This window comes from Afipia sp. GW821-FHT04G03, from assembly GCF_059419985.1.
Map to the genome: position 1 here is coordinate 251767 of NZ_JBWKSV010000003.1, position 115343 is coordinate 367109.

General features: G+C 60.5%; 108 protein-coding genes (2 of these 108 only partly in view). 50 read left to right on the plus strand and 58 right to left on the minus strand.

The annotated features are described in order from the left end of the window. The 4 genes in view from AC07UB_RS15625 to AC07UB_RS15640 are tightly spaced (at most 23 nt apart) and all read left to right on the plus strand, a layout consistent with a single transcriptional unit that may run on beyond the window. Positions 1-1800, plus strand: partial view of an FAD-binding and (Fe-S)-binding domain-containing protein gene (locus AC07UB_RS15625; protein WP_494654544.1) — the 3' portion only. 1200 nt of this gene lie to the left of the window's left edge; the window shows 1800 of its 3000 coding nt (coding positions 1201-3000); its start codon lies off the left edge, out of view; its stop codon occupies positions 1798-1800. A gap of 2 nt (positions 1801-1802) precedes the next feature. Continuing rightward, positions 1803-2234: a GlcG/HbpS family heme-binding protein gene (locus AC07UB_RS15630; RefSeq protein ID WP_494654542.1), complete on the plus strand. Its 432-nt coding sequence runs from the start codon at positions 1803-1805 to the stop codon at positions 2232-2234. Between the two features lie 17 nt (positions 2235-2251). Further along, on the plus strand, positions 2252-3436 hold the full coding sequence (locus AC07UB_RS15635; protein ID WP_494654540.1) for a CaiB/BaiF CoA transferase family protein: 1185 nt from the start codon (positions 2252-2254) through the stop codon (positions 3434-3436). Positions 3437-3459: 23 nt separating this feature from the next. Next, the gene (locus tag AC07UB_RS15640) at positions 3460-4251 is read left to right on the plus strand and encodes an enoyl-CoA hydratase (protein ID WP_494654538.1); all 792 of its coding nucleotides are present in this window, start codon (positions 3460-3462) and stop codon (positions 4249-4251) included. Here the strand turns inward: AC07UB_RS15640 and AC07UB_RS15645 are convergent. From AC07UB_RS15645 to AC07UB_RS15670, 6 genes are read right to left on the minus strand one after another with little or no spacing between them, the layout of a single operon-like run. Then, positions 4248-5138, minus strand: a complete 891-nt coding sequence (locus AC07UB_RS15645; RefSeq protein WP_492790378.1) for a beta-keto acid cleavage family enzyme — start codon at positions 5136-5138, stop codon at positions 4248-4250. The two genes, AC07UB_RS15640 and AC07UB_RS15645, sit on opposite strands and share 4 nt — an antisense overlap. Positions 5139-5142: 4 nt before the next feature. Then, entirely contained in the window at positions 5143-5919 is a 777-nt protein-coding gene (locus AC07UB_RS15650; RefSeq protein WP_494654536.1) for an enoyl-CoA hydratase/isomerase family protein, read from the minus strand. 12 nt (positions 5920-5931) lie between these two features. After that, positions 5932-7908 carry an acetyl/propionyl/methylcrotonyl-CoA carboxylase subunit alpha gene (locus tag AC07UB_RS15655; protein WP_492790380.1) on the minus strand — a complete coding sequence of 659 codons (1977 nt, stop codon included), beginning with the start codon at positions 7906-7908 and terminating at the stop codon, positions 5932-5934. Continuing rightward, positions 7905-9524 carry an acyl-CoA carboxylase subunit beta gene (locus tag AC07UB_RS15660; protein ID WP_492790381.1) on the minus strand — a complete coding sequence of 540 codons (1620 nt, stop codon included), beginning with the start codon at positions 9522-9524 and terminating at the stop codon, positions 7905-7907. Before AC07UB_RS15660 ends, AC07UB_RS15655 begins: the two co-directional genes overlap by 4 nt. 15 nt (positions 9525-9539) lie before the next feature. Beyond that, complete coding sequence (locus AC07UB_RS15665; RefSeq protein WP_492790382.1) at positions 9540-11144, minus strand: AMP-binding protein; 1605 nt, start codon at positions 11142-11144, stop codon at positions 9540-9542. 49 nt (positions 11145-11193) lie between these two features. Then, entirely contained in the window at positions 11194-12057 is an 864-nt protein-coding gene (locus tag AC07UB_RS15670; protein WP_492792667.1) for a beta-keto acid cleavage family enzyme, read from the minus strand. A 219-nt stretch (positions 12058-12276) separates the two neighbouring features. On the opposite strand from AC07UB_RS15670, the gene AC07UB_RS15675 reads away from it, so the two are divergent. The 3 genes from AC07UB_RS15675 to AC07UB_RS15685 all read left to right on the plus strand — a co-directional run bounded on the left by AC07UB_RS15675 (position 12277) and on the right by AC07UB_RS15685 (position 15368). Then, on the plus strand, positions 12277-13443 hold the full coding sequence (locus AC07UB_RS15675; protein WP_492790383.1) for an acyl-CoA dehydrogenase family protein: 1167 nt from the start codon (positions 12277-12279) through the stop codon (positions 13441-13443). Positions 13444-13471: 28 nt separating this feature from the next. Beyond that, positions 13472-14623 (plus strand): acyl-CoA dehydrogenase family protein, encoded by a 1152-nt coding sequence (locus AC07UB_RS15680; protein ID WP_492790384.1) that lies wholly within the window; start codon positions 13472-13474, stop codon positions 14621-14623. 82 nt (positions 14624-14705) lie between these two features. Beyond that, the gene (locus AC07UB_RS15685) at positions 14706-15368 is read left to right on the plus strand and encodes a glutathione S-transferase family protein (RefSeq protein ID WP_492790385.1); all 663 of its coding nucleotides are present in this window, start codon (positions 14706-14708) and stop codon (positions 15366-15368) included. Here the strand turns inward: AC07UB_RS15685 and AC07UB_RS15690 are convergent. After that, complete coding sequence (locus tag AC07UB_RS15690) at positions 15365-16180, minus strand: helix-turn-helix domain-containing protein (protein ID WP_494654533.1); 816 nt, start codon at positions 16178-16180, stop codon at positions 15365-15367. The genes AC07UB_RS15685 and AC07UB_RS15690 overlap by 4 nt on opposite strands. A gap of 56 nt (positions 16181-16236) precedes the next feature. Then, a complete protein-coding gene (locus AC07UB_RS15695) occupies positions 16237-17532 on the minus strand; it encodes an acyl-CoA dehydrogenase family protein (RefSeq protein WP_492790387.1) in 1296 nt (431 codons plus the stop codon). Between the two features lie 221 nt (positions 17533-17753). On the opposite strand from AC07UB_RS15695, the gene AC07UB_RS15700 reads away from it, so the two are divergent. Continuing rightward, positions 17754-18533, plus strand: coding sequence for an enoyl-CoA hydratase-related protein (locus tag AC07UB_RS15700; protein WP_492790388.1), 780 nt, complete (start codon positions 17754-17756; stop codon positions 18531-18533). A 3-nt stretch (positions 18534-18536) separates the two neighbouring features. On the opposite strand, the gene AC07UB_RS15705 is transcribed toward AC07UB_RS15700, so the two are convergent. From AC07UB_RS15705 to AC07UB_RS15785, 17 genes are all read right to left on the minus strand, one after another. Beyond that, positions 18537-18911 carry a DUF6285 domain-containing protein gene (locus AC07UB_RS15705; protein ID WP_492790389.1) on the minus strand — a complete coding sequence of 125 codons (375 nt, stop codon included), beginning with the start codon at positions 18909-18911 and terminating at the stop codon, positions 18537-18539. Positions 18912-18973: 62 nt separating this feature from the next. Beyond that, positions 18974-19969: a phosphotransferase family protein gene (locus AC07UB_RS15710; RefSeq protein ID WP_492790390.1), complete on the minus strand. Its 996-nt coding sequence runs from the start codon at positions 19967-19969 to the stop codon at positions 18974-18976. A gap of 95 nt (positions 19970-20064) precedes the next feature. Continuing rightward, positions 20065-21264 (minus strand): ABC transporter substrate-binding protein, encoded by a 1200-nt coding sequence (locus tag AC07UB_RS15715; protein WP_492790391.1) that lies wholly within the window; start codon positions 21262-21264, stop codon positions 20065-20067. 116 nt (positions 21265-21380) lie between these two features. Further along, a complete protein-coding gene (locus tag AC07UB_RS15720) occupies positions 21381-23219 on the minus strand; it encodes an AMP-dependent synthetase/ligase (RefSeq protein WP_492790392.1) in 1839 nt (612 codons plus the stop codon). A gap of 74 nt (positions 23220-23293) precedes the next feature. Next, complete coding sequence (locus tag AC07UB_RS15725) at positions 23294-24073, minus strand: ABC transporter ATP-binding protein (protein ID WP_492790393.1); 780 nt, start codon at positions 24071-24073, stop codon at positions 23294-23296. Positions 24074-24083: 10 nt separating this feature from the next. Then, positions 24084-24842, minus strand: coding sequence for an ABC transporter ATP-binding protein (locus tag AC07UB_RS15730; RefSeq protein ID WP_492790394.1), 759 nt, complete (start codon positions 24840-24842; stop codon positions 24084-24086). Beyond that, positions 24839-25990: a branched-chain amino acid ABC transporter permease gene (locus AC07UB_RS15735; RefSeq protein WP_492790396.1), complete on the minus strand. Its 1152-nt coding sequence runs from the start codon at positions 25988-25990 to the stop codon at positions 24839-24841. Before AC07UB_RS15735 ends, AC07UB_RS15730 begins: the two co-directional genes overlap by 4 nt. A 9-nt stretch (positions 25991-25999) precedes the next feature. Then, positions 26000-26875 carry a branched-chain amino acid ABC transporter permease gene (locus tag AC07UB_RS15740; RefSeq protein WP_494654528.1) on the minus strand — a complete coding sequence of 292 codons (876 nt, stop codon included), beginning with the start codon at positions 26873-26875 and terminating at the stop codon, positions 26000-26002. Between the two features lie 390 nt (positions 26876-27265). Beyond that, entirely contained in the window at positions 27266-29002 is a 1737-nt protein-coding gene (locus tag AC07UB_RS15745) for an ABC transporter substrate-binding protein (protein ID WP_492792668.1), read from the minus strand. 103 nt (positions 29003-29105) lie between these two features. Next, complete coding sequence (locus tag AC07UB_RS15750) at positions 29106-29432, minus strand: DUF2160 domain-containing protein (RefSeq protein ID WP_492790398.1); 327 nt, start codon at positions 29430-29432, stop codon at positions 29106-29108. A 2-nt stretch (positions 29433-29434) separates the two neighbouring features. Further along, positions 29435-30241, minus strand: coding sequence for a carbohydrate ABC transporter permease (locus AC07UB_RS15755; protein WP_492790399.1), 807 nt, complete (start codon positions 30239-30241; stop codon positions 29435-29437). After that, positions 30241-31143, minus strand: a complete 903-nt coding sequence (locus tag AC07UB_RS15760; protein WP_492790400.1) for a carbohydrate ABC transporter permease — start codon at positions 31141-31143, stop codon at positions 30241-30243. Before AC07UB_RS15760 ends, AC07UB_RS15755 begins: the two co-directional genes overlap by 1 nt. Beyond that, entirely contained in the window at positions 31143-32228 is a 1086-nt protein-coding gene (locus AC07UB_RS15765; RefSeq protein WP_494654525.1) for an ABC transporter ATP-binding protein, read from the minus strand. Before AC07UB_RS15765 ends, AC07UB_RS15760 begins: the two co-directional genes overlap by 1 nt. Positions 32229-32346: 118 nt before the next feature. After that, the gene (locus tag AC07UB_RS15770; protein ID WP_494654524.1) at positions 32347-33426 is read right to left on the minus strand and encodes an ABC transporter ATP-binding protein; all 1080 of its coding nucleotides are present in this window, start codon (positions 33424-33426) and stop codon (positions 32347-32349) included. Then, a complete protein-coding gene (gene glpD / locus AC07UB_RS15775; protein WP_494654522.1) occupies positions 33423-34967 on the minus strand; it encodes a glycerol-3-phosphate dehydrogenase in 1545 nt (514 codons plus the stop codon). The genes AC07UB_RS15770 and glpD overlap by 4 nt, the downstream gene beginning before the upstream one ends. A gap of 202 nt (positions 34968-35169) precedes the next feature. Beyond that, positions 35170-35958 carry a DeoR/GlpR family DNA-binding transcription regulator gene (locus tag AC07UB_RS15780; RefSeq protein ID WP_492790404.1) on the minus strand — a complete coding sequence of 263 codons (789 nt, stop codon included), beginning with the start codon at positions 35956-35958 and terminating at the stop codon, positions 35170-35172. Positions 35959-36073: 115 nt separating this feature from the next. Then, on the minus strand, positions 36074-38437 hold the full coding sequence (locus AC07UB_RS15785; RefSeq protein ID WP_494654520.1) for a thiamine pyrophosphate-binding protein: 2364 nt from the start codon (positions 38435-38437) through the stop codon (positions 36074-36076). 133 nt (positions 38438-38570) lie between these two features. On the opposite strand from AC07UB_RS15785, the gene AC07UB_RS15790 reads away from it, so the two are divergent. After that, positions 38571-39032 (plus strand): Lrp/AsnC family transcriptional regulator, encoded by a 462-nt coding sequence (locus AC07UB_RS15790; RefSeq protein WP_492790405.1) that lies wholly within the window; start codon positions 38571-38573, stop codon positions 39030-39032. 4 nt (positions 39033-39036) lie between these two features. Here the strand turns inward: AC07UB_RS15790 and lipP1 are convergent, their stop codons facing one another. The 6 genes from lipP1 to AC07UB_RS15820 form a co-directional block, all read right to left on the minus strand. Next, positions 39037-39978: a LipP1 family hormone-sensitive lipase gene (gene lipP1, locus AC07UB_RS15795; protein WP_492790406.1), complete on the minus strand. Its 942-nt coding sequence runs from the start codon at positions 39976-39978 to the stop codon at positions 39037-39039. A 9-nt stretch (positions 39979-39987) separates the two neighbouring features. Continuing rightward, on the minus strand, positions 39988-40911 hold the full coding sequence (gene kce / locus AC07UB_RS15800; RefSeq protein WP_492790407.1) for a 3,5-dioxohexanoate:acetyl-CoA acetone transferase: 924 nt from the start codon (positions 40909-40911) through the stop codon (positions 39988-39990). A 53-nt stretch (positions 40912-40964) separates the two neighbouring features. Continuing rightward, complete coding sequence (locus AC07UB_RS15805; RefSeq protein WP_492790408.1) at positions 40965-41903, minus strand: 3-hydroxyacyl-CoA dehydrogenase; 939 nt, start codon at positions 41901-41903, stop codon at positions 40965-40967. A 16-nt stretch (positions 41904-41919) separates the two neighbouring features. Continuing rightward, a complete protein-coding gene (locus AC07UB_RS15810) occupies positions 41920-44439 on the minus strand; it encodes a branched-chain amino acid ABC transporter ATP-binding protein/permease (RefSeq protein ID WP_492790409.1) in 2520 nt (839 codons plus the stop codon). Positions 44440-44450: 11 nt separating this feature from the next. Continuing rightward, positions 44451-45329 carry a branched-chain amino acid ABC transporter permease gene (locus tag AC07UB_RS15815; RefSeq protein ID WP_492790410.1) on the minus strand — a complete coding sequence of 293 codons (879 nt, stop codon included), beginning with the start codon at positions 45327-45329 and terminating at the stop codon, positions 44451-44453. Positions 45330-45435: 106 nt separating this feature from the next. Then, positions 45436-46692: an ABC transporter substrate-binding protein gene (locus tag AC07UB_RS15820; protein WP_492790411.1), complete on the minus strand. Its 1257-nt coding sequence runs from the start codon at positions 46690-46692 to the stop codon at positions 45436-45438. A 178-nt stretch (positions 46693-46870) separates the two neighbouring features. Between AC07UB_RS15820 and AC07UB_RS15825 the strand changes: the two genes are divergently transcribed. From AC07UB_RS15825 to AC07UB_RS15875, 11 genes are all read left to right on the plus strand, one after another. After that, positions 46871-47572, plus strand: a complete 702-nt coding sequence (locus tag AC07UB_RS15825; RefSeq protein WP_492790412.1) for a GntR family transcriptional regulator — start codon at positions 46871-46873, stop codon at positions 47570-47572. 20 nt (positions 47573-47592) lie between these two features. Continuing rightward, positions 47593-48369 (plus strand): SDR family oxidoreductase, encoded by a 777-nt coding sequence (locus tag AC07UB_RS15830; protein WP_492790413.1) that lies wholly within the window; start codon positions 47593-47595, stop codon positions 48367-48369. Positions 48370-48606: 237 nt separating this feature from the next. Then, positions 48607-48885: a DUF1488 family protein gene (locus tag AC07UB_RS15835; protein ID WP_492790414.1), complete on the plus strand. Its 279-nt coding sequence runs from the start codon at positions 48607-48609 to the stop codon at positions 48883-48885. A 245-nt stretch (positions 48886-49130) separates the two neighbouring features. Beyond that, positions 49131-49925 carry a FadR/GntR family transcriptional regulator gene (locus tag AC07UB_RS15840; RefSeq protein ID WP_492790415.1) on the plus strand — a complete coding sequence of 265 codons (795 nt, stop codon included), beginning with the start codon at positions 49131-49133 and terminating at the stop codon, positions 49923-49925. Beyond that, entirely contained in the window at positions 49915-50412 is a 498-nt protein-coding gene (locus tag AC07UB_RS15845; RefSeq protein WP_492790416.1) for a 2,4'-dihydroxyacetophenone dioxygenase family protein, read from the plus strand. Before AC07UB_RS15840 ends, AC07UB_RS15845 begins: the two co-directional genes overlap by 11 nt. Before the next feature lie 2 nt (positions 50413-50414). Further along, positions 50415-51188: an SDR family NAD(P)-dependent oxidoreductase gene (locus AC07UB_RS15850; protein WP_492792670.1), complete on the plus strand. Its 774-nt coding sequence runs from the start codon at positions 50415-50417 to the stop codon at positions 51186-51188. Positions 51189-51367: 179 nt separating this feature from the next. Further along, a complete protein-coding gene (locus tag AC07UB_RS15855) occupies positions 51368-52147 on the plus strand; it encodes an ABC transporter permease (RefSeq protein ID WP_492790418.1) in 780 nt (259 codons plus the stop codon). Beyond that, on the plus strand, positions 52144-52950 hold the full coding sequence (locus tag AC07UB_RS15860) for an ABC transporter permease (protein ID WP_492790419.1): 807 nt from the start codon (positions 52144-52146) through the stop codon (positions 52948-52950). The genes AC07UB_RS15855 and AC07UB_RS15860 overlap by 4 nt, the downstream gene beginning before the upstream one ends. Further along, positions 52947-53705: an ABC transporter ATP-binding protein gene (locus tag AC07UB_RS15865; protein WP_492790420.1), complete on the plus strand. Its 759-nt coding sequence runs from the start codon at positions 52947-52949 to the stop codon at positions 53703-53705. Before AC07UB_RS15860 ends, AC07UB_RS15865 begins: the two co-directional genes overlap by 4 nt. Then, positions 53702-54034 (plus strand): hypothetical protein, encoded by a 333-nt coding sequence (locus tag AC07UB_RS15870; RefSeq protein WP_492790421.1) that lies wholly within the window; start codon positions 53702-53704, stop codon positions 54032-54034. Before AC07UB_RS15865 ends, AC07UB_RS15870 begins: the two co-directional genes overlap by 4 nt. Positions 54035-54036: 2 nt before the next feature. Next, on the plus strand, positions 54037-55092 hold the full coding sequence (locus AC07UB_RS15875) for an ABC transporter substrate-binding protein (RefSeq protein WP_492790422.1): 1056 nt from the start codon (positions 54037-54039) through the stop codon (positions 55090-55092). 130 nt (positions 55093-55222) lie between these two features. Here the strand turns inward: AC07UB_RS15875 and AC07UB_RS15880 are convergent, their stop codons facing one another. The 8 genes from AC07UB_RS15880 to AC07UB_RS15915 form a co-directional block, all read right to left on the minus strand. Continuing rightward, entirely contained in the window at positions 55223-55348 is a 126-nt protein-coding gene (locus AC07UB_RS15880; RefSeq protein ID WP_492790423.1) for an MFS transporter small subunit, read from the minus strand. A 166-nt stretch (positions 55349-55514) separates the two neighbouring features. Then, positions 55515-56948: an L-lactate MFS transporter gene (locus tag AC07UB_RS15885; protein ID WP_492790424.1), complete on the minus strand. Its 1434-nt coding sequence runs from the start codon at positions 56946-56948 to the stop codon at positions 55515-55517. 36 nt (positions 56949-56984) lie between these two features. Then, on the minus strand, positions 56985-57194 hold the full coding sequence (locus AC07UB_RS15890; protein WP_494654513.1) for a formate dehydrogenase subunit delta: 210 nt from the start codon (positions 57192-57194) through the stop codon (positions 56985-56987). 65 nt (positions 57195-57259) lie between these two features. After that, the gene (locus AC07UB_RS15895) at positions 57260-57508 is read right to left on the minus strand and encodes a hypothetical protein (RefSeq protein WP_492790425.1); all 249 of its coding nucleotides are present in this window, start codon (positions 57506-57508) and stop codon (positions 57260-57262) included. A 14-nt stretch (positions 57509-57522) separates the two neighbouring features. After that, entirely contained in the window at positions 57523-57846 is a 324-nt protein-coding gene (locus AC07UB_RS15900; protein ID WP_492790426.1) for a cupredoxin domain-containing protein, read from the minus strand. Positions 57847-57856: 10 nt separating this feature from the next. Beyond that, the gene (locus AC07UB_RS15905) at positions 57857-58390 is read right to left on the minus strand and encodes a DUF4142 domain-containing protein (protein ID WP_492790427.1); all 534 of its coding nucleotides are present in this window, start codon (positions 58388-58390) and stop codon (positions 57857-57859) included. 97 nt (positions 58391-58487) lie between these two features. After that, a complete protein-coding gene (locus tag AC07UB_RS15910) occupies positions 58488-59177 on the minus strand; it encodes an RNA polymerase sigma factor (RefSeq protein WP_494654510.1) in 690 nt (229 codons plus the stop codon). Between the two features lie 130 nt (positions 59178-59307). Next, a complete protein-coding gene (locus tag AC07UB_RS15915; protein ID WP_492790429.1) occupies positions 59308-60930 on the minus strand; it encodes an ABC-F family ATP-binding cassette domain-containing protein in 1623 nt (540 codons plus the stop codon). 199 nt (positions 60931-61129) lie between these two features. Between AC07UB_RS15915 and AC07UB_RS15920 the strand changes: the two genes are divergently transcribed. From AC07UB_RS15920 to AC07UB_RS15930, 3 genes are all read left to right on the plus strand, one after another. After that, positions 61130-61891: an SDR family NAD(P)-dependent oxidoreductase gene (locus tag AC07UB_RS15920; RefSeq protein WP_492790430.1), complete on the plus strand. Its 762-nt coding sequence runs from the start codon at positions 61130-61132 to the stop codon at positions 61889-61891. Positions 61892-61950: 59 nt separating this feature from the next. Then, on the plus strand, positions 61951-62802 hold the full coding sequence (locus AC07UB_RS15925; RefSeq protein ID WP_492790431.1) for an enoyl-CoA hydratase family protein: 852 nt from the start codon (positions 61951-61953) through the stop codon (positions 62800-62802). Between the two features lie 93 nt (positions 62803-62895). After that, positions 62896-64140 carry a flavin-dependent oxidoreductase gene (locus tag AC07UB_RS15930; RefSeq protein ID WP_492790432.1) on the plus strand — a complete coding sequence of 415 codons (1245 nt, stop codon included), beginning with the start codon at positions 62896-62898 and terminating at the stop codon, positions 64138-64140. A gap of 43 nt (positions 64141-64183) precedes the next feature. Here AC07UB_RS15930 and AC07UB_RS15935 read toward each other — a convergent pair whose 3' ends face one another. Genes AC07UB_RS15935 through AC07UB_RS15960 form a run of 6 tightly spaced genes read right to left on the minus strand, consistent with a single transcriptional unit; the run spans position 64184 to position 69230 of the window. Continuing rightward, positions 64184-64642 carry a cupin domain-containing protein gene (locus AC07UB_RS15935; RefSeq protein WP_492790434.1) on the minus strand — a complete coding sequence of 153 codons (459 nt, stop codon included), beginning with the start codon at positions 64640-64642 and terminating at the stop codon, positions 64184-64186. A 46-nt stretch (positions 64643-64688) separates the two neighbouring features. Then, the gene (locus AC07UB_RS15940) at positions 64689-65387 is read right to left on the minus strand and encodes an ABC transporter ATP-binding protein (RefSeq protein WP_492790435.1); all 699 of its coding nucleotides are present in this window, start codon (positions 65385-65387) and stop codon (positions 64689-64691) included. Further along, the gene (locus AC07UB_RS15945; RefSeq protein WP_492790436.1) at positions 65387-66139 is read right to left on the minus strand and encodes an ABC transporter ATP-binding protein; all 753 of its coding nucleotides are present in this window, start codon (positions 66137-66139) and stop codon (positions 65387-65389) included. The genes AC07UB_RS15940 and AC07UB_RS15945 overlap by 1 nt, the downstream gene beginning before the upstream one ends. Continuing rightward, positions 66136-67119, minus strand: coding sequence for a branched-chain amino acid ABC transporter permease (locus AC07UB_RS15950; protein WP_492790437.1), 984 nt, complete (start codon positions 67117-67119; stop codon positions 66136-66138). The genes AC07UB_RS15945 and AC07UB_RS15950 overlap by 4 nt, the downstream gene beginning before the upstream one ends. A gap of 8 nt (positions 67120-67127) precedes the next feature. Continuing rightward, positions 67128-68048 carry a branched-chain amino acid ABC transporter permease gene (locus AC07UB_RS15955; RefSeq protein WP_492790438.1) on the minus strand — a complete coding sequence of 307 codons (921 nt, stop codon included), beginning with the start codon at positions 68046-68048 and terminating at the stop codon, positions 67128-67130. A 54-nt stretch (positions 68049-68102) separates the two neighbouring features. After that, positions 68103-69230, minus strand: a complete 1128-nt coding sequence (locus AC07UB_RS15960) for an ABC transporter substrate-binding protein (RefSeq protein ID WP_494654781.1) — start codon at positions 69228-69230, stop codon at positions 68103-68105. A 478-nt stretch (positions 69231-69708) separates the two neighbouring features. Here AC07UB_RS15960 and AC07UB_RS15965 point away from each other — a divergent pair, with 478 nt between their 5' ends. The 5 genes from AC07UB_RS15965 (at position 69709) to AC07UB_RS15985 (ending at position 74657) form a co-directional block, all read left to right on the plus strand. Continuing rightward, positions 69709-70212: a MarR family winged helix-turn-helix transcriptional regulator gene (locus AC07UB_RS15965; RefSeq protein WP_492790439.1), complete on the plus strand. Its 504-nt coding sequence runs from the start codon at positions 69709-69711 to the stop codon at positions 70210-70212. A 36-nt stretch (positions 70213-70248) separates the two neighbouring features. Continuing rightward, the gene (locus tag AC07UB_RS15970) at positions 70249-71079 is read left to right on the plus strand and encodes an alpha/beta hydrolase (RefSeq protein WP_494654506.1); all 831 of its coding nucleotides are present in this window, start codon (positions 70249-70251) and stop codon (positions 71077-71079) included. Positions 71080-71226: 147 nt separating this feature from the next. Further along, positions 71227-72423 (plus strand): acyl-CoA dehydrogenase family protein, encoded by a 1197-nt coding sequence (locus tag AC07UB_RS15975; protein ID WP_494654504.1) that lies wholly within the window; start codon positions 71227-71229, stop codon positions 72421-72423. A gap of 54 nt (positions 72424-72477) precedes the next feature. Beyond that, positions 72478-74124 carry a benzoate-CoA ligase family protein gene (locus AC07UB_RS15980; protein ID WP_494654779.1) on the plus strand — a complete coding sequence of 549 codons (1647 nt, stop codon included), beginning with the start codon at positions 72478-72480 and terminating at the stop codon, positions 74122-74124. An 83-nt stretch (positions 74125-74207) separates the two neighbouring features. Further along, on the plus strand, positions 74208-74657 hold the full coding sequence (locus AC07UB_RS15985) for a RidA family protein (protein ID WP_494654502.1): 450 nt from the start codon (positions 74208-74210) through the stop codon (positions 74655-74657). Positions 74658-74690: 33 nt separating this feature from the next. Here AC07UB_RS15985 and AC07UB_RS15990 read toward each other — a convergent pair whose 3' ends face one another. From AC07UB_RS15990 to AC07UB_RS16040, 11 genes are all read right to left on the minus strand, one after another. Further along, positions 74691-76493, minus strand: a complete 1803-nt coding sequence (locus AC07UB_RS15990; protein ID WP_494654501.1) for an AMP-dependent synthetase/ligase — start codon at positions 76491-76493, stop codon at positions 74691-74693. Between the two features lie 21 nt (positions 76494-76514). Next, entirely contained in the window at positions 76515-77327 is an 813-nt protein-coding gene (locus AC07UB_RS15995) for an ABC transporter ATP-binding protein (RefSeq protein WP_492790444.1), read from the minus strand. Between the two features lie 5 nt (positions 77328-77332). Next, on the minus strand, positions 77333-78511 hold the full coding sequence (locus AC07UB_RS16000) for an ABC transporter substrate-binding protein (RefSeq protein ID WP_492790445.1): 1179 nt from the start codon (positions 78509-78511) through the stop codon (positions 77333-77335). A 19-nt stretch (positions 78512-78530) separates the two neighbouring features. Beyond that, entirely contained in the window at positions 78531-79571 is a 1041-nt protein-coding gene (locus tag AC07UB_RS16005; RefSeq protein WP_494654498.1) for a branched-chain amino acid ABC transporter permease, read from the minus strand. Further along, entirely contained in the window at positions 79571-80449 is an 879-nt protein-coding gene (locus AC07UB_RS16010; protein ID WP_492790447.1) for a branched-chain amino acid ABC transporter permease, read from the minus strand. Before AC07UB_RS16010 ends, AC07UB_RS16005 begins: the two co-directional genes overlap by 1 nt. Beyond that, positions 80449-81282, minus strand: coding sequence for an ABC transporter ATP-binding protein (locus AC07UB_RS16015; RefSeq protein ID WP_494654497.1), 834 nt, complete (start codon positions 81280-81282; stop codon positions 80449-80451). Before AC07UB_RS16015 ends, AC07UB_RS16010 begins: the two co-directional genes overlap by 1 nt. A gap of 61 nt (positions 81283-81343) precedes the next feature. Continuing rightward, a complete protein-coding gene (locus AC07UB_RS16020; protein WP_494654777.1) occupies positions 81344-82123 on the minus strand; it encodes a FadR/GntR family transcriptional regulator in 780 nt (259 codons plus the stop codon). Positions 82124-82443: 320 nt separating this feature from the next. Next, positions 82444-83769 (minus strand): UDP-glucose dehydrogenase family protein, encoded by a 1326-nt coding sequence (locus AC07UB_RS16025; RefSeq protein ID WP_494654495.1) that lies wholly within the window; start codon positions 83767-83769, stop codon positions 82444-82446. 87 nt (positions 83770-83856) lie between these two features. Next, a complete protein-coding gene (locus AC07UB_RS16030; protein ID WP_492790450.1) occupies positions 83857-84648 on the minus strand; it encodes an FkbM family methyltransferase in 792 nt (263 codons plus the stop codon). 61 nt (positions 84649-84709) lie between these two features. Next, positions 84710-86143: a mannose-1-phosphate guanylyltransferase/mannose-6-phosphate isomerase gene (locus AC07UB_RS16035; protein WP_494654492.1), complete on the minus strand. Its 1434-nt coding sequence runs from the start codon at positions 86141-86143 to the stop codon at positions 84710-84712. 69 nt (positions 86144-86212) lie between these two features. Continuing rightward, on the minus strand, positions 86213-86977 hold the full coding sequence (locus tag AC07UB_RS16040) for a sugar transferase (protein ID WP_494654491.1): 765 nt from the start codon (positions 86975-86977) through the stop codon (positions 86213-86215). A gap of 499 nt (positions 86978-87476) precedes the next feature. Between AC07UB_RS16040 and AC07UB_RS16045 the strand changes: the two genes are divergently transcribed. From AC07UB_RS16045 to AC07UB_RS16095, 11 genes are all read left to right on the plus strand, one after another. Beyond that, the gene (locus AC07UB_RS16045) at positions 87477-87695 is read left to right on the plus strand and encodes a hypothetical protein (RefSeq protein WP_492790453.1); all 219 of its coding nucleotides are present in this window, start codon (positions 87477-87479) and stop codon (positions 87693-87695) included. An 84-nt stretch (positions 87696-87779) separates the two neighbouring features. Then, positions 87780-88526, plus strand: a complete 747-nt coding sequence (locus AC07UB_RS16050; protein WP_494654489.1) for a metallophosphoesterase family protein — start codon at positions 87780-87782, stop codon at positions 88524-88526. 204 nt (positions 88527-88730) lie between these two features. Then, positions 88731-89315: a polysaccharide biosynthesis/export family protein gene (locus tag AC07UB_RS16055; RefSeq protein WP_492790455.1), complete on the plus strand. Its 585-nt coding sequence runs from the start codon at positions 88731-88733 to the stop codon at positions 89313-89315. 192 nt (positions 89316-89507) lie between these two features. Next, positions 89508-89819, plus strand: a complete 312-nt coding sequence (locus AC07UB_RS16060; protein ID WP_494655275.1) for a hypothetical protein — start codon at positions 89508-89510, stop codon at positions 89817-89819. A 106-nt stretch (positions 89820-89925) separates the two neighbouring features. Beyond that, entirely contained in the window at positions 89926-91071 is a 1146-nt protein-coding gene (locus AC07UB_RS16065) for an outer membrane beta-barrel protein (RefSeq protein WP_494655276.1), read from the plus strand. Continuing rightward, a complete protein-coding gene (locus AC07UB_RS16070; protein ID WP_492790457.1) occupies positions 91052-93364 on the plus strand; it encodes a GumC family protein in 2313 nt (770 codons plus the stop codon). Before AC07UB_RS16065 ends, AC07UB_RS16070 begins: the two co-directional genes overlap by 20 nt. A 101-nt stretch (positions 93365-93465) precedes the next feature. Further along, positions 93466-94779 carry a VpsF family polysaccharide biosynthesis protein gene (locus tag AC07UB_RS16075; protein ID WP_494655277.1) on the plus strand — a complete coding sequence of 438 codons (1314 nt, stop codon included), beginning with the start codon at positions 93466-93468 and terminating at the stop codon, positions 94777-94779. A 19-nt stretch (positions 94780-94798) separates the two neighbouring features. Beyond that, entirely contained in the window at positions 94799-95896 is a 1098-nt protein-coding gene (locus AC07UB_RS16080; protein WP_494654484.1) for a glycosyltransferase, read from the plus strand. 48 nt (positions 95897-95944) lie between these two features. Beyond that, on the plus strand, positions 95945-97060 hold the full coding sequence (locus AC07UB_RS16085; protein ID WP_494654482.1) for an acyltransferase family protein: 1116 nt from the start codon (positions 95945-95947) through the stop codon (positions 97058-97060). Then, positions 97057-98112, plus strand: coding sequence for an acyltransferase family protein (locus AC07UB_RS16090; RefSeq protein ID WP_492790461.1), 1056 nt, complete (start codon positions 97057-97059; stop codon positions 98110-98112). The genes AC07UB_RS16085 and AC07UB_RS16090 overlap by 4 nt, the downstream gene beginning before the upstream one ends. Positions 98113-98114: 2 nt before the next feature. Next, the gene (locus AC07UB_RS16095) at positions 98115-99548 is read left to right on the plus strand and encodes a lipopolysaccharide biosynthesis protein (RefSeq protein WP_492790462.1); all 1434 of its coding nucleotides are present in this window, start codon (positions 98115-98117) and stop codon (positions 99546-99548) included. A 21-nt stretch (positions 99549-99569) separates the two neighbouring features. Here the strand turns inward: AC07UB_RS16095 and AC07UB_RS16100 are convergent, their stop codons facing one another. Next, complete coding sequence (locus AC07UB_RS16100; RefSeq protein WP_492790463.1) at positions 99570-100673, minus strand: endo-1,4-beta-xylanase; 1104 nt, start codon at positions 100671-100673, stop codon at positions 99570-99572. A 90-nt stretch (positions 100674-100763) separates the two neighbouring features. On the opposite strand from AC07UB_RS16100, the gene AC07UB_RS16105 reads away from it, so the two are divergent. The 10 genes from AC07UB_RS16105 to AC07UB_RS16150 all read left to right on the plus strand — a co-directional run bounded on the left by AC07UB_RS16105 (position 100764) and on the right by AC07UB_RS16150 (position 112819). Next, the gene (locus AC07UB_RS16105; protein WP_494654479.1) at positions 100764-101672 is read left to right on the plus strand and encodes a WecB/TagA/CpsF family glycosyltransferase; all 909 of its coding nucleotides are present in this window, start codon (positions 100764-100766) and stop codon (positions 101670-101672) included. After that, a complete protein-coding gene (locus tag AC07UB_RS16110) occupies positions 101669-102946 on the plus strand; it encodes a glycosyltransferase family 4 protein (RefSeq protein ID WP_494654477.1) in 1278 nt (425 codons plus the stop codon). Before AC07UB_RS16105 ends, AC07UB_RS16110 begins: the two co-directional genes overlap by 4 nt. Positions 102947-102966: 20 nt before the next feature. Further along, entirely contained in the window at positions 102967-104211 is a 1245-nt protein-coding gene (locus AC07UB_RS16115) for a glycosyltransferase family 4 protein (RefSeq protein WP_494654475.1), read from the plus strand. Continuing rightward, the gene (locus tag AC07UB_RS16120) at positions 104208-104621 is read left to right on the plus strand and encodes a hypothetical protein (protein WP_494654473.1); all 414 of its coding nucleotides are present in this window, start codon (positions 104208-104210) and stop codon (positions 104619-104621) included. The genes AC07UB_RS16115 and AC07UB_RS16120 overlap by 4 nt, the downstream gene beginning before the upstream one ends. Positions 104622-104894: 273 nt before the next feature. Next, a complete protein-coding gene (kdpF, locus tag AC07UB_RS16125) occupies positions 104895-104981 on the plus strand; it encodes a K(+)-transporting ATPase subunit F (RefSeq protein ID WP_494654775.1) in 87 nt (28 codons plus the stop codon). Between the two features lie 27 nt (positions 104982-105008). Next, positions 105009-106718 (plus strand): potassium-transporting ATPase subunit KdpA, encoded by a 1710-nt coding sequence (kdpA, locus tag AC07UB_RS16130; RefSeq protein ID WP_494654471.1) that lies wholly within the window; start codon positions 105009-105011, stop codon positions 106716-106718. Positions 106719-106756: 38 nt separating this feature from the next. Continuing rightward, positions 106757-108811 carry a potassium-transporting ATPase subunit KdpB gene (gene kdpB, locus AC07UB_RS16135; RefSeq protein WP_494654469.1) on the plus strand — a complete coding sequence of 685 codons (2055 nt, stop codon included), beginning with the start codon at positions 106757-106759 and terminating at the stop codon, positions 108809-108811. 11 nt (positions 108812-108822) lie between these two features. Further along, complete coding sequence (kdpC, locus tag AC07UB_RS16140) at positions 108823-109425, plus strand: potassium-transporting ATPase subunit KdpC (protein WP_492790471.1); 603 nt, start codon at positions 108823-108825, stop codon at positions 109423-109425. A 23-nt stretch (positions 109426-109448) separates the two neighbouring features. After that, the gene (locus tag AC07UB_RS16145; RefSeq protein ID WP_492790472.1) at positions 109449-112133 is read left to right on the plus strand and encodes a DUF4118 domain-containing protein; all 2685 of its coding nucleotides are present in this window, start codon (positions 109449-109451) and stop codon (positions 112131-112133) included. Beyond that, positions 112130-112819, plus strand: a complete 690-nt coding sequence (locus AC07UB_RS16150) for a response regulator (RefSeq protein ID WP_492790473.1) — start codon at positions 112130-112132, stop codon at positions 112817-112819. Before AC07UB_RS16145 ends, AC07UB_RS16150 begins: the two co-directional genes overlap by 4 nt. A 64-nt stretch (positions 112820-112883) precedes the next feature. On the opposite strand, the gene AC07UB_RS16155 is transcribed toward AC07UB_RS16150, so the two are convergent. Further along, on the minus strand, positions 112884-113855 hold the full coding sequence (locus AC07UB_RS16155) for an ATP-dependent 6-phosphofructokinase (protein WP_492790474.1): 972 nt from the start codon (positions 113853-113855) through the stop codon (positions 112884-112886). A 118-nt stretch (positions 113856-113973) separates the two neighbouring features. Here AC07UB_RS16155 and AC07UB_RS16160 point away from each other — a divergent pair, with 118 nt between their 5' ends. Then, on the plus strand, positions 113974-115343 hold the 5' portion of the coding sequence (locus AC07UB_RS16160; protein ID WP_492790475.1) for an ABC transporter substrate-binding protein. Its footprint extends 25 nt past the window's final position; the window shows 1370 of its 1395 coding nt (coding positions 1-1370); the start codon lies at positions 113974-113976; its stop codon lies beyond the right edge, outside the window.

A 115343-nucleotide genomic window follows, 5' to 3' on the forward strand; every position in this document is an offset into this window, starting at 1 on the left:
ATGATGTCGATGAAGCAGGAAGGAAAACCTGTGTCCTTCGTCGAGGATTGCGCGGTGCCGCTGCCGCACCTCGCAGACTACACCGAGCGCCTGAACAAGATATTCGAGAAGCACGGCACGCGCGGCACCATGTATGCCCATGCGTCCGAAGGCTGCCTGCATGTGCGCCCGGTGCTGAACCTGAAGCTCGACACCGACGTCAGGGCGATGCGCGCCATCGCCGAAGAAACCTTCGCCATGGTGCGCGAGTATAAGGGCTCGCATTCCGGCGAACACGGCGACGGCCTCGTGCGCTCGGAATTTCACGCGCAGATGTTCGGCCCGAAAATCGTTCATGCCTTCGAGGAGGTGAAGGAGCGGTTCGATCCTGACAACACGCTCAACCCCGGCAAGATCGTGCATCCGCCGAAGATGGATGATCGCTCGCTGTTCCGTTATGCGCCCGGCTACAAGATCGAGAACATCACAACGGTGATGGATTGGTCGGCCTATCCCGGCGCCGCCGGCGGTTTCCAGGGCGCGGTCGAGATGTGCAACAACAACGGCGCGTGCCGCAAGCTCGAGGGCGGCGTGATGTGTCCGTCCTATCGCGCCACCCGCAACGAGAAGGACGTCACGCGCGGCCGCGCCAATACGCTGCGGCTGGCGATCTCCGGCCAGCTCGGCCCCGATGCATTGTCATCGGACGCCATGATGGAGACGATGAAGCTCTGCGTCTCCTGCAAGGCCTGCCGCCACGAATGCCCGACCGGTGTCGACATGGCCAAGATGAAAATCGAGGTGCTGGCGGCGCGCGTCGCAAAGCATGGCCTCACGCTGCGCGACCGGCTGGTGGGTTATCTGCCGCATTACGCAGGCTTGGCCTCCCGTTTTGCCTGGCTCGCGAACCTGCGCAACAAGAGCCAGATCCTGCGTTGGCTGTTCGAGGAAGTGGTCGGCATCAGCGCGGCGCGCGCGCTGCCGGAATTCCGGCGCGACGTGTTCGCGCCCACGGGCGAAGCGTTTGGCCCGGAAGGTGGCCGCGAGGTCGTGCTGTTCGCCGACACCTTTAACCGCGCCTATGAGCGTGAAAACCTCGACGCTGCGCTGCGCGTGCTGGTCGATGGCGGCTACCGCGTGCACCTGCCCCGCGCGAACGATGGCGGCAGGCCGCTGTGCTGCGGCCGCACCTTCCTCTCGGCTGGACTGGTCGAGAACGCGAAGGCCGAACTCGCGCGCGTAGTCGAAACGCTGATGCCCTTTGCCCAACGTGGCGTGCCCATCGTAGGGCTGGAGCCGAGCTGCCTGCTGACGCTGCGCGACGAACTGCTGTCGCTGCGCGCGGACGACGCCGCGAAGACCATCGGCGCCCACGCGCTGCTGTTCGAGGAATTTCTGGTTCGCGAGGCCGAAGCCGGCCGCCTGCAACTGCCGCTGGGAGCCATCGACAAGAGCGCGCTGGTTCACGGCCATTGCCATCAGAAGTCGTTCGGAGCCTTCGCGCCGGTGGAGAAAATCCTGCGGCTCGTCCCCGGACTCAAGGTCGAAAAGATCGAATCGAGCTGCTGCGGCATGGCCGGCGCGTTCGGCTACGGCGCGGACACTTATGATGTCTCCATGGAGATGGCTGAAGCATCCCTGCTGCCCGCTATACGCAAGGCTGACGATGACGCGCTGATCGTGGCCGATGGCACCTCCTGCCGCCATCAAATCAAGGACGGTTCAGACCGCGGCGCATTGCACGTCGCCCGCGTCCTTGCCATAAGTCTGGACAACGGCGCGGCGAAAGCCCCTGCACACCAATCTCTCACAAGGACATGATAATGACTGACCTGACCCTCGACGTTGCCCGCAAGATTTCCGATGCCGCGCTGGCCAAGTGCCGCGAGATGAAGCTGAAGCCGATGGCAATTGTCATTCTCGATGCGCGCGGCGCACTCAAGACCGTGGTGGCGGAAGACGGCACCAGCCTGATGCGCAGCGAAATCGCCCACGGCAAGGCCTACGGCGCGCTCGCGCTCGGCATGGGCTCGCGCGCGATCTTCAAGCGCGCCAACGAGCAGCCGTATTTCATCGACGCGATCAGCACCATGACGCGCGGAGCGATGATCCCGGTGCCCGGCGGCGTTCTCATCAATGACAAGAACGGCGCGCTGGTCGGCGCTATCGGCATCAGCGGCGACACCTCCGACAACGACGAGACCGCCGCGCTGGCCGGCATCGCCGCCGCCGGTCTTGTCGGCAACGCCGGATAATCCGCGCGGAGAATGACATGACGTTTCCGCGCGCCTCGGCCGCCCTGTCGCGATTTACGGTGCTGGACCTGACCCGGGTTCGCTCCGGGCCAACCGCCGTGCGGCAGCTTGCGGACTGGGGCGCGAACGTCATCAAGATCGATGCGCCGTCGGATGTCGCCGACAGCGAGCAGCCCGGCGGTCCCCGCGAAGGCCCGGACTTTCAGAACCTTCACCGCAACAAGCGCGCGATGACGCTGAACCTGAAAGACCCGAAGGGTCTCGATGTGTTCAAGCGCCTCGCCGCGAAGGCCGACGTTATCGTCGAGAACTTCCGGCCCGACGTGAAGACCAAGCTGGGCATCGATTACGCTGCCATCCGCGCGATCAATCCGGGCATCGTCTATGCCAGCATTTCCGGCTTCGGTCAGGACGGTCCTTATGCCAAGCGCCCCGGCTTCGACCAGATCGCGCAGGGCATGGGCGGGCTGATGTCGATCACCGGCCAGCCGGGACAAGGCCCGATGCGCGCCGGCATTCCGATCGCCGATCTCACCGCGGGACTCTTTTGCGCGCTCGGCGTTCTCACCGCGCTGCTGGAACGCGACGTCTCCGGCGAAGGCCAATGGGTGCAGACGTCGCTGTTGCAGGCGCAGATTTTCATGCTCGACTTTCAGGCCGCGCGCTGGCTGGTCGACGGCGACGTGCCGAAACAGGCCGGCAACAATCACCCGAACAGCATTCCCACCGGCGTGTTCAAGACCAGCGACAGCCATATCAACATTGCCACCGCGGGCGGGCGCATCTGGGAGCGGTTCGCGCAGGCCATCGACGCACCCGAGTTGGTGACACATCCCGATTACGCAACCATTTCGCTGCGCTCGAAGAACCGCAACGCGCTGAACGCCGAAATTGAAACACACATGATGAAGCGCCCGACCGACGAATGGGTGACCATCCTGAACGAGGCCGGCGTGCCTTGCGGCCCGATCTACGCCATCAACGAGGTGTTCAGCGACGAGCAGGTGAAGCACCTCGGCATCGCGCAGCAGTTGCCCGGCAACGGCAAACATCTTGTCGGCCAGCCGTTCACGCTGTCGCGCACGCCGAGCCGCTTTGCCGCCCGCCCGCCTCTCACGGGTGAACAGACCCGCGACGTGCTTGCCGAATTCGGCTTCAGTGAACAGGAGATCGCCTCGCTCCAGCAGAGCAAGGTCGTCTGAATTTTAAATCAAGGAATGTGCGTATGGCTTCGACCGACAAGGTGATCTCCCGCAAGGACGGCAACGTCGGCTATGTGATCTTCAACAATCCCGAGCGCCGCAACGCGATGTCGCTGGAGATGTGGGAAGCCTGCACCCGGCTGATGAACGAGTACGCGAAGGACGACAGCATCCGCGTGGTCGTGCTGGCCGGCGCGGGCGACAAGGCGTTCGTCGCGGGCGCGGACATTTCGAAGTTCGGTGACGAGCGGTCCTCCGAGGAAGGCGTGAAGAAGTATAATGAGGCCGTCGAGGCCGCCTATGCCAGCGTCCACGAATTTCCGAAGCCGACGATTGCGATGATCCGCGGCTTCTGCGTCGGCGGCGGCATGGGACTGGCGAGCTGCTGCGACCTGCGCATCTGCTCGGAGGACGCCAAGTTCGCGGTGCCCGCCGCCAAGCTCGGCCTCGGCTACGGCTATCCCGGCGTGAAGCGGCTGATGGATGTGGTCGGGCCGTCCTTCACCAAGGAAATCTTTTTCACGGCAAGAATTTTCGAGGCCATGGAAGCCGTCGAGATGGGCCTTGTGAACCGCATCGTCGAAAACGAGGAACTCGAGTTCTATGTGAAGAACTATGCCGCCACGATCGCGGGCAACGCGCCGCTCACCGTGGATTCGATCAAGTTCATTGTCGGCGAGGCCTGCAAGGACGAAAGCCAGCGCGACATGAAGCGCTGCGACGATGTGGTTCAGGCCTGCTTCAAGAGCGCGGACTACGAGGAAGGCCGCACAGCGTTCATGGAAAAACGCAAGCCGGTGTTCAAGGGGCGCTAAGCTTCTTTAGACGAACGCCCGCGCACTGCGTCCATCGATCGCAAGGCACTTCTGACCTCAGCAGTTGTTGCGGGCTCACCGCCCGCGTTGCGGACGCGGCGCGCGGCATCCTTCACCAGCGCTTCGTTGGTCTGCGTAGATCCCCAGTTGATGTCTTCGAGACCGACGCGGACATGGCCGCCACGCGCCACCGTGTGCGGGATCAGCGGCGTGATATCGACGCCGAGGCCGGCAATCATCCACGGCGCGCCGGGCGCCGCCTCCGCCAGCAAGTCCAGATGCGCATCGAGATACTTGTCGCGCGGCGGAAAACCCCAGGCGAACTCCTCGGAAAACATGAAGCGATAGATCGGCGTTGGCGACGGCGGCGCGATGGCCGCGAGTGCCGCGCCAAGGCGCGTGAATCCGGGCTCGTAGATCGCGTAGCTCGGATGGACGTTGTGGGCTCGCGAGATCCGCATTCCTTCCAGAATATCCGCATGCGGATTCTGATAGACGCCGCCCTGCCCCAGATCATCGAAGCGCGCGAAATGAACCGAACCGGGATCGATCACGGCCCACTCGATCAGACCGCGCCTTGCAAGCTCGGCAGTGTGACCGAAACGGTCGGTCGTCTGGCTTTGCCCCAACGCAGGACTCGGAATGGTCGGATAGACGATGACGTCCACCTTCGCGCGAATGCCTTCGATAATGCGCGCGTAGATTTCCCAGTCGTCCTTCTGATGCCCGGTCGTCACATCATAGGCATGGGCATGAATGATGGCCGCGCCGGCTTCGGCGCAGGCGATACCATCCGCGACAATCTCCTCGACGGCGACGGGAATGCCGCGCTGCTTCGCGCGGGTCCAGGGACCGTTCAGCGCGGCTTCGATCCAGACCTTGCCCATCGCGCTATTTGCCGGTCCAGACCGGTTTTCGCTTCTCCGCGAAGGCCGCCATGCCCTCTTTCGCGTCCTGCGTCATCGACAATATCGCGATCTGCGATTCGGTGTAGGCGATGCCCTGATCGAACGACATCGACGCAAGAGCGCGCATGGCGTACTTGCCGCGCCGGATCGCGGTCGGCGACTTGTCGATGATCCGTGACACCAGCCATTCGACCTTGGCGTCCAGTTCGGCGGCGGGCACGACGTGATTGAGCAAGCCCGCGTCCTTCGCTTCCGCCGCACTGAACGGCTCGCCGGTGATGCACCATTCGCGCACCAGCCGCTGCGGCGCGATCGACTGCAGCAGGCTCAGCACCTGCATCGGGAAAACGCCGACCTTCACCTCGGGCAATCCGAAAATCACGTCGTCGGACGCAATCGCCATGTCGGTCATGCACAGCAGCCCGATGCCGCCGGCCATGCAGACGCCGTTGATCCGGGCGATGGTCGGCTTGGTCGCATTCTGCGCCGTGCGCAGCATGTCGGCATAATCCAGATTGGGCTTCGCCAGATCGAACGCGAAACCTGCACCCGGCTGAAGATCCGCACCGGCACAGAACGCCTTGGTGCCGGTGCCGGTCAGCACGATCACCCGCACATCGTTGTCCTCATGGGCGCGGCGATAGCCGTCCACAATGCCCGCGAGCACCGACGCGTTCAGCGCGTTGCGCTTGTCGGGGCGATTGATGGTAATCCAGAAGGCGTGCCCACGCTTTTCGTGCAGCACCGTTGCGTCAGACATTCTATGTTCTCCTCAAGCGGCGTCCTGCGCCGCCTCGATCTCGGCAATCACGAACCCGGTCGTGACCTGATCGCCTTCCATGGCGTTCAGGCTCACCAGTCTACCCGATACCGGGGCTGCGTGAACATGCTGCATCTTCATGGCTTCCAGCACGATAATCGGCGCGCCGGCCGCGACGGCATCCCCAGCCCTGGCCAGCACCGAGACCACGCGCCCGTTCATGGAGGCGCGTAGCTTGCCGTCCGATCCCGCATCGCCGGCTTTCAGCACGGCGGCATGGGACAGGTCGCGCACATGCGAGGTAACTCCGGCAAATTTGAAAAACACGCTCGCTCCGTCGCGAACGACGTCCGCCGAGGCGAGAATGCCGTCGCAGGCGAAATGGATCGCGCCGCCATCGACCGATCTCAGCGTCAGGGCGTGTTCGCGCTCCGCGAGACCAATCCGGAACACATCGCCGCGCTCGCGCCGCACGGCCGGCTCGATGATATGGCCGTCGAGGTCGAGCCGCAGCGGAATCGGGTAGCCATGCGCCAGACCCAGACGCTGCTGCGTGTGAACCGGCCCGATGGCCGACACATGAACCAGCAGCGCCGCCACCGCCGCGTGCAGTCCGTCATCCTCCTTTGCCGCGAGCAGGTCGGCCGAATGCTCGGCGATGAATGCCGTGGTGGCCTGCCCCGCCGCGAAGGCCGGATGGTCGAGACACCGCGCGAGGAACGCCTGATTGGTGGTGACGCCGAGCGCCGTCATCTGCGCCAGACCTGCCGCCAGCTTGCGCCGCGCTTCGTCGCGTGTCGCGCCATGGCTGATGATTTTTGCAATCATCGAATCGTAGAACGGCGGAATCTCGCTGCCGGACTCCAGCGCATCCTCAACGCGCAATTCCCGCGGCGCGAGCCAGCGCAACGTGCGGCCCGACTGCGGCATGAAACCATGCGCGGCATCCTCCGCGCACAGCCGCACCTCGATGGCGTGGCCGGAGAACGTCACCTGATCCTGCGTCAGCGGCAGCGGCTCGCCACCCGCCACGCGCAACTGAAGTTCGACCAGATCGAGGCCGGTGATGGCTTCCGTCACCGGATGCTCCACCTGCAACCGCGTATTCATTTCCATGAAATAGTAGTTGCCCGCAGCATCGAGCAGGAATTCCAGCGTGCCTGCGCCTTCATACCCAATCGCCTTCACAGCTGCGACGGCGGTCGCGCCCATCCGCGCGCGCAACTCAGACGAGACCGCAGGCGATGGCGCTTCCTCGATCAGCTTCTGATGCCGCCGCTGCACCGAGCAATCGCGCTCGCCGAGATGGATCGCGTTGCCGTGACGATCACCGAACACCTGAATCTCGATATGACGTGGCTGCACGATGGCGCGTTCGAGAATGACGTTCGGATCGCCGAACGCATTTTGCGCCTCCGAGCGCGCGGCGCGCAAAAACTCGAGAAACGCCTTGTCGTCCGGCACGAGACGCATCCCGCGTCCGCCGCCGCCGGCGACCGCCTTGATCATCACCGGAAAGCCGATCCGCTTGGCGGCGGTCAGCATCGTGCCGTCGCTCTGATCCTCGCCCTGATAGCCGGGCACGCAAGGCACGCCGGCTTTTTCCATGATGTCCTTGGCGCCGGCCTTGTTGCCCATGGCGTGGATCGCCTCGGGCGACGGCCCGATGAAGATGAGGCCAACCTCACGGCAGGCTTTGGCGAACTCCGCGTTCTCCGCGAGAAAGCCGTAACCCGGATGCACCGCGTCCGCGCCGCTCGCCTTTGCCGCCTCCACGATGGCATCGATCCGCAGATATGACTGCGACGGCTGCGATTCGCCGATCCACACCGCCTGATCGGCCTCGCGCACATGGCGGGCGTTGGCGTCAGCGGTGGAATAGACCGCAACGGTCTCATAGCCGAGACGCTTTGCGGTGCGCATCACCCGCAACGCGATCTCGCCGCGATTGGCGACGAGGATTTTGCGGAACGGCGTTAGCTTGCTCATGGCCGCGCCACCGAGAACTGCACCTTTTGCGGATTGCGCTGCTCCGCCTCGCGGCAGATCGCCAGCACATTGGCCAGCACCGCGCGGGTGTCGCGCGGATCGATCACGCCGTCGTCGAGCAGCCGGCCGCTGGTGGCGAACACGTCCATCTGTTTCTCGAACACATCGATGATCTGTGACTTCATCGCCTCCAGTTTCTCGGGCTCGATCGGCTTGCCGCGCCGGGCGGCAGCGGCCTCCGCGACAATCGCCATGGTGCCGGCCGCCTGCTCGCCGCCCATCACAGCCGTCTTCGCGTTGGGCCACGAAAAGCAGAAGCGCGGATGAAAGCCGCGCCCGCACATGCCGTAATTGCCCGCGCCGAACGACGCGCCGCAGTAAATCGTAATCTGCGGCACGGTGGCGTTGGTCACCGCCTGAATCATCTTGGAGCCGTGCTTGATCATGCCGGCTTCCTCGTAAGCCTTGCCGACCATGTAGCCCGTGGTGTTGTTCAGATACAGGATCGGCGTGCGCGACTGGCAGCAGGCCTGAATAAAATGCGTCGCCTTGTTGGCGCCGTTCGGGTCCAGCGGGCCGTTGTTGGTGATGATGCCGATGGCGTGGCCGTCGATGCGGCCGTGGCCGCAGACCGTGGCGGGGCCATAGTTCGCGCCGATCTCGAGAAAATCCGAGCCGTCCAGAATCCGCGCGATCACCTGCTTCATATCGACGGGCCGCTTGTGATCCATCGGCATGATGCCGAGCAGTTCCTCGGCATCGTATAACGGCTCGCGCACCGGATCAGCGCTCTCCGGCTGCGCGCGGTCCCAGTTGAGGTCCGCCATGATCTGCCGCGCGATGCCGAGTGCCTCGCGGTCGTCTTCCGCGAGATAATCGCCGAGCCCGGAAATGCTGGTGTGCATCTCCGCGCCGCCGAGTTCTTCTTCCGTCGCGATTTCGCCGGTCGCCGCCTTGAGCAGCGGCGGCCCGGCCAGAAACGCGCGCGTTCGTCCCCGCACCATCACGATGTAGTCGGAGAGCCCTGTCTGGTATGCGCCTCCCGCCGTGGACGAGCCGTGGGTAACGGTGACCACCGGCAGTCCGGCCGCAGACAGCAGCGCGAGATTGCGGAAGGTCGTGCCGCCGCGGATGAAATCTTCGACGCGATAGCGCATGAGATTGGCGCCCGCGCTTTCCACCAGTTGCACGGACGGCAGCTTGTTCTCCAGCGCGATCTCCTGCGAGCGCAGCCGCTTGTCGAGACCCATCGGCTGCAACGATCCGGCTTCGATGCCGGAATCGCTGGCGGTCACCATGCAGCGAACACCCGAGACGAATCCGATCCCTGCAATCGTCCCACCGCCCGGAATGCTTTTCTCCGGGTCCGGCGTATCGAGGCAATAGCCCGCGAGCGCAGACAGTTCGAGAAACGGCGCACCCGCATCGAGCAGCAGCGCGATGCGCTCGCGCGGCAGCAACTGGCCGCGCTCATGAAACCTTTTCTTTGACAGTTCCGACGCCGCGCTGGTGCGCCCCACCACCGCATTGACCCGCGCGATCTGCGCCAGCATTCCGGCGCGGTTGGCCTGATAGGTCTCGCCGGTGCGGGAAATCGAATTCTCAATGACGGTCATGGATGGGTTTTGCTCTCACGCAGCCGATGTCGCATTGAAGTGCTCGACGAACTTCTGGCGCAGTTCGACCTTGCGCAGCTTGCCGGTGGCGGTCATCGGCATCTCGTCAAGAATCCGCACCAGCTTCGGGATCTGGAATCCGCCGAGCGACTTGCGGCAGTGCTCGATGATGTCGGCTTCGCCGGTCTGCGCGCCGGGCCGCAGCTTGATAAAGGCGGCCACCGCTTCGCCCCATTGCGGGTGAGGTAACCCGACAACAGCGGCATTTAGCACCGCCGGATGCGCCAGCAGCGTTTCCTCGATCTTCACCGAGGCGACGTTCTCGCCGCCGGACTTGATCATGTCCTTCTTGCGGTCGATGAACAGCACCTCGCCATGCTCGTCGATCAGCGCGAGGTCGCCGGTGTGATGCCAGCCGAATTTCCGCGCGGCGGCGGTGGCTTCAGGGTCCTTGTAATACCCCATCATCACGTTCGGCCCACGATGCACGATCTCGCCGACCTGCCCCACCGGCAGCAGGTTGCCGTCGTCGTCCATGATCGCGGTTTCGTTGACGATCATCGATTCGCCCCAGTAGTTGCCGAAGCGCGCCAACTGCCGATCCGGCTGCGACATCGTCGTCGCCGGATACATTTCGGTCTGGCCGCTCGGCTGCATGAATGTCGGGCACAGTTCTGCAACGCACCGCTCCAGCAGCGGGCGCGGCATCGGCGCCATGGTGTAGAGACAGGCCCGCAGGCTCGACAGATCGAATTCCTTGCGGCGCGGATGATCGAGGATCGCCTGATACATCGCCGGCAATCCAATAAACACCGTCAGCCGGTCGCGCTGGACCGCCTCCATGCAGGCTACCGGATCGAAGCCGCGCATGATCGCGAGCTTGCCGCCGACCGAGAGATAGGTCAGCAGCAGGACATGAGCGGCGCAGTGAAACAGCGGGAACTGCCCGGTGATGCCGTCATTGCGGCCGAGGTTCATTTCAATGGCGTTGCTCATCGCCGCCATGACCACCGCGAGATGACAGTGCATCGCGCCTTTCGGGCGCGACGTCGTGCCCGACGTGTAGATGATCATCGCCAGATCGCGGTCGTTGAATTCAACTTCCGGCTCGATATCCGATTGTCCTGCGATCAGGTCGTTGAAGCTCTCCAGCCCCTGCTCTTTGGCCTTTCCGGCAAGATCGACGGCGATCAGATCGACACCGCGTTTTTCCAGCGCCGCGCGCCGCTCCGGCTGCGCGTGCAGCATGTCGTCGATCAGCGCAAAGCGCACGCCCGCGTGGTCGAGAATGTAATCCATGTCCGAGGGGCCGAGCATGGTGTTGATCGGCACCCAGACGAGGCCCGCGCGGTGAATGCCGAACAGCGCTTTGACGAACTCCACCGAATTGTTGCAAATCGTTGAAATCTTCTCGCCGGGCTTGAGCCCCCGCGCCACGAGATAGTTGGCGAAGCGATTGGCGTCGCGCTCGATCTCGGTGAACGTCACCTGCCGCGCGCCGTCAGTCAGCGCGATGCGGTCGGGGAAGCGTTTGGCGGCGCGGCGCAGGATATCGCCGACGGCCACGCGCCCGATGCGTCCGGGGCCGGGTACGCCGCCCGTTGCTGTCAGATCGCTCATGAAGACCTCCCTGTCTTAACCCACGGCTCTTTGTCCGTTTCGGTTGTCGTTAGTTCAGCTTGAGAATTTTCCGCGCCTCGGCCGGCGACGCGATCTCGCGTCCCGCCTTGCGCGCGCAGGCCACGATGCCCTCGATCAACTGACCGTTCGAGGTCACCTTGGTGCCGTCGCCGAGATAGAACGTATCCTCGAGCCCGGTGCGCAGATGTCCGCCGAGTTCGGCGCAGCGCAGATGCAGCGGCCATATCTCCTCGCGGCCAATCGCCGTGACGCTCCAGTTGGCGTCCGGCAGTTTCAGCTTGAGCAGGATCGGCAGCAGATCGGGATCGGCGGGCATTCCCGACGCGACGCCCATGACGAAATTGTATTCGAGCGGCCCGGAGTACATTCCGTTCTGCTTGTACATCGCCACGCTACGCACGATGCCGACGTCGAAGCACTCGAATTCCGGGAGCGACTTCGCTACCTTCATGACGTCGAGATATTTCTGGATCTTGTCCGGCGCGTTGTCGAACACATGTGGCGGCCAGGCCCATGAGCCGTCGGCCTTGACCTTCAGATAGTTCAGCGAACCGGCGTTGCAGGCGGCCATTTCAGGCCTCGTCTCGCGCACGCAATCGAGCGCGCCCTGATAGTTCGGCCCACTGACGCCGGTGGTGTGATTGATGATGACGCCGGGGCAGGCCTCGCGGATCGCCTGCTGGACTTCCTTCGACAGGTTCACGTCCCATGACGGCATATGCCCCTTGTCGGGTTCCTGCTGGCGCAGGTGCATGTGCATCACCGAGGCACCGGCATTGAACGCGGCCTTCGCCTCCCGCGCCATCTCCTCCGGGGTTACCGGCACATGATGCTGCTTGGGATTGGTCAGCACGCCGTTGAGCGCGCAGGTGACGACGGCTTTATCCATGATGGCCCTCGGGTGGTCGCGAATTTGCCCGGAGGGTAAGAGGCCGGGCCCGGTAACGTCTTGTGAAAACTAGCTGGCCTTGCGACAATTCGGACGCATAATTTCAGAAGACACAATTTCAGAAGACACAATTTCAGAAGACATAATTTCAGAAGACATGGCGGCTTAACGCAAGTCTGCGCCGCGGGAACGGGCCATAAATCTCCTACATGGAGGATGAAGATGGATGCCCCCGAGCGGTTCGCCGAGACCCCGGCCAGCCCCTTTCTGACGCCCGAACACGTTGCGTTCCGCGATATGTTGCGGCGCTTCGTGGCGACCGAGATCGAGCCTTTTGCAGCGCAATGGGACGAAGCGGGAGAATTTCCCCGCGAACTCTATCTGAAAGCGGCCTCCATCGGCCTGCTTCAGCTTGGATTCCCAGAGGAATACGGCGGCGTCCCCTGCGACCGCTTCATGTCCATGATCGCCGCACAGGAACTGGCCCGTGCAGGCGCCGGCGGCGTCAGCGCCAGCCTCAAGAGCCACACCATCGGCGCACCGCCGATCGTCTATGGCGGATCAGACGAACTGAAAGCGCGCGTGCTGCCCGACATTCTGGCGGGCCGGAAAATCTCCGCGCTCGCGATCACCGAGCCCGGTGGCGGCTCCGACGTGGCCAACCTGCGCACCACTGCGCGGCGCGACGGCGGCCACTATGTGGTCAAGGGCGAGAAGACCTTCATAACCTCGGGCATGCGCGCGGATTATACCACCGTCGCGGTGCGCACCGGCGGCGAAGGCGCCGGCGGTGTCAGCCTGCTTCTTATCGAACGCGACACGCCGGGTTTCTCACGCACGCCGCTCAAGAAAATGGGCTGGTGGGCATCCGATACCGCAACACTTTACTTCGACGATTGTCGTGTACCTGCGGAAAACCTGATCGGCACCGAAAATTCCGGCTTCAAGCTGATCATGAAGAACTTCAACAGCGAACGGCTTGGCCTTGCGGCTGGTTGCACCGGCTTTGCGCGGGTCTGCGTCGAGGAAGCCATCGCCTATGCACGCGAGCGTAAAACCTTCGGCAAGCGGCTCGCCGATCATCAGGTCATCCGGCACAAGATCGTCGACATGGCGCAGCGCGTGGCCGCAACGCAGGCGATGCTGGAACTGCTGATCTGGCGGCTGGAGCAAGGCGATAATCCCGTGGCTGAAGTCTGCATGTGCAAAAACCAGGCGACGCAGACGCTGGCGTACTGCGCCTCCGAAGCGGTGCAGATTTTCGGCGGCGCTGGCTACATGCGCGGCCCCAAGGTCGAACGCATCTATCGCGAGGTGAAGGTCAACGCCATCGGCGGCGGCACCGAGGAAATCATGAAGGATCTGGCGAGCCGCCAGATGGGACTCTAGGCAATCACAAGAAGAACCGGGAAACGCAATGCAGTTCACGCAGGAGCACGACGCCATCCGCCGCACCATGCAGCAGTTCATCAAGAACGAGATCAATCCGTTCGTCGACGAATGGGAGCGCGACGCAATCTATCCGGCGCATCAGGTGTTCAAGAAGATGGGTGACCTCGGCCTGCTCGGATTGTGCAAGCCCGTGGAATATGGCGGCGCGGGTCTCGATTACAGCTACGGCATGGTGATGGCGGAAGAACTCGGCGCGATCAACGCGGGCGGCGTCGGCATGTCGATCGGCGTGCAGACCGATATGGCGACACCGGCGCTGGCGCGCTTCGGCTCCGACGAGATGAAGCGCGAATTTCTCGCGCCCTCCATCGCGGGTGACTTTGTAGCGTGTATCGGCGTGTCGGAGCCCGGCGCGGGCTCGGATGTGGCGTCGATCAAGACCACCGCGCGCTCCGACGGAGACGACTACATTATCAACGGCGGCAAGATGTGGATCACCAACGGCACACAGGCCGACTGGATGTGCCTTCTCGCCAACACCGGCGATGGTCCGGTCCACCGCAACAAGTCGCTGATCTGCCTGCCGATGAAGACCAAAGGCGTGGAGGTTCTGCGCAAGCTCGACAAGCTCGGGATGCATTGTTCGGACACGGCGGAAATCAAATTCACCGACGTGCGCGTGCCGAAGCGCAACCGCATCGGCGAGGAAGGCAAGGGCTTCACCTATCAGATGCTGCAATTCCAGGAGGAACGGCTGTGGGCGGTGGCGGCGTGCCTGAAGTCTCACGAGAAGACCATCGACGAGACTATCGATTATACCCGCGCCCGCAAGGCGTTCGGCAAGCCTCTGCTCGACAATCAGGTGATCCACTTCCGGCTCGCCGAACTGAAAACCGAGATAGAGTTGTTGCGCTCCCTGCTCTATCGCGCCTGCGAGGAATACATCAGCGGCAACGACGTGACCCCGCTGGCGACCATGGGTAAACTGAAGGCTGGCCGTCTGGGCCGGGAGATTCCCGACGCCTGCCTGCAATACTGGGGCGGCATGGGCTTCATGAATGAAACCCGCGTCAGCCGCGCTTACCGCGACCGGCGGCTGACCTCCATCGGCGGCGGCGCTGACGAGGTGATGCTGAGCGTGCTGTGCAAGTACATGGGCACGCTGCCGGAGCAGTAAGAGCTTTGGCCGGAGCAGCAAGCGGCTTGCGCCATGTCATGAGACGCGCTGTATAGTGCCGAGAAGCAAGGAACCATTCGACATGCTGACCCTTTACCACTGCGCCAGCGCGCGTTCGTTCCGGCCGCTCTGGACGCTGGAAGAACTCGGCATCCCCTATGACCTGAAGATGCTGCCCTTCCCGCCGCGATTCCTGAAGCGCGAATATCTTGAGCTCAATCCGCTGGGCACCATTCCGCTGCTAATCGACGGCGACACGCGCATGACGGAGTCGTCCGCAATCTGCCATTACCTTGTGACGAAGTACGGCCCGACCCCTCTGAACGTCACGGTCGATGAACCCGCCTACGGCGCTTATCTGAACTGGCTGTTCTTCGGCGAAGCGACACTGACATTTCCGCAGACGATCTACTTCCGCTATGCGCAGCTCGAGCCGGAAGAACGCAGAAATCCGCAGGCTGCAAGCGATTACGCGCGCTGGTTTCTGGCCCGGCTGCGGTCGCTCGAAACGGCGGTCACCGGGTCGGAGATGGTTTGCGCCGGACGCTTCACCGCGGCCGACATCTCGGTTGGATACGCATTGATGTTCGCGGTTTCCAACGGTCTGTCCGAGCAATTCACCCCGGCTGTCACCGCGTATTGGGAGCGACTCAAACAGCGCGACGGATTCCGCAAGGCGATTGCGGCGCAGGACCGCGCTGGCGCCGAGCAAGGCGTCGCGCCGCGCGTTCCGGCGGCGACCTAAGCCCGCAGTCCCGTTGCGTCGCTCGCAACATCGCGTCCGTTGATGATCTGCAAGCGGCGCGAGCCGGAAAACAACGCGCTCGGCTGCAATCCATAAATGCGGCGCAGCGAATGGCTGAAATGTGTCGAATCCGGATAGCCCGCATCGAGCGCGAAGTGCGCGAGATTCCGTTCGACGTTGACGTGATGCAGGATATTCCGCGCGCGCTTCCAGGCACGGAAAGTCTTGAAGTTCATGTTGGTCTCGTCCTTGAACAGATGCAGGAAGCGCGACAGCGACAGTCTGACGCCGCTGGCGCAATCGTCACCCGAAATGCTGCTGGACGGCTTCGCCTGAAACCGCGACACAACGGTCGATATGCGCGTATCCAGATCCCGCTGCTTCAGGCGGCGCTGGAGAAATATCTGGTCGAAATCCGCGGAGGTGAAACCGCTGGTGCCGCTCAGCGCCATCGTCGCATAGATCTCGCGAAACCGCGCAGCGAGCCGGCTCGCCGCAACCGGATCGTCGCACTGGCGGATGATCTCCGCGAGATCTTCGTCGCAGACCGATTCCGGCTCGATCAGAAGTCCAAGAATTTCGCGGGATTCCGAGGTGATCTTGTGCGGCAGATAGGCAGGAACGGCGAGGATTTCGCCGACGCGCGGCGGCTGCCCCTCGATTTCAAGACGCGCCGTGCCGTGCAGCGGCACGCAGACCGCCAGCGCGCCGAGAGCCCGCACCGACGGCGTGCCGTGCAGCCCCGCATAGAACACGCGCTCCGAACTGATCAACATGAACCGGTCGGACCGGACGGACTTGCACACGCGCATGATGTTCTCCCCGAGACTTCGATCTTGAGCGATGGTTCGCTTCTTTGTGAAGGGTCTTATCGATCTTTCCCAGCCTGCTCAGTCCGCCCCGCACCCATGTAGCCGAACAGAAACCCGGCGACCTTGCGCTTCTGGATTTCCTCGCTGCCCTCGGTGATGCGGTAGCGCCGGTGATGACGGTAGATATGCTCGAACGGCTTGTGTCGCGAATAGCCCATGCCGCCATGCACCTGCATCGCGCGGTCGGCGGCCTCGCAGCACAGCCGGTTCGCCCAGAAATTACACATCGAGACCTTGTCGGAGAGACGCTGCTCGACCTCCGCCTGCGTCATGCGGTCCATTTCCCACGCGGTCTTGCGGATCAGCAGCCGCAGCATCTCGGCTTGCGTCGCAAGCTCGACAAGCGGCCACTGGATCGCCTGGTTCTCGGCCAGCGCCTGTCCGAACGGCTTGCGCTCGCGCGCGTAGCGCACGCTTTCCTCGATGCAGTAGACGGCCGCACCCAGCGAACTCGCGGCCTGTCGAATCCGGTTTTCATGCACGAAGCATTGCGCCAGCGACAGGCCGCGGCCGGTTTCGCCGAACAGCGCGTCGTCAGGCACGAACACGTCTGTGAAACTGACGCGCGGATGATCGGTCGGCATGTTGAAGGTCCACAGATATTCCTCGACCTTCACGCCCTCGGCATCGGCCGGGACCAGAAAGCAGGTAATGCCCCTCGCGTCGCCGCTCTTGCCGGATGTGCGCGCGAACGTCGCGCAATGGGTGGCGACGTGCATTCCGGTCGTCCACATCTTCTCGCCATTGATGACCCAGCCGCTGACGCCGTCGCGCGTGGCCGGAACCGCCATGGTTTCCATGTGGGTGGCGTCCGATCCGTGATCGGGCTCGGTCAGGCCAAAGGTGATGCGGTATTTGCCGGTGATCGCGCCTTCGATCATCGCTTTCTGGTCGTCGCGGCCATAGCGGTCCAGCATGGTGACGAGCGGAAAATTCCCGACGATGGAGTGTTCGTTCTGAAGATCGTTATGCAGCCCGAGACCCTTGGCGGCGAAATGCTCGCGGATCACGGCCATCCACAGGTTGGAGCCGTCCTTGCCGCCGTAGCGTGACGGAATCGCAAAGCGCAGATGCCCCGCTTCATCGGCGAGGTTTTTCGCCTGACGCAGCAGGTCTTCCCATTCACGACGCGGCAGACCGTCGCGGTCGAAATCCGTTCGCGCCCATTCGCGCCGGTGATCGAAGAAGCGTTTGTTGTCGTCACGCGCCTCAAGCGGCTTGATCTGGCGATCGATGAAGCGATCAAGCTCCGCGAGGTAAGCAACCAGATCGTCAGGCAGTGAGAAATCCAACGCAGCGCTCCTGGCGGTCCATCCCGGGCTTCGTTTTTTCTCGACGTTCTTTGACGCCTTCCTGACGTCGCGGCACTCGGAGGAGCCCGCGACGGGAGGCCGAATTAAGATAAGGCCCGGGTCGTTAGTCAAGCGCTTAATTAATTTGTGAAGCGCGTTGTTTGCTGGCTAACTGGGCGCACAAAAACACGCATGTGTTGCAACGCAGCGTAAGGGAACGCATGGCTTACGAATTCGCAAAGGTCGACCGCAAAGGTCCGCTCACCATCGTCACGCTCAACCGCCCGGAGGTGATGAACGCGGTGCATTCGCCGATGCACTTCGAGATGCATCGTATCTTCGACGAATTCAGCAAAGATCCGGATCAATGGATCGCCATTGTCACCGGCGCTGGCGACAGGGCGTTTTCCGCGGGCAACGACCTGAAATGGCAGGCCCAGGGCGGCCAGCGCGGCTGGGACAAGAGCGGCTTTGCCGGGCTGACCCATCGTTTCGATTGCGACAAGCCGATCATCGCCGCCGTCAACGGCGTGGCGATGGGCGGCGGATTCGAGATCGCGCTGGCCTGCGACCTGATCATCGCGTCAGAGAACGCAACCTTCGCCCTGCCCGAACCGCGTGTCGGCCTCGCCGCGCTCGCCGGAGGGTTGCACCGCCTGCCCCGCCTGATCGGCCTGAAGCGCGCCATGGGCATGATCCTGACCGGACGCCACGTCCCCGCGCGCGAAGGACTTGAACTCGGCTTCGTCAATGAAGTCGTTCCCAAGGGCGAAGCGCTGGCCGGCGCGGAGCGCTGGGCCAATCTCATTTTGCAGAACGGCCCTATGTCGATCCGCGCCTCGAAGCAGACCATGCATCGCGGCCTCGGCGTGTCGCTGGAACAGGCCCTCGGCGAGCAGTTCGACTATCCCGCCGTCAAGGCGCTGGCCGCGTCGGAGGATTATGTCGAAGGCCCCAAGGCGTTCGCGGAGAAGCGCCCACCGCAATGGAAGGGCAAGTAGCCCTTACTGCTCGTCGCGCTCGCGCCGGTAAGACGCATAGTTCGGCTGGTCGACGGCAAGCTTGTCCATGGTGGTCTGCCAGACATGCTCGGCAAGGCCCGGCGTTTCAAGATCAAGTTCGCCGCTCTGGATACGCGATGACAGCAACCGGTTGAGGTCTTCGAGCCCCCCTTCCCGGCCGAGCAGCTTCGACAGACGCTCCGCCTCACCGGCGTCGCTATAGGCCGCGCGCGTCATCTGCCGCGCCACGAGATCCAGCGCATTCAGCGCGACCCGCAGCTTGAACGCGCCATGCCCGGACATTTGCGGCGCGACGTCGGCACGGAGAAATTCCGCCACCGCGTTGATGAGCTCGACCGGCGTGGGATGATCCTGCATGTGACCCTCAACTTATCCTTGGCGCATGACGTTGTCCGAAACCGCTGCACGCTTTTCTTGCGTCATGCGCCGCGACGCGGCGCCAGCAGCCGCAACAGATCGATCTCGGTTTCGGATGCACGGCGGCCGATCATCGCGCGCTCCATGGAATGATCCGGGCCCGCGCGAAACCGCTGCATCATGCCGCAACACATCACGCCCCAGCGCAGGGTGCCGAGAACTTCCCAGAACATCACGCGCGGCACATCCACGACCCGGCCCGACGCCGCTTCGTAGGCTGCGAAAAATTCCTCGCGGCTGCCGAGGCCGCCGACAGGCTTGTCGATTTCGCCGAAGCGCCATGAATTGACGCAGATCCAGCCGAGATCTTCCATCGGATCGCCGACATGCGCCAGTTCCCAGTCGAGCACCGCGCGCAGCCCGTCCGGGCCAACAATGAGATTGCCATGGCGGAAATCACCGTGGACCAGCGTCACCACCGGCGACTGCACAGGCGCGTTGTCGCGCAGCCAGCGCAACGCCAGATCGAACACCGGCCGCGGCCAATCAAATGATTTGTATTCAGCGGCAAGGTCGCCGATTTCGCCGGCGACCGTCATCAGCCGCAGTTGAGGCAGACGCGCCTTATCCAGCGCGTGAATGCCCGCGACCGCCTTGCCGAGTTGTGACGTCAGCACCGCGCGCGCCTGCGTAAATTGCGCGTCGCGCAGGATCTTGCGCGGGATCGTCTCGCCTTCGACCCGGTCCATGATGAAGCCACTGCCAAGACCGTCCTGCGGGCTCAACACATGACGCACACGCGGCGACGGAATTCCGGCCTCATAGGCCTGCTGCATCAGAACGGCTTCGGCCTTGAGCCCGGCAGCACGCGTGGGAGCGGCGCCATATCCCGCAGGCGCGCGGCGAAGAATGACCGCGATGTTTCCTGACGGATGCAAGACATCAAATGCCCAGGTCTCCTGGCTCGCGCCGCCGGAAAGCTGAGTCAGACCGCCGACCCCCGTGGCTCCGGGGAACCAGTTTGCGATGCCGGCTTTGACCGGGCTTTCAATTGTCATTGTGAGGCAAGGTATCGTTTCGGAGTTTGGACCGCAAAGAAAAACGCGGGCGCAGGACCAGTCATTGACCGGCCCGCGCCCGCGTTCCGTAAGCGCTAGAACATCAGGCCGTCCTTGACCAGAACCCAGCGGCCGTTCTTGACCTGCTGAACCTGCGTCACCGTGCTGGCGAGATGGTTTGTCTTCGAGAACTTGGTCGGCGGCGAATTGAAGATATCCTGGAATACGTCGCCGGATTCCATCGCATCGAGCACCTTCTGGCCGGTCAGATCCTTGCCCGCCTTGTTCACATAGTGGGCGAAGGTCATCATGGCGTTGTAGCCGATGATGGCCTGCGTGTTGGCGTCAGCGCCAAACGCCTTCTTGTAGTTGTCCAGCCAGTCCTTGGCCTTCCCCTTCGCCGTGTCCGGATAGGGAATCTCGAAACCGGCGGCGGCATACAGACCCTCGACAGCCTCTTTGCCGAGCGCCGGAACTTCGAGGACGTTGGTCGGTGTTGCGCCGAGGAACGTCACATCCCAGCCGAGCTTCTTGGCTTCACCCATCGCGCCGATGGTTTCGCGGATCACCGTGCCAAGGACGACGAGATCGCAACCGTCCGATTTCATCTTCGCAACCTGCGCGCTGAAATCGGACGCGCCACGCTTGTAGCTGGTGATCGAAGCCGGTGTCAGCTTCATCGCGGTGACTTGCTGGTTGAAGCCATCAAGAACGCTTTTTCCGAATTCGTCATCCTGATGCATGATGCAGGGCTTGGCGAATTTCTTCCATTCGATCATGTGCTTGAGCGCGGCACGTGTACTTTCAACATAAGGAAGAATGTTGTTGAACTTCAATCTTTCCTGCGGCTTTGCCGGATCGAACTTGAAGGTGAACTCCGCGGCCGTCAGCGGGAAGAGTTGCAGCACGCCGGCATCGAACAGGATGTCCTGGGCCGCGAGCACGGTGGGCGAACCCATCGGTCCGACCATGGCAAAGATCTTGTCCTTCTCGATCAGCTTCTGCGAGGCCAGTACCGCGCGCTTCGGATCGTAGCCGGAGTCTTCCACGATCAGCTTGATCTTGCGGCCGTTGATGCCGCCGGCGGCATTGATCTCGTCAGCCGCCATTTTCAGGCCGTTGGCCACCGGCACGCCCCAGCCCTTGATCGGGCCGGACAAATCCTGGTGCGACCCGACGACAATTTCGGTCGGCGAAATGCCTTCGTTGGTCACCTTGGTCTGTGCGAAGGCCGGCGACTGGGTCAGCGCGAGCGCCCCCACCGCAAGGCCCAGCGCCTTGAACGATTTCGACATAACGGTCTCCTTCCTGTTGGCCCATATTCAGCGAAGGCCGGGCCTTGCTACCTTCGCCGCTGAGCGGCCCTTTCAGGCCGCGGAATGCGCTTCTTGTGACGCAATATGTCGCGAGCTTACGCCACGGCGCTCGCCCGGTACATTGCATCGATCTCGGCTGCGTAGGACTTGTTCACGAAACTGCGCTTCAGCTTCATGGTCGGGGTCAGTTCCTCATCCTCCGGCGTCAGTTGCCGTTCGATCAGGTGGAACTTCTTGATGGTTTCCACGCGGGCTAAATTCGCGTTCACGGTCTCGATCTCGCGCTGGATCAGGTCCTGAACTTCCGGCGCGCGGCAGAGGCTCGCGTAGTTCGTGAACGGAATGTCGTAATCCTGCGCGAATTTCTCGACGTTCTCGTGATCGATCATCACCAGACACGTCAGAAACGGCCGCTTGTCGCCGATCACCACCGCATCCGAAATATAGGGCGAGAACTTGAGCTGGTTCTCGATTTCGGAAGGCGTGATGTTCTTGCCGCCCGACGTGATGATGATGTCCTTCATCCGGTCGGTGATCTTGACGAAACCTTCGTTGTCGATGGTGCCGACGTCGCCGGTATGCAGCCAGCCCTTCGCGTCGATGGTCTCGGCGGTTTTCTCGGGCTGGTTCAGATAGCCCATGAACAGGAAGTCGCCCTTGATGAGGATCTCGCCCTGCGGACAGATCATCACCTCGCCCCAGGGCGCGGCCTTTCCGACCGAGCCGAGCTTGATGCGCTCGTTGGGCATCAGCGTCGCCACGCCGCAATTCTCGGTCTGGCCGTAGACCTCGCGCATATCGAGACCGAGCGCGAGATACCAGCGGATCAGGTCGGGCGAGATTGGTGCTGCGCCGGTGAACGCGATGCGCACGCGGTCCAGCCCCAGCATCCGCCGGATGTTGCGGAACACCAGCCAGTAGGCGGCCTTGCCCGCGAGCCGCAGCGATAACGGCGCTATCTCTCCCTCCAGCCTGTAGTCCGTGAGCCGCTGCCCGACGCCGATGGCGCGGCGATACATCCATTGCTGGAGCGGCGTTGCATCCTTCAAGGCCAGCGTAATGGCTGAATAGAATTTCTCCCAGATTCGCGGCACCGCCAGGAATGCGGTCGGCTGCACCTCGCGCAGATTGTCCGGCACGGTTTCCGGGCTTTCGGCGAAGTTCATCACCGAGCCGACGGCGATCGAGAGATAGTAGCCGCCGATCCGCTCCGCGACGTGGCACAGCGGCAGGAACACCAACCGCTCTTCATGATCGGTCGGCACCAGCAGATAGTCCGCGTAGCGCATCTGGTGGGTGACGCTGCGGTTGGAATGCATCGCGCCCTTCGGTGGTCCCGTCGTGCCCGACGTGTAGACCAGAATGGCGAGATCGTTTGCGCCCCGGCTTTCGATCATCTCGTTCCACAGAGCGTCCCGCCCCTGCATGTGATTGCGGCCGAGCGCCATGAATTCATCGAGCGACATCACCATCGGATCGCTGAAGCCGCTCAGGCCCTCCATGTCGAACACGACGATCTTCTCGACGGTCGGGCATTTCGCGCGGCAGGACAGAACCTTGTCGAGCTGCTCGTCATCCTCGGCGAAGATCACCTTGGTCCGGGAGTCGTTGACCAGATATTCAACCTGGCTCGGGGAGTCGGTCGGATAGATACCCGACGACACGCCGCCCGCGCACAGCACGCCCATATCGGCGTAGACCCATTCCGGCGTCGCATTCGAGACGATCGAGGCGACGTCGCCGGGCTTGAACCCGATTGCGTCGAGCGCGTAGGCGATTTCCTTCGCCTTCTGCAACCACTCGCGCCAGCTGGTCGATTGCCAGACGCCGAGATATTTTTCACGGATCGCGGGCTTGTCGCCGCGGGTTTCGACCGCCAGCAGAAAGCTCTTCGCGATCGTATCCGCGACGGTGATCACTGCGGGTCTCGCCATGGCTTGATCCTTGTGCTCTCGTTACCTCGTGCGTGTTGCGCTTTCGCCGGCTTACCGCCGGTCTTGCCGCAATCTTATCTCCAGGTTTTCTTCTTCTTCCAGCGCCGCTCGCCTCGTGCGCCGTCTTCCTTGGCGCCAAGGTAGAATTCCTGAATGTCCTGTGACATCATCAGCCGCTCGCAGGTGTCGTTCATCACCACGCGCCCGATCTCCAGCACGTAGCCATAATGCGCGGTTTCCAGCGCCACCTTGGCGTTCTGCTCCACCAGCAGGATCGACATGCCCTGCTCCGCGTTGACGCGCTTGATGATCGTGAAAATCTCCTTCACCAGGATCGGCGACAGCCCTAGCGAGGGCTCGTCGAGCAGCAGCAGAACGGGCCGGTTCATCAGCGCGCGGCCGATGGCCAGCATCTGCTGCTCGCCGCCGGACAGTTGACCGGCGGGCTGATCGACGCGCTCGCGCAGCCTCGGGAAATACCCGTACACCCGCTCCAGATCGGCAGCGACCCCGTCGCGATCCTTGCGCGGATACGCGCCCATCATCAGGTTCTCGCGCACGCTGAGAAACGGAAACACCTCGCGGCCCTCGGGCACGTGGCTGAGGCCGAGGCGCACGATCTTGTCCGCCTCCATGCGCTGGATCGCCTGCCCCTTGAATTCGATGGAGCCTTTTTGCGGATCGAGAATGCCGGAGATGGTCTTGAGCACCGTGGTCTTGCCGGCGCCGTTGGCGCCGAGCAATGTGACGATCTTGCCGCGCGGCACCTCCAGGCTGATGCCACGAATGGCCATGATCGGCCCATAGTAGCTTTCGATGTTGCTGAGCTTGAGAATGATGTCGGGATTGCTCATGACATCGTCCTCATGCGCCGAGATAGGCTGCAACGACGTCGGGATGCGCCTGAACCTCGGCCGGCGCGCCCATCGCCAGCACACGGCCGTAGTTCAGCGCGATCACACGGTCCGACACCCGGTTGACCAGCGTCATGTCGTGCTCGACCATCAGCACGGTGATGCCAAGCTCGGTCTTCATGTCGCGGATCCAGAACGACATGTCGTCGGTCTCCTCCACATTCAGGCCCGACGACGGCTCGTCGAGCAGGATCAGCTTCGGCTCGGTGCATAGCGCGCGGGCAAGTTCGATCACCTTGCGCACGCCATAAGGCAATCCGGAGATGAGCTTGTCCCGATGGGCGGCAAGGTCAAGGAAATCGATGACCTGCTCGACGCGGCGGCGATGCGCTTTTTCGTCGCGGCGCACATTGGGCAGGAACAGCAGCTCCTGCCACAGGCTGGTGGTGCAGTGGCGGTGCCGTCCGACCAGGAGGTTACTCAGGACCGTAGCATTCTCGAACAATTCGATGTTCTGGAACGTCCGCGCGATGCCCAGCTTCGCGATGCCGTAAGCAGGCTCATTGGTGATGTCCTGATCCTCGAAGTAAAGCCGTCCCGAGGTCGGGTCGTAAAGGCGCGAGATCAGGTTGAAGATCGAGCTTTTGCCTGCGCCGTTGGGCCCGATGATGGAAAGGATTTCGCCCTTCTCCACCGCGAAGCTGACGGAATCCACCGCCTTCAGTCCGCCGAAGTGGAGCGAGAGATTCTCGGCGCGGAGACAGCTCATCGGTTCCGCTCCGATTTGACGTAGATCTTCTGCCGCTTGAAGGTCGCGCGCTTGTAGAGCGGGAACAACTGGAAGAAGAGCTTGATCTTCAGCCAGCGGCCGTAAATGCCGTAAGGCTCGAACAGGATAAAGAGCATGATGATCAGGCCGTAGATCGCGCCTTTCAGGCCGTTCGCGGACGCAATCGCCGCGACGTTCCTCTGGATGCTGGCCGCCTGCTCCGCGCCCGCGCCGAACATCGCCGAAAGACCGGCGATCATCCCCGGGATGTCGTCCTTCAGGAAGGTCAGGAACGGATCGACCATCACAATGAAGATCGCGCCCAGCACCGCGCCATGCAGGCTGAGCACACCGCCGATAATGATCACCATTATGAATTCGATGGACAGCTGGAGCGTGAACATCTCCGGGCTGATGAAGGACATCTTGTGGGCAAAGAGACAGCCCGCGAGGCCCGTGATCGCAGCACTCAGCGCGAACGACTTCACCTTGTAGAGCGAGATGTTGATGCCCATGCTCTTCGCGGCGGTCTCGCTGTCACGGATAGCGACGAACGCGCGGCCGGTCGGCGAGCGCATCAGGTTGAGTGTCCCGACAATGACCAGGATCAAAAGGCCGAGGCACATGTAATAGAAGGTCGGACTGTCGCGCGTGATGCTGCCGCCGAACATCTGGATCGCGCGGACACGCATCCCGTCATTGCCGTGGGTCACGCTTTCCCAGCGCGCCAGAATCTCTTCCACTATCAGCGCAAACGAGATCGTGGCGATGACAAGATAGATACCCTGCAGCCGCAGCGCCGGAAATCCGACCATCGCGCCGACAATACCGGCCAGAACCCCAGCCGCCAGAAAATAGACGATGAACGGAACGCCCATCTGCTGAAGGTAGGCGGCGGTGTAGGCCCCGATGGCAAGAAACGCCGCGTGTCCCAGCGAGGCCTGTCCGGTGAATCCGGTCAGGATCATCAGACCCACGCCGACGGTGGCGTAGATGCAGACGAAGACAAGCTGGCTGACAAGATAACTGCTGAGGACGAACGGCGCCGCCAGCAGCAGCACCAGCAGCGCGCCGTAAGACCAGATGTACCCGCTGTGCGGGACGAGCCGGATGTCGTCGTCATAGTCAGTCTTGAAAAGAAACCGCATCTGCGCCCCTCAGACTTTCTTCCGGGTGTGAAGCCCGAAGATGCCTTCCGGCTTCAACAGCAGAACTGCGAGCAGCACGATGTATGGGGCGACATCCTTCCATCCCTGCGGCAGATAAAATCCCGCCATGCTTTCGATCACGCCGACCAGCACGCCGCCGACCACCGCGCCCGGGATCGACCCGAAGCCGCCAAGCACGGCGGCCGGGAACGCTTTCAGTCCCAACACCAGCCCGACGTTGGAGTGAACGAACGTAATGGGCGCGAGCAGCACGCCGGCGCAGGTCGCGACCGCGGCGCTGATCGCCCAGACAATCGACACCACGCGCTTGACGGGGATGCCCATATAGTAAGCCGCAAGCATGTTCTCGGAACTGGCGCGCATCGCGGTGCCGAGCGTCGTCTTGTTGAAAAAGAGATACAGCACGCCGCACAGGATGACCGTCGCGGCGATCACCGACAGTTTGTCATAGGCCAGCACGAGACTGCCAAGCCGCAGCACGCCTTGGCTGAACGGCGTCTCGATCTTGAGATCGTCGGTGCCCCAGACCATGCCCGCGACGGAACGCAGGAAGAAGCCGAGCCCGATGGTCGCCATGATGATGGAGAATTGCGGATAGCCGAGGATCGGCCGCACCACGAGGCGTTCGGCCAACATGCCGAACAGCGCCATCGCGCCGACGGCCGCGATGAAGCCAAGCCAGTAGTTGAAACCGAGCAGACTGATGAAGGTGAAGGCGAAGAATCCGCCCAGCATCATCAGATCGCCTTGCGCGAAATTGACGACTTCGGTGGCCTTGTAAACAAGGACGAATCCAAGAGCGATCAGGCCATAAACACAGCCGAGCGCAACGCCGCTCACCAACTGCTGAACGAAGTCCAGCATCCCCGGTATCCCTCCCCCACGTGCCGCGATTCTGTCGATCGCCTAGGTCACGTTGCGATCCTAACGATCGCTTTGGTCAGTTCTTGTGTCGATTAGCTATGCGTTTTTGCGTGCGCACTTCTGGCAATCAGAGCCAAACAGCGATGGCGTGTCAACAATCCTCGCGCTCGCCTGCCGTTCAGGGCACCGGGTGCGCCGCAACGAGATTTGCGTTTGGCAGTTCTTTTCAGGAACGGCAGTCACGATTGCTTGGGGTGCGATGTCTTGCCGCGCAAGCGCTCGCGCACGAGGCATCGCAAAGGAAAAAGGCCGGGATCGCTCCCGGCCTTCAAGTTGTGCGCAAGTCTCGTTTGCAAGGCTTAGGCGCACAGGGAGGTTCTTTGTAAGTCCTTACTTGGCTTCGGCGCGCTTCGGCGGCGAGGCCGGCCACGACTTGATCAGCGTGTCGTAGTCGATGGTCTCACCCTTCGGCTTCTCATTCGCCAGCTTGCGCTGCGGCGCGATGTTGCCGTCCTTTTCCGACTTGGCGAACCAGAACTCAGCGGTTTCTTTCTTGTTGAGCTTCGGTCCGCAGGCGCCCTGCACGCCCGACTTTTCGAGGCGTTCAAGCACCGAGTCCTGAGCCGCAGCCAGCGAGTCCATCGCAGCCTGAGCGGTCTTCGTACCGGACGACGCATCGCCGATATTCTGCCACCACAACTGGGCGAGCTTCGGATAATCCGGGATGTTGTTTCCGGTCGGAGACCACTGCACGCGCGCGGGCGAGCGGTAGAATTCGATCAGACCGCCGAGCTTCGGCGCGCGTTCGGTGAACGACTTGTCCCAGATGTCGGATTCACGGATGAAGGTGAGACCGACGTGACTCTTCTTCAGCGACACCGTCTTGGAGGTGATGAACTGGAGATAGAGCCAGGCAGCCTTGCGGCGATCCGGCGGCGTCGACTTGAGCAGCGTGCCCGAACCCACGTCCTGATAGCCGAGCTTCATGCCCTCTTTCCAGTACGAGCCGTGCGGAGACGGCGCCATACGCCACTTCGGCGTGCCGTCGGCGTTCACCACCGGACCCGGCTTCACCATGTCGGCGGTGAAGGCTGTGTACCAGAACATCTGCTGGGCGATATTGCCCTGCGCCGGCACCGGACCCGATTCAGAGAAGGTCATGCCCTGCGCTTGCGGCGGAGCATACTTCTTCATCCAGTCGAGATACTTGACGATCGAGTAGACCGCCGCCGGACCGTTGGTATCGCCGCCACGCTCGACAGACGAGCCGACCGGACGACAGCCTTCCATGCGGATGCCCCATTCATCGACGGGCAGACCGTTCGGAAGACCCTTGTCGCCGTTGCCGGCCATCGACAGCCAGGCGTCGGTGAACCGCCATCCCAGCGACGGGTCCTTCTTGCCGTAGTCCATGTGGCCATAGACCTTGACGCCGTTGATTTCCTTGATGTCGTTGGTGAAGAACTCCGCGATGTCTTCATACGCCGACCAGTTCACCGGCACGCCGAGCTCGTAGCCATACTTGGCCTTGAACTTTGCCTTGAAGTCCGGATTGGTGAACCAGTCGTACCGGAACCAGTAAAGGTTCGCGAACTGCTGATCCGGAAGCTGATAGAGCTTCTTGTCCGGCGCGGTGGTGAACGACGTTCCGATGAAGTCGTCGATGTCGAGCATCGGGTTGGTGACGTCCTTGCCCTCGCCCGTCATGTAGTCAGACAGCGCGATGGCCTGACCGTAGCGGAAATGCGTTCCGATCAGATCCGAGTCGTTGATCCAGCCGTCATAGACGTTCTTGCCGGACTGCATCTGGGTCTGGATCTTCTCGACCACGTCGCCTTCCTGAATCACGTCATGCTTGAGCTTGATGCCTGTGATCTCGCTGAAGGCCTTTGCGAGCGTGTTGGCTTCGTATTCGTGGGTCGCGATGGTTTCGGAGACGATGTTGATCTCCATGCCCTTGAAGGGTTCAGCGGCCTTTGCGAACCATTGCAGTTCTTTCATCTGATCCGCCTTCGATAACGTCGATGGCTGGAATTCGCTGTCGATCCACTTCTGATTGACCGCATCATCGGCGCGCGCCGGCATGATCGCAGCCGACGCTGCTATCAAGGCCACCGCGCTTGCCATCGACAGAAGACGGCTCTTCCCGGTTAGATGTCGCATTTGGTTTCCTCCGTTGAAACACAACTTCAGCTCCGGGTTGATCCCGGATCTGCCTCTTTTCGCTTAGCTAGACGTTGCGAAATATGACAACGGCCATGCCAACCGAAATGACGCTGGCGATCCACAAACTCGATATCTCGACGCCTTCTCCAAGGGGGAGCGTCGCAATCGGGTTCGTGCCCGCAAATGCAATCCACAAAAGATGAATGATCGCCGCCATGATCAGCGAAATGAACAGCCGGTCGCCGCGCGTGGTCGGAATGTGCAATATCCCGACGCGCTCTGCCTCCGGATAGCGCACCGCCAGCCACGTCATGGTTCCGAGCGTCGCCGCCAGCAGGCAGAAGAAGATTGCTGTCGGGGCAGTCCATGCCATCCATGCGATATTTTCCATGATCACACCCGGCCCAGCGCGAAACCGCGCGCGATGTAGTTGCGGACAAACCAGATCACCAGCGCGCCCGGAATGATGGTCAGCACGCCGGCCGCCGCCAGCAATCCCCAATCCATTCCGGACGCGGAAATCGTGCGCGTCATGGTCGCGGCAATCGGCTTGGCGTTCACCGATGTCAGCGTGCGCGCCAGCAGCAATTCGACCCACGAGAACATGAAGCAGAAGAACGCCGCGACGCCGATACCGCTCGCGATCAGCGGCATCAGGATCTTCACGAAGAAGCGCGGGAACGAGTAACCGTCGAGGAACGCGGTCTCGTCGATTTCCTTCGGCACGCTGGAGACGAAGCCTTCGAGAATCCACACCGCCAACGGCACGTTGAACAGGCAATGCGCCAGCGCCACCGCCCATGGCGTATCGAACAGGTTGATCGCCGAATAGAGATTGAAGAACGGCAGCGCGAACACCGCCGGCGGCGCCATGCGGTTCGATAGCAGCCAGAAGAACAAATGCTTGTCGCCGAGGAAGCGGTAGCGCGAGAAGGCGTAAGCCGCAGGCAGCGCGAACGAGATCGAGATGATCGTGTTGATGATGACGTATTTCAGCGAATTGATGTAACCCGAATACCAGCTCGCGTCGGTGAAGATGCGCTTGTAATGCATCAGCGTCGGATTGTTGGGCCACAGGGTCATGGTCGTGACAATCTCGGTATTGGTCTTGAAGCTCATGTTGATGAGCCAGTAGATCGGCAACAACAGGAAGATCAGGAACAGCCCGAGAATGATGCGGCGTCCGGGAATGGTATGCATCACGCGCCTCCAGCCGGTTGCGCGCGCTCGTTATCGGCGTTCGTCATCACCGTGTAGAACACCCAGCACACGATCAGAATGATGAGGTTGTAGACGATGGACAGGGCCGCCGCCTTGCCTAGGTCGAACTGCCCGAGCGCGATCTTGACCAGTTCGATGGACACGAAGGTCGTGGAGTTGCCGGGGCCGCCGCCAGTCACGACAAACGGCTCCGTGTAGATCATGAAACTGTCCATGAACCGCAGCAGCACCGCGATCAGCAGCACGCGCTTCATTTTCGGCAACTGGATCGCCGTGAACACCGCCCAGCGCGACGCGCCGTCGATTTGCGCCGCCTGATAATAGGCGTCCGGGATCGACTTCAGGCCCGCGTAGCACAGCAACGCAACGAGACTGGTCCAGTGCCAGACGTCCATCACGATGATGGTGCACCACGCATCGAAGCTGTTGGAGACGTAGTTGTAATCCAGGCCCATCTTGTTCAGGGCGTAACCCATCAGGCCGATGTCGGGACGCCCGAAGATCTGCCAGATGGTGCCGACCACATTCCACGGAATCAGCAGCGGCAGCGCGAGAATGACAAGACAGGCCGCGACGCGCCAGCCATCGCGCGGCATCGACAGCGCGACCAGAATGCCGAGCGGCACCTCGATGGCGAGAATGATCGCCGAGAACAGAAGATTGCGCCCGAGCGAGGTCAGGAAGCGGTCGCCGAGGTCGGTCGTCGGATCCAGCAACTCCTTGAACCAGCCGACACCGTTCCAGAAGAACTTGTTGTTGCCGAAGGTGTCCTGCACCGAATAGTTGACCACCGTCATCAGCGGCAGGATCGCGGAAAAGGCCACGATCAGGAACACCGGGAGGACCAGAAGCCACGCTTTGTTGTTGATCGTCTTGTCCATCAGACGCGCCCCTCGACCAGCAGGCTATCGGCATAAACGTGAACATGCGCCGGATCGAAAACAAGACCAGCTGTCTTGTCCGGTATCGAAAATCCGTTGGGAACCCTTGCCGCAAATTTCGCGTCGCCGATCCGCACGCGCGCAAACCGCACACGCCCGAGATCGTCGATCCGCTCGATCTGCGCCGACAGAAGTCCCGACGCCGGCGGCGCGACATGGACGAACTCCGGCCGCACGCCGATTTCGATCCTGGCGGCTGGCGGCTGGCTGTCGTAGGTCCGGTCAAGCCTGATGGTGTGGCCGCTGATGATCGCATCGCGGCCTCTCACCTCGGCGGGAACGATGTTCATGCCGGGCGAGCCGATGAAATAGCCGACGAAGGTATGAGCGGGTTTCGCGAACAGTTCTTCCGGCGTGCCGCTCTGCACGACGCTGCCGTCATGCATCACAACCACCGTGTCGGCGAATGTCAGCGCCTCGGTCTGGTCGTGGGTCACGTAGATCATGGTGAGGTCGAGCGCCTGATGCAGCGCCTTGAGCTTCGAGCGCAATTCCCATTTCAGATGCGGATCGATCACCGTCAGCGGCTCATCGAACAAAACTGCCGCCACATCGGAGCGCACGAGGCCGCGGCCGAGCGATATCTTCTGCTTGGCATCTGCGCTGAGCCGCACCGCCTTGCGGCCGAGATAGGGCGTAAGATCGAGCAGCTTTGCGATCTCGGTGACGCGCGTCTGGATCTCATTGCGCGGCAGCCCGCGGTTCTTCAGCGGGAACGCAAGGTTCTCGCCCACGGTCATGGTGTCGTAGATCACCGGAAACTGGAACACCTGCGCGATATTGCGTTCGCGCGTGGTCGAACTCGTGATGTCGGCACCGTCGAACAGGACCTTGCCGTGCGACGGCGTGACGATGCCCGAGATGATGTTCAGCAACGTGGTCTTGCCGCAGCCGGACGGCCCGAGCAACGCATAGGCTCCGCCCTGCCGCCAGGTCATGGTCATCGGCTTCAGCGCATAGGACGCGGGATCGGCGGCGTCCCCGCCGTAGGAATGCGCAAGATCGACAAGGTCAATGCGAGCCATGCGAGTATCCCGAATTCGACGTTCGCTTAAATTTGCAGCGTGTCCCTTCGCGAACGCCGAACTCGAAAGGACACTCGTTAATTTACGATTCCAGCGATCAAAATCGGATCACTGGCCCTCACCTAGCCGCCGGCGCGGCCACAAGCCGGCCGGATTGATCGAAAACAAAAAGATCGTTCGGGTCGAGAACGGCATCCAGTTCCTGCCCCGGCAGGAATTCGTGAATGCCAGGCAGCACGGCGACCCAATTGTAGCCCTCGCGCTTGAGATGCACGAAACTTTCGGAGCCGGTGATTTCCGTGACGCTCACGGTCGTCACGAACGCATGACGGCCGGGAGACGCACCCGCAACGTCAAGCTGGTGCGCACGGAATCCAACCTTGTACGAGCCGTCGCTCAAGCCTTCATAAAGACCGGCGACGGACGCGCGTTCGCCGCCGGAATAGAAAATCGACCCGTTTTTCTTTTCAATGCCAACAGTGTTGAGCGGCGGGTCGGAAAACACCTCGGCCACTTCCACCGTGTCAGGCCGCCGATAGACATCCGGCGTCGGGCCGGACTGAAGCGCCCGCCCCTCCCCCATGCAGATGGTGCGGCCGCCGAGCAGCAGCGCCTCGGAAGGTTCGGTTGTGGCGTAGACGAAAATTGCGCCGGATTCCTCGAAGATGCGTGGCAGTTCGGTGCGCAACTCCTCACGCAGCTTGTAGTCGAGATTGGCCAGCGGCTCGTCGAGCAGAACGAGGTCCGCTCCCTTCACCAGTGCCCGCGCGATTGCCGTGCGCTGCTGCTGGCCGCCGGACAATTGCAACGGCGTGCGGTTGAGATACGGCTCCAGCTTGAGCAGCTTCGCCGCATCCCTGACGCGGCTTTCGATCTCCGCGCGCGCCACGCCCTGCACGCGCAACGGCGAAGCGATGTTCTCAAATACCGTCAGCGTCGGATAATTGATGAACTGCTGATAGACCATCGCGACCGAGCGCTTGCGCACGTCAAAGCCCGTCACGTCCTTACCGTCGACAAGAACGCGCCCGGACGTCGGTTTATCGAGACCGGCCAACAGCCGCATGATCGAGGTCTTGCCCGACAGCGTCGGCCCGAGCAGCACGCTCAGGGTGCCGCGCTCAAGGGTGAGCGAAATATCGCGAATCCAGGATACGCCGTTCACCTCGCGCGAAACCTTGTCGAGGGTGACGCTCATGCGCGGCCTCCCGCTTCCCTCAGCGGCCGGTCGAAGCCGCTGCGATGCGTGGCGATCCAGTCATCGAGCGCTTTCACCTCATCAACTGAAAGGCGCAAGCCCAGCTTGGATCGCCGCCAGACGATGTCCTCGGCAGTGCGCGCAAACTCGTGCGTAATCAGATAGCGGACTTCGCGTTCCGTCAGCGTGTCGCCGAACAATTGCCCGAGATCGGCCGTCGATGCTGCATTGTCGAGAACCTTGCTGGCCCGCGTACCATAGGCGTGCGCAAGACGAAGCGCGAGAGAGTGCGGCAGGAACGAATTGTCGCGGACCAGTTCGTCGGCCAGCGCCGGTATCGCCGACACATCGAGATCGCCGCCGGGCAGCGGCGCGGTCGCGGTCCAGCCAGCGGGCTTTGCTTTGCCCGGCAAGTATTGATCCAGCCGTTCCAGCGCTTCTTCGGAGAGACGGCGATAGGTCGTGATCTTGCCGCCGAAGATCGACAGCAGCGGCAGTCCGTCGGGCGCATCGAACTCAAACACATAATCACGGGTCGCCGCCTTGGCTTCGCTGGCGCCATCGTCATAGAGAGGGCGCACGCCGGCGTAGGCCCACACCACGTCGTCCGGTTTGACCTGCTTCGCGAGATAGTCGTTCACCGACTCGCAGAGATAGGCAATTTCCTCGGACGAGGCTTTCACCTTCGACGGATCGCCGTCGTAATCGCGGTCGGTGGTGCCGATCAGCGTGAAATCGTTCTGGAACGGAATCACGAACACAACGCGCCCATCCGCATTCTGGAACGTGTAGGCGTGATCGTGCTCGTAAAGACGCGGCACCACGATATGCGAGCCCTGCACCAGACGCACCTTGGCCTTGGCGTTGATACCGGCGCGCCGGTTCAGAACATCCTCAACCCACGGGCCGCCCGCATTCACCAGCGCGCGCGCCTGAATGCTGCTCTGCGCGCCGGTCTCGGTGTTTTCGAGGATGACCTGCCAGAGTCCGTCCTGCCGCCGCGCCTCAACAGCACGGGTTCGCGTGCGGATCACCGCGCCGCGATCCGCCGCATCGCGCGCGTTGAGAACCACAAGGCGCGCATCATCGACGAAACAGTCGGAATACTCGAAACCTTTTGTGAAGCGGCCCGGCGCCAGCGGCTGACCGACCGGATCGCGCGCGAGATCAACCGTGCGCGTGGCAGGCAACAACCGGCGGCCTCCGAGGTAATCGTACATAAAGAGGCCGAGCCGCAGCAGCCACGCCGGGCGCAATCCCGCATGATGCGGAAGCACGAAACGCAGCGGACGGATGATGTGCGGCGCGATCTGCCAGAGCACTTCCCGCTCCAGCAGCGCCTCGCGCACCAGACGAAACTCATAATACTCGAGATAGCGCAGGCCGCCGTGGATGAGCTTGCTCGACCACGACGACGTGCCGCTGGCGAGATCGTTCATTTCACACAGGAAGACAGAATTTCCACGGCCCACGGCGTCGCGGGCAATACCGCAGCCGTTGATCCCGCCGCCAATAATAGCGAGGTCGAAAACCTGTCCCACCGCGTCTCCCCAGCGCTCGCTATTTTCAGATTTAGCGGTTTCGCTTTCGGATGTGATTAAATCACAACCAAAAACGAAAGCAAGTGGGAGATGATTTCATAGGCAGTCAACTGACGATCCGAAGAATCGTCATTGTACCAATGCGTTAGGTTGGGGCGGGGCCGAGCCCGTGACGACGAGCCGACAAGCCGGACGAAGCGGTTCAGGCGAGGTCGGCGGGCTTGTCCGGCATCGCGGCGATCACATCGATGCCGCGGCTGTTGCAAATGGCCTGAAGTCCGCCCGGCAACGGCAGATCGGTCACGAACGTATGAATCTGGCTGAGATGCGCGATCCGCACCGGCGCGTTGCGGCTGAGCTTGGTGCTGTCGGCCACCAGCATCACGCTTCGCGCATTGGCGATGATGGCCTGCGCTGCCTGCACCTCGCGATAGTCGAAGTCGAGCAGCGCGCCCTCCTCGTCGATCGCCGACGCGCCGATGATGGCGTAATCGACCTTGAACTGGGTGATCAGGTTGTTCGCCGTCGATCCGATCACCGCGCCATCGCCGCGGCGTACCGTGCCGCCGGCTACAATCACCTCGATACGCGGATGCCGGTACAGCAGCATCGCAACGTTCAGATTGTTGGTGATGACCAGCAGATCCTCATGCGATGTCAGTGCGCTCGCGACTTCTTCAGTTGTGGTCCCGATGTTGATGAACAGCGAACAGCCATTGGGGATTTGTGCGGCGGCCGCGATGCCGATGGCTTTCTTCTCATCCGCCGCGACGAACCGCCGGGCCTCGTAAGCGAGATTTTCCACGCCGGAGGCGATGATGGCGCCGCCATGAACACGCGTCATCGACCGGCGGTCGCACAGGTCGTTGAGATCCTTGCGGATGGTCTGCGCGGAGACCTCGAACCGCCGCGCCAGATCCTCCACCGTCACGCGCCCGGACGTGCGCGCAATGTTCAGAATATCGGACTGGCGGTTGGACAACTCGGTCATTCAGCACCTTAACTCGTGTGAGCCAATGGTGCTGCCGTTGCCGCGTCCGGTCAACTTAACAATCGGTCCGGCGCGCGACGACCGCTGCACTTGGTTAAACCTGCCGTGCAGAGGGTCACACCGCCATCTTGCGATGCCGGATCGGCGAACCGAACGTCAGGCTCGCCGCGGCGTCGATGATGGTGTTGGTGTCGATTCCATAGTGCGCATAGAGATCGCCGATGGTGCCGGTCTGGCCGAACTTCTCCACGCCGAGCGCCTCGACGCGATGACCCTGCACGCTGCCGAGCCATGCCAACGTCGCGGGATGTCCATCGATCACGGTGATCAATCCGCAATCGCGCGGCAGCGGCGACAGCAGCCGCTCAATGTGGCTGGGCTCGCGCGGCCCGCCGGCACGGCGGAGCTTGCGTGATGCATTCCAGCCGGAATGAAGACGATCGGCCGAGGTAATCGCAAGGAGACCGATGTCCCGCCGTGACTCGCCGAGCAATCCCGTCGCCTCGATCGCTTCCGGCGCGACCGCACCGGTATAGGCGACCACCAACTCACAATTCGGTCCCGGCTTACGCATCCAGTAGGCGCCCGCCGCAATGTCCTGCTCCAACTCCGGGGTCATCGTGCGTTGCGGCTGGTCGAGCGTGCGCGTCGAAAGCCGCAGGTAGACGGAGCCGCCCTCGCCCTCATCGCGCTGCATGTGGTCGAAGCCCCAGCGCATGATGACCGCGAGTTCGTCCACGAACGCCGGCTCGAACGAGGCAAGTCCATCCTGCGCCATGCCAATGAGCGGCGTCGCAATCGACTGATGCGCGCCGCCCTCCGGCGCAAGCGTGATGCCCGACGGCGTCGCCGCCACCATGAAGCGCGCGTCCTGATAACAGGCGTAATTCAGCGCATCGAGACCGCGCTCGATAAAGGGATCGTACAGCGTGCCCACCGGCAGCAGACGCTCACCGTTAATCGAATGCGACAGGCCGAGCGCGGAGAGCATGATGAAGAGATTCATCTCCGCAATGCCCAGCTCCATATGCTGGCCCTTTGGCGAATAATCCCAAGCAAAGGTCGATGGGATCTTCTCCTTGCGGAACAGATCGGCCTTCTCTGCCAGCGCGAACAGACCGCGCCGATTGACCCATGCGCCGAGATTGGTCGAGACCGTGACGTCGGGTGAGGTGGTGACGATGCGTTCGGCCAGTTTGGTGTCGCCCCGCGCCAGTTCATTCAGGATCAGGCCGAAGCCCTGCTGTGTCGCCATGCGCGGCGTGAGCGTCACGCCGAGTTGCGCGGGGACTTCCACCTTCGGCGCCTCAAGCCGCCGCGCGCCGTCGCGCGCGAACGGCACATTCTTCAGGAAAGCCTCGATGCGCGCGGGCTCCAGCGCCAATCCCTCCAGCCGGTCCCACTCGTGTCCGGGCCGGATGTTCTGCTCGGCGCGAAACGTTTCCATCTGCGCCACGGTCATCAGCCCAGCGTGATTGTCCTTGTGGCCCTGAAACGGCAGACCGACGCCTTTGATAGTATAGGCGATGAAGCACACCGGGCGATCGTGATCGATCGCCTCGAACGCCTCCAGCATGCTCGCCATGTCGTGGCCGCCGAGATTCGACATGAGCGCCAGCAGTTCATCGTCGCTGCGCTTCTCGATCAGTTTCGTGACCGCGCCCTGATCGCCGATGTCGTCCAGCAGATGCTTGCGGAACGCGGCCCCGCCCTGAAAGCACAGCGCCGCGTACATCTGGTTCGGGCAGCTATCGATCCACTTGCGCAGCGCCCCCCCGCCCGGCTCGGCAAACGCCGCCTGCATCAGCTTGCCGTACTTTACGATCACCACGTCCCAGCCGAAATTGCGGAACATGGTCTCGAGCTTTTCCCACAGCCCTTCGCGGATCACTGCGTCGAGGCTCTGGCGGTTGTAGTCGATCACCCACCAGGTGTTGCGCAGGCCCTGCTTCCAGCCCTCCAGCAACGCCTCGAAGATGTTGCCTTCGTCGAGTTCGGCATCGCCGACCAGCGCGATCATGCGGCCTTCCGAGCGATCCTTCATCCAGCCGTGCGACTTGACGTAATCCTGCACCAGCGACGAGAACAGCGTTTGCGCCACGCCGAGTCCGACGGAGCCGGTGGAGAAATCCACGTCGTCGATGTCCTTGGTGCGCGAGGGATAAGATTGCACGCCCTTGAAGCCGCGAAAATTCTCCAGCTTCTCGCGGGTCTGCTGTCCGAGCAGATACTGGATCGCGTGAAACACCGGGCTGGCGTGCGGCTTCACCGCGACGCGGTCCTCCGGCTTCAGCACGCCGAAATAGAGCGCCGACATGATGGTCGCTAGCGACGCACTCGAGGCCTGATGGCCACCGACCTTGAGGCCATCGGAGTCGCTGCGCAGATGGTTGGCGTGATGAATCGTCCATGACGACAGCCACAGCGCTTTCCTGTTCAGCGCGTTCAGGATTTCCAGACGGGATGGATCGATCGGCATGGCGGTCACCAGCGGTTAAGACCCCGTCATGCTATCCCTCGGGCGATCCCGAAAAATCTCAAATCCTCTCGACTGGTAAGGCAATATTGGGATATCGTTTCAATAAGAGCATCCATTTACGGATTTCATCCCAATGACCGACCTCGATGCGATCGACCGTAAAATCCTTGCGATTCTGCAGGCCGACAGCCGCGTCACCATGCAGGATCTGGCGGATCGGGTCGGCCTGTCGGTGTCGCCCTGCCATCGGCGTGTGAAACTGCTGGAAGAGCGCGGCGTCATCACGCGCTACATCGCCATGGTCGATCAGAAATCAGTCGGGCTTCCGGTCAGCGTTTTCATCTCGATCAAGCTGGAACGGCAAAAAGAAGAAGACCTCAACCGTTTCGCGAAAGCGATTTCGAAATGGGAAGAAGTGCTGGAATGCTATCTGATGACCGGCAACCGGGATTACCTGTTGCGCGTCGTCACCGCCGACCTGCCGTCCTATGAAGCCTTCATCAAGACCAAACTGACGCGGCTCGACGGCATTGCTTCCATCGAATCCAGCTTCGCGCTCAGTCAGGTGAAGTACACCAACGCGTTGCCGGTCTAGGCAGCTAGTTCAGCGCCTTCAGCCACGCGCCGATCTCGCGCATCGCGTCGCCAGCCTTCGGCAGCAGTTTTCCCATGGTGATGAAACCGTGGAACTGGCCAGGATAGCTCCGGCAGGTGACCGGCACGCCGGCCTCGCCGAGCCGCCGGGCATACTCATCGCCCTCGTCTCGCAAAGGGTCCGCGCCCGCCGTCAGCACGAAGGCCGGCGGCAGACCTGCGAGTTTGTCCATCCGCGCAGGCGAGGCTTTCCAGTGCTCGCCGTCGGATGCCCCGAGATAGTGATTGCGAAACCACCGGATCACGGAATGGGTCAGCAACGCATCGGTCTCGGGTTCGCGGTGCGAGGGATGCGTCATCGCGAAGTCGGTGGCGGGATAGATCAGGACCTGACCGGCAATTTTTGGCCCCGCTTCCTGCGCATGGATCGCGACCACCGCTGCCAGGTTGCCGCCGGCGCTGTCGCCGCCCACAAGCAGCCGCGCCGCGTCGATTCCCAACTGGCGGGCGTTCGTTGAAATCCACACCGTCGCAGCGATCGCATCGTCGACCGCCGCGGGAAACTGGTGTTCCGGCGCCAGACGGTAATCGACCGAGATCACGATGAGCTGGCCTTCGTCGGCCAGCGTCCGGCACACCACATCATGAGAATCGAGATTGCCGATCACCCAGCCGCCGCCATGAAAAAATACCAGACACGGCGACAGTCCATCGGACTGCCGGAGCGTCAACGGCCTATAGATGCGCGCGGGAATATCTCCCGCCGGTCCCGGCACCGACAGCGAGTCCACCGACGCGATCTTCGGCGGCTCGGGCTGCGACACCGCGCGGGCGGCGAGATACATCTCACGAGCCTCTGCCGGCGACAGCGTTTCATAGGGAGGACGCCCTGCCGCACGGAAGGCGGCGAGAACGGCGGCGGCATCGGGATCGAGCGTGACCGGCATGGTGGCTCCTCAAACCTGCAGGGTATCTCCACCCTTCAGGTCGAGAATTTCGCGTGCTTCGTCGGGCGATGCAACCTCCAGGCCGAGGCCTTCGATGATCTTGCGCGCGAGGCGAACCTGCTCGGCATTGGACTCCGCCATGCGGCCCGGCGCGGCCCACAGTGAATCCTCGAGGCCGACGCGGATGTTGCCGCCCATCGCCGCCGACATTGCCGCGATCGGCAACTGGTTGCGCCCGGCTCCCAGCACCGACCAGACATACTGATCGCCGAACAGTCGATCCGCCGTGCGCTTCATGTGCAACACATCCTCCGGATGCGCGCCCGTACCGCCCTGCAATCCGAATACGGTCTGAATGAACAGCGGCGCCTTCACCAGCCCCTGATCCAGAAAATACTTCAGGTTATAAAGATGCGCGGTGTCGTAGCACTCGAACTCGAAGCGCGTGCCGCTGCCCGACAGCGCATTCAGCACATACTCGATGTCCGCGAATGTATTGCGGAACACGATGTCCTTGTTCTCGACATGCTTGCGCTCCCACTCGTGCTCAAAAGTCTTGAAGCGGTTGAGCATCCCGAAGAACGCGAAATTCATCGATCCCATGTTCAGCGAGGCGACTTCCGGCTTGTAGACCGCCGCCGGGCGAACGCGCTCGTCCACCGTCATCGTTGGCGATCCGCCGGTGGTGAGATTGATGACCGCGTTGGAGCGCTGCTTGATGATCTTGAGAAACGGCGCGAACGCCTCCGGGCTTTGATCCGGCTGGCCGGTCTTCGGATTGCGCGCATGAAGATGCACGATGGCCGCACCCGCCTCCGCAGCACCAACGGCCGCGTCGGCGATCTCCTGCGGCGTCACCGGCAAGGCCTTGGACATCGACGGCGTATGGATCGCGCCAGTGACGGCGCAGGTGATGATGATTTTACGGCTCATTTTCTTGTCTTTCATTTTGTAGGTTGATCGATCACAGGATGGGCGAACAGAAATCAGTCGGCTTGTCTCGCCTTGTGCGCGGCCAGCGCCGCTAGCCGCTCGTTGCGGCGGGTGGTGAGCCTGACTATGCGATCCGGCGCCGGCTGATGCGGCCAAGCCGCGATGACGCGATCGACATTCGGGCTTTGATAAACCTCCGGGCCCGCGGCTTCCGCCGCCAGTTCTTTATAGAAGCCTGTGTAGCGCGCGCAATAATCCGGTATGCCGCCCGGCGCGTTCAGTTCGATGGTCTCGAACGGCCCGAGGAACGACCACCGCAACCCGAGGCCGTCCTTGACGGTATGGTCGAGGTCTTCGGCAGACATATAGCCCTCGCCCACCAGCCGAAACGCTTCCGCCAAAAGCGCGCCCTGCAAGCGGTTGAGCACGAAGCCGTTGATCTCCTTGTTGACCGTCACTGGCACTTGCCCGATGTCGCGATAGATCTCGCGCGCGCGGCTGATCGTGTCCGGCGAGGTCCAGGGCGCACCGCAAAGCTCGACCAGCGGCACCAGATGCGGCGGGTTGACCGGATGGCCGACGAGACAGCGCGCGCGGCCTTTGAGATTTTCCGTAAAGCGCGAGGCAACAATGGCGGAAGTGGACGACGCCAGCAGAGCATTCGCAGGCGCAAGCCGGTCGAGCTCGGCGAACAGCGCGATCTTGTCCTCGATTTTCTCGGGGCCGTTTTCCTGAACGAACGCGACGTCCTTCACCGCATCGGCGAGGCTTGCCGCCACCGAAATGCGCGACGCCGCACCGTCGGGATCATTCGCAAGCCCATGACGGTTGAGCGCGCGCAACTCATCGCGAATCAGGCCGGGCGCGGCGCTCAACGTCGGGGCATGGGGGTCGGTCAATCGCACAGTCCATCCCGCGCGGGCGAAGATCGCCGCCCAGGCCCGTCCGATCAGACCCACTCCGACAATTGCGACAGTCTTGTTGTCAGGCATGCGTTTCTTCTTTCTTTTAAAGCCAGAGCACCTTGCGGCGCAGATCGAGATCGTCGCGCAACGCTTTCGACGGACCTTCGTGAATGATGCGACCGCGCTCCAGCGCCACCGTGGCGTCGGACAATGCCAGCGCCAGATCGAGGTGATGGTCGACGATGATGATGGCGACCTCCTTGCGCAGGCGATCGAACGCCTCGAACAGTTGCTCGACCACGGCCGGCGCCAGCCCCTCGAACGGCTCATCGAGCAACAGCACCCGCACGTCGCCGGAGAGAGCGCGGGCCACCGCGACCATCTGCTGTTCGCCGCCTGAGAGATAATCCGCCGGACTGTCCAGCCGCTCGCGAATACGCGGGAAGTATTCGTAGACCCGCTCGCGGGTCCAGTGCACGCCGTTGCCGGTCTGCCGCTTCAATCCGCCGAGTTCGAGATTGTGCTCGACGCTCATCCCGGCAAAGAGACCGCGTCCCTGCGGCACATAACCGATGCCGAGACGCGCACATTCGGCGGAGGCGCGTCCGACCAGTTCGGCGTCGGCCAGCTTTATCGATCCGTTCGATGCCGGCGCGATGCCGACCAGCGTTTTCAGCAGCGTCGATTTACCGGCGCCGTTGCGGCCCAACAGCGCGATGATTTCGTTGTTGTGCAGCGTGAAGTTGACGCCGTTGAGGATATGGCTCTTGCCGTAAAACGTATCAACGCCGTCCACCGTCAGCAGCGCGCTGGCCTTGGCGGAGGTTTCGCGCGGCTTCGCCGCCACGGCTGCGGCTCCCGAGCCGATATAGATGTCCTGAACCTTCTTGCTGCTGCGCGCATCGTCCACGGTGCCGTCGAGCAGCACCCGGCCTTCGTTCATCACCGTGACATGATCGGCGAGCGCAAACACCCGGTCGATGTCATGCTCCACCAGCAGCACCGGCAGATCGGACGAAATGCGCTTGATGATCGCGCCAATGCGCTCGCGCTCAGCGGCGGCAAGGCCCGCAAGCGGTTCGTCCAGCAACAGCACGCGCGGCGCGGTGGCCAGCGCGACGCCCATATCGAGCAGCCGCTGGCCGCCATAGGACAGCGCGCCGGCTTCCGCCTTCTCGATGCCCGCGAGACCCAGATAGCGGATGACCTCGTCGGTCTCGCGGTTGATGGCGTCAATGGATAGCGCGTTGGTGAAAGGATCGAATCTTCGAGGGTGCCGCGCCTGCACCGCAAGGCGAATGTTCTCGCCAACACTCAATTGGGGAAAGAGATTGGTGATCTGGAATGAGCGGCCAATGCCGGCTTCGGCAATCTCTTCCGGCGTGTGACCGGCAATGGGCTTGCCCATCAGCGTGGCTTCGCCCTCATCCGGCGGAAACATGCCGGACAGCAGATTGAACGCCGTGGTCTTGCCCGCGCCGTTGGGGCCGATCAGCGCGTGGAGCGTTTTGTCCGCGATCGAAATATCGATGCCCTGCACCGCCTTGATACCGCCGAAACTCTTGACCATGTCGCGGGCGGCCAGCACCGGGCCCTCAACGGCGGCTTTCGGCCGCAGAAATTCCGGCAGCGGCAGCGCCTCGATTTTGCGGGCCGACATCGCCGCGTCTTCGGTGACCTTCTTGCGGAACGGCGCCAGCAATCGCTCGCCGACACCGATCAGGCCTGTCGGCGAGAATACGATGAAGCCGACGAAGACAAGACCGAACCAGAGCAGCCAGTTTTCGGTGTAGATGCCGAAAAATTCGCGGAACAGAATAAAAAACAGCGCGCCGAGCGCGGGCCCGAGAAAGCTGCGCATCCCGCCGATCACGACCATCGCGAGCAACTCGCCGGAGAACGCCACTGAAATCGGATCGGCCGAGGTCATGCGGTTCTTGTAAAGCAGCAGGATGCCGGCGAGCCCGGTCAGCGCCGCGGACAGCACGAACGCCGCGAGCTTGTAGCGATTGGTCGGATAGCCGAGAAAACGCGCGCGCTGCTCGTTTTCGCGAACCGCCACCAGCACCGTGCCGACGGTCGAATTGTGGAAGCGCCACAGCAGCACCAGCACCGCGAAGGCGATGGCTGCGACGAACCAGTAATACGTGACCGACGAATCCAGATTGAGGCCCAGGATCGACGGGCGAACGATGCCGCCAAGGCCGTTCTCGCCGCCGGTCACGTCGGTCCACCGGAACGACACTGAATAAAGCATCGCGGCGAGCGCCAGCGTCAGCAGGGAGAAATATACGCCGCGCCGCCGCAGGATCAGAAATCCGAACGGAACGGCAACCACCACAATAATCAGAGTGGCTCCGATCGCCGGGCCGAAAAACGAGTCCGGCATCAGGTTGCGCTGAAGCAACCCCGCGGCATAGGCTGCGAGCCCAAACCATGCACCGTGACCGAACGACACCAGCCCGGTGTGGCCGACGAGAATATTCAGCGCCATGCAGGCGATGCCGAACACAACGACTTCCGTCGCCGATGTCATGGTCAGGCCGAGCGCAATCAGTATCGATGGCAGGACAAGCAGACCAATGGCGGCGATCAGAAGCGGAACGGGAATACGCTTGAGCATGGCAGGTCGCCTCACTCGAAGCGGGTGATGCGCTCGCCGAACAGACCGCGCGGCCTGAACACAAGCACCAGAAGCATCAGAAGATAGATCGCGGCGGTGGACGCAGCCGAATAGCCGATGCCGACCATCACGCCCTTCACCAGCCCGACCAGCAAGGCCGCGACGACGACGCCCCAGAACGAGCCGAGGCCGCCGATCACCACCACGACGAAGGCCGGCGTGATGATTTCATTGCCCATCGCCGGATGCACCGCATAGATCGGCGCGAGCAGCACGCCCGCCAGCCCCGCGAGGCCGATGCCGAGTGCAGCGACAGCCGACATATAAGGCTGCAATGAAATTCCGAGCGCGCCCACCATATCCGGATTCTGCACGCCGGCCTGCACGACGCGGCCGAACGCCGTCAGCCGCAGCAGCATCCACAATCCGGCGACGCAGGCGGCCGCGATGCCGAGCAACACGACGCGGTAGAACGAATAGATGAAGGTGCCGACCACGACCTGCCCGCGCAGTGCGTCCGGTATCGAGTACGACAGCGGCGGCGCGCCGAAGATCATGCGCAGCGCCTGCTCCGCCACCATTGCAAGCCCGAATGTCAGCAGCAGCGAAAGAATGGGATCGGAACGGTAGAACCTGGTGAACAACAGCCTCTCGATGACGACGCCGAGTAGCGCCACCGCCACCGGCGAAAACACCAACGCACCGCCGAACCCCAGATAAGGCGAGATCACCAGCGTGAGATATGCGCCGATCGCAAAGAACGCGCCGTGCGCGAGATTGACAATGCCGCCGAGCGAGAAGATCAGCGACAACCCCAGCGCGATCAGCAGATAGTAAACGCCGTCGAGCAGTCCGTTCAGAACCTGCTGCGCGAGCAAAATGCCGGACATGGTCGTCGCCCCGCAATCGATGGGCCACGCATCGCGCGTGCCGGAAAACAAGAAGGATGAAGAGCGCGCCCTCCGGGATCACCCGGAGGGACGCATCAAGTTGGCTTCAGGACGGGAACGTACAACTGTTCTCTTCTTTGGTAGCCGCGATGATTTCGAGATCCTCGTTCGGGCCGGGCACCGGACCGCTCGACGAGAAGATGTCCCACTGGTTCTTGACCTGCGCGGCAGGCAGCGCCTTCACCGCATACATCTCATGCATCAACTGATGATCGGAGGCGCGGAAGTAACCCGGCCGCGTCTTCAGGAGATCAAACTTCGCGCCCTTCTCGAAGTGTTCGATGATCTTCGGCGATTCGGCCGACTTCAGGTCGTTGACGGCCTGCGCCACGATCTTGGTCGCGATGTAATCGCCCCACGCCTGATTTTCCGGCGGCTTGTTGTACTTCTTCACAAATGCGCCGACGAAAGCCTTGGTGCCGGGGGTGTCGATCAAGTGATGCCAGACCACCGGCCATGTGCCGACGAAATTGCCCTTGCCCGCCGCCCAGGCCAGTGCGGTATCGAAGCCGAAGCCGCCGACCGGATAGGTCAGCCCGAATTCGGCATACTGCTTGAGGAAGTTAGTGATCTGGTTTCCGGCGAGATTGATCACGACGAGGTCCGGCTTGGAATCGCGGATCTTGAGCAGATAGGCCGAGAAGTCCGTGGCGTCGGTCGGCACCAGATCGTCGCCGGCGAACTGCCCGCCATTGCCTTCCATGAACCGCTTGGCGACACGCAACAGATCGTGGCCGAAAGCATAGTCCGCCGTCAGCGAATACCACTTCTTGCCCTTGACCAGGCCTTCCTGAAGGAACGAGCGGCCGACCGTCTTCACATACATCGAGTTCTGCGACTCGACATGGAACATGTAGCGCTGGCAGTCCTTGCCGCGCAGCGCGTCGGAGTTACCGCCGGTATTGATGAACAGCGTCTTGTTGCGCGATGCCACCTGCGCGATGGTGAGGCAGGACGCCGACGAAATCTCGCCGATGATGCAGGCGACCTTGTCGCGCTCGATCATGCGTTCGGCCTTGGTGGAGGCAGTCTGCGGATTAACCGAGTCTTCCTTCAGCACTTCGACCTTGCGGCCCATCATGCCGCCCGCCGCGTTGATTTCCTCGACGGCAAGATCCACCGCCATCACGGCATATTCTCCGAGCGGGCCGAGAAAGCCCGTACGCGGGGTCAAATGACCGATTCGAATGACGTCGGCGGATTGCGCGCGCAGGATTGACGGCGCGGAGATTCCGGATACCAGCGCGAGGCCGCCAGCGGTCTTCAGCAAACTACGTCGCGTGAATTTGTCCTTGGTCAACATAAGCCATCCTCCCTGTGACGGCCGCGTTTCGCGGCGCTTATTTCCGGCAGGGCGTTGCGCGTCTTGTCGGCGCTTATATCGCTTGCCGTGATCTGTGATCACACTTAGACTGACAAAGGAGAACGATGTTGTCGAGTCCCTTGTTTCGCTTTTTGCACGTCCCGCAGGATCAACGGTCATGAACCGCCCCGCCGCGCTTGATCTGGTTGAACCGCTTGACCGTCAGACACTTGGCGGACGCGCCTATGCGCAACTTTCAGATTTGCTGATTTCCGGCCGGATGGCGCCCGGCGAAAAAATCTCGCTACGCCAGGCAGCCGAGGTGCTCGGCGTCTCTATCATGCCGGTGCGCGAAGCCGTCTCGCGGCTGGTCGCCGATGGCGCGCTCGAAGTCACGCCGAACCGCGCAGTGCGCGTGCGCGTGATGACTGCAGCGCAGTTTCGCGATCTCACGCAAGCCCGCATCGCCATCGAGGGACACGTCGCGGCGCTCGCGGCCAAGAATCGCAACGATACCGATCTGAAATCGATCGCGCGGACGGAAGCGGCGATGCGCGCCGAAAGCCGTGCGGCCAAGCCAAACCTGCCGCGCGCGGTCGAGTTGAACAAGTCATTCCACTTCGCGGTCTATGAAGCGGCGCATTCGGCAACGCTGGTGGAAATCATCCGCGCGCTTTGGCTCAAGGCGGGGCCGGTTATCAATCTCGATCTGCGCGCCAATCCGGAACGCTTGGCAAAGGGAGACGCGGTGCGCTTCCACGCCGGAGTGCTTGCTGCCATCAAGGCGGGTGACGAAGCCGGCGCACGTAAGGGAATCGCGGCGGACATCGACAACGCGGCGGAAGTGATACTGTCGCGTGGCGGCCTCGCCGAACAATAATTGCTATCGCTGGAGACGACATGAACCTCGATATCAAGGGACTTCGGGTGCTGGTGACGGCAGGCGCCAACGGAATCGGCCTCGCCATCGCGCGGGCCTTTGCCGGCGAAGGCGCCAAGGTTCACGTTTGCGACGTGGACACGACCGCCCTCACCGCGCTGAAAACGAGCGATCCTGCGCTGACGCAAACGATCTGCGACGTTGCGGACCGCGCCGCCGTGAAGGTGCTGTTCGCGGAAGCTACCACCGTCCTCGGCGGGCTCGATGTGCTGGTCAACAACGCCGGCGTCGCCGGACCGACGGCAAAGGTGGACGAGATGAATCCCGAAGATTGGGATCGCTGCCTCGAAATCTGCCTGACCGGACAATTCAACTGCACGCGGCTGGCGGTGCCGCTGCTGCGTGAGAGCAAGAACGCATCCATCGTCAACATTTCTTCTGCGGCAGGCCGTCTCGGTTTTGCCATGCGCTCGCCCTATGCCGCCGCCAAATGGGGTGTAATTGGCTTCACCAAATCCCTGTCCATCGAACTCGGCCCGGATAACATCCGCGTCAACGCAATCCTGCCGGGCCTCGTTGCGGGCGACAGGCAACGGCGCGTGCTGGAAGCCAAGGCACAGCAGCGCGGCATATCGTTTTCGGAGATGGAAAAGACCGCGTTCTCTTACACCTCCATCAAGGATTATGTGACGCCACAACAGATCGCGGACCAGATCGTCTTCATGTGCAGTCCGCGCGGCAAGACGATCTCCGGACAGGCCATCTCGGTGTGCGGCGATACGCAGATGCTGGGTTAGACCACAAAACCACGCCGTTCATGCGGCAATATCGGCGAAACAAGCCGATGGCTATTGCGCCCGGAAGGGCGCATTGTGTCCCTGCACGCAATTCGCTGCACAAGCGCCGCGCCCGAGGCGTTCGAATTCGCTGAGAGTTCGAAGAATCAAGTCCTCTTCCTCGTACACCACGCCGACCGCGAACCTTGCCAGCCAGCGGCGCGGGCGACGATCCACCGGACAATGAGGACAACAGCAATGACGATTAGCCAAGGCTCCTTCCAGTCCTACGATTACAACCGGATGGTCGTGCTCTTCACCGTGATGGATGAGCAGACGGAAGTACCGTGTGCGATCAGCACCACAGCGATGGACGACATCGAAGGCACCAAATCGACCAAGCCGGAGCAACGCGAAGCCCAGTACATGCGACTGCGCGCCAAAATCGACGCGCGCGCCGAAGCGAAGGTCCTCGCCACCGAGTTTGAAGGCCATCCGCCGAGCATCGTTCTGCGCAGCATCGACTTCCGCACATAACGCGGCGGCTGCCTGAAATACCTCGCGAAAAACCCGAAGATTAAGTCGTCGGCATCCTCATGCGTTTCGTTATGCGAGCGCGGAAAGCGTCCACGCATCTAACTCTGCGACAATTTGCCAGGCGCTTTGCGTTGCAGCAAATTGCCTAATCATCCGATGTTTAACATCGGATGATTGCAATCCCCGTTTCCTGCGTGCTAGCGTTTTGGCGCGCCGCTCCAAGACGGCGATTGGGAGACTGAGCGTTGGCCAAGGCGACCACCCGGTTCATCGTCAAACGCGCCAAACCCGGCCGCATTCATGAAGTGCTGTCCACGCTTGGCACCGAGATTGCGCGCGATCTCATTGCCGTTGGCGCGGCGCTACCGCCCGAACCGGATCTCGAAGCCCGGTTTGGCGTCGGCCGCGGCGTCATCCGCGAGGCGATCAAAACCCTCGCTGCAAAAGGACTTGTCAGTGTGGGTCCCCGTCATGGCACGCGCGTGCTGCCCCGCCATGACTGGAGCCTGCTCGACCGCGACGTCCTGAGCTGGCTTGTCGGCAAAGGCGACCCGGATCGCGAACTGCTTCTGGAAATTCAGGAAGTGCGCTCGATCATCGAGCCGGCCGCAGCCGCGCTGGCTGCCGAACGTGCGACAAGGACCGACCGCCAACGCATCAACGCCGCGCTGGTCGCCATGGAAACATCGCACGATCAGGACAGCGCCATCGCCGCTGACAAGGCGTTCCATCTTGCGATTCTGGATGCCACGCACAATCGCGTATTTCAGGGCTTCCGCAGTGCGATCGACACGATCCTGAGCACAGTCTTTCTTGTGGCCGTCGGCAGCGTCGGCTGGTTCGACGACAACCTTCCCAATCACGCCGCTGTGGCCCGCGCCATCGACGAAGGCAACGCCCGCAAGGCGCGGATCGCCATGGAGCAGGTGCTGGGATTCACCAAGACCAAGCTGTCGAAGAAGAAGCCCGGCACCGTTCGGGTTTTACCGAACCCGCGCGCGGCCAAGCCGAAGATCAAGAGGAAGCAAGATGTATCGTGATATGAAGGGCTCCGCCCACGTCCTCGCATCGCCGGAGATCGCAGTCGTCGCGATTCCGGAAGACGAGCGCGTCTGGGTGCCGCAAGCGCCCGACGTCTGGTTCCGTCCGCTAATGCTCAACACCCGGCAGGGCCAGTGGTGCAATCTGCTGCGCGTGCGCCGATCCGGCGTGCTGTCGCGGCATCTGCATCCGAATCCGGTCCATGGCTTCGTCCTCAAGGGCAAATGGTTCTATCGCGAGCATAAATGGGTCGCCACCGAGGGCTCGTATGTGTTCGAGCCGCCGGGTGAAATTCACACCTTGGTAGTGCCGGAAGACACCACCGAGATGATCACCTTCTTCAACATTCAGGGATCGATGGTGTATCTGGACGAACAAAATAAGCACGTCGGCTATGAGGACGTGTTCACCAAGATCGATATGTGCCGCGCGCATTACGAGGCCAGCGGCCTCGGTCGCGATTACGTCGACCAGTTCGTGCGCTGATGATGGACACGGCAACCATCCCGCGCGCGACCACGTCCGGCGCCTGGGCGTCGATCTGGTATTCCGGAAAGCGCGTGCTTGTGACCGGCGGCACATCCGGTATCGGTGCCGGCATTGCGCGCGGTTTCATCGAGGCCGGCGCAATTGTCACCGTGGCCGGCGTCGGCGACGCCGAAGTCTCGGCCGCTGCTTCCGATCCCGTGTTGAGCAAGGCGCGCGCGCACCAGCTCGACGTCCGCGACGGCGACGCCGTTAAAGCGCTTATCAGTTCGCTCGACGGCCTCGATGTGTTGGTCAACTGCGCGGGCGTCATCCGCCGCGGCGAAGAGCTCGACCCCGAGGTTTTCCAGTCGGTAGTCGACATCAATCTCAACGGAACCATGCGCATGTGCGCGGCGGCGCGGCCGCTGCTGGCGCATTCCAATGGGGCAATCGTCAATCTCGCATCGATGCTGTCGTTCTTTGGCGGCGGCCTTGTTCCGGGATATGCCGCCAGCAAGGGCGGTATCGCGCAACTGACGAAATCTCTTGCCATCGCCTACGCCGGCGACGGCATTCGCGTCAACGCCATCGCACCCGGATGGATCGAAACGCCCCTCACCTCGGCGCTGCAAAGCGACGAAAGCCGCAGCAAGCCCATTCTCGATCGCACGCCGCTGGGCCGTTGGGGCAAGCCGGCGGACCTTCTGGGCGGCGTACTTTATCTGTGTTCGCCAACTGCATCGTTCGTCACCGGAACCGTTCTCACAATCGATGGAGGATACGCCATCGCATGACAGCAACGTCAGCGTGTGGCGACGTGCCGCGTATTGGTGAGACCGATCGCGTTTAATCTAAAGGCTGCTGAACAACAAAGCCGCCTGCAAGAAAACGACAACAAGACGGGCCGAACGATCGGCCGCAGGGAGGTTACGTGCTGGTCACGCCCAGTCGAAAGGTTCAACCGAGATGGCTCGTGCGGGGGTTCAACTCGATCGCGGGCACCGCGATGTTTGTCGCGCCCCTGCTTGTTCTGGTGATCCTGTGGGCCGTCGCGGTGCCGCTGTTCCAGATCAATCCGCGCGTCTTCCCGTCGCTCGGTTCGGTCGGCAGCGCCGGACTTGAGTCGATCCGTGACGGGACGCTCATCAGTCATGTCGGCGCGAGCCTGCTCCGTGTCGGGCTGGGAACGCTAATCGGCATCGTCACAGCCGTACCGCTCGGCATCGCGATGGGCGTCAGTCCCGCGGTCTCCACATTCCTGACGCCGCTGTTTCGTTTCTTCTCGGTGCTGGCCGGCATCGCATGGATCCCTATCGCGACGTTGTGGTTCGGCTACGGCTTCGGCGCGATCATCTTCGTGATTTTCAACGCGGTATTCTTCGTTGTCGCCTACAACACCCTGCTCGGCGTCTCGACTATTCCTCATGCATTGCGCAACGCCGCCGCCTCGCTCGGCGCGGGTCGCTGGGCGCTGTTGACGCAAGTCCTGCTGCCTGGCGCGCTGCCGAACATCGTTACCGGAATTCGCACTGGCCTCGGCTTCGCATGGCGCGCGCTGATCGCGGCCGAGATGATCGCGACCAATGTCGGCCTCGGCTACATGCTGTTCGTCGCCCGCGATTTCTACCGCACCGAAGTCATCGTGCTCGGCATGATCGTCATCGGCGTCATTTGGCTGCTGATCGATCGTTTGCTGCTGGTGCCGCTTGAACGCTCGACCATTGAGCGTTGGGGCATGGTGAGGCGCGCATGAACATTGTCCTCAAAAGCTGGAGCGCCTACACGCGGATGACCGCCCGCTGGCCGGGTGTTGCCGCCATCGTTCCGTTCATTCCCCTGGTGCTGCTGTGGACCGCGATCGTCGAAGCCGGCGTATTTCCCCGCGCGTTCCTGCCGGGGCCTGTCGATGTCATGAAATCGTTCGTGACTCTCACATATAAGGGCATCCTGCCGGACTACCTTCAGGACAGCCTGATCCGGCTGATCACCGGGGCGGCGGTTGGCATGGCTCTTGGCATTCCGCTGGGTATCCTGATCGGCACCAGCCGCTGGGCGCATCGCGCGTGCTGGCCGGTGCTGCTGTTCTTCCAGGCCATCGGCGATATCGCGTGGCTGCCGATCCTGCTGATCTGGTTCGGTTTCGGCCTCACCACCATGACGTTCGTGATCGTCTACACGGTCCTGTTTCCGGTAGTGCTCAACACAGTGCTCGGTGTCGAGTCCGTGCCGCGCGATCTGGCGCGCGCCGCCCGCAGCCTCGGCGCATCGCGCGCGCGCGTTCTATGGGAAGTCACCCTGCCCGGCGCGCTGCCCAACATCATCACCGGTTTGCGCAACGGGCTCGGTTATGGCTGGCGTGCGCTGATCGCCGTGGAAATTATCGTCGGCACCAGCGGCATCGGGTTCATGATGTTCGACGCGCGCCGTGCCGGCTCCACCGTCGAGATCGTTCTCGGCATGATCATTCTCGGACTGCTTTGGTACATCGTGGACGCATGGATTCTCGCGCCGATCGAGCGCGCAACCGGCAAACGCTGGGGACTGGTGACATCATGAGCATGCTTTCAATCCGCAATCTCGCGAAAACTTACTTCGATCCCTATGCCGGAGAACACGTCAACGCCGTGCATGACGTCTCGCTCGACGTCGAACAGGGGGAATTCGTTTCGGTCGTCGGGCCATCGGGCTGCGGCAAGACCACGATCCTCAACATGATCGCGGGCTTCATTCCGCACTCAGGCGGAGAAATCCTGCTCAATGGCAAGGCGATCGACGGTCCCGGCCCGGAGCGCGGCGTGGTGTTCCAGTCGTTCGCGTTGTTTCCCTGGAAGACCGTGCTCGACAATGTCGGCTTTGGCCCGAAGATGCGCGGCGTTCCGAAAGCCGAACGCGACAAGATCGCCCATGAATATCTTGCGCTCGCCGGCCTGACCCATGCTGCGAACCGCTACCCCAACGAACTGTCCGGCGGCATGCAGCAGCGCGTCGGCGTGGTCCGCGCGCTCGCCAACAATCCGGCAGTACTGCTGATGGATGAGCCATTCGCAAGCGTCGATGCACAAACTCGCATGACGCTTCAGGAGGAACTCACCCGCATCTGGCAGGAGCGCCGCCCGACAGTCATCTTCATTACGCACGACGTGCCGGAAGCGGTGTTTCTCGCCAACCGCGTCGTCGTGCTCTCCAAGGGCCGCGTTCTCGACCAGATCAAGGTCGACCTGCCCCGCCCGCGCGTCTGGGACAACCTGATCGAGGACGACACGTTCAAGCGGTTGTCCGCGCAGGTGCTGCAAATGGTGCGCTCCGCATGAGCCTTGCGTCCGAAGCCCTGCGTTCGACCAAAGCCCGCGTCGTGCTCGGCGTGATCGCTGCGTGGCTCGGCTTCCAGCTCTGGCTGACGATGGCCGCACCCGCGAAAGTGTCGCCCGAACTCGCGGGCAGCTCCGAGAAGGTCAATGTGCAGATCGAACTGCCTTTCACGCCTGAACGGTTTCACGTTCTCGCGTTCCAGCAATATGGAAGGGTCTCCGGTGCGGATGGCCATTCGATAGAACTGCGTGGTGTCAAACGAACGGATCTCAACGCGGTTGCCCGGCCTTACTGGGTGACGAGCGTCGGGCCGATAAAAGAGGGAGGATGAACATGAAACGACTACTGATGCTTGGCGCGGCATTGATTCTGGCATGCGCGCCCGCGCAAGCGCAGACCATGGTGAAACTGAAAGCCGGCATGGTCACCGGCATCGATCAGATCGGGCTTCCGATCGCACTCGAGCGCGGCTTCTTTGAAAAGAACGGCCTTGATGTCACCATCGCACGCCCCTACGCAACCGGCGTCGATGCACTCAACGCGTTGCAAGCCGGCGAAAGCGACATCGTCCAAGTCGGCGTGCCGATGATCGGCGCGGTGTTGCGCGGGATGGATCTCGTCGCACTCGGCAATTACAGCGGCAACGCGACCAAGGCGGGCTCCGACGCCACCATGGCAGTCATCGCCCGCGAAGGCGCGGGAATCGTCAAAGGCGACCTCGCGAGCCTGAAAGGCAAGAAAATCGCAGCCTCGTTCGGCACCATCAACCATCTCTATATTCTGGCGATCCTCGAAAAGGCCGGTCTGAAGCCTGAGGACGTTACGCTGGTCAACACGCCGCCGCCGGATATGACGGTCGCGCTGCTTGCCAAGGGCATCGACGCCTTTTCGGCATGGGATCCGTGGCCGATCGTCGCCGGGAAGGATATTCCGGGCTCCATCGAGGTCATTCGCGGCGGCGACGTGATTTCATATCTCGGCTTTAACGTCGCGTTGCGGCCGTGGATCGAGAAGAACGGCGAGACCATCGAGAAATTCCTAGCCGCCGTCTCCGAAGCCGACCAGTGGATGCGCAAGAATCCGAAACTGGCCGCGCAGGTCGCCACGCGCTGGATTCCCGGCCTCAAGCAGGAAATTGCCGAGGCCGCGATGCAGTTCAACATCCAGCAGGCCGACCGGCGCCTGTCGGCGAACAACTTTCGCGCTCTCTGGAGTGCGGAGGATCGGCTCAATCGGCTGGGAATCCTGAAGACCACGTTCGACGTCAACAAGCACATCGAACCAAAGCACATCCTGAAGGTGATGAAGGATAAGCCCGAACTGTTCGCCGATCTGCCGCCGATCCCGGCAAACGTGGCGATCGGAGCGGGTTACACATTCAAGCCCTGAGACTTGCAAGCCTGAGAGCTTATCCTCAAGAAAATGCGGCGGGTGGATCTGATCCACCCGCCGCATTCCTGATCGATGTGCAGGCCGCCTCGACAGGTGATTACAAAACCAGCCAGCAACCCATCTACGCCTAATGAAACAACTTCATCGCGTTGACGAGCGTCTGCGCGACGCCCGCCAGCAACGGAATGCCGGCGATGCTCCACGCCAGCGCAAGTTGCAACGTTCCGGTTTTACGAACTTCCACGTTCTGCATGATTGTTATCCTTTATGTTCCCGGCAAACTGCCGCCGACTTCAAACCAGCGGTTGGCCCGTACAGCGCATTTGCTTTTGCGTATCATGGTGTTCGATGCCCGACGGATGCTTCAATCCGGTATTCCGCAGGGATGAAGCATCCGACCGAAGCATCTGTGAGTGGTCCTATGAGCCGGCCGCCGCCTGTGCACCTGACGGTAAGGCATCGGTATCCGCCTCCTTGACCATGTGATGACGCTTGTCGACGGCCTTGACGAGGGCATTTGCGATAAAGCCGATCACGAGAAGACCCGCCATGATGTACATCGTGACGTTGTAAGCCTGCGCTTTCGGCACACCATGCGTGATATTGTACTCACGAATGTAGTTGATCAGCACCGGACCAGCGATGCCCGCGGCCGACCAGGCCGTCAACAGGATGCCGTGGATAGCGCCGACATATCGCGTTCCGAACATATCGCGCAGATAGGCCGGAACCGTCGAGAAGCCACCGCCGTACATACTGACAATGATCAGGAAGCAGATCACGAACAGGACGACGTTTCCGTTTCCGCCTGCATAAGGCACGGTCACATACAGGATGAAGCCGAGCGTCATGTAGACGAAGTACGTGTTCTTGCGCCCGATGTAATCAGACAGCGAAGCCCAGCTGAAACGTCCGCCCATGTTGAAGAGACTCATGAGGCCGACGAGTCCGGCTGCCGCGATCGCAGTAATATGACCGGGGAACATTTCCTGGCTCATCGCGGACGCCTGTCCAAGCACACCGATGCCGGCCGTCGTATTGACGAACAGAACAATCCAGATGAGCCAGAACTGCGGCGTCTTGACCGCGTCATAGACGTAGACGTCATTCTTGGTGATGAGCTTGGACGCCGTCGTGGCAGGCACGTAGCCCTCCGGCTTCCAGCCGGGCGCCGGAACGCGCACGATCAACGCACCGAACATCATGAAGCAGAAGTAGACGCAGCCGAGAACAACGAAGGAGCTGAAAACCCCGACGTCGGTCGGGCCGGAAAACTTGCTCATCAGCCAGACCGAGAGTGGCGAGGCAATCAACGCGCCGCCACCGAAGCCCATGATCGCCATGCCCGTCGCCATGCCGGGACGATCGGGAAACCATTTCATCAGCGTCGAGACCGGCGAGATGTAGCCGATGCCCAGTGCGCAGCCGCCGATCACGCCGTAGCCGAGATAGATCATCCAGAGCTGGTGATACTTCACGCCCAGCGCGGAAATCAGGAAGCCGCTGGCCCAACAGATGCCCGCCGTAAACATCGCCTTGCGCGGACCGCCTTCTTCAACCCAGCGCCCGAAGATTGCGGACGACAGGCCGAGAACCAGCATGGCAATCGAGAAAATCCAGCCGAGTTCGGTGAGTTTCCAGTCGCCCGGACCGGACGCGGAAACGCCAAGAAGCTTGGTCATCGGCAAATTGAAAACACTGAACGCGTAAGCCTGGCCAATGCACAAGTGCACGCAGAGTGCGGCGGGCGGCACCATCCAGCGGCTGTAGCCGGGCCTCGCTATCGTGCGCGACCGATCAAGAAACGGTAGCCAGGATTTCGTGTAGGTTTCAGCGTGATTGATAACAGCCATTCGTTTTATCTCCCCCTATTTTTTTGAATGTGTTGATTAGCTGCGATGATGCAGCACCTCACTCGCGGAGCCAGTGGCTCCGACGGCCTGCCGAACCAACGGATCAGAATCGCTTTCGCCGCCTGTGGGATGCGCGCAGATTTGCGCTCGCACAGTCGGCTTCGATCGTTTTCCGGGATGTTCGGCAGTCGCGGCGAAGGCCTTGCCCTCTTGCGCGGCGAAGAGCTTGTCGGTCTGATTGGCCATGTGAAAAGGTCGGTCAGACTGCATTGCTCTGTTCTTCATGTGGCAACTGGCGAAAGCACTCCGCCTCACGTGGCCTTTTCTTGGAGTACGCAAAATGCAGACATCGTGCCTTCACCAGTCGTCCCGCGCGTCACGCTACGCTTGCCAACTATTTTGACAAACGAATAATATTGCGCCTTATTATCTAACATATCGATACATTGAACTTTAGTCGAAACTCTCGAATTCTCGTTTTTCAGCGGATTTTTCTTCCATTGCGACATGCGCCGAACAAAAGAGCGCGCGGAAAATTCCGCGCGCTCTTTCTGTTTCACAACGGTAACCGACGTTACGGTTTCGGTGCCACCGAAATTCGTCCCTTCATGTTGGGATGAAAGCGGCAGTAGTACTCGACATCGCCGGCCTTTTTCAGAACGAAGCTTGCCGACTTCTTGGCCGGGATCATTACATCCCAATCTCCCTTGACCGTCGCGGTGTGCGCGAGGATGTCCTTGTTGACCCACTCTATGGTGTCGCCGACCCTTGCGGAGATATCCGCAGGCGAAAACACGAGCTTGTCGACCGTGACCTGAATGGTTTCCGCAAAAGCCGGAAAGGAAATCATCCCACACAGCGCGGTCAGAGACAGAAAGAGCCTGCGTCGCTGCCTCATGCGATCACCCTTACTTCACGGATGCGGCGGTGTGCTCGGCATGCTGCAGATGGCCCTGGAAAATCTTGAGACCGGTTTGCAGAAGGCTCTTCAGCTCCGCGTTGGACGCCGACGGAATCAGCAAGGTTTCCAGCGCACCGTTCACCGCCTTGTGGTAGGCGACTTCGTTGGCGACATAGGCTTTGTCGTAAGCAGCGCCGCTCAGTTTCGCGAGTTCGATCTGCTTGTCGGCGGCCTGCTTCGCCAGCGACTTGCTGGTGTCGTTGTCTTCGGGGGTGACGCCGAGCTTCTTGACAAGATCGAGAGCCTGTTTGTTCACAGCTTCATGGTCGCGCACCATGTCCTGCGCGAACGCGACGACGGCCTTGTTCTTTGACTTCGCGATGGCCTGCTTCGCCGCCGTGACGTCGATCACGCCGGCGGTGTATGCAATATGAGCGATCTGAGGATCGGTCGGTTTTGCGGCGCCTTGCGAGAAGGCCGCGCCATTCAGCAGAGCAACAGCAGCAACAGCGGCAATAGCCGCGCTCAATCGGACGAACATGATAGACTCCTGTGGTCGGCCGCCGGAAAGGGCGCCGATGCTTTTGGTCAATGTTGACGTTCGTTGGATGGTCTGTGATCGAAAAGGTTCCCGGCAATCAGCCGGAAACAAAAATGCGTTTCATCACCGCATCGGTCATCCGCTCGCAACGCTTGCCGGCAAACGGAAAAGCATCCATCAGGACCGGACCGATCTGCTTGTCGAGGTGCTCGCGCACGAGCCGGCGCGCACGATGCAGCCGCGTCTTGACGGTCTCCGGGAGAAGACCGAGAAGTTCCGCGGTGTCTTCCACGCTCATTCCCTCTATCACCCGTGTGATAAAGACAATCCGGTAGACCTCCGGCAATTTGTCCGTGGCCTGCTCGACGAGCTGCAAGAGTTCGCGTTGCGCCATTGTTCGTTCCGGATCCGATCTTGCCGCATGAGGAAACTGAATAATTTCAGCTTCCGGGCTCGCTGCCTCGTAGGTCGCGAAATCGACCGTCGGACGTCTTGTCCTCAATCGTCCCAGCGCTTCATTCATGACGATGCGGGACAGCCACGTCGCCAGACTGGAGTCGCCGCGAAAGCCCTTGAGGTGCGTGAAAGCACGGACATAAGCCTCCTGGACAACGTCTTCCGCCTCGCTGTCGTTGCGAAGGATGCCTCTGGCAATCCGATAAAGCCGCTGGTTGTACTTCTGCATGATGGCCCGGAATGCATCACCGTCCTGTGCCAGCGTCCGCCGGACCAGTCCGGCGTCATCGGAGGCATCCAGCGGAACCGCCGGTCGTCGAACTTTGCCCATGGCCGATCTCCTGTTGCGCTCTTGGATGGCTCAGGATCGAAAAGGTTCCCGGCAAAAAGCCGGGAATCCTCAAAACGCGCCGGGACGCGGTCAACCATACCACGACCCAGCGGGGCTGCGGCCGTGTCTTTTAGCTCCGCAGGCCCGGCGCCTCGTGGCCGGTGCGCGCCACGTATTCCGTGTAGCCGCCGCCATACTGGTGAATGCCCTCGGGCGTCAGTTCCAGCACGCGGTTAGACAATGCCGCGAGGAAATGCCGGTCATGCGAGACGAACAGCATGGTGCCCTCGTATTCCGACAGCGCGGTGATGAGCATCTCCTTGGTCGCCATGTCCAGATGGTTGGTCGGCTCGTCCAGCACCAGGAAATTCGGCGGATCGAACAGCATCTTCGCCATCACCAATCGCGCCTTCTCGCCGCCCGATAGCACGCGGCAGCGCTTCTCGACATCGTCGCCGGAGAAGCCGAAGCAACCGGCCAGCGCGCGCAACGAACCCTGCCCCGCCTGCGGGAATGAATATTCCAGCTCCTCGAAGATCGTGCGCTCGCCGTCCAGCAAATCCATGGCGTGCTGCGCGAAGTAACCCATCTTTACGCTGCCGCCGAGAGCGACCGTTCCGTTATCGGGTTCAGTCGAGCCCGCGATCAGTTTCAGCAGCGTGGATTTTCCCGCGCCGTTGATGCCCATAACGCACCAGCGCTCCCTGCGGCGCACCGAAAAATCCAGTCCCTCATAGATGCTCCGGCTTCCATAGCCTTTGTGAACATTCTTCAGGCTCACCACGTCCTCGCCCGATCGGGGCGCGGGAAGGAAATCGAACGAGACGGTCTGGCGACGTTTCGGCGGCTCGACGCGTTCGATCTTGTCCAGCTTCTTCACGCGGCTCTGCACCTGCGCCGCGTGCGAGGCGCGCGCCTTGAAACGCTCGATGAACTTGATTTCCTTGGCGAGCATCGCCTGCTGACGCTCGAACTGCGCCTGCTGCTGCTTTTCGCTGAGCGCACGCTGCTGCTCATAGAACTCGTAATTGCCCGAGTAGCTCGTCAACGAACCGCCATCGATCTCCACCACCTTGTTGATGATGCGGTTCATGAACTCGCGATCATGCGAGGTCATCAGCAATCCGCCCTCATAGCCCTTGAGGAATTGTTCCAGCCAGATGAGGCTTTCCAGATCGAGATGGTTGCTCGGCTCGTCCAGCAACATGGCGTCGGGGCGCATGAGCAGGATGCGGGCGAGCGCCACGCGCATCTTCCAGCCGCCGGACAGCGCGCCGACGTCGCCGTCCATCATCTCCTGACTGAAACTCAGGCCGCTCAGGACTTCGCGAGCCCGGCCCTCCAGCGCATAGCCGTCCAGTTCCTCGAAGCGCGCCTGCACCTCTCCATAACGCGCGATGATTTCTTCCATCTCGCCGGCGCGGTCCGGATCGCCCATGGCGGCTTCGAGTTCCTTCAATTCCGTCGCCACAGCGCTCACGGGGCCTGCGCCATCCATCACCTCGGAGACGGCGCTGCGGCCGGACATTTCGCCGACGTCCTGGCTGAAATAGCCGATGGTCATGCCGCGTTCGACGACCACCTGGCCCTCGTCAGGCAGTTCCTGTCCCGAGATCATCCGGAATAGCGTCGTTTTGCCGGACCCGTTGGGACCGACGAGGCCTACTTTTTCGCCCTTCTGGAGGGCTGCTGCGGCCTCGATGAAGACAATCTGGTGACCATTCTGCTTGGAGATATTGTCGAGACGAATCATATGCACGCGAGCCTGTCAGAAAGAGAGTTGTGGCGGCCCTTATGCCACATGCCGCGCCGATGGAAGAGCATTCAGGCCCGCTAAATTGCTCATTTCCCATGCCCCGGGCGTATGCCGGATATTGACGCAAAAGCCCGATTTCTTGCAAAAACTTGAAGCCTAAAATATATTGGCGGGCGGTCATCACGCGAGGTCGAAAATGCCGGCATTTACCCGTCAGACCCATGCGCTTGTCACAGGCGGCGGACGAGGGATTGGACGGGAAGTGGCCGCAGCCCTGACGCAGTCCGGCGCGACTGTCACGATCCTCGGACGCAATCGCGCCACGCTCGACGCGGCCATCGCGGCGGGCGCGGCAAATACGAGTCTGGTGGCCGATGTCACCGATGAAGCGGCAATGCGCCAGACCATCGCGGAAGCCGCTGCGCGACAGCCTATCGACATTCTGGTCGCCAATGCGGGCGCTGCCGAGTCCGCCCCCTTCGCGAAGTCCGATCCTGCCGTGTTTCGGCGGATGATCGACGTCAATCTGATGGGCGTGGTTTGCGCGGCTCATGCGGTGTTGCGGCCGATGATCGAGCGCCGCAGCGGCCGGATCGTCGCCATCGCCTCAACCGCAGGCCTCAAGGGATACCCCTACGTGTCCGCCTACTGCGCGGCCAAGCACGCTGTCGTCGGGTTCGTGCGCGCGCTCGCGCTGGAGGTCGCCGCCACCGGCGTGACCGTCAATGCGGTCTGTCCCGGCTTTACCGACACCGATCTGGTCGCCGGCAGTCTCGATCTCATCATGAAAAAAACCGGACGGGATCGCAACGAGGCGGTCGCGGAACTGACCAAACACAATCCGCAAGGCCGTCTGGTGAAGCCCGCGGAAGTCGCCGACACCGTAACCTGGCTGTGCGGACCGGGCGCTGCCGCGATCACGGGACAGGCCATCGCGGTCGCGGGCGGAGAAATCTAAAATCATCCGGCCGCAGCGGCGGCTACCATCGAGACAACCCAAAGCGTTCAGGAGATATCATGACCACAGGTTCAACGGCGAGTTTCGCCAACTCCGTCACGCTGCCGCTGTCGCAATACGTCCCGCAGCATTTTCTGCTGTCGGTGACCGGCGGTGTCGCGACCGTGACGCTCAACCGGCCGGAACGAAAGAACCCGCTCACGTTCGAGAGTTATCGCGAACTGGCCAATTTCTTTCACGCCTGCGCGCATGACGACGTCGTGAAAGTCATCGTCGTCACTGGCGCGGGCGGCAACTTCTCGTCCGGCGGCGACGTGTTCGAGATCATCGGTCCGCTGGTTGAGATGGACACCAAGGGCCTCACCGCCTTCACCCGCATGACCGGCGAACTCGTGAAGGCGATGCGCGCATGTCCGCAACCGATCGTCGCTGCGGTGGAAGGCATTTGCGCGGGCGCCGGCGCGATCATCGCCATGGCTTCGGATCTGCGCCTTGCGGCGACCGGGAGCAAGGTCGCATTCCTGTTCAACAAGGTGGGTCTTGCGGGCTGCGACATGGGCGCGTGCGCAATCCTGCCCCGGATCATCGGGCAATCCCGCGCATCGGAGCTGTTGTACACCGGCCGCTTCATGACCGCCGATGAGGGCGAACGATGGGGCTTTTTCAGCCGCATTGTCGCGCCATCCGAGGTGCTGGAGGCAGCGCGCGCCCTCGCCGTCTCGATTGCGGAAGGCCCGACATTCGCCAACACCATGACCAAGCGTATGCTGGCGATGGAATGGGCTATGTCGGTCGAGGAAGCCATCGAATCCGAGGCCATCGCTCAGGCGCTGTGCATGACCACCAAGGATTTCGAGCGGGCTTTTCATGCATTTGCGAACAAGCAGAAACCGGTGTTTCAGGGCAACTAAGGTTAACCCGGTCAAACCACTGGCTGTCGAATAGCCGCGCGGTTATGATCGCCGAAGACTGAATGGCAGGATTGACTGCGTGAGGTTAGGTCAATGAAAGCAATTATTGTCGGCGGCGGCGTGGGCGGACTGACCACAGCGCTAATGCTGCGGGCGCGCGGCATCGACTGCGAACTGTTCGAGCAGTCCGAGACCATTCGCGAGCTCGGCGTCGGCGTCAATACGCTGCCGCACGCGATCCGGGAACTGGCCGGACTGGGCCTGCTGGATCGGCTCGACGATGTCGCGATCCGCACCGATCAACTGTTCTATCTTACGCGGCATGGCCAGGAAGTCTGGCATGAGAAGCGCGGTCTCGGCGCCGGACACGACGTGCCGCAGTTCTCGATTCATCGCGGCCGTCTGCAAGGCGTCATTCATCAGGCCGTGGTCGAGCGTCTCGGCGCCGATGCCATTCAGACCGGCTGCCGTCTTGGTGCGTTCACGCAGGACGAAGGCGGCGTGACTGCGCATTTCTTCGATCGTTCTGGCGCGCACGTTAAAGCAGCCCGGGGCGACGTCCTGATCGGCGCTGACGGAATCCACTCCTGTGTGCGCAACGCGCTGTTTCCCAACGAAGGCCCGCCGTGCTGGAACGGCTTGATGTTGTGGCGCGGCGCGACCGACTGGCCGGCGTTCCTCACCGGCAGTTCGATGATCGTAGCCGGAGGGCTGAACGCCAAGGCTGTGGTTTATCCGATCGCGGAAGGCTCCAGCCCCACCAACCGGCTGACCAACTGGGCCGTGCTGGTCCGCATCGGCGACGGCACGACGCCCCCGCCGCGCCGCGAAGACTGGTCACGCCTCGGCAAACGTGAAGAATTGATGCCGCATGTCGCGGGCTTTTCGATTCCCCAGGTTGACCTCGCCGCGCTGATCGGCGCGACGCGCGAATTCTGGGAGTATCCGACCTGCGACCGCGATCCGTTGCCTCATTGGTCGAGTGGGCGGGTCACCCTGCTCGGCGATGCTGCACATCCGATGTATCCGGTCGGCTCGAATGGCGCATCGCAGGCGATCCTCGACGCCCGCTGTATCGCCGACGCACTGGCGCGGGCGGAGCATCCTCGACAGGGGTTGATCGCATACGAACGTCAGCGGCTGCCGATGACCGCCGACATCGTCGCGTCCAATCGCAGAGGCGGACCGGAAGGCGTGATCGACGCCGTCGAACAAATCGCGCCGCAAGGCTTTTCCAATCTCGACGCGATCCTGAGTTACGAATCCCGCGAAGCGATCGTTCGCGGCTACGCGTCCAAGGCGGGCTTCGCCGCGCGAGTGGTCACGCGGCAGGCCTGATGGCGTCGCGTCTCGGCGCGTCTCCGTCCTAGCCTGTCGCCTTTTAGGCGGGCGGCGGCGGCAGGAAGTGAATGTTGAACTCGGCCGCAAGCGCGACGACAGTCTCGGGATTCTGCTCTTTCAGGTTGTGAATTCCCCAGAACAGATCGTAGAGCCGCCGCGTCGGGGACACCCAGAACAGCACTTTCGCCGTTTGCTGGGCGTTGTTGAAGATTCCATGCGGCTTGCCCATTGGCAGGCGCACCAGATCTCCTGACGTTGCGGACTCGTTCGCGCCATCGAGCATGAAATCAAGCTTGCCCTCCAGGAGGTAGAGATACTCGTCCTGGTCGGGATGGATGTGCGGCGGAACGAAGGTGCCGGGCGGCAACGTCGCGTGCCACGAGAAGGAATGTTCAGTGCGGGTTTTCGGCACATAAGTCTGGCCGAGAATACTCCAGCTGATGCCTTGCATTCCCTCGTTGGCGCGGGTGATGCCCGCCGTCTCGATCGGTGTCGCCATGATTTCAGTCCTCCCTTGGATGCTCGTCCCCGCCGGGACGCCACCTTTATACATGCAGAAAACGGTTTTTCACGCTCGGATCGTTCACGATGTCGGCGCTTCCGCCGGTCCAGACCACGCGGCCTTTTTCGACCACCACATGCCGGTCGGCGAAGGCCGCTAGCGCATCGACATTCTTGTCGATGATGAGAATCGCGTAGCCCTCGCTCTTGAGCTGCTTCAGGCAATTCCAGATCTCGATACGGATCAGCGGAGCAAGGCCTTCGGTCGCCTCATCGAGTATCAGCAGCTTCGGATTGGTCATCAGGGCACGCCCGATGGCGAGCATCTGCTGTTCTCCGCCCGAAAGCTGGCTGCCGAGATTACGGCGCCGCTCTTTCAGGCGGGGGAAGAACGCGTGCACGGCGTCGAGCGTCCAGCGCGCGGGGCGGTCGCGCGCGGCAGCGGTCGCTGTCAGGTTTTCATCAACCGTGAGCGTTGGAAAGATCTCCCGCCCCTCCGGCACAAGTCCGATACCACATTGCGCGATCCGGTACGGCGGCAAACCCGCCAGCGCCGTGGAGCCGAATGTCACGGCGCCGCCGGTCGGTGGCAGCAGGCCCATGATGGACTTGATGGTGGTCGTCTTGCCCATGCCGTTGCGGCCGAGCAGCGTGACCACCTCACCCGCTCCCACGCCAAACGATATGTCGAACAGAACTTTCGCTTCGCCGTAGGACGCTTGCAGGTTGGAGACGGTCAGCATCAGGCGACCTCCTCCCCGAGATAGGCCGCGCGAACAGCCGGATCGTTCCGGATGCTTTCGGGCGAACCGCTGGCAATGATGCGGCCATAGACCAGCACGGAAACGCGATCAGCCAGCGCGAACACCGCGTCCATATCGTGCTCGATCAGAATGATCGGCAATTCCTGCTTCAACTCCTTCAAGGTCGCGATGACGTTGCGCGATTCCTCGTGACTTGTGCCCGCCAGCGGTTCGTCCAGCAGCAGCAGCTTCGGCTTCCCTGCAATCGCAATGGCAAGTTCGAGTTGCCGCTTTTCACCGTGCGAAAGCCGACCCGCCGACACATGGGCGCGAGCCGCCAGTCCGAAGCGCGTCAGGAGGTTCATCGCGATGTCGTTGAGTGCGCATTCGTCAGATGCCGCGCCAAAAAACTTGAAGCTCGACCCCGCATGCGCCTGTGCAGCAATGGCCACATTCTCCAACACGGAAAACCCCGGCAGGATCGAGATGATCTGGAACGAGCGCACCAGTCCACGCTTGGCACGCTCATCCATCCGCAACGCGGAGATATTCTCGCCTTCAAAGATCACGCGGCCGGAGTCGGAAGGTGCATGTCCCGAAATCTGATGCACCAGCGTCGTCTTGCCGGCCCCGTTTGGCCCGATGATCGCATGAAGCTCCCGCGGAGCGATCTCCAGCGAGACATCGTCAGTCACGCACAGTGCGCCGTAGCTTTTCCGGAGATGCTCGAGCTTAAGAACCGGCTGAATCATCGACTGCCCCGCAAAAGACCGACAAGACCGCCGCGCGCGAACAGCACCACCAGAATCAGGATTGGGCCGAAGATCATTCCCCAATACTCGGTGATCCCCGACAGATACTCTTCCAGCAGCGTGAACGCCGCCGCGCCGAGGATTGCCCCGTGCAGCGAACCGAGACCGCCCAGCACAATCATGAAAATGAGATCGCCGGAGCGCTGCCAGGCAGCATAGGCAGGACTGATGAACTCCGTCTGATTGGCGAGTAGAACGCCGGCGAGACCCGCGATCATGCCGGCGATCACATAGGCGGTCAGTTGGTAGCGATAGGGCGCGAACCCTATCGCCTCCATCCGCACCGGATTTTCCTTGATGCCGCGCAGAACCCGCCCGAAGCGTGATGCGACGATGGCGCGGCAGACGAGATAAAGCCCAACAAGAAAGCCGAACGTCACATAGTAAAGAACAACGTCGTTTTTCAGCAGTGGCTTGCCGAACACCAGACTGCGCGACGCGAGGCTCATGCCGTCGTCGCCGCCATAGGCTGCGAGCGACGTGGCAAGGAAGTACAGCATCTGCCCGAAAGCCAGCGTGATCATGATGAAGTAGACGCCACGCGTGCGCAGCGAAATCGAGCCCGTGAACAATGCGAAGATGCACGATGCCGCCAATGCGACGCCGATATGAATGAACACATCGTCGATGCCGTGGCTCGACAGGATACCGACCGAATAAGCCCCGATGCCGATATAGGCGGCATGGCCGAAACTGATCATGGCTCCGCAACCAATCAGAAGGTCGAGCGACATCGCCGCAAGAGCGAGGATCATGGTTCGCGTCAGCATCGCCAGAATGAAGCCCGATGCACCGAACTGCGCGGCAATGGGCACGATCGCAAAGAGCGCAAACAGGATGCCCGGCAACACGATCGATTGACGCCACGACCGGGATTTCGCGACCGGCGCAACAGTGTCGGTATCGGCAAGATCGTTCACGCCAGGGCCTATCGTTTCACGGGGAACAGGCCATTGGGCCGGAAGAACAGCACCGCCGCCATCAGAATGTAAATCAGCATCGGCGCGATCGCGCGGCCCGCCTGACTGGCAGTCGCGGGATCCAGAATCGCGCGCAACAAGGTCGGCGCAAAAAAGCGCCCAAGCGTATCGGTCAACCCGATCAGCAATGCCGCTATGAACGCACCGCGAATGGAGCCAATGCCGCCGATCACGATGATCACGAAGGTGAGAATCAGGATGTTATCGCCCATGCCCGGCTCGACCGAGAGGATCGGCGCCACCATTGCTCCGGCAAATCCGGCCAGCATGGCGCCGACGCCGAATACGATACTGAAAAGAAGCCCGATGTTGACGCCGAGCGCGGACACCATGGGTGCGTTGCTCGCGCCGGCCCGCACCAGCATGCCAAGCCGGGTGTGATTGACGATCACGTACAGCGCCAGTCCCACGGCGAGCCCTGCCCCGATGATCGCGAGGCGATAGACCGGATAAAGAATGCCGGGCGCGAGCGTCACGGTGCCTGACAACAATTCCGGGACGGGCACGCTAAGGGGTGCCGCTCCCCAGAGCAGTTTCACTGCCTGATTGAGAAAGATGATGACGCCGAACGTCGCCAGCACGTGAGAGAGATGATCGCGATCGTAAAGATGTCGAAAGATCAGAACCTCAAGCAGCAGCCCGAACAATAGCGCTGTCGGCAGCGCAAGAGCCACTCCCGCGGCGAAGCTTCCGGTCATCGCCGTAAACGTCGCCGCGAGATAGGCTCCGACCATATACTGCACGCCGTGAGCCAGATTGATGAAGTCCATGACGCCGAACACGATCGTCAGTCCCGCCGCAATCAGAAACAGGATCAGTCCGAACTGCAACCCGTTCAAGACCTGGACCAGGGCGAGTGTAAGCGTCATGCGAGCCATTCACCAATTCGAGACGCCCGCATCGTGACGATGCGGGCGGACAACTCAGTTTCCGGCTGGGCAATCCTTGGCGAAGTTATCGCCGAAGTTGGAAAAGACCTTCTGGGCAATCTCGGTCTGATATTTGCCATCGGGCCGCTTGGCGGCCTTGACCAGATAGAAGTCCTGGACCGGATAGCCGTTGGTGTTGAACTTGAATGCGCCGCGCAATGAGGTGAAATCCGCTTTCTTGAGTGCGGCCTTGACGGCGTCCTTGTTGCTCAGATCACCCTTGGTGGCGACAACCGCGCTGTTGATCAGCATGGCTGCATCGTAAGCTTGAAATGCGTAGGTGCCGGGAACGTGGTTGTAAGCCGCCTCATAGGCCGCCACGAACTTCTTGTTCTGCGGCAGGTCGAGGTTGGGCGCCCAGTTCGCGCCGCCGAACACGCCGACCGCGGCGTCCTGCTGCGCGGGAAGCGTGGACTCATCGACAGTAAAGGCGGAAAGCAGAGGAATGCGATCGGCAAGACCCGCCTGCTTGTACTGCTTCACAAGATTGACGCCCATGCCGCCGGGCATGAAGGTGAAGATCGCGTCGGGATTAAGAGATGCGATCTTGGAGAGTTCGGCCTGGAAATCGAGCGTGTTCAGCGGGACATAAGATTCCTCGATCACTTCGCCCTTGAAATCCAGCTTGAACCCGGCCACCGCGTCCTTGCCGGCCTGATAGTTCGGGACCAACAGATAGACGCGCTTGTAGCCGCGCTCCTGCGCGACCTTGCCGAGAATCTGATGGACCTGGTCGTTCTGATAGGAGGTCACGTAAAAGAAAGAGTTGCAGGCCTTGCCCGCCAGACTTGAGGGGCCGGCATTCGGGCTAATCAGAAAGGTCTTGGATTCGACGACCGGCTTCTGAATCGCGACCAGGATGTTCGAGAAGATCGGGCCGACGACAAAGTCGACCTTGTCACGCTCCAGCAGGCCCTTGACCTTGGTCACGGCCACGTCCGGCTTCAACTCGTCATCTGCGATCACGATTTCGACCTCGCGGCCGCCCATCTTACCGCCAATATCCTTCAAAGCGAGATTGAAGCCGTCGCGGGCTTGCTGCCCGAGCACCGCAGGCGGACCGGACAACGTCAGCACCAGACCGATCTTGATTTTCTCTTGTGCAACCGCTTGACCGGCCATCAGGCCAAACAAGGCCGCAACCGCCACACGCCCGAAAACCTGCTTCATTGTCACTCTCCGTGCCCTATAAAAACTGCCGAAATCAATCTAGCGGTCTTTGAGACACGGCTGCAAGGTGAAGCGTGTCGACAATTAGCCGCGCGTATCACATCCTGAATTGTTTTAATCCTAAAGCATCATTTTATTCCGCGCAAGCGGCGCCCCTGCCTATTCGTCAAGCGAGGCCGTGCGGCGTTTTACGTGGCATCACCGCTCGCATTGGGACATCTGCGCAGTCTGTTTGCCGGGAGCGCCCAAAATTATCGCAGCGCGATATGCATCCCCAGCACGCCCTTCTGAGCCTTCAAGTCAGCCAGTTTCGCAACTTTGACTTTCGGATTGAATTATTTCAAGGTTCAAGCTGATACGACCGGATTGTCGACAGAGTCGCCCCGCCCCCGGAGCCGATCCTGAAGACTCCAGAATATGATGCCTAGACATGCCGTTCGATTCAGAAACCAAAGCCGTCGAAACCCCGGAAGATCATGGCTCCGAACTGCGGTTGTGGCTCCGGCTGCTGACCTGCACGACGCTGATCGAAGGCGAAATCCGGAGCCGGCTTCGGGAGCGCTTCGACGTCACATTGCCGCGTTTCGATCTGATGGCGCAACTCGACCGGGCGCCAGATGGCATGACGTTGTCCGATGTATCGAAGCGGATGATGGTATCCAATGGCAACGTCACCGGTCTGGTCGAGCGTCTGGTTGAATCCGGACATATCGAACGCCGGACCTCGTCGGAAGACCGGCGCGTTCAATACATTCGCCTCACCAAAACGGGCCGCACGACATTCCGGAAGATGGCCGCCGAACACGAGACATGGGTCGCGCGTTTCTTTTCCGACCTGTCGGAGAAGGACGTTCGAGATTTGATGCGCCTGCTTGCGAAAGCGAAGGCATCGACCCAGCAAGCCGCGAAGGAACGGGCTCTGCATCTCACCTGACCGATGCAACGACGGAAATCATGGCAGGGCCGTTCATTGGTCACGATCATTGACTACGATGCTGAATACAACAACCGGGCGCGCGTTCCGGATCACCCCGCAATCATCGCGGGTTGGGCTCGGGATGCGGAGGCTTATCGCGCATCGTGCGACGGCGATTGGCGCACCATCAGCTATGGGCCGGGCGAACGGCACCGGATCGACTTTTTTCCATCCAGCGGCGGCGACAATATTGTTGTGTTTATCCATGGCGGGTACTGGCAATCGCTCGACCGCTCTTACTTCAGCCATCTCGCCCGCGGCCTGAACGCGCGCGGGATCAGCGTCGCCATCCCAGGTTACGATCTGTGTCCTCAAGTCTCGGTCGGGACCATCATCGAACAGATGCGCAGCATGTCGCGCGAACTTGCGAAACTCGGCAAGCGCCTTGTCATCAGCGGACATTCCGCTGGCGGTCATCTGGGGGCGTGTCTGCTGGCGACCGACTGGAAACAGGTTGCGGCCGATCTCCCGGCGGATCTGGTGACCGCAGCCTATAGTATTTCCGGCGTGTTCGACCTCGTGCCTCTGATCGGCACCCCACTCAACACCGCCTTGCGACTCGATGAAACGTCCGCGCGCGAAGCGAGCCCGGCCTTCTGGCGGGCACCGCGGCAAGGGAGTCTCGACGCCGTGGTGGGCGCCGCCGAGAGCGGTGAATTCCTGAGGCAGAGCAAAGTGATGGCAGAAATCTGGGGCAGCGCTGGCCTGCCGACGAGATTTGCACCGCTGCCCGAAGCCAACCATTTTACCGTGATCGCGCCGATGGCGGATCCGCAATCCGGTATGGCAGCGCGCCTTGCGGAACTGGCTGCACGTCGCGCCTGACCCTCTCTCGTTTTCCTACGGACAGCACGTCTCGCCCAAAGCGTGACTGTCGCCTGTCGATTCTCCTGTTGCGGAAAACTATTTTAGGTTTAAAATTATTGGCGAAGGATGTTCCGGAACCCAATCCTTAATCCGGCGGATAAAGCGATGGCCGATAAATCATTCCTGTCCTGGCCGTTCTTCGGAGAACCGCACCGCAAACTCGCGACAGATCTGTCACGCTGGGCAGCGGCCACACTCGGCGGACTTGTCGATAACGACGATGTCGACGGCTCCTGCCGGAAGCTGGTTCGCACTATAGGTGAAGCCGGATGGCTCCGCACCGTGGTGCCGGCAAGCTATGGCGGTCTTTCGCAGGCATTCGATGTCCGCACTCTTTGTCTTGTCCGGGAAACGCTCGGCTATGAATGTGGCCTGGCGGATTTCTCCTTCGCCATGCAGGGCCTCGGCTCCGCGCCCATCACGCTGTTCGGTTCGGACGAGTTAAAGAAAGCCTATCTGCCGCGCGTCGCGAAAGGCGAAGCCATCGCGGCCTTCGCACTGTCAGAGCCTGACGCCGGATCCGACGTTGCAGCGATGACCACGACAGCCACGCCGGATGGTGCGGATCATGTGCGGATCAACGGCCTCAAGACATGGATCTCCAACGGCGGCATAGCCGACTATTATGTGGTGTTCGCGCGGACTGGCGAAGCAGACGGCGCGCGAGGAGTCAGTGCGTTCGTGATCGATGCCGATACGCCCGGCCTGACCATCGCGGAACGTATCGATGTAATCGCGCCGCATCCGCTGGCGACGCTGCGGTTTGAAGATTGCCGCGTTCCCCTCACCCGCCGGATTGGCCTTTCGGGCGAAGGCTTCAAGGTCGCCATGGGTACTCTTGACGTGTTCAGATCCACCGTCGGGGCGGCCGCGCTCGGACTTGGACGGCGGGCGCTCGACGAAGCGATCGATCGCGCCGCAACGCGCAAGATGTTTGGCGGGAAACTCGGCGATCTTCAATTGACTCAGGCCGGGCTGGCCGACATGGCGACCGGAATGGATGCGGCCGCCCTTCTGGTCTATCGCGCCGCGTGGATGCGAGATCAGGGCGCACAGAAAATCACCCGCGAAGCTGCCATGGCGAAGATGTTCGCAACCGAAGCAGCACAGGCGACGATCGACCGCGCCGTGCAGATCTTCGGAGGCCTGGGAGTCAAGAAAGGAAGCAAGGTCGAAGAGCTCTATCGGGAAATCCGCGCGTTGCGAATCTACGAGGGGGCGACGGAAGTGCAGAAGGTGATCATTGGCCGGGAACTGATGAAGACAGCACATACAGCGAGCGCTCAACGCGCTGCGGAATAGCAGTGCAAATGAGTGGCGACAGCAAGTGTGCCGGCGCCGATGAAAGGACGCATGATGGCAAAGACGGCTCATATCGATACGTTTGCGCGTGACAATCTGCCGCCAAAAGAACTCTGGCCTGACCTGATCTTCACGCGACCCGAATTCCAGTATCCCGAACGATTGAACTGCGTGTTCAATTTTCTCGACCGCTGGGTCGATGAGGGACACGGCGACGATCCTTGCATTTTCACCGGCGAGAAGACCTACACCTACGGCGAACTTCAGGCGCTGGTGAATCGCATCGCCAACGTCCTGGTCGACCGGCTCGGACTGGTGACAGGCGGACGGGTGCTGCTGCGCTCCGCCAACAATCCCATGATGGTGGCGGCCTATCTGGCCGTCATGAAAGCGGGCGGCATTGCGGTCGCGACCATGCCGCTGCTGCGCGCCAAGGAAATCGTTCACCCGATCCAGAAGACCAAAATCTCGCTCGCGCTGTGCGACCGCAGCCTCGCTGACGAGATGGAGAAGGCGAAGGCCCTCGCCATCGAACTCAGACAAGTCGTCTACTGGGGAGCGAGCGGACCGGATTCGCTCGAAGCCCTGATTGCCGACGCCAGCCCTGACTTCAAGGCTGTCGATACCGCGGCCGATGACCTTTGCCTGATCGCCTTCACATCCGGCACGACGGGCGACCCCAAAGGCACCATGCATTTTCATCGCGACATGCTGGCCGTGTGCGACGGTTTCGCAGGAAATATCCTGCGCGCGCGCCGCGACGACCGTTTCATCGGATCCGCGCCGCTGGCCTTTACGTTCGGATTCGGCGGCGTGTTGTTTCCGATGCACATCGGCGCGTCGTTCATTCTTCTCGAAAAGCCCACTCCCGAAAACCTCGCAGTCGCCATCGAACAATTCAAGGCGACCGTCTGCTTCACCGCGCCGACCGCATATCGGGCCATGCTGACGACGCTTGGAACACACGATCTGACGTCGCTGCGCAAATGCGTTTCCGCGGGTGAGACCTTGTCCAAAGGCACGTTCGACGCATGGCTCAAGGCGACAGGCATCAAGCTGATCGACGGCATCGGCTCTACAGAGATGCTGCATATCTTTATCAGCGCCACCGAAGAAGACATCCGGCCCGGCGCGACTGGAAAACCCGTTCCAGGCTATGAAGCGAAGGTTGTCGACGAACAGGGCCATGAGTTGGCGCCCGGCGCTGCTGGTCGCCTAGCTGTTCGCGGTCCGACAGGATGCCGCTATTTTGCCGATGAGCGGCAACGCAAATACATTCTGAACGGCTGGAATCTGACCGGCGACACCTATGTAATGGATCGCGATGGCTACTTCTGGTACCAGTCGCGCTCCGACGACATGATCGTGTCGGCCGGATACAACATCGCAGGGCCGGATGTCGAGGCCGCGCTGATGACCCACGATGCGGTCCTGGAATGCGGCGTCGTTGGCGCTCCCGACGATGAGCGTGGCGCAATCGTAAAAGCCTATGTGGTACTGAAGTCTGGGGTACAGGCCGACGCGGCATTGGTCACTGCGTTGCAGGATCACGTCAAACGCGAAATCGCGCCTTTCAAGTATCCGCGTGCAATCGAGTTCGTCGCTGAATTGCCGAAAACCGCGAGCGGAAAATTAAAGCGGTTTGCATTGCGTGAGGCCGCGCAGGCGAGCGCGACACGCGCAAGGTCGGCGGCTGAGTAAGTAATTGCGTTGGCGCGAACAATCCAGAGCGCCATCAACATCGACAGGGAGACAGTGTGGTGAGTGTATCAAAGGGAACGAGCGTGGCGGCGTCGGCGCCGGTTGAATCCAACCCGGATCTTCCACAAGTGCTGCAACCCGGCGGCTGGCCGCGCCCTGCCGGATACGCCAACGGCATGGCAGCCGAAGGACGAATGGTCCTGACCGGCGGCGTCGTGGGATGGGATGTGGCAGGTGTTTTCTCCGATGATTTTGTGCACCAAGTGAAGCAGACGCTGGAAAATATCCTCGCCATCCTGACCGAGGGAGGAGCGCGTGCCGAAAACCTCGTTCGCCTGACCTGGTACGTTGTCGATATGGAGGAATACCTGTCCAACTTGAAGGCGATTGGCCGGGCATACCGCGAGGTTTTCGGCTCGCACTATCCGACCATGGCGCTGGTCCAGGTGGTCCGCCTCGTTGAAAAGTCCGCGCGCGTCGAGATTGAGGCGACCGCGATCGTTCCGCGCTCCTCACCTGCCGGCAAGATATGAGCCGGATGAGATCGGTCGACCGGCTAAATCATCTTAATGATAAAGGCTCTCGATTTCCGCCTGGTATTTCTTCTGCACGTTGGCGCGGCGCACCTTCATCGTGGCGGTGACTTCGTCATCGTCATGATCAAGCTCTTTGGTCAGCAGGTAGAAGCGCCGAATCTGCGAAACTTGCGCGAGTTGTGCGTTCGATGCGTCGATCTCGGACTGAATCAGCTCGCGCAAGCTCTCGTTTTCAACGAGATTCTTGAAATTCGTGTAGGCAATGCCTCGCTGCTCAGCCCATTTCCCGGCGAGTTCAAGATCGATCTGAATCAAGGCTGAGACATATTTCCGGGCCTCCCCGATCACAATGCATTCCTTGATGAACGGGCTCGACTTCACGGTATTCTCGATTTCGGACGGGCTGAGATTCTTGCCGCCCGCGGTAATCATGATGTCCTTGAGCCGGTCCACAATCCGAAAATGGCCATCGGTCAATTCGGCAACGTCGCCGGTATGCAACCAGCCGTCTCGGATAACTGCCTTCGTCGCCTCTTCGTTGCGGTAATAACCGGCGAACACCGTATCGCCGCGAATGAGAAGCTCATTTGAATCGCCGAGTTTCGTCTCCATGCGATCGATGCCGATCCCGACTGTGCCGACACGTTTGTCAGCCAGAACTTGCGCCAGCGCCATGCCTGAACTTTCCGTCAGGCCATAGACCTCGATCAATGGCACGCCGATGGTCCGGAAGAAGTGGACAATTGATGGCGATATCGGCGCGGCGCCGGTCATGGCGATCTTCGTTCTTCGCAGCCCGATGAAATTCTGCAACGCGCGGAACACGAGCAGATAGAAAACGCTGTAAACGGCCCGCTCGACAACGGTGCGCTGCGCAGCGCTCTTCACCGCAAACGGTTCACATGCCGCGTAGGCACGCTCGAACAGCACGCGGCGAACGCGGCCAGCCTCGAGCAACTTGACGTGAATCGATGAGTGCAGCTTTTCCCAGATGCGCGGAACTCCGAGAAACATGCTCGGCGCAACCTCGCGCAGGTCTTCCTGCACGGTGCGGATCGATTCGCCGAAATTGACCAGGGACCCGAGATAAAGCGGGACCATCACCGTCGTGAACTGTTCCGCGACATGACAGAGCGGCAAATATGACAGCAGACTGGTCGATTGATCGAGCGCGAGCCGATCGACCACCGCGATGGCCTGCGCGCGGATGTTCTTGTAGCTCAACATCGCGCCTTTTGGCTTGCCCGTCGAACCTGACGTGTAAATCAGCAAACCGATCTGCGAGAGAGTCTGGCGGTCCAGAACATCGTCGACCAGCCTAGGGTGCCTGCCCTCGTACTCTGCGCCCAGTGCCTCCAGCGCATCGAACGAAATGACCTGATCGGCCGAATAGTCCCGCAGTCCCTTCGTTTCGAGCACCACGATACGGCGCAGCCTCGTCAACTCGTCCCGGCGCTCCAGCACCTTGTCGACTTGTTCCTGATCCTCGCAGACCACAATCTCGGACTCGGAATGCGCAAGCACATACCCGACTTCGTTCGACGGACTCGTCGGATAAACGCCGACGACAACAGCGTCCACGACGTTCGCTCCAAGCTGGGCCAGCACCCACTCGATCCGGTTCTCGGACAGGATGGCGATGTGGCCGCCCGCCGTCAGGCCAAGCGCGCGAAAGCCGAGGCCGACGCGCCGGGCGCGATCGTAATAGGCCTTCCAGGTGTATGGATTCCAGATTCCGAATTTCTTCTGCCGGATCGCCACACGGTCCGGATGCTGCCGCGCGTTGTCGCGCAGAACTTGCGGCAAGGTCAATTCAGCGAATTTTTCAGTCATGCTGGCCTCACAGTCCCATCGTTAAGACAGCCAGCGCTTGCGGCGCTTGTAATGCTTGATGCCACGGAAGCCTTTGGCCTCGGCATTCGCTGCGCCAACGCCGAGATAGAATTCCCGGACGTCCTGATCGCGCAGCAATTGCTCCGTCGGCCCGTCGGTGACAATCTTTCCGGACTCCATGATGTAGCCATAGCTAGAGACCGCGAAAGCGACAGCAGCATTCTGTTCGACCAGAAGCATCGAAACGCCCTGCTCGCGATTGATGCGCGCGATGATCGTGAATATCTCCTCCACCAGCATCGGCGACAGGCCGAGCGATGGCTCATCCAGCAGCATCAGCTCCGGCTGGGCGATCAAAGCCCGTCCGATGGCCAACATCTGCTGTTCGCCGCCCGACAGATACCCTGCCCGCCCGCTGCGCCGCTCGTACAGGCGAGGAAAATAAGTATAAACCAATTCAAACGGCGTCTTGGTGCCGGAACGGCCCGACATGGCATAGGTTGCCGCGGTGAGATTTTCCTCGACCGTCAGGTCTTCGAATATCCGGCGGCCTTCCATGACGTGAAACAAGCCGTTCCGCACCAGCTTGTGCGGCGCGTGGTTTGAGACGGCATCGCCCTTAAACAGGATTTCACCCGTCGTGACCTTGCCGTCTTCAAGCTCAAGCAGATTGGAAATCGCCTTCAGCGTGGTCGACTTGCCGGCTCCATTGGAGCCCAGCAAGGCGACCACCGCACCCTTGTCGACTTTCAGCGAAAGGCCGCGGAGCACCTGGACCGTCTTGTTATAGACGACCTCGATATTGTTCACGGACAAAAGTGCTTCCACGGCCATGGCTGCTACTTCGCGATCTTGATCCAGTCGGAGACGGGAAGCATCGTCTTCTTCGCGCCGTCATACTGATAGACGCGCCCGACCGGAACGGTGTTGCCCGGAATCGAGATCGGCACGCCGATCAGACCACCCGTGTCGAAGTCCTTGATCGAGTTCAGCGAGGCCTTCATGTTGGCCGCGGTCAACTCCTTCTTTGCATCGAGCGTGCGCTTGGCGGCCTCGGTCATCAGCATCGCCGTAAGGAAGCCCTGCATGTACCCGGTTGACTGATACTCCGGCCGAATCTGCCGGATTTTCTCCAGCATCGGCGATTTGCCTTCCGTGTCGTAATAGTAGCGATACGGCATCACGCCCATGAAACCATCGGCCACCTCGGCTGACTTCGCCCAAATAGCGTTGTCCATCGACCAGAACGTGCCCATGAACTTGGTCTTGAGGCCGAGTTGCTTGGCCTGCGTCATGAACTCAGGCAGCGGCGCAAGAATATAACCGTGGAAGATCGTGTAATCCGGGTCGGCACGGCGCAACTTGAGCACTTCGGTCGACACGTCGACACTGGTCGGCGGCGTGGCGATCTTCTCCACGATCTTCAAACCCAATTCCGCCGCCCGCTTTTCAGTCGGCACGATCGGATCGCGTCCGAACTCGGTGTCCGAATTGACCAGCGCGATCTTGGCGCCAGGCTTCGTCTTCGCGATGTATTCTAGCAGAATGCCGATCATCTCCGAATAGTCTGGACCGGCGATGAACTGATTGGAAAAATTCTTCGGATCGTTCAACTCGGTCGCGAAGGACGCGCCGGCCAGCATGATGTCGCCACGGCGGTTAAGCTCGGGATTGATGGTCTTGGAGAAAGCTGTGGAGTCGCCATAATAAAGGCTGACCTTCTCCTGACTGGTGATGCGATTGAAAACCGCCACCGAGTTGTCGACCTTGTAGCCGGTGTCTTCGGCCACGTACTTGATCTTGCGGCCATTGATGCCGCCCGCGTCGTTCACGATCTTCACGTAATCCTGAAACGCGTTGTTGAGCGCGATGCCCGCGAAAGCGAACACGCCAGTCATCGGCATCGACGCGCCGATGACGATATCGTCGGCCGCACGAACCGGGCTTTGCAGCCCCAATGCGAGGCAGCCGGCGGCTGCGAAGGACAGCACCTTGCGGCGCGATGGAAGCAATTTCATTTTTTCTCTCCCTTTGATGTCACTTTTTGAACGGCCATAAATGAAAGAAGCGTCGCGTCCGACGCCATATTTCGGCAAGACCCTGCGGCTCGAACAGCAAAAAGCCGATGATGAGGGCACCGAAAACAATTGTCCGGATCGGCGACAGCTGCGCCACCGCATTCGGAATGAACGTCATGTAGCCAACAACAATCTTGAGAAACTCCGGCACCATGGTCATGAAGATCGCGCCCAGAATGGCGCCGAGGATCGTGCCCATTCCGCCGACGATGACGGCTGCGAGGAAGAAAACCGAATAGATCAGCGGAAAACTTTCCGGCGTCACGACACGAAAGAAATATGCCCACATTCCGCCAGCCACGCCGGCATAGAACGATGATAGAGCGAAGCTGAGCAGCTTGTACTTCAGCAACGGAATACCCAGCACTTCCGCCGAAATATCCCGATCCCGAATCGCGATGAAGGCCCGACCGATCCGCGTGCGGAAAAGGTTGGCTGCGGCAACCACCGACAGCACAGTCAGCGGCATGAACAACCAGTACAGTTCGAACGGCCGCGCAAGATCGTACCCGAATATCCGCGCTGGAGGCATACTCAGCCCCTGCGTGCCACCGAGGATCGAAGGCCCGTTGGCAAACAGAAAATGCAGAATGAAGGACGCTGCGATGGTCGCAATCGCAAGGTAAAGTCCCTTCACCCGCAGGCTTGGAATTCCGACAACCATTCCGGCGCCCGCAGAGACAAATCCGGCAGCGATCAGATTGATAATGAACGGCGTACCGACACGGATTTCGAGAATCGCAACGGTATAGGCCCCGACCGACATGAAGGCGGCCTGTCCCAGACTGACCAGACCGGTGTAGCCGGTGAGGATATTGAGCCCTGTGGTGCTGACAATATGGATGGCAACAAGGCAGGCAAGGTAGATCCAGTACTGATCGGCAAAGAACGGGAACAACACCAGCGCGGCAAACAGTGCGACCAGCATCACGCGCTGGAAGTTCGTATCCAGCAGCGATTCTGCCTGAGCGTAAGTTTCGTGGGTGGCGCCGATACGCATCAGAGTCGCTCGATTTCAACAGTGCCGAACAATCCGTAAGGCCGGATCATCAGGGCGACGACGAGGATGACGAACGTCACAAGCAGCTTGAATTCTCCGCCGATATAGGTGCCGACCAGCGCTTCGACGACACCGATGGCGAGACCTGCCACCAGTGCGCCGGCAATGGAATCGAGGCCGCCGACGATCACCGCGACCAGCACCGACAGCCCGAACACGCCCATGGTGGGCGAGATACCGCCAATCGAGCCGATGAGAATGCCAGCACCGGCAGCCGCCATGCCCGCAACAATCCACGAAATCGAAAACACCGCCGGGACGTTGATCCCGCACGAGAACGCAGCGCCCTGATCGGTCGCCGTGGCACGAAGCGCGACGCCGCCCCGCCAAGTCCGGAAGATCACCAGGAACACCGCGATCAAGACCGACGCGACCACGAAACCCACCGCGATCTTCGGTGAAACATAGGCATCTCCGATAAAGATCGGCTTCGTGGGCAGAAAATTCGGCAGCGTTGCGGGATCGCTGCCCCAAACGAATTCGACAAAGCCAATCAGCACGGAGCCGAGGCCGACCGTCACCATGAACACTGAAATCGAGCTTTCACCCAGCATCGGCCGGATCAACAGGCGCTCGATTACGCCACCCAGAATTCCCCCGCCGATGATCGTCAGAATGATCGCCAGCCACACCGGAAGCGCAAGCGCGGTCGTCAATCCGAAGAAGAAGTAGGCGCAGAGCATCAGCATTTCGCCGACGGCAAGATTGAGAACCCGGGTCGCCTTGTAGATCAGCACGAAGGCGATGCCGGTCAGCGCCAGCAACGCGCCAGATCCAAGGCCCGACAGCACGATCTCGAAGAGGAACAGCCAATCCATCACGCCGCCTTTTCGCCTGCGATGCGCCGCGACAGGTCTCCGACGTCACCCGACCCGAGATACGCAGCGATGACATCCGGATTGTTCTGGATTTCGGCCGGCTTGCCTGCCGCGATCACCTGACCGAAATTCAGTACAACGACATGGTCGGAAATATCCATCACGAGGCCCATGTCATGCTCGACCATGAGAATGGTGACACCCCACTCCTCCTTCACGTCGAGAATGAAGCGGGCCATATCTTCAGTTTCTTCGCGGTTCATGCCCGCGACAGGCTCGTCGAGCATGAGAATGCGCGGACGCATGGCGAGGGCACGCGCGAGTTCGACGCGCTTTCGCAAACCGTAGGACAGCGAAGCGACCGGCTGGTCGCGGATATGCTCCATCTCGAGGAAATCCAGCACCCGCCGCTCGATCTCGGAACGCAGTTCAAGCTCCTCGCGCTTCGCGCGCCCGAAATACCAGAGCGCATCGAACACATTGGTTTGCATGTGCGCGTGGCGGCCGAGCTTGATGTTGTCGAGCACGGTCATGCCGCGGAACAGCGCAATATTCTGGAACGTGCGCGCCAGTCCCATCTTCGCGCGCGCCGGGGGATGCAGCCTGCTGATGTCTTCGCCGGCAAACTCAATGGCCCCGGTGGATGGCCTGTAAAATCCGGAGATGCAATTGAACAGCGAGGTTTTGCCTGCGCCGTTGGGTCCGATCACCGCCGTGATCGACCCTGGTGCCACTGAGAACGACACATTCGTCAACGCCTTCAGGCCGCCGAATGCGAGCGACAAACCGTTGACGTTCAAGCTGGCCGAGCCAGGCTTCGTAAAATCCGACAATTGACACTCCCCCTTGACCCTCCCGGCGCTTTTCGCGCTCTTTCGGCCGTATTCTACAAACTCACGCGCCCAATCGCTTTTGCGTCACCAATGCGTGTTCCATGTACATTCGCTCGACCGGCCGATCGAGCGAGTTGCCCGCTCGTTCGAAACCGCGGCGCCAGTCCTCGACATGCCGCCGCATCCAGACCTTACCGGCTTCCTTGTCGCGCTTGCGGATCGCATCAAGCAAATGATGATGTGCGGCGATCAGACGCGGCATCCCTTCGGCGACATCGCGCACAACCATCTCGGTGGTAGGAAAGAACAGCAGGCCAGCCGGTTCGCGCGCGAGTTGCAATACCCGGTTGTGCGATGCTTTTGCGATCAGAACATGAAAATCGGCATCCAGTTCCGCGAACAAGGCGGGATTGGTAACTGCCTGCTCGGTCTTCTCGATGTTGGCGGCAATCTCGCCGATGTCGTCGTCCGTGGCGTGATCGACCGCATATTCGATGGCGGCGATTTCAAGAATAATCGCGGTTTCATACAATTCGCGAAACGTGACTTCGTGCAGGACGAGCGCCCGGCTCAAACGGCTTGCCAGTTTGTTGTAACGCGGCATGCAGGCATAGAGCCGCCGGCTTGAATCCCGCCGGATCAGGCCGCCTTCTTCCAGAACCCGAATGCCCTCGCGCACGGTCGAGCGATTGACCCCGAATTGCTGAACCAATTCGGATTCGGTGCCGATCGGATCACCAGGCTTAATGCGCCCGTTGACGATTTCGCGCTCGATCGCATCCGCCACCCTTTGATAGGCCGGCGCGAATTCGATGCGTTTGAAGCTGGGTGCGGAGGCGATCGTCACAGCAGCCTTTGTCGTTTGTCGGACAAATGCTAGGGCGGGCTTAGAGTGCCGTCAATCCAAGTAAATATAGGTTTTTGTGCTGCACCGCAGAAGATAGACCAAGATCCTTTGGCTCTGTTCATTTGTCGGACAAACTCAACCATTCAATGGACAAGGGCGTAGAAAATGAAACGCCAGCCAATCGCTCTAGCGATGGCCGACGCACCCGGATCTAGTTGGTAGTCGGTCAATCCCGACCGTTCAAATGCCGCCCATGCAGAGGTATTTGATTTCGAGGTAGTCCTCGATGCCGTACCTCGATAAGCCTGCGAATATCAGTAAGCCACGGGCTGCGGTCGCCCGACCCCGCAATACAAAAACCCGTTTCGCGAGACTTCTTCCGGCGAGTAGATATTGCGAAGATCGATGATGACGGGAGTCGCCATGATCGTCGCCATTTTCTTGAGGTCGATTGCGCGGAACTGCTCCCACTCGGTGACGATGACAAGCGCGTGGGCGCCTTTCGCGCAGGCATAGGCATCGTCGGAGAAATCCACGTTCTCCAAAACCTTCCTGGCCTGCTCCATTCCCACCGGATCGAACGCGCGCACGATCGCGCCCATGTCCTGCAAGGCCGTAATCAGCGGAATCGACGGCGCATCGCGCATGTCATCGGTATTCGGCTTGAAGGTCACACCCAGCACCGCGACGGTCTTTCCGCGCAGATTTCCGTTGCCGCCGAACGCATTCGCCACCTTCCGCGCCATCGCGCGTTTGCGCTGGTCGTTCACGGCCACGACCGTCTCTATAATGCGCAGCGGCGATTCATTGTCCTGACCGGTCTTGATGAGCGCCAGCGTATCCTTCGGAAAACACGACCCGCCATATCCCGGCCCGGCGTGCAAGAACTTCGCGCCGATGCGATTATCCAGCCCAATTCCCCGCGCAACTTCCTGCACGTTCGCCCCGATTTTTTCCGCAAGATCGGCGATCTCATTGATGAAGGCGATTTTGGTCGCGAGAAACGAATTCGCCGCGTATTTCGTCAATTCGGCCGTGCGGCGGTCGGTATACACAATCGGCGCTGTATTGAGATAAAGCGGGCGGTAGACCGCCGCCATGATGTCTCGCGCACGCTTGTCATCGGTGCCGATGACAATTCGATCAGGGTGCTTGAAATCGCGGATCGCGGCGCCTTCACGCAGGAATTCGGGATTCGAGACGACCGCGAATTCTGCATCGGGGTTCTCGTCACGAATAATGCGCTCCACCTCATCCCCTGTGCCGACCGGAACGGTTGATTTCGTCACGATAATCGTGAATCCCGAAAGCGCGGCAGCAGTTTCGCGGGCGGCTGCATACACATAGGAAAGGTCGGCATGGCCATCGCCACGGCGGGAGGGCGTTCCGACCGCGATAAACACGACCTCGGCATCGCTCACTGCTGCTTTTGTCTCGCTCGAGAATGTCAGACGGCGCTGCTTGACATTGCTCGCGACAAGTTCGGAAAGGCCGGGCTCATAGATCGGGATTTCACCACGGCCAAGCGCGGCGACTTTCTCCATATCCTTGTCGATGCAAACCACGTGGTGTCCAAAATCCGCGAAGCACGCCCCCGACACCAATCCGACATATCCAGCTCCAATCATGGCAATTCGCATCGACGATCCTGTCTAACCAAAACGGTCCTGTGGCGCTTACAGCGCATGTCATTTCAAGTTGTGAGATCAAGCGGAGCGTGGCTTTTTCTAACCGCTCAGGATTGCTTTCCCGTCCTTGTGCGGCGGAAAGAAGAAAAAGTTGTTCACGTAAGCGCATCCGGCTTTGCGCCCGCCATCGGGCAGAAGCGAATCGGCGTCCTGAAAAATCCCCGTGTCGAATTGATCGACGGAAACGATGTCGCCGTCCTCGACAAAGAATCCGCGGTAATCCTTGTCCCGGAAAAACTCGAAGACAGATTCAGTGGCAGCTGCGCGGTGCCGGTCTTCTGCCTCAACGAGGAATATCGGCTGGCTTCGCTCCAGAATCCCGACCGCGCCATTCAGGACACTCAGTTCGTGTCCTTCGACATCGATCTTCACAAATGCCACCTGCTCCTGGATAAGAGAGTCGAGACGCGCCAGCGGAACGTGATGCGCGACGCAGGATTTCTCCGAAACCGCCAATTGCGGCTCAAGAGAAGCAAGACCATGCACCGCTCCCTGCTCGCTCTGCGGAATCAGAAGATCCGCCTCGCCTTCTCGATCCGACAAGGCGATCTCATGCACCTCGACATTGGTCGCGGAAGTTTGCCGGAGGACGTCGGCCATCTGGTGCGACGGCTCAAACGCATGGACGCGCTTTGAAAGCCGCGCCAGTTCACGCGTATAGAGGCCGCAATTTGCGCCGACGTCGATGGTGACGGCATCATTTGGCACGATCTTGTCCAGAAACGATAACTCGACTTCGGCGGATTTCGGACGATGCATGAAGTGCCAGCGCAACCAGAGTGACGGGAACGCTTCTTTGAGAACGTTCTTAGCTTGTCTCACGGCGTTCATGATGGCCGCCTTTCTGTTCAGGTCTTGAAAGAGTTCTGCATCCCGGACGAGTTCGCCCGGTTCAAACCCGATGATAGATGTCTTCCACGCGGACGATATCGTCCTCGCCGAGATACGGGCCTGACTGCACTTCGATTAGGTTGAGCGGCACTTTCCCTGGATTCTCCAGCCGGTGCATGCAACCGAGCGGTACAAACACCGATTCGTTCTCGCGGAGCAAAATCTCTTCGTCGTCGCGCGTGACGATCGCCGTGCCGTTCACCACAACCCAGTGTTCAGCGCGATGGAAATGTTTCTGCAGCGATAGTTTGGCGCCAGGGTTGACGGTGATGCGCTTGACCTGAAAACGATCGCCGGCATGGATCGACTGATAGTATCCCCATGGCCGATGGACGGATTGGGTTTGCGTCGCCGAGCGGTGACCATTGGCTTTCAACCGACTCACGAGTTTGGCGACGTCCTGATCGCGATCCTTGGAGGCAACAAGAACGACATCGGGAGTTGCCGTGATTATCAGATCTTCGACGCCGAGCGCGGCAACCAGCGGTCCTTCGCCCCGGACGTAGCACCCGTTGGCGTCTTCCATGACGACATCGCCGATCGCCACATTGCCGGAATTATCCTTGTCACCCATTTTCCACAGCGCCGACCAGCTTCCGATGTCGCTCCAGTCGAAATCCGCTGGAATTACGGCGGCCCGTTCGGTTTTCTCCATCACCGCATAGTCGAGTGATATGGAGGGGCAGGATTTGAAGGCGTTCTCGTCGAGGCGGAGAAAATCGAGATCGCGGGTGGCATCGGCCAATGCCGCCCGGCACGCAGCCAGCACATCCGGCACCAACCGTGCCAACTCTTCGATGAGCAATCGGGCCGGCAGCAGGAAGATTCCGCTGTTCCAGAGATGATCGTTTGCGGCCAGAAGCCGCTCCGCGGTGACCAGATTAGGCTTTTCAACGAACCCCGCGACATCGTGGACACCTGGCGCGGCGTCGAGTTGATCACCGAATCGAATATAGCCAAAGCCGGTCGTCGGAGCAGTCGGGCGCAATCCGAAAAGCACGAACTTGCCCGCCATCGCGGCCGTCATCCCGACCTCGACAGCGGCGCTGAACGCCTTGGCGTCAGGAACCCAATGATCCACCGGCATGGCAAGAATGATCGCGTCGGGATCGGAATCGCTTGCGATGAGCGCAGCGATGGCAACGGCGGGCGCAGTATTTCGCCCGAAAGGCTCCAGAACCATCGTTGGATTGGTAACCCCGATCGCACGCAACTGTTCAGCAATGGCGAACCGATGCTCCGCGCTGGCGACCACGATCGCATCACCGAAAATGGATGAATCGGCAACGCGTTGGGCAGTTTGCTGCAGGAGCGTTTTTTCGCCAAGAAGGGAGAGAAGCTGTTTGGGATAGGTCTCGCGTGATAGCGGCCACAGCCGGGAACCGGTCCCACCCGACAGCAAAACAGGAGTAATACGGCGTTGTCGCTGTTTCATCTCGTTGCCCCAGTTATGCGTGAAATGGTCTGCGCGAAGTCAGACGCTCGGTTTGAAACGGCGGTCCCGTTAACTGCCGCTGCCTGACAGAAACTCCCTTCGAACCGTGCGCGCGATGATTGCGATATCCATCCGAAGCGACCACTTCTCGATGTAATCAAGATCGTGATCGATACGCGCAATCGCGAGGCTGGGTTCGACAGTGCTACCCCTGCAGCCGCTCACCTGCGCAAGACCGGTGATCCCTGGCCGTGCGCTATGACGCTGGAAGTAATATGGGACGAGGTCCTCGTAGAGCATGTTGGCGGCGAGCATGCCGGGCACATGAGGCCGCGGCCCAACAAGAGACATGTCGCCCTTGATGACATTGATCAACTGGGGAATCTCGTCGAGGCTGGTGCTTCGTAGAATGCGCCCGATCGGCGTGATTCTGGGATCGCCTTGCACCGTCTGCGTGATGCCTGCAGCATCGCCGAGGTCCATGTACATGGACCGGAACTTGTAGATCTTGAAGAGCCGGTTGCGGTAACCGTAGCGATTTTGCTGAAAGAAGACCGGACCGCGCGACGTCGTCTTGATCGCTATTGCAATGGCGATGAATAGCGGCCCAAAAAACAGGAGCGCCAGCGCGGCGGCTGTGGCGTCGAAAATCCGCTTCCCGAAAGCAGACGCCGGCTCACTGTGGGCGACGCGGGTCGTCCGTCGATAAGCGCTGTGCTTACGGTAAGCACTGTTGTTCGCGTATTCGACAGGACGCACGGAGATAAACCGCGGACCGCTCCACTGCGTCGATGTGTTATCCTGGATAAAACGAGCTGTGACGGTGGATGCCATTGCTCTCGCTCTCTGCTTAACGTCCGCAAACGCTGGAATGGAATTCAACGCGCTTATTAAGAAGCACAGCGCCTCGATCTCCGATCCAACGTTTCGCACTTGCGAAATTCAAATCGCATGAGGAAGGCACCAACCTTCGTTGATTAAAGTTTTCCTAAAGTTTTGTACGAAATAGGGCGGGAAAACGGAAAGTTCGCGCACGTTATGACGGTTTGATGCACGCCACATTTGTGCGACGCGAGAATTTGCTGCGGTACGAAGCGGTTAAGACGAGATGCCGAATTCTTACGCTGCGGTTCTGTTGAAGCTGCCATGCGCAACCACAATCGCGCGCAAGTTCAAAATGAGAGTCGATATTCGTATCGAACAAGCGCATTGTTGAGTTGATGCGGGAATGCGCAGTCGCGCTGATACTTTGAGCAACCACGTTCACTAAAAACTAAAAGAGACACCGTAGACTCCTCGAATAGATGTGTTTTAGCTCGCAACGAGCCGCAAAATGATTGTCAGGCTGCAGAAGATCGATACGACGGGCGGCGATGACTCGTTTGCGCCGCGCGTGTCTTCGCCGGAGTCGCCGATGATCGCCGACCGCGCGAACATTCCCTCGCTCGCACCGGCCGCAGGTTCCAATCGGCGGCTGAGGAACCGACTCATCCTGGTCAATGTCGTTGCCTGGATCGTCATCATTCTCGTAATCAGGATGATTTTCTTCTGAAAAATTTCGTCACTGGAGAGCATCACGCTATCTATCGGCGGTCAGCCGATTGACCGTGGAACTTTCCCGTGGCGAAGCTCACTCATGATACGATCTGTCTCCTCCGATAATCCGCGAACGATACCTGCCTCACTGCCGGCCAATGCGCGTATCTATGCCGTCGGCGACATTCACGGCCGGGCCGATCTGCTTGCTGAAACCATCGCTCACATCGAGGACGATCTTCAGCGACGGCCTATCGAATACGCGCTCGAAGTCTATCTCGGCGACTATATCGATCGCGGGCCCGATTCAAAGAGCGTGATCGATCAACTCGCCGTCCGGATCGCTCAGCGGCGCGCGATTTGCCTGCGCGGCAACCATGAAGCAATCCTCGAAAGATTTCTCCGTGACGATCCAGCTGTCATCCGGCACTGGGCTCAACTGGGCGCGCTGCAAACTCTTGCGTCTTATGGCGTTTCGATGGGCATCGGCGCTGCCGCGATGTCACCGTCCGAACTTCAGCAATCTTTGCGCCAGGTCTTCCCACGCACACACGATCTTTTTCTCCAGTGCCTCCACAACAGCTATATGTGCGGAGATTTTCTGTTCGTTCACGCGGGAATACGGCCGGGCATTCCCATAGCGCAACAGATCCCCGAAGACCTGTTCTGGATTCGCGATGAGTTCCTGAATTCGACGGCAGATCATGGCAAGGTGATTGTGCATGGTCACACCCCGGTGGACCATCCGGATATCCGCAGAAATCGCATCAATATCGACACCGGCGCGTGGCGGACGGGAACCTTGACTTGTGTCGCGATTGAAGGCGCAACGATCCTAGTGTTGTGAGAATTACGGCGATCTCCCTGCAAATCACTTGTGCAATTCCGTTGCGCAGAAGCGGACGATGGAACCACCGCACAGTGACTGGAACAATGTCTCACATTTTTTTGCCTTGTTTGACCGACTATCATTCATTGCAATCGTCATCAGAGCGCGGCCGGCTCTGCCGGAGCGCATGTCAGTAATTTGTATGCGTTTAGTGGGGACGGCATGACGCAATCATCGGTTCGTATCGCGACACTCTTTGTCGTTCTTGCCATCATCGCTTGCAGCATCGCGGGGTTCTCCGGCGAAGCTCGCGCTCAGCAAAAACATAAGTCATCTCCTTCGGCTTCTGGCGCCTACGTTTTGGGACCCAACGACAAGGTGAGAGTTAAGGTTTATGGCGAACCCGATGTCGCTGGCGAATATGAAGTCGATGCCAGCGGCTATGTGTCGGTTCCCTTGGCAGGACGCCTCCGCGCCAGTGGGCTAACGACGGGGCAGCTCGAACGCTCGATTACGTCGGCGCTAGCAAAAGGAATCGTGCGCGATCCGCGCGTCAATGTGGAAATCGCCCTCTATCGCCCCTTCTACATTCTCGGCGAAGTCAAAAAGAGCGGAGAATATCCTTATCGCGTTGGCATGACCGTGCTCGATGCCATTGCGAGCGCCGGCGGGTTCACTTATCGCGCCAATGAAAACAAGATTCATTTGCGACGGTCCGGCAGCACTGTGGAAGAAATTTACTCACTCGACGCGCCGGTGCTTATTTTTCCGGGCGACAACATTCGGGTATCGGAACGATACTTCTAGCGCTCATCTTTATTCCTCCACATTCGAGCAAGGCGCCCACGTTCGTATTGGCATCGGATGAATTTCATCTGGTCATAGTGTCGTCTCTTTGCGGTGCAATTTTTTCTGCAATGCAGAACAATCTCCGGAACTGCGCGTTGAGCCACAACTTCGGATGCAACGCGAGACATCATTCTCCGGGAGATTGACTGCGTGAACCGAATCCACACTGACGATTTTGTGGGCGAAGGCGCGATGACTTTCTGGGCGATGACGAACAATCGAGTATTCGGAATTCTCAGCCGACATGAGCGCTTCCCGCGAGGGCCGATGAGTGATGAGTGCTTTTGCGTTGACCGCGTTGAGAAAAATCAAAGAGCGCTCGCGAACTACGCGTTCGAGGACACGACAAAATCGCTGTGGACCGAAAATTGCACGCTTGAGAAACGTACAGTGGCCGGCGACAGCGATCGTGCTTGGCCTCGCGTCACCGTCGAATGCGCAGGTGATACCGCCAACGACTGAGCTGCTGACACCTCCATGGAACGCACAGCGAGTTTTTGAACCGTCCTCATTGCCCGACCTGACCGACCGGGATACGCGCGACGAGATTCCACCAGAGGATATGCCGGTGAAAAGAAGACAGCAGCCCGGATATGAGCCGGTCGGGATACGCGCCGGATCCTGGATGTTCAATCCGTCGCTGATGTCCGGCGCGCTCTACGACAGCAACGTTTTCTCCTCCAACACCACCAAGCGCTCGGATATCGCCGCCGTGTTCGCCCCATCGTTGCGGGCGCACACCCTGTGGGAGCGCCACGGCCTGGATCTGAAGCTGGATGCGCTGTCCACGACATATAATGAGAACTCCAGCCTCAATCAGACCAATGCCAGCCTGAAAGGCAACGGCTGGTTCGACATCGCACACGACCTCACTGTTCTCGCCAATTTTCAGATCGCTCACCTGAATGAGGGCGTCGGCACGCTGAGTTCGCCGGTCAACGCGATTTCGCCGACACCTTACGATCTGTTCTCGGGCGATCTGACCGTCCGCAAGGAATTCAACCGCTTCACGACCTCGGCCGGTATGCGCGTCGATTCCTATGACTACGGCAAAACGCGCGCGCAGGACGGTTCGATCATCAATCAGGACAGTCGCGACGGTCAGATTTATTCCCTTCACAGCCGTGTGGACTACGCATTCTCACCAGTCCTGGGATGGTTCGCGGGCGTGGAAGGCAATCAACGCAACATTCGCGGCACGCCCGGTCAGACGCTCGATTCACAGGGTTATCGCGCGCTGTCCGGCTTTACCGTCGGATTCACAAATCTCATCAGTGGTGAATTCGGCGCTGGCTATGCCCAGCAGCGATTCGACGCCTTGTCGATCGGAACCATCGAAGGCCCATCCTATCGCGCGATGCTGACATGGCGCCCCACTCGCCTGCTCGACGTCCATTTCAAAGCGGAACAGATCGTCACGGAGACATCCGATACCAGTTCTACTGGCGTACTGGCGAACGCGTTTCAACTCGGCCTCGACTACGAACTCCGCCGCAACATCATCCTTTCATTGGCAGGCGGATATGAGAGCGATCGATTCGTCGGACAGCAGCGCAAGGACAAGGTCATTACCGCGGATTCGCGGATTAAATACTTGATCAACCGATACGGCGCCATTTCTTTCTTCCACAGATACACCGAGCGCGACAGCGACATTCCCGCCTTCAGCTTCGACAAACATCAGGTAGGAATAAATGTTACAGCGCAGTTCTGAATACGATTATCAAAAGCTGGAAGAGCCGGCGGGCCCGGCCGTTGGAAAATGGTCGCCGCCGACGGTCGACTTGCGCGAGATGGCGCGCATTCTGCGACGACGCTGGAAGCTGGTTGCGGCCGCGCCGCTCGCACTGACTGTCCTTGCCCTGATCTACATCATGGCGATCAGCACGCTGTACACTGCAACATCGACGGTTCTAGTCGATCCGCGCCGCGCCAATGTCGTCGATACCAGCCAGACTGTGCTTTCCAACTTTGGTACTGACGACGCAACGATCGAAAGCCAAACGCTTCTGATCCAGTCGGTAGCGATTCTCCAGCGCGTTGTGGAAAAGCTCAAGCTCACCGCGGATCCGGAATTCATGCCGAAACCCGGCTTTCTCGATCCGCTCAAGGGATTGTTCAGCAGCAGCGGCCCCACCGCGGGCGCAAGTCCGGAGGATGCCGCAAAGGCAAGATCCGTCGAGATCCTTCAGAAGCGGATGAAGGTGACGCGACAAGGCACCACGTTTCTTGTCGACATCAGCGTTAACTCGGAAGAGCCGCGAAAGGCCGCGGCGATCGCAAACGAGATAGCCCAGAGCTACTTCGAGGAACAGGTCCGCGCCAAGTATGACGCGACGAAAATCGCTGCCAGCTGGCTCAATAGCCAGATCGAGGGGCTGAAGTCGCGCGTTGTGACGTCCGAGCAAGTCGTGGAGGATTTTCGAGCCACCAACAATCTTGCGGTGTCGCAGGGCGTGACGGTCAACGACCAGCAGATCACGGACCTCAACAACAAGCTCATTGCCGCGCGCGTACAAACCGCCGAGGCGCGCGCCAAATATGATCAAGTTCAGCAACTCGCCAAATCGGGCAGCGACCCCGGAGGGATCAACGCCGCCATTACGTCGGATATGATCACCAAGTTGCGCACGCAATATGCCGACATCGCCAAGAACGAAGCGGATCTTTCGAGCAAGTACGGCCCTCGCCATCCGCTCGTCGCCAACATACGCGCGCAGCTGCGTGACACCCAGCGTCTGATCAATGAAGAAATCCGCCGCATTCTCGACAGTACGCAACACGACTACGATGTTGCACGCTCCCGTGAATCATCTTTGCAGGAAAGCCTTGATAAGGTTCAGGACGTATCGAGTTCGTCCGGTCAGGCGCAGGTACGCCTTCACGAACTGCAGCGTGAGGCCGAGGCTAATCGCACACTCTATGAATCCTATCTCGCACGCTACAAGGAAACGTCGGCGCAAGAGAGCCTGGAGATGCCCGATTCCCGCGTTGTGACGAGGGCGAGCATCCCGATCCGGCCATCGTCGCCCAAGACCATGCTCATTCTTGGTCTTGCGCTCATGCTCGGCGTCGGCGGCGGAAGTGTTTTCGCGTTCCTGGCCGACTACCTCGATCGTCGCATGAAGACACTTGAACAAGTGGAATCCATCTCGGGCGTGCCGGCGCTCGCAGCCGTTCCGTTGATCGGCACTCGTGAGCTTGCCGCGCGGGCCAAACGCGGCCGGAACGAACTCGGTCGTTATGACCCAAAAACCGTACGGCTTTTGCCGCCGCCGCTTCAACCGCCTCTGATGCGATATGCCTTAGACGAGCCCGGCACCTTCTTTGCTGAGGCAGTACGCGCCGTTCGCCTCGCCCTTCAGCGGACAATGCGGATTCAGCCGGTCAAGGTTGTACTGGTGACATCCTCGCTCGACAACGAGGGGAAAACGACGCTTGCTGCGAACCTCGCCCTGTCGCTTGCGACACTCGGAATCAAGACTCTTCTCATCGACGGCGACCTCCGCAACCCGCAGCTGACGCGAGCGCTTTGCCCTCATGCCGATGCCGGATTGCTCGAAGTCGCGACCGGTCAGACACGGCTGGAACAGGCCATCTTGCTCGACCGCGCTTCCGGGCTCTCGATCCTGCCATCACCCGCAGTAAAGAACGTCGACATCGTCACCGAGCTGATGTTCTCCGAGCGGATCGTCGAAATTCTGGATCATTTGCGTCAGCGCTACGAGCTGATCATCATCGACTCGCCGCCGCTTGTTCCGCTGGTCGATGGGCGAGCGTTGGCGGAACTTGCCGATCGCATCGTTCTCGCTGTGGGGTGGGACCAGACTCCTCAAGACGTTCTCACGCATACCATCAACCTGCTAGCTCCCGTCTACGACCGAATTCTCGGCACCGTGCTGACGCGAGTCGACCTCAGCCGCCTTCGATTCTACGACTACTATCGCAGCTCGGCCTATCTCAAACCTTATGGCACTGCGGGATTGAACCCGAGGCCAGCGGAATGAGAGCGCGCGGGCCGATGAGCGGATCTCCACGCGCATTCCCGGTGAATGGGCCGCTTTCGCCATATCCCGGCGGGCGCCTTGCCATGGCGGACGCTCGCCAGTTGCCGTTCGCCGCGGACCGTGCATCGGTGGCAGGTACATCGTTCATCGACGTCATAGTCGTGGGATTGTTGCTGCTCGCAGTGATCGCAACATTCACGCTGTCCGCGGCGATGCTAACGAACTGGAATATCCACTATTTAACAGCCGGTGGAAACTTCTATGAGAAATTGCATCCCGCGGCCTACCTTACACTTCTCGCCTTCGGCCTGCTGCTAATACGCAACAGCGATCCGGTCGGCGAACTCGACCGGATGTTTTCTGAAGCAAAGCTCGTCATTGTCTATTTGATGTGCTGGTTGTTGCTTCTCGTTCAGATGTTCGTGTTGGAACGTCCATTCACGGTCATCATCGACACTTTCCTCCTGCCGGTGGTGCTGTGCCTTCTCATCTGGCAGCTCACTCCGGCGCAAAGAAAGCCGCTGGTATGGGCCGTTCACCTTACAATTCTCCTGAACGTATGCCTTGGATACTATGAATATTTTTCCGGTCACCGGATCATTCCGCTCACACTTGGCAATGTACTCGTGGTCGGTGAGTGGCGCTCCTCGGCGTTTCTTGGGCATCCGCTGACCGCGTCCGGGCTGGTTAGCGCTTACATCCTTGCGCTGGTTTTGCGGCCCGCGCTTTGCCCACCCGTCGTGCTTCGGATTGCACTCGTTACGTTCTGTCTCGGATCGTTGATGGCGTTCGGCGGCCGGACAGCGCTGGTTACAGTGCTCATCGTGCTGGGCTTGCTTGCTATCGCGGAAGTATTTCTAATCTTGCGCGGCAAGCGAGTATCGCTTCCGGCGCTGATAGGAACCATCTGCCTGCTCTTTGTCGCGGGTGCCGGCCTTTTCGCTGCATTCGATCTTGGCACCTTCGACAAGATGCTGTTGCGATTCTCGTCGGATAAGGGCAGCGCGCTCGCACGCTTTGCCACCTTTGATCTGCTGTCCCATTTCGATTGGCATGAGTTGATCATGGGACCGAATCCAGTGCGCGTAAACGCACTTCAGGCGCAGCTCGGGCTCAACTACGGCATCGAGAACTTCTGGATTTCGTGCATCGTCCAGTTCGGCGTGATCCATACCGCCCTGCTGACGATCGGGCTGATCGGCTTCTTTGTGGAAGTCATGAAGCGCGCCAGCTCTGCCGCATGGGCGATCGTTCTGCTGATTTTGGTGATCGCGGCAAGTTCGGTCAGCTTCTCGTCAAAAAACATCCAGCTTGCGCAGTTTATCATGATCATCACGCTGCTGTTGCCGCGAGACGAAGCACGTCGCGCGGCGGCGCAGCCTTTTCCCGGAAGATCGATTCCACTTCGTGGATGAATGCCGAGATTGGACTCACATGACCATTTACGTCGACCACACCCATCTCGGACGTCATGTTACCGGCCTCGAACGCATTACGCTTGAGTTGTTCTCGCAGGAAACTCTCGCGCCGCTCAACGTCGTTCCAGTGACCGTGCAGGGCGCCGGACGCATGGTAGCGACGCAGACGTTCGGGCTCCCGTCCCGGCTGCTGGATCCATCCTCCATCCTGTTGTGCCCTGGCTTTCCGCCCAGCCCGCTGCTGCGGCCGTTCGCGGCGCGCGTCATTCCCTACATTCACGACATGTTTCTGTTGTCACGGCGGGCCGATCTCAACTGGCGCGCCAAGCTCTATATGGCAAAGCCGTTTGAGTTAGCGGTCAAGAATTATCCTCGCTTTCTCGTGAATTCGGTCGATACCTGGCACAAGCTCTCCAGGTACTGCAGATCGGATGCAGAGATCACACTTTACCGCCCGCCGGTGCGCAACGTGTTCAACCTGTCCCCGGACAAACGTTCCGATCCCTCCGGGAGGATGTCCCCGCTTCGCCTCGTCGCACTTGGAACCGTCGAGCCGCGCAAGAATTTTTTCGCAGCTGCACGAATTCTCGCCGCGCTACGCGAGCGTGGTTTCGAAAACGCGACGCTGGAAATTGTCGGCCGCGAAGGCTGGGGCGAAGACTGGCGTATGCTTGAAGCATGCCCGGGCGTTATCCTGCACGGCTACCAATCGACGGATCGTGCCAGACAGATCCTTCAGGATGCCGACGTATTCATTTGCACATCCCACGAAGAAGGCCTCGGCCTGCCGCTGCTCGAAGCGCAGTATGCGGGCCTTCCAATCGTGGCGCCTGATGCCGCGATTTTCCGCGAAGTGCTGGGTCAATCCGGAATCTTCATCGATTCCGCCGATCTTTCGTCATCGGTCAGGTCAATTTCCGACGCCATTTCAGCGCCGGAATGGCGAGCGTTCCACGCCACGCGCGCGGCGAAAAACCTGGCGCGCTGGAATGCTCTTGCCGCCTCGGACCACGACGCCGTCATCAACCTGATCACCCGAGTCGCCCAGCGGCGCACGTCCGTTCCAGCGGCACTTGTTCAGTTCAATCGGGATGACCGCGGCATCACGCCGTAGGCAAGAGCAATCTTTCGCACAAGCAATCAATTTACCAGGAAAGAACCGTTGCAGGAACCACGCCACAACACGCGACATCTGGATGCGTTGCGGATCATCGCCGCCAGCGCCGTCGTTGTCTTGCATTATGCGGATTACGTGAAGGACGTCCCTGCAGGGCGCTTTATGCTCGCGCATACCCTGCATTTCAATTTGTTCGTAGACCTGTTCTTTGTGATCTCCGGCTTTGTGATTGCAAGTCAGTACCTCGACAAGGTCGATGACTTTCCATCGATCGGACGATTTCTCTGGCGGCGGCTGGCGCGCATCTATCCGCTCCATCTGGCCACGCTGGCGTTCTATGTGATTATCGCGCTCGCAATTTATACCGGCTATGCAAATGACGGAAATCTCGCGCGCTATCCTCTGTCCGATATCCCAGCACAGCTTTTCCTGCTTCACGCTCTCGACGGTCAACGGCTGACCTTCAACTTTCCGAGCTGGTCGCTGTCCGCGGAAATGTTCTGCTATCTCGCCTTTCCCGTTGCGGCCGTTCTCGCTGTCCGTCGCAAGGAACTTGTCCTCGCGCTTGTCGTCATCCTGATGATCGCAAACAGCTTCTATGCAGCGGCGACCGGAACCGCACCATGGGCTGAATGGATCAACAAAGGCGGCGTATTCCGGGCGCTTCCCGGTTTCAATCTCGGCGTCGCATGTTATCTCTTCCGCGACCAGATCGCGCGCTGGCCCATAATTCCAGGCATTCTGACGAGCGCCCTGACGGCATTCATTCTGCTCGGGTGGCTCCTGCCGGAATTGGCGGCTCTCATTGCAGTCTATGCGATCGCCGTTCTCGCGATCCATTGCGATACTTTCGGCGCATCGACCTTACTGACGCGGATGCGCTTCGATCGAAGCTCCGTCTACACTTACTCCTGCTATATGCTCCACATTCCGGTTGCCACCGCCGTATTGACGTTCGGTGCGCGTTATCTGCCCATCGGCACGCCGGGCGGGAAGCTGGCTCTACTGCCGGTCGCCGTCGCGGTTCTCGCGGCCACAAGCGCTCTGTCATACCGGTTCTTTGAAACGCCTTCGCGCCGATATCTAAACGAGATGTTCGACCATCGAATCGCACAACGAGCTTCGGCGCCAGCCATCCCGCAGCCGGAGAACACGCGATGACGATGGTGTCGCGCGCTTCCGACCATTGGATAGCCAACCAGGACGCACGCACGCGAACGGTGGGCCGGGACTCTGTCATCGACACCACGCGTGGTATCGCCATCCTCATGGTGATCGCGATCCACTCGCTTCCCCAGCCGCTCGATGCATCCTGGCAAAAATTGATCGATGCGGCGCTGCGCCCCTGTGTGCCGATTTTTCTGTTCGCATCAGGTTATTTGACCGCGCTCTCGGGAAAGGTTGCGTTGTGGAAGCGCGTCAAGGCGGCGCTCATTCCGTATGCCATTGTCTTCGTCGCGGCCTATATCTACATGGCCTTGCATAATGCTGCGATGGATCACCGCGTCACGACGGCCGCTGCCAGATTCATTTTCGCCTACGTCTTTGTCTACTACTACGTCTTCGTCTATATCGGCTGCACTCTCGGCTTGTGGCTGATTTTTCTGATCGCTGAACGTAACGCTTCCAACGACCGGCAACGGCTTGCTGTTCTCCTTTCGCTTTCGATCGTGGTCGGCCTCATTGCCGGGAGTTACATCGATCCCTTGCTGGCTCGCGTCAGCATTTCAGAATCGATCGTTCAGGAAGTGCGTCTGCGTGATATTCCGTTCTGGTTTTCCTTTGTGGCATTAGGCGCCCTTGTGGGGCTATTCACCAGCGGGCCGGAACTTCGTAACATGCGCCTCATCTTGGCTGCGTCGGCTTTGGCGGCTTACTTAATATATGCAGCGGTGAGGATATTCGGTATCGGCGACGCCGCCGACTACGATTCGACTGCATTCTTCGGTTATGCGTCATTGCTCTGCATCCTGCTGCTGGTTCTTCGTCCGCGGTTGCCGTTGCTGGCAACCATCGGGTCAGGCAGCTACTTCATTTACCTCTGGCATATCTTCCCGGTCATGGCGCTGCGCGACCACACATCGTTGCGCGCCTTCGGACCCATCGCGGACTTTGCAACCACCTATGCGGTAACTGCTCTCGTCAGTGTCGGCGCCCTGCTGGCTGTACGGCGGATCGCTCCTTCCCATTTTTCGCGTTGGCTGGGGGCCTGACCATGCTGTTGCGCCACACACTTCTTTATATGCCGGCGCAGATCGTCGGCCCGCTGTTCCAGTTGATCGCCATGGTGGTCTGGACCCATGTCGTCAGCGAGCATACCCTCGGCGTCATTACGCTGATTACAGCCACGCATGAACTCCTGCAGATCGGCTTTCTTGCGTGGTGGTCGCAATACGCATTGCGATTCTTTGGACGCTTTCAGAGCGGCGACGATGCGCAACGCTTTCGCCGGACAGAAAGCGCCGTTTTGCTCGCCTCGATCGCGATCCAGAGCGCGGCCATCATCGGTATTCTGATTCTGGTGATTGCGCCGGATGCAAATGCCGGACTGCTCATTGCAACCGTCGCCTACATTATCACCCGCTCATTCAATCTTTACATCGGCGAACGCGCCCGTGTGCAGCAGCAGATCGCCGTCTACTCGATCCAGCAGGTTGTCGGGCCGGCGATCGGGTTCATCATTGGCCTGATCCTGATTAAACTGCTCGGTCAGGATCCTGAATGGCCGCTGGTGGGTTACGCCATCGCGCAGCTGGTCGCCATCCTTATCGTGCTGCCGAAAATCGGCTATGGCTGGCGGTTATGGCCGATCGATCGTTCGATTGTCAGGCACGCGCTGCATTACGGCATTCCGATCATTATCGGCGGTGCGTTGGGCTGGGTTGGCCTCAACGCCTCTCGCTTCATCGTCAACGACATGCTGGGCGTTGCTGCTGCCGGCTTGTTCGCGGTTGGCTACGGTCTCGGACAGCGGGCGGCGGCTGTCGCGGCAATGCTCGTCACGGCTGCGGCATTCCCGATCGCGGTCAAGCGCATGGAGGACAGCGGCAGCAAGGCCGCGATGCGGCAGCTCGCAGACAACAGTGCGCTTCTCATTGCTATTCTGGCGCCAAGCATCGTGGGAATATTCATGCTGCGCGCCGAGATCGTCCATCTGCTAATCGCAGCGCCATTTCAGCAGGTGACATTGGCGGTTCTGCCGTTGTCCGTTCTGGCCGGCGCTATCCGCAATCTGCGCGCACATTTCGGCGATCAGGTATTTCTCCTGCACAGCCGGACCCGCCTGCTGATAGTGGTCGCGAGCATAGATGCCATAGTGACCGTCATCCTCAGCTTTATCTGCATCTGGTATTGGGGCATCGTTGGCGGGGCCGTTGCGACCGTCGTCGCCGCTTCAGCCGCAGCGATTGCGAGCTTCACGATCGGATTCTCGCAGTTCGGATTGACGCTGCCGCTGGGTCATCTGGTCCGCATCGCACTTGCAACCGTCGGGATGGGCGCTGTTTTGCGGATTCTGCCGAACGCTGCCAACTTCGTCGCGCTCACCGCGCACATTGCCATGGGCGCGGCGACCTATATGGCGATACTCGCCGTGCTTTATGCGCCGTCCATGTTGAAGCTGCGCCGCGCCCGGCCGCAGCAAACGTGATGGCGACCGGGTTTTCGACGGCTACACCTTTCTCGCGTTGTTCTTGAACGCGCGCGCCATCGCGTACCAGAGCGGCTTCTTCTGGTTTGCATCGTCGAAGGGCAGCGGCCGCGGAAGCCGCTCGGCAAGCGGGTTCTTCTTCTTGGCCGCATCCGTATAGAACGAATAGTTATCGGCAAGCTCCCAGGCGATCACGACCTTGACGGCAGGGATCTGCAACACGGTGTTGAGGAATTTTTCGGCAGTTTCGGCAATCATTGCGTCGCGGCTCGGAATATCATCCGGAAACGTATCGTCTCGAACATCGAACTCGGTAATATAGATATCGACCTTACGCTCGGCGAGCGTATGGACGAAATCCGCGAACCGTGCGGGATCGTGCGGATAGCGCGGTTGAAGATGTCCCTGCAACCCGACGGCATGGAGCGGCACGCCGGCGTCTTGTAGTTCATCGACCAAGCGGAGCAGGCCTTTGCGAACCGTACGTCCGACATCATCGTCGCGCTCGGTCTGAGCTTCGTTGAGGACAAATTTTGTTTTCTTGTCGGCCAACGCCGCACGTTCGAACGCGCGCCGCACGTAACCTGTTCCGAATGTGTCGTACCACGGACCCAGCCGATAACCACCCGGCGCCTTGTGCCCCGGCCAGAATGGCTCATTCACAATATCCCAAGAATGCAGCTTGCCCGCATAGCGGCCGACCACCTCTTCGATATAGCCGTCGAAAAATGTCTGCCGCTCTGCGGTCGTCATGCTCTTCACCCATGATGGAACCCACTCGTTCCAAATGAGACAATGGCCGCGCATCGGGATCTTGTTGCTTGCACAGAATCGCAGCAGGCGGTCCGCGCTTTCGAAACGCTTCGGTCCCGGTTGTGGCGCAATCGTGCCCATTTTCATGGCGACGTCGGTCGTCACAATCCTGGTGTGCGTTGTATAGAGTTCCCGGTACGCAAGATCCTTATCGATCACGGGCCCTGCGGCCGCGCCGAACACGAATCCATTCGCCGCCGCAATTGCGCCAAGACTTTCATTTGCGCTAGCCGCAAATGTCACTCGGCTAGATGCAACACTCGCGCCAGCAAGAACCGCAAGTGCTTGTCGCCGTGAACACGCCACATGCATGGCAGACCTCCTTTGAAAGAATAATTTTGTCTCGCCGTCGCTGAACTAAGTGAGCCAGACGCCATCGTTGCGTCGCAATGGTGCGATTTCGTGACGTTATCGTTTCGAAGAATTAAATCTTCGAGTGCGTCGGTCCATCGTCATCAACGAAGGGCACCTTGTTTTTGTGCACGCGTACCTCGACCACAATGTCAGGAGATCGACATGCTGGACTCGCAGATGCGACAGCCGGACAATCTCATCGTCGATGGCATCGCCATCAACGTTCTATCGATGCCAGCGGCCGTATCTTCAATCGTATCGGCAGCGAGATCGGGTGACGGCTTCAGCGTCTGTACGCTCAACCTCGATCACGTTGCGCAACTGCAACAACTCCCTGACTTTCGCGCGGCCTATCGTCGAGCGCGATTCGTTACAGCCGATGGGTTTCCGATCGTTATTCTAGGTCGTCTCGCCGGAGCGCAAATCGAGAGAACAACCGGCGCCGACCTTGTCCAGCCGCTTTGCGAGCAGGCCGGACGAAACGGGATCCCCGTTTTCTTTCTTGGCTCCAACAATCTCACCCTTCACAGAACAACCCGGCGATTGTCTGAAAGATTCAAAGGGCTTGAAGTCGTTGGGTGGTTCTCGCCGAACGCCAAATTTGATCCCTACTCCCACGAGGCCGACCGTGCGATCGACGAGATCCGGGCATCCGGCGCAAGACTCTGCTTCGTTGCGTTAGGTGCGCCTCGGCAGGAAATTTTCGCGGCGCGCTGTCTCGATGAACTTCCTGGCGTCGGGTTGCTCTGTATCGGCGCTGCCCTCGACTTTATCGCCCACACACAGGATCGCGCCCCGGCGATCACGCAGAAGATAGGCCTCGAATGGGCATGGCGAATGCTGCGCAATCCGCGCCGGCTGGGACCGCGTTATGCACGATGCATGGCGATTGTCCCCGGGCTGGTCGCTCGCAGCATTCCGCAAATCGTAACAGCACGAATAAGGAAAGCGGCATGACATCAATACTGACACTTGCGCAGCGGGCCAGAAATGCGGGTCGCGTCGAGCGGCGTTATCAAATCTGCCTGATCCATCCGTTCGATCCGCGCGGCGAGAAGGTTGGCGGCCTTGAGACCTACATCAGGGATTTCATCACTTTTCATCCTAACGACACCGATCTGCTGTTCATCGGAGTGGACTCAGCGGGGGACCTGAAACTTGGCGAGATTCACAAGCTCATCTTTCGAGGCCGGACCTTCGATTTCCTTCCGATCTTACACTATTCAGATCAGCAGGCGCGCGAAGCTGCCCGCACCATCCGAACGTCGCTGACAGGGCAGTTTTTCATGGCACTGCTGCGCAACTTCGGGACTATCGCGAAGCTGATCCGTGCACGCCGCTGCTCGATCGATTTGCGCCGCGTGGAATTCTCCTGGCTGCCTGCCGTTCTTAGACAGCCCTTCGTCCAGATGCTGCATGGTGAAGGTGCGCCGAAGCTGCGGATGGACTCGTTGCTACAAAAATACTCGTTTGTCCACAATGCCGGTGAGCGCTTTGCCATGGCGACGAGCTCCAAATTTCTTTGCGTGAACCCGTACATCACCGAGCGGCTTCAGAAGACTTATCCGCGGCAGAAGGAAAAAATCGATACGCTGTGGACTTGGGTCAACACGGAGATATTCAAGCCACAGCCACTGTCCCGTGACACGACGACATTCCGCATTGTCTTTGCGGGCCGCCTTGATGAGTTCAAGGACCCGCCGCTGATGTTCCAAACCATCGGGCGGCTGCAGCAACTCGTGCAGGAAAAGGTCGAGTTTCACTATATAGGGACCAGCGACCCGCACCGGTTCGCCGAATTCGCGGCGATCGAAAACAACACCATTCGACATGGATTCAAGGACGCTGCCGGCATGGCAACGACATTGGCCAGTGTGCATGTTGGGATTCTGACCTCGGAATTCGAGGGAATGCCGCGCTTCGTTCTTGAAACGCTGGCCGTCGGGCGCCCCGTTGTCGCCATGCACCTGCCTCAGCTCGAGGCCGTTATTCGCGACGGCGAAGGTGGTTATCTGGTGCGACGTAGCGATTCGAGATCCGACATGGTGGAACGTCTCGCTCACCGCTTCATCAACGTCCGCGACGCTATCGCCAACGGCGAGATGGATTCGTCACGTATCGCAGCGGGAATCAAGAGCTTCACGCCAGGAACGCAGCTTGCGCGGGTCTTCCGCTACCATCAGGAAATCCAGAATACGCGGGGTATGATCGTCAATCCGCAGACCCACTGAACGGCTATTGGGGAAGCTCCATGAATATTCTGATGCTCACAAGCGAGTTCGCTCCCGCGACCGGCGGGATCGGCACCTACGCACGCGAGATCGCCGCCGCCGCTGCCGGCCTCGGCGCAAAAATGACGGTTCTTGCTCCGGACTATTCGAAGAGTTCTCCAGCCGAAGACGGATCGCTTCCTTTCGAGCTTCAACGGTTTCGCGGCGGTCTCCATTCGATGCGGAATCTGCCATCCAAGATTCTTCTCGCGCGCAATCGCCTGAGACTGGACGATTACGACATCGTTCATGCCGCGGATTGGCCGTTTTTCATTCCGCTGGCTCTGTCACGACGTCGGACGCGAGCTCGTCTGCTGATGACCGTTCATGGCACCGAAATCAACGAGACGCAGACACCGCTCAAGCGTCTTGCGATCCGCACCGCGGGAGTTTTTGGACCGCGGATGGAGGTGGCTGCGAACAGCCGCTATACGCGTGATCTTTTTCACAGCCGTTTTGCCATCACGCCGCAGCGGATCAGTGCGATCCCGCTTGGCGTATCGGACTTCTGGTTCGGTCCACCTAACGCCCGGGAGGCGACCCGCAAAGCCTACGGCATCGGAGCGGACAAGATCGTCATGGTCACGGTTGCCCGGCTCACACGCCGCAAGGGGCACCATATGACATTCGCAGCGCTTGCCCTCCTGCCGGAACAGTTACGGAAGCGCATCACATGGCTGGTCATTGGCCCGAATGGCGAACCGGACTATGTCGAGGAACTACGCGATATGGTCGACACGTCGGGTTGCGACGTCCATCTTCTGGGCTCGCTGCCAAATGAAGCCATCCGCGACATCTATGGCGCCAGTGATTTCTTTTGCCTGACCGGCGTGCCGGATTCGTCCGGGCGGGTGGAAGGCTTTGGTCTCGTCTATCTCGAAGCTGGCGCCGGTGGCCTGCCGAGCGTCGCAACCGCCATCGGCGGCGTTCCCGACGCCGTGATCGACGATGAAACTGGACTTCTCGTTGAACCCGCACCCGAAGCTATCGCGCACGCCATTACAGAAATTGTTGAAGACAGTGATACGCGCTCGATTCTCGCCGCCGGCGCATCGGCACATGCGCGCGCGTTGTCATGGGAACGCTGCGCCGCCGAAACTTATGGTCTGCTGCGGTCTGGCGAGCGCGCGATTTTCAAGGCATCAAACCGGCATTCGGTCCAAAACCAGGCGCGGCGAGAGGAACGCATTCCCCGGACAGCGGCTTCGGCGGGGCTCGTGAGATGAAAGCACTCGCCGCGGGCATCGTCTTGATCGGGTTCATCACTGCGCCCGCCCATGCTGAAGGCTGCAGCAAGAGCCGTGACTATTTGCTGGGCGGCGTCGGAGGCGATCTCCCGCAGCCACCGCAAGCTTATCAAGGCCTGTTCAAGACATGTTTGGCGACGACCCGTATGTCGAACGTCAGGGATGCGTACATTTTGAAGGATGGCGGCATCGCCGTGATTCCGAAGCAGGATAATGTCGCGGCAACTGCTGGCACGCTTTCAGCTTTCTGCGATGCCAATCCGCGAGGCACCCTGCGATTCCTGTCCCGCAAGGATTTGCTTCAGACGCCCTCGGTCGCACGTATCGTGCAATTCTCCTCGACGGGATCAACGCCGTGCCGGAAGATAAAGGGTAACTCGTTGTCCTGAATGTCCGATCGTCAATTTTCGTCAGATCCGTAACCATAAGAGAAATCTAGGCTTTTCGCCTCGCAATGCGACGCGCCCGCATCTTTATACGATCCTTACGATCTCCAGCCTCATTCCCAATCGATCCTTTATGTCAGGCGCTCTAGCTCTGGTCCTGCTCCATCTCAACGGGAGACGACCATGCTGGACTTTCTGTACCTGGGCCTCGGGCTCGCGTTCTTCGCATCCATGATCCTCTACGCAGCCGCGACCGAGCGACTGTAGGAGGCTGTCATGATTGACCCCCTCCTCGGCCTCGCCGTCGCTGTCGCGCTCGGCATCTATCTGCTCCTCACATTGCTCCGCCCGGAGCGATTTTAACGACGCATGCTTGCGAGGACTTTTGTCATGACATTGATCGGCTGGATTCAGATCGCCGCCATTTTCATTCTGGTATTGTTGTGCGTGAAGCCGCTTGGGGTCTACATGGCGCAGGTCTTCAGCGGCGGCCGGACGATTTTGTCGCCCGTTATTGGCCCCGTTGAAAACGGCTTCTACCGCCTCGCCGGCGTCGATCCGTCGCGTGAACAGTCCTGGCGCGGTTACACCGTTGCGATGCTGGTGTTTAACGCGGCCGGCTTCATGTTTCTTTACGCCTTGCTGCGTCTCCAAGGCGTGCTCCCGCTCAATCCGCAGGAATTCTCCGCAGTCCCGCCAGATCTGGCTTTCAATACCGCGACCAGCTTCGTCACCAATACAAACTGGCAGGCCTATGGTGGCGAGACCACCATGAGCCATTTGGTGCAGATGGCAGGGTTGACGGTGCAGAATTTTCTGTCCGCGGCAACCGGCATTGCGCTGGCGCTGGTGTTCGTGCGCGCGCTGGCCCGTTCGGGAAGTTCGACCGTCGGCAATTTCTGGGCAGATCTAACGCGCGCGACTCTTTACGTGCTGTTGCCGCTATCGGCTGTCGTTGCCCTCGCCTATATCGCAACCGGCCTGCCGCAGACGCTGCTGGGCTCCGTTGATGCGACGACACTTGAGGGCATCAAGCAGACCATCGCGCTTGGCCCGGTCGCCAGTCAGGAAGCCATCAAGCAGCTCGGCACCAACGGCGGTGGCTTTTTCAACGTCAACGCGGCGCATCCTTTCGAGAACGCGAGCGCGATCAGCAATGTGATTTCAATCTGGGCGATGCTGGTGATCCCGGCCGCCCTCCCATACGCATTCGGCCGCATGGTTGGCGATACGCGACAGGGGTGGGCCCTGCTCGCAGCCATGCTGACGATCCTGATCGCGGGTGTCATCGTTGCTTACTGGGCTGAAGCCGCAGGAAATCCGCTACTCACCTCGCTGAGTGTCGACCCATCCGCCGGCAACATAGAGGGCAAAGAGGTTCGTTTCGGCACGGCCATGTCCGCGCTCTATGCCGTGATTACCACGGGTCTTTCCTGTGGTGCCGTCAACGCGATGCACGATTCATTCACGCCGCTCGGCGGATTGATGCCGCTCGTCATGATGCAGCTTGGCGAAGTATTGCCGGGTGGTGTCGGCTCCGGGCTCTACGGCATGCTGGTGTTCGCGATCGTCGCCGTGTTCATCGCGGGTCTGATGGTGGGCCGCACGCCGGAATATCTTGGCAAAAAGATAGAGGCCAAGGAAGTGAAGCTCGCCATGCTGGCGCTGCTGATCCTGCCGCTGTCGATTCTTGGTTTCGCTGCGATCGCAGCGGTATTACCCACTGCTCTCGCCAGCCTCGCCAACAGCGGTCCGCATGGCCTGTCGGAAATCCTCTACGCTTATTCATCGGCGACAGGGAACAACGGCTCAGCTTTCGCCGGACTCAGTGCCAACACGCCCTGGTATAACGTCACGCTCGGCCTTGCGATGCTGCTTGGACGGTTCGCTTACGTCGTGCCGGCGATGGCGATTGCCGGTTCGCTGATCGGCAAGATCAAGGCGCCAGCGTCCGAGGGTACCTTTCCGACCCATACCGCGCTGTTTGTCGCTCTCTTGATCGGCACGATCCTGATTGTCGCGGGACTTGAATTCTTCCCTGCGCTGGCGCTTGGCCCCATCGTCGAGCACTTCCAAATGCTCGCGGGCAAGACGTTCTGAACTGTAACCATTGCAATTTCGAATGAAAGTTGATCGCAATGACACGCAAGACACAGCAAACCGCAATCGCCGATCCCGCCCTGATGATGCGTGCGATCGCTGACGCATTCCGGAAGCTCAACCCGCGGCACCTGATGAAGAACCCGGTCATTTTCGTGACCGAGGTCGTCGCAGCGGTCGTTACCATCGCCTTTGCCAACGATCTGTTCCATGGCCAACCCGCGTTGTTCAGCGGCCAGATCGCGGCATGGCTCTGGTTCACCGTACTATTCGCCAATTTTGCCGAGGCCATCGCTGAAGGCCGTGGCCGCGCGCAGGCCGATACACTCCGGCAGACCCGGACGGAAACGCGGGCAAAGCGAATTCTGATGACCGGAAATAACGAGCTTTACGAAGGTGTCACCGCATCCGATCTCGAAGTCGGGGATCTGGTACGGGTCGACGCCGGCGAGATCATTCCCATCGACGGCGAGATTGTTGAAGGCATCGCATCGGTTAACGAAGCTGCGGTGACAGGCGAGTCTGCGCCGGTCATCCGCGAATCCGGTGGCGACCGCTCCGCCGTCACCGGCGGCACAACCGTCATCTCCGACTGGCTCGTCATTCGCGTCACGTCGGCGCCCGGCTCGTCATTCCTCGACCGGATGATCGCGCTGGTCGAAGGCGCTGCACGGCAGAAAACTCCGAACGAACTCGCCCTTTCCATCCTGTTGTCTGGCATGACGCTGATCTTCCTCATCGCCGTCGTCACGCTGTGGCCCCTGGCCAGCTATTCCGGCACCGTGCTTTCGATCACGGTGCTGACGGCGTTGCTCGTCACCCTGATCCCAACCACGATTGGCGGCCTGCTGTCGGCGATCGGCATCGCCGGAATGGACCGTCTGCTGAAGTTCAACGTGCTGGCAATGTCCGGACGCGCCGTCGAGGCGGCCGGCGACGTCGACACGCTGCTGCTCGACAAAACCGGGACCATTACTTTCGGCAATCGTCTGGCCAGCGAAATTATCCCGGTTGCAGGCGTGACCGAACGGGAGGCTGCGGAAGCCGCCATGATGGCCAGCCTCGCCGACGAGACAGCAGAAGGCCGTTCGATCATCGCGCTCACGAAGGAAAAGTATGGCATCGCTACACATCAGCAGCCAGCCGACGCAGTCTTTGTGGAATTCTCCGCAACTACACGATTGTCCGGCATGGATACCGGGTCACGCCGCCTACGCAAGGGCGCTATCGACGCGGTGTTGAAATTTGCGCGCGACAGCGGAAGCCACGACCAGCAGGAGCCTGCTGCATTCCGCAGCGCCTATGACCGGATCGCCCGGTCCGGCGGAACGCCGCTCGGGCTTGTCGACGGCGATCGCCTGCTTGGCGTGATCCATCTGAAAGACGTCGTCAAACCAGACATCAAGGAGCGCTTTGCCGAACTGCGGCGGATGGGAATCCGCACCGTGATGGTGACGGGCGACAACCCGGTCACGGCCGCGGCAATCGCTTCGGAGGCCGGTGTTGACGATTTCATTGCGGAAGCGACGCCGGAAGACAAATTGCGCTACATTCGCGAGGAACAATCCAAGGGCCGGTTGATCGCCATGTGCGGCGACGGCACCAATGACGCGCCTGCCCTTGCGCAAGCCGACGTCGGCGTCGCGATGCAGACCGGCACACAGGCTGCGCGCGAAGCCGGCAACATGGTCGATCTCGACTCCAATCCGACAAAACTGATCGAAGTTGTCGGTATCGGCAAACAGCTTCTGATGACACGGGGATCGCTGACGACGTTTTCCATCGCGAACGATGTCGCAAAGTATTTCGCGATCATCCCGGCTCTCTTTATTGCAACCTATCCCGAGTTGAGCGCCATCAACATCATGCAGCTCGGGACGCCGCAAAGCGCTATCCTGTCGGCCGTTATCTTCAACGCGCTGATCATCGTGGCGCTGATCCCGCTGGCGCTGAAGGGCGTTTCTTATCGACCGGTCGGGGCCGCCGCGCTGCTGCGGCGCAATCTTGTAGTCTATGGCCTGGGCGGACTGATCGTGCCGTTCATCGGCATCAAGATCGTCGATATCATCGTCAACGCATTGCATCTGGCCTGAAGGAGGTTGTCATGTTCACGCATCTTCGCCCCGCCATCGTCCTGTTGGCGCTTTTCGTCGCCCTGACCGGCCTCGCCTACCCTCTCGCAATCACCGGCATCGCACAGGCCACGATGCCGCGAATGGCGAACGGCAGCCTGATCGAGAAAGGCGGCAAGGTCGTCGGCTCCAGTTTGATCGGGCAGAACTTCGCGGACGCAAAATATTTCCACGGCCGACCCTCGGCCACCAGCGCCCCCGATCCCGCCGATTCAAGCAAGACAATCGACGCGCCCTACAACGCCGCCAACTCCAGCGGTTCGAACTTGGGGCCGACATCGCAAAAGCTCGTCGACCGCGTCAAGGGCGATATCGAGAAGCTGCGCGCAGACGGCATCCGCGGTCCGGTGCCGGCCGACAGCGTCACGACGTCCGCCAGCGGGCTGGACCCGCACATCTCGCCGGCCAATGCGAAGAGCCAGATTCCACGGGTCGCCAAGGCACGCGGACTGTCAGAACAACAGATCCGGGATCTCGTCGACGCCCGGACGGAAGGACGGACGCTGGGCATTTTTGGTGAACCGCGCGTCAATGTTCTCGGACTTAACCTCGCGCTTGAGGTAATTCAGCCCTAATATCGAAGGGCATAAGGACAACCATGCCCGCCAGATCCGACGCCAGAGCTTCTCCCGACGCCTTGCTCGCCCTCGCTAACAGGGAGTCGCGCGGGCGCCTCAAGATATTTCTTGGCGCGGCACCCGGCGTCGGGAAAACCTATGCAATGTTATCTGCCGCGCGCGCCGCGCAGGACGAAGGGCATGACGTTGTCGCCGGGTTGGTCGAGACCCATGGCCGTCGCGAGACCGAGGCACTCATCGCCAATCTCGAGACTCTGCCCCGGAAACCCATCGTTTATCGCAACCAGGTGATCAAGGAATTCGATCTTGATGCCGCGCTGGCGCGCAAGCCGGCCCTGTTGCTGGTCGATGAATACGCGCATACCAACGTCCCCGGCAGCCGACATCCGAAACGCTGGCAGGACATCGATGAACTACTGGACCAGGGCATCGACGTCTGGACCACGCTGAACATTCAGCATCTCGAAGGCCTCAACGACGTCATCCAGAAAATTACCAAGGTTCGCGTGCGCGAGACCGTGCCGGATACCGTTTTCGACAAAGCCGATGAGCTCGTGCTGGTGGATTTCCCGCCGGACGAACTCCTGAAACGGCTTGCAGAGGGCAAAATCTATGTCCAGGACACCGCCGCGCGCGCTGTCGAAAGCTTCTTCAAGCCGCAAAATCTGACAGCGCTTCGCGAATTGGCATTGCGTCGGGCCGCCGAACGGGTGGACGCGCATCTCGTCTCCCGTATGCAGGCGCACGCCATTGAAGGGCCGTGGGCTGCGGGAGAACGGATCGTTGCCTGCATTGGGCCTGAAGCCGCCGCGGAAACGATTGTGCGTACCGCAAAACGGCTGGCCGATTTGATGGACGCGCCGTGGATCGCCGTGACCGTGGAGCGGCCTGGCCGCCCGCTCGCCGACGACGCCCGCAGGCGTATCGACGACGCGATCCGGCTTGCAGAGACGCTTGGCGGCGAAACGAAGACCCTGATCGGAAACGATCTGCCCGACGAAATTCTACGCTTTTGCCGCTTTGAGAATGTAACCCAGATTGTCATAGGCCGCGCGCGTCCACGCTTTCTCACAGAGCTATTCCGCAATTCCTTGCAATTGGAGATTATCAGGCGCGCGGAAGGCATCGCTGTTCATGTCGTGACCGGAAACACCTCGTCCGCGCCGCGACGATCATGGTCGCCGTCCTGGCAGCATCTGTCCTTTGATCCGATGCCCTATATCTGGTCCTCTGTCGGCGTCGGTGCGGCCGCACTGATCGGACGCGGATTAACGTCGCTGACGCCGTTGCCGAATCTGTCGATGATCTTTCTTGTGGCTGTGCTGCTTCCCGCCGTCACGTTCGGTATCCGCCCTGCGATCTATGCGTCGCTGCTGTCGTTTCTGGCATACAATTTCTTCTTTATAGAACCGCTCTATAATTTGACCGTTGCCGAACCATACGAACTTTTGGCACTGGTCATCTTTCTCGCGGTCGCCGTAACCACCTCTGCACTGGCCGGCCGCGTCAAAACCCAAGCGAGCAATGCCGCCGGTCGCATCCGCGCCACGCGCCGGCTTTACGAGTTCACCCGCAGACTGTCCGGCCTCGCCAGCGTCGATGAAATTGCCGAGGGTGCGGTCAGCGAAATTCACGGCAGCCTCGGAAAACCGGCAATCATCCTGCTCGAGAGAGACGATGGGTTGAACGTCGTCGCGGCATGGCCTCCGGAAGATACGCTCGATACCGCTTCCCTCTCAGCGGCGCGTTGGGCATTCGAGCACGGCGAACCCGCCGGACGGAACACATCGACGCTGCCTCTTGTACCGTGGTTCTTTGTCCCGATGCGAGCGTCGCAGCGCTCGCTCGGTGTCGTCGGCATCGTTGTCGAAGACCAGCGCGCGATGGACTCGGAAACACGCGTATTGTTCGACACGCTTGCCGAGCAGGCCGCCGCTGCGGTCGAGCGCGCGATGCTGTCGCGGGATATGGTGACCGCGAATTCGGAGATCGAAGCCGAAAGAGTGCGTAATACCGTACTCGCCTCGATCTCCCATGATTTCCGCACTCCCCTCGCCTCCATTCTCGGTTCAGCGACAAGCCTGATTGAATACGGCGACAAGATCGACGCGCGAGGCCGCACGGACCTGCTCAGCCATATCAAGGAAGAGGTCGAGCATCTCGACGGCATGGTGCGCAACCTGTTGTCCATGACGAGGATCGACGCGGGCGCCCTCGAGTTGCGTGAGGACTGGGTCGACCTGCGCGAGATCATCGATCGGGTGGTCAGCGCTGCGCGGCGCCGCGGGGCGCATCAGGAGTTAAAAATCCAGCTCCCAACGGAACTGCCGCTCGTTCGGGCCGATGCCTTGCTCGTCGAGCAAGCGCTTGGAAATGTCATCGGCAATGCCATCGAACACACACTGGACGAAACCACAATTGTGATCACTGCCGAGGTCTCGTCAAAGACGCTTGCATTGTCTGTTCAGGACAATGGCCCCGGCATCCCGCCAGACGTTCTGCCTCGCGTGTTCGAAAAATTCGTCAGTGCCCGCACATTGTCGGAGACCACGACCAACAAGGGCCAGGGTACGGGTCTCGGGCTTGCCATCGCCAAAGGCATCATGAAAGCTCATGGCGGTGACGCCTTGGCGCAAAGTCCGGTGTCTGCGGGCCGCGGCACACGGATTACAATGGAATTCCCGATTAGTGAGGTCGCGTCATGACGGCAAATACGCGCGTCCTTATTGTCGATGACGAAGTCGCGATCCTGAGATTTTTGCGGCCGGCGCTTGAGGCCAACGGCTACGATATTGCGGTTGCCGGTACGGTCGCTGAGGCGATACGTCAGATTGCGGCCACTGCGCCGGACATCGTGGTGCTCGATCTCGGCCTGCCCGACGGCGACGGCAAGGATGTGATTCGAAGCGTTCGCGAATGGTCGGACGTTCCTATTGTCGTGCTGTCAGCTCGCGACCGTGAGACCGAAAAAATCGAGGCGCTCGACCTTGGCGCCGACGATTTCGTGAACAAGCCGTTCGGCGTCGGCGAGTTGCTGGCTCGGATGCGAACGGCAAGCCGGCATCGTATGCAGCGCAAGGATGAAACGGCGGTGCTTGCCGTGGCCGATCTTGAAATCGACAGTGTGCGTCATCGCATTACCCGCGGCGGGACCGAGATCAAACTCACACCGAAGGAATTCGAGCTGTTGTCGTTTCTTGCGAAACACGCGGGCAAGGTTCTCACCCACCGCCACATTCTCACTGCGGTCTGGGGGCCTGCTCACACGGCCGACACCCAATATTTACGGGTTTACATCGGACAACTACGCCAGAAGATCGAAGCGAAAGCCGACGATCCCCGCATCATCATGACCGAACCCGGCATTGGATACAGGATCGTGGAAGCTTGATTGCAAATGCAACGATCGCGGAAAATCACGCCCGGCCCGCGTCTGACAGCCGCAACCTCATATCTTATTTTGCTAGGATCCGGGCTAACTCGATAAGCCCTGGTTCAATTGGTTTGGTGAGCCCCGCAATGTCTGCCAGAGGCGTGAGGGTCATGTTTCCCTTCTGGTAACCAACCAGTACACCTGACTTGCCCTCGCTGAGAGCCTGAATGGCGCAAACACCCAGCCGAGTCGCAAGGAACCGGTCAACGGCGGTCGGCGGAGCGCCGCGCACGACATGCCCCAGCACGGTTGCGCGCAACTCGAAGCCGATCATCTGCTTGTCTTTCTCGAAATAAGAAAGAATTCGTGCAGAGTTGTCCTTGACCCCTTCCGCGATGACCACGATGGCGTGAGTCTTGCCGCGCTCATAGGCTGCGCGCAATCGCTGCGCGATTTCAGCGGCGGAGACTTCAAGCTCCGGAGTGGAGATCACCTCCGCACCACCCGCAAGGCCCGCCATCATTGCAAGGTAACCGCAATCCCGCCCCATCGTCTCGACAAGAAACGCGCGATTGTGGGACGATCCAGTGGTCCGCAGATAATCGATGGCTTCGAGCGTCACGTTGATCGCGGTATCGCATCCGATAGTGACGTCGGTTCCGAACAGATCATTGTCGATCGTCGATGCAATGCCCACCACAGGAAATCCGAGCTTACTCAGCATGTAAGAGCCGGTCTGCGATCCGTTACCGCCGATCACCACCAGCCCGTCGATCCCGCGCTGGGCAAGATTACGTATGGCTTTCGAACGGCCGCTCTCTTCCCTAAATTCCTTGGAGCGGGCGCTTCCGAGAAAGGTGCCGCCCAGATGAATGACACCACCAACGTCGCGCGCATTGAGCTGGCGCATCTGATCTTCAATCAGACCCTGAAATCCCTGGCGGATGCCATAGACCGTCATATTCTGATCGAGAGCGCTACGCGCCGCAGCACGTATCGCGGCGTTCATGCCCGGCGCATCTCCGCCGCTGGTGAGAATCGCAATGCTTTTCATGTCCTGACGTTACCCTCGGACTGGTGACGCGTCGATGCAGTGCAGCTTGACATGTTATAACATTTGACCAATGTTCTAACATAACCGGTTATAAAGCCGGGCCAAGGGAGGACGACATATGGAGTCATACAAGCCAACGCGCCGAAAATTCCTGACGGGAACCGCCGCTGCATCAGGGTTGATCATCGGTGCCCCTGCTCTGCTCAGGCAGGCTTCTGCACAGGACGCCGACCTCGCGCCTTACAAATCCGCCAAAATCGACTGGCAGCAAACCTCAGGTGAAAGCATCACCGTTGCGGTTATTCCAGCGAGTTATTTCGATAATCTGATTTCGCTCGCGCCGCAGTTCAAGGCGCTCACGGGCATTGATGTCAGGTTCGAAAAAATTCCGCCTGCGCAAATCCGCCAAAAGAGCGTGATTGATCTCACGTCGAAAACCGCGACCTATGCAACCCATGCTGCCGACCCGATGTACTATTCGCTTTATGCCGCTAACAAATGGGTGGAACCGCTCGACAGCTACCTTGGCGATAAATCGCTGACCGACGCCGACTGGTTCAAATTCGACGACATTATTCCGGCCTGGCGAAACGCCGACAGCATCGACGGCAAGCTCTACGGCGTGCCTTACGACGGCGAAGTCACCATTCAGGTCTATCGCAAGGATCTTTACGACGCGAAGGGGCTGAAGCCAGCCGACGACCTTCAGACATTCGTTGCCAACGCCGTCGCGTTAAACGCACCGAATGATCGCATCTGGGGTACCGCGCTGCGCGGCGTCGCCGGCGCGGGCCAGAACATGTACATCTATCCCTCCATCTTCCGCGAATTCGGCGGCGAATGGTTCAAGGGCGGAAAGCTCACGGTCAACGGCCCCGAAGCCGAGGCGGCCCTTGCCTGGTACATTGACGTGATGCGCAAGTATGCGCCGACCGCCGCGGCCAACTGGAACTGGCCCGACATTGCCGACGCCTTCTCGCAGGGAACGGTGGCAAGCTATATCGACGCGCACTCCTCGGCGTCGGTCGTCAACAATGCCGAAAAATCGAAAGTCATCGGCAAGGTTGCCTATGCACGCTGGCCCAAGGGGCCGTCGGGAAAACGGGTGACTTCGATCTGGAACTGGGGCTTCCCGATCAACGCAGCCCTTTCCGAAAAGAAGAAGAAAGCGACCTGGCTGTTTATCCAGTGGGCTGCAAGCGCCGAGACACAGGCGCGAACGGCGCATCGCTTCGCCGGTCCGGCAAAACGCTCGGGCGTCAACCGGACCTCGATCTGGCGCGATCCGGACTACGTCAAGCTGATGAACGGTTTCGGCGACAACTTCGTCGAAGCCACGATGCAGACCTTGCAAAGCGACACTGATGTCGATTGGCGTCCGCGCGTACCGCAATGGCCGGCGATCGGCGACACCATGGCAACTGCGATCCAGTCGGCGCTGTCCGGTCAGGCGACGGTCAAGGCAGCGCTGGATGACGCCCAGCGCCG

Bases quoted from the DNA above. Each gene is read 5' to 3' on its own strand.
- AC07UB_RS15630 (WP_494654542.1), top strand. From the start codon at position 1,803: ATGACTGACCTGACCCTCGACGTTGCCCGCAAGATTTCCGATGCCGCG.
- AC07UB_RS15635 (WP_494654540.1), top strand. From the start codon at position 2,252: ATGACGTTTCCGCGCGCCTCGGCCGCCCTGTCGCGATTTACGGTGCTG.
- AC07UB_RS15640 (WP_494654538.1), top strand. From the start codon at position 3,460: ATGGCTTCGACCGACAAGGTGATCTCCCGCAAGGACGGCAACGTCGGC.
- AC07UB_RS15645 (WP_492790378.1), bottom strand. From the start codon at position 5,138: ATGGGCAAGGTCTGGATCGAAGCCGCGCTGAACGGTCCCTGGACCCGC.
- AC07UB_RS15650 (WP_494654536.1), bottom strand. From the start codon at position 5,919: ATGTCTGACGCAACGGTGCTGCACGAAAAGCGTGGGCACGCCTTCTGG.
- AC07UB_RS15655 (WP_492790380.1), bottom strand. From the start codon at position 7,908: ATGAGCAAGCTAACGCCGTTCCGCAAAATCCTCGTCGCCAATCGCGGC.
- AC07UB_RS15660 (WP_492790381.1), bottom strand. From the start codon at position 9,524: ATGACCGTCATTGAGAATTCGATTTCCCGCACCGGCGAGACCTATCAG.
- AC07UB_RS15665 (WP_492790382.1), bottom strand. From the start codon at position 11,144: ATGAGCGATCTGACAGCAACGGGCGGCGTACCCGGCCCCGGACGCATC.
- AC07UB_RS15675 (WP_492790383.1), top strand. From the start codon at position 12,277: ATGGATGCCCCCGAGCGGTTCGCCGAGACCCCGGCCAGCCCCTTTCTG.
- AC07UB_RS15680 (WP_492790384.1), top strand. From the start codon at position 13,472: ATGCAGTTCACGCAGGAGCACGACGCCATCCGCCGCACCATGCAGCAG.
- AC07UB_RS15685 (WP_492790385.1), top strand. From the start codon at position 14,706: ATGCTGACCCTTTACCACTGCGCCAGCGCGCGTTCGTTCCGGCCGCTC.
- AC07UB_RS15690 (WP_494654533.1), bottom strand. From the start codon at position 16,180: ATGCGCGTGTGCAAGTCCGTCCGGTCCGACCGGTTCATGTTGATCAGT.
- AC07UB_RS15700 (WP_492790388.1), top strand. From the start codon at position 17,754: ATGGCTTACGAATTCGCAAAGGTCGACCGCAAAGGTCCGCTCACCATC.
- AC07UB_RS15705 (WP_492790389.1), bottom strand. From the start codon at position 18,911: ATGCAGGATCATCCCACGCCGGTCGAGCTCATCAACGCGGTGGCGGAA.
- AC07UB_RS15710 (WP_492790390.1), bottom strand. From the start codon at position 19,969: ATGACAATTGAAAGCCCGGTCAAAGCCGGCATCGCAAACTGGTTCCCC.
- AC07UB_RS15715 (WP_492790391.1), bottom strand. From the start codon at position 21,264: ATGTCGAAATCGTTCAAGGCGCTGGGCCTTGCGGTGGGGGCGCTCGCG.
- AC07UB_RS15720 (WP_492790392.1), bottom strand. From the start codon at position 23,219: ATGGCGAGACCCGCAGTGATCACCGTCGCGGATACGATCGCGAAGAGC.
- AC07UB_RS15725 (WP_492790393.1), bottom strand. From the start codon at position 24,073: ATGAGCAATCCCGACATCATTCTCAAGCTCAGCAACATCGAAAGCTAC.
- AC07UB_RS15730 (WP_492790394.1), bottom strand. From the start codon at position 24,842: ATGAGCTGTCTCCGCGCCGAGAATCTCTCGCTCCACTTCGGCGGACTG.
- AC07UB_RS15735 (WP_492790396.1), bottom strand. From the start codon at position 25,990: ATGCGGTTTCTTTTCAAGACTGACTATGACGACGACATCCGGCTCGTC.
- AC07UB_RS15740 (WP_494654528.1), bottom strand. From the start codon at position 26,875: ATGCTGGACTTCGTTCAGCAGTTGGTGAGCGGCGTTGCGCTCGGCTGT.
- AC07UB_RS15745 (WP_492792668.1), bottom strand. From the start codon at position 29,002: ATGGCAAGCGCGGTGGCCTTGATAGCAGCGTCGGCTGCGATCATGCCG.
- AC07UB_RS15750 (WP_492790398.1), bottom strand. From the start codon at position 29,432: ATGGAAAATATCGCATGGATGGCATGGACTGCCCCGACAGCAATCTTC.
- AC07UB_RS15755 (WP_492790399.1), bottom strand. From the start codon at position 30,241: ATGCATACCATTCCCGGACGCCGCATCATTCTCGGGCTGTTCCTGATC.
- AC07UB_RS15760 (WP_492790400.1), bottom strand. From the start codon at position 31,143: ATGGACAAGACGATCAACAACAAAGCGTGGCTTCTGGTCCTCCCGGTG.
- AC07UB_RS15765 (WP_494654525.1), bottom strand. From the start codon at position 32,228: ATGGCTCGCATTGACCTTGTCGATCTTGCGCATTCCTACGGCGGGGAC.
- AC07UB_RS15770 (WP_494654524.1), bottom strand. From the start codon at position 33,426: ATGAGCGTCACCCTCGACAAGGTTTCGCGCGAGGTGAACGGCGTATCC.
- AC07UB_RS15780 (WP_492790404.1), bottom strand. From the start codon at position 35,958: ATGACCGAGTTGTCCAACCGCCAGTCCGATATTCTGAACATTGCGCGC.
- AC07UB_RS15785 (WP_494654520.1), bottom strand. From the start codon at position 38,437: ATGCCGATCGATCCATCCCGTCTGGAAATCCTGAACGCGCTGAACAGG.
- AC07UB_RS15790 (WP_492790405.1), top strand. From the start codon at position 38,571: ATGACCGACCTCGATGCGATCGACCGTAAAATCCTTGCGATTCTGCAG.
- lipP1 (WP_492790406.1), bottom strand. From the start codon at position 39,978: ATGCCGGTCACGCTCGATCCCGATGCCGCCGCCGTTCTCGCCGCCTTC.
- kce (WP_492790407.1), bottom strand. From the start codon at position 40,911: ATGAGCCGTAAAATCATCATCACCTGCGCCGTCACTGGCGCGATCCAT.
- AC07UB_RS15805 (WP_492790408.1), bottom strand. From the start codon at position 41,903: ATGCCTGACAACAAGACTGTCGCAATTGTCGGAGTGGGTCTGATCGGA.
- AC07UB_RS15810 (WP_492790409.1), bottom strand. From the start codon at position 44,439: ATGCTCAAGCGTATTCCCGTTCCGCTTCTGATCGCCGCCATTGGTCTG.
- AC07UB_RS15815 (WP_492790410.1), bottom strand. From the start codon at position 45,329: ATGTCCGGCATTTTGCTCGCGCAGCAGGTTCTGAACGGACTGCTCGAC.
- AC07UB_RS15820 (WP_492790411.1), bottom strand. From the start codon at position 46,692: ATGTTGACCAAGGACAAATTCACGCGACGTAGTTTGCTGAAGACCGCT.
- AC07UB_RS15825 (WP_492790412.1), top strand. From the start codon at position 46,871: ATGAACCGCCCCGCCGCGCTTGATCTGGTTGAACCGCTTGACCGTCAG.
- AC07UB_RS15830 (WP_492790413.1), top strand. From the start codon at position 47,593: ATGAACCTCGATATCAAGGGACTTCGGGTGCTGGTGACGGCAGGCGCC.
- AC07UB_RS15835 (WP_492790414.1), top strand. From the start codon at position 48,607: ATGACGATTAGCCAAGGCTCCTTCCAGTCCTACGATTACAACCGGATG.
- AC07UB_RS15845 (WP_492790416.1), top strand. From the start codon at position 49,915: ATGTATCGTGATATGAAGGGCTCCGCCCACGTCCTCGCATCGCCGGAG.
- AC07UB_RS15850 (WP_492792670.1), top strand. From the start codon at position 50,415: ATGGACACGGCAACCATCCCGCGCGCGACCACGTCCGGCGCCTGGGCG.
- AC07UB_RS15860 (WP_492790419.1), top strand. From the start codon at position 52,144: ATGAACATTGTCCTCAAAAGCTGGAGCGCCTACACGCGGATGACCGCC.
- AC07UB_RS15865 (WP_492790420.1), top strand. From the start codon at position 52,947: ATGAGCATGCTTTCAATCCGCAATCTCGCGAAAACTTACTTCGATCCC.
- AC07UB_RS15870 (WP_492790421.1), top strand. From the start codon at position 53,702: ATGAGCCTTGCGTCCGAAGCCCTGCGTTCGACCAAAGCCCGCGTCGTG.
- AC07UB_RS15875 (WP_492790422.1), top strand. From the start codon at position 54,037: ATGAAACGACTACTGATGCTTGGCGCGGCATTGATTCTGGCATGCGCG.
- AC07UB_RS15880 (WP_492790423.1), bottom strand. From the start codon at position 55,348: ATGCAGAACGTGGAAGTTCGTAAAACCGGAACGTTGCAACTTGCGCTG.
- AC07UB_RS15885 (WP_492790424.1), bottom strand. From the start codon at position 56,948: ATGGCTGTTATCAATCACGCTGAAACCTACACGAAATCCTGGCTACCG.
- AC07UB_RS15890 (WP_494654513.1), bottom strand. From the start codon at position 57,194: ATGGCCAATCAGACCGACAAGCTCTTCGCCGCGCAAGAGGGCAAGGCC.
- AC07UB_RS15900 (WP_492790426.1), bottom strand. From the start codon at position 57,846: ATGAGGCAGCGACGCAGGCTCTTTCTGTCTCTGACCGCGCTGTGTGGG.
- AC07UB_RS15905 (WP_492790427.1), bottom strand. From the start codon at position 58,390: ATGTTCGTCCGATTGAGCGCGGCTATTGCCGCTGTTGCTGCTGTTGCT.
- AC07UB_RS15910 (WP_494654510.1), bottom strand. From the start codon at position 59,177: ATGGGCAAAGTTCGACGACCGGCGGTTCCGCTGGATGCCTCCGATGAC.
- AC07UB_RS15915 (WP_492790429.1), bottom strand. From the start codon at position 60,930: ATGATTCGTCTCGACAATATCTCCAAGCAGAATGGTCACCAGATTGTC.
- AC07UB_RS15920 (WP_492790430.1), top strand. From the start codon at position 61,130: ATGCCGGCATTTACCCGTCAGACCCATGCGCTTGTCACAGGCGGCGGA.
- AC07UB_RS15925 (WP_492790431.1), top strand. From the start codon at position 61,951: ATGACCACAGGTTCAACGGCGAGTTTCGCCAACTCCGTCACGCTGCCG.
- AC07UB_RS15930 (WP_492790432.1), top strand. From the start codon at position 62,896: ATGAAAGCAATTATTGTCGGCGGCGGCGTGGGCGGACTGACCACAGCG.
- AC07UB_RS15935 (WP_492790434.1), bottom strand. From the start codon at position 64,642: ATGGCGACACCGATCGAGACGGCGGGCATCACCCGCGCCAACGAGGGA.
- AC07UB_RS15940 (WP_492790435.1), bottom strand. From the start codon at position 65,387: ATGCTGACCGTCTCCAACCTGCAAGCGTCCTACGGCGAAGCGAAAGTT.
- AC07UB_RS15945 (WP_492790436.1), bottom strand. From the start codon at position 66,139: ATGATTCAGCCGGTTCTTAAGCTCGAGCATCTCCGGAAAAGCTACGGC.
- AC07UB_RS15955 (WP_492790438.1), bottom strand. From the start codon at position 68,048: ATGACGCTTACACTCGCCCTGGTCCAGGTCTTGAACGGGTTGCAGTTC.
- AC07UB_RS15960 (WP_494654781.1), bottom strand. From the start codon at position 69,230: ATGGCCGGTCAAGCGGTTGCACAAGAGAAAATCAAGATCGGTCTGGTG.
- AC07UB_RS15965 (WP_492790439.1), top strand. From the start codon at position 69,709: ATGCCGTTCGATTCAGAAACCAAAGCCGTCGAAACCCCGGAAGATCAT.
- AC07UB_RS15975 (WP_494654504.1), top strand. From the start codon at position 71,227: ATGGCCGATAAATCATTCCTGTCCTGGCCGTTCTTCGGAGAACCGCAC.
- AC07UB_RS15980 (WP_494654779.1), top strand. From the start codon at position 72,478: ATGGCAAAGACGGCTCATATCGATACGTTTGCGCGTGACAATCTGCCG.
- AC07UB_RS15990 (WP_494654501.1), bottom strand. From the start codon at position 76,493: ATGACTGAAAAATTCGCTGAATTGACCTTGCCGCAAGTTCTGCGCGAC.
- AC07UB_RS15995 (WP_492790444.1), bottom strand. From the start codon at position 77,327: ATGGCCGTGGAAGCACTTTTGTCCGTGAACAATATCGAGGTCGTCTAT.
- AC07UB_RS16000 (WP_492790445.1), bottom strand. From the start codon at position 78,511: ATGAAATTGCTTCCATCGCGCCGCAAGGTGCTGTCCTTCGCAGCCGCC.
- AC07UB_RS16005 (WP_494654498.1), bottom strand. From the start codon at position 79,571: ATGCGTATCGGCGCCACCCACGAAACTTACGCTCAGGCAGAATCGCTG.
- AC07UB_RS16010 (WP_492790447.1), bottom strand. From the start codon at position 80,449: ATGGATTGGCTGTTCCTCTTCGAGATCGTGCTGTCGGGCCTTGGATCT.
- AC07UB_RS16025 (WP_494654495.1), bottom strand. From the start codon at position 83,769: ATGCGAATTGCCATGATTGGAGCTGGATATGTCGGATTGGTGTCGGGG.
- AC07UB_RS16030 (WP_492790450.1), bottom strand. From the start codon at position 84,648: ATGAACGCCGTGAGACAAGCTAAGAACGTTCTCAAAGAAGCGTTCCCG.
- AC07UB_RS16035 (WP_494654492.1), bottom strand. From the start codon at position 86,143: ATGAAACAGCGACAACGCCGTATTACTCCTGTTTTGCTGTCGGGTGGG.
- AC07UB_RS16040 (WP_494654491.1), bottom strand. From the start codon at position 86,977: ATGGCATCCACCGTCACAGCTCGTTTTATCCAGGATAACACATCGACG.
- AC07UB_RS16045 (WP_492790453.1), top strand. From the start codon at position 87,477: ATGATTGTCAGGCTGCAGAAGATCGATACGACGGGCGGCGATGACTCG.
- AC07UB_RS16050 (WP_494654489.1), top strand. From the start codon at position 87,780: ATGATACGATCTGTCTCCTCCGATAATCCGCGAACGATACCTGCCTCA.
- AC07UB_RS16055 (WP_492790455.1), top strand. From the start codon at position 88,731: ATGACGCAATCATCGGTTCGTATCGCGACACTCTTTGTCGTTCTTGCC.
- AC07UB_RS16070 (WP_492790457.1), top strand. From the start codon at position 91,052: ATGTTACAGCGCAGTTCTGAATACGATTATCAAAAGCTGGAAGAGCCG.
- AC07UB_RS16080 (WP_494654484.1), top strand. From the start codon at position 94,799: ATGACCATTTACGTCGACCACACCCATCTCGGACGTCATGTTACCGGC.
- AC07UB_RS16090 (WP_492790461.1), top strand. From the start codon at position 97,057: ATGACGATGGTGTCGCGCGCTTCCGACCATTGGATAGCCAACCAGGAC.
- AC07UB_RS16095 (WP_492790462.1), top strand. From the start codon at position 98,115: ATGCTGTTGCGCCACACACTTCTTTATATGCCGGCGCAGATCGTCGGC.
- AC07UB_RS16100 (WP_492790463.1), bottom strand. From the start codon at position 100,673: ATGCATGTGGCGTGTTCACGGCGACAAGCACTTGCGGTTCTTGCTGGC.
- AC07UB_RS16110 (WP_494654477.1), top strand. From the start codon at position 101,669: ATGACATCAATACTGACACTTGCGCAGCGGGCCAGAAATGCGGGTCGC.
- AC07UB_RS16115 (WP_494654475.1), top strand. From the start codon at position 102,967: ATGAATATTCTGATGCTCACAAGCGAGTTCGCTCCCGCGACCGGCGGG.
- AC07UB_RS16120 (WP_494654473.1), top strand. From the start codon at position 104,208: ATGAAAGCACTCGCCGCGGGCATCGTCTTGATCGGGTTCATCACTGCG.
- kdpF (WP_494654775.1), top strand. From the start codon at position 104,895: ATGATTGACCCCCTCCTCGGCCTCGCCGTCGCTGTCGCGCTCGGCATC.
- kdpA (WP_494654471.1), top strand. From the start codon at position 105,009: ATGACATTGATCGGCTGGATTCAGATCGCCGCCATTTTCATTCTGGTA.
- kdpB (WP_494654469.1), top strand. From the start codon at position 106,757: ATGACACGCAAGACACAGCAAACCGCAATCGCCGATCCCGCCCTGATG.
- kdpC (WP_492790471.1), top strand. From the start codon at position 108,823: ATGTTCACGCATCTTCGCCCCGCCATCGTCCTGTTGGCGCTTTTCGTC.
- AC07UB_RS16145 (WP_492790472.1), top strand. From the start codon at position 109,449: ATGCCCGCCAGATCCGACGCCAGAGCTTCTCCCGACGCCTTGCTCGCC.
- AC07UB_RS16150 (WP_492790473.1), top strand. From the start codon at position 112,130: ATGACGGCAAATACGCGCGTCCTTATTGTCGATGACGAAGTCGCGATC.
- AC07UB_RS16155 (WP_492790474.1), bottom strand. From the start codon at position 113,855: ATGAAAAGCATTGCGATTCTCACCAGCGGCGGAGATGCGCCGGGCATG.